The 115343-nt window shown below is 66.4% G+C and carries 103 protein-coding genes and 1 pseudogene (2 of these 104 cut by a window edge); 55 read left to right on the top strand and 49 right to left on the bottom strand.

Features of this window, described 5'->3' with window-relative positions:
• The 6 genes from BVG12_RS12925 to BVG12_RS35095 form a co-directional block, all read left to right on the top strand.
• Positions 1-292, top strand: the 3' portion of a protein-coding gene (locus tag BVG12_RS12925; RefSeq protein ID WP_083684992.1) for an efflux RND transporter periplasmic adaptor subunit. The gene continues 779 nt to the left of window position 1, outside the view; 292 of the gene's 1071 nt are visible here — the last part of the coding sequence; the start codon falls outside the window, past its left edge; the stop codon is at positions 290-292.
• Positions 289-3342 (top strand): efflux RND transporter permease subunit, encoded by a 3054-nt coding sequence (locus BVG12_RS12930; protein ID WP_075792738.1) that lies wholly within the window; start codon positions 289-291, stop codon positions 3340-3342. The genes BVG12_RS12925 and BVG12_RS12930 overlap by 4 nt, the downstream gene beginning before the upstream one ends.
• A 21-nt stretch (positions 3343-3363) precedes the next feature.
• The gene (locus BVG12_RS12935) at positions 3364-4341 is read left to right on the top strand and encodes a PQQ-binding-like beta-propeller repeat protein (RefSeq protein ID WP_083684995.1); all 978 of its coding nucleotides are present in this window, start codon (positions 3364-3366) and stop codon (positions 4339-4341) included.
• Positions 4342-4419: 78 nt separating this feature from the next.
• Positions 4420-5082, top strand: a complete 663-nt coding sequence (locus BVG12_RS12940) for a response regulator (RefSeq protein ID WP_075792739.1) — start codon at positions 4420-4422, stop codon at positions 5080-5082.
• 18 nt (positions 5083-5100) lie between these two features.
• Positions 5101-5565 (top strand): sensor histidine kinase N-terminal domain-containing protein, encoded by a 465-nt coding sequence (locus BVG12_RS35090; protein ID WP_229503870.1) that lies wholly within the window; start codon positions 5101-5103, stop codon positions 5563-5565.
• A 23-nt stretch (positions 5566-5588) separates the two neighbouring features.
• Complete coding sequence (locus BVG12_RS35095) at positions 5589-6449, top strand: ATP-binding protein (protein WP_229503871.1); 861 nt, start codon at positions 5589-5591, stop codon at positions 6447-6449.
• Here BVG12_RS35095 and BVG12_RS12950 read toward each other — a convergent pair.
• A complete protein-coding gene (locus tag BVG12_RS12950; RefSeq protein ID WP_169926813.1) occupies positions 6446-7036 on the bottom strand; it encodes an SRPBCC family protein in 591 nt (196 codons plus the stop codon). The genes BVG12_RS35095 and BVG12_RS12950 overlap by 4 nt on opposite strands.
• Before the next feature lie 262 nt (positions 7037-7298).
• Here BVG12_RS12950 and mutS point away from each other — a divergent pair, with 262 nt between their 5' ends.
• Together mutS and BVG12_RS12960 are read left to right on the top strand one after the other, a co-directional pair.
• The gene (gene mutS, locus BVG12_RS12955; protein WP_156895624.1) at positions 7299-9911 is read left to right on the top strand and encodes a DNA mismatch repair protein MutS; all 2613 of its coding nucleotides are present in this window, start codon (positions 7299-7301) and stop codon (positions 9909-9911) included.
• 2 nt (positions 9912-9913) lie between these two features.
• A complete protein-coding gene (locus tag BVG12_RS12960; protein WP_229503872.1) occupies positions 9914-10909 on the top strand; it encodes a hypothetical protein in 996 nt (331 codons plus the stop codon).
• A 401-nt stretch (positions 10910-11310) separates the two neighbouring features.
• On the opposite strand, the gene BVG12_RS12965 is transcribed toward BVG12_RS12960, so the two are convergent.
• Positions 11311-11853: an FKBP-type peptidyl-prolyl cis-trans isomerase gene (locus tag BVG12_RS12965; RefSeq protein WP_075792742.1), complete on the bottom strand. Its 543-nt coding sequence runs from the start codon at positions 11851-11853 to the stop codon at positions 11311-11313.
• 79 nt (positions 11854-11932) lie between these two features.
• Here BVG12_RS12965 and BVG12_RS12970 point away from each other — a divergent pair, with 79 nt between their 5' ends.
• From BVG12_RS12970 to BVG12_RS12980, 3 genes are all read left to right on the top strand, one after another.
• The gene (locus tag BVG12_RS12970) at positions 11933-13054 is read left to right on the top strand and encodes a cupin domain-containing protein (protein ID WP_075792743.1); all 1122 of its coding nucleotides are present in this window, start codon (positions 11933-11935) and stop codon (positions 13052-13054) included.
• A gap of 2 nt (positions 13055-13056) precedes the next feature.
• On the top strand, positions 13057-13536 hold the full coding sequence (locus tag BVG12_RS12975; protein WP_075792744.1) for a DUF7931 domain-containing protein: 480 nt from the start codon (positions 13057-13059) through the stop codon (positions 13534-13536).
• A 275-nt stretch (positions 13537-13811) separates the two neighbouring features.
• Positions 13812-14084 carry a hypothetical protein gene (locus BVG12_RS12980; RefSeq protein WP_075792745.1) on the top strand — a complete coding sequence of 91 codons (273 nt, stop codon included), beginning with the start codon at positions 13812-13814 and terminating at the stop codon, positions 14082-14084.
• A gap of 129 nt (positions 14085-14213) precedes the next feature.
• On the opposite strand, the gene bamC is transcribed toward BVG12_RS12980, so the two are convergent.
• The 9 genes from bamC to BVG12_RS13025 form a co-directional block, all read right to left on the bottom strand.
• Positions 14214-15329 (bottom strand): NlpB/DapX family lipoprotein, encoded by a 1116-nt coding sequence (gene bamC, locus BVG12_RS12985; RefSeq protein ID WP_179966262.1) that lies wholly within the window; start codon positions 15327-15329, stop codon positions 14214-14216.
• Positions 15330-15361: 32 nt separating this feature from the next.
• Complete coding sequence (gene dapA / locus BVG12_RS12990) at positions 15362-16258, bottom strand: 4-hydroxy-tetrahydrodipicolinate synthase (protein ID WP_075792746.1); 897 nt, start codon at positions 16256-16258, stop codon at positions 15362-15364.
• A 101-nt stretch (positions 16259-16359) separates the two neighbouring features.
• Positions 16360-16914, bottom strand: a complete 555-nt coding sequence (locus tag BVG12_RS12995) for a class I SAM-dependent methyltransferase (protein ID WP_075796346.1) — start codon at positions 16912-16914, stop codon at positions 16360-16362.
• Between the two features lie 2 nt (positions 16915-16916).
• Positions 16917-18119: a tryptophan--tRNA ligase gene (locus BVG12_RS13000; RefSeq protein WP_075792747.1), complete on the bottom strand. Its 1203-nt coding sequence runs from the start codon at positions 18117-18119 to the stop codon at positions 16917-16919.
• Between the two features lie 7 nt (positions 18120-18126).
• Positions 18127-18720 carry a site-2 protease family protein gene (locus BVG12_RS13005; RefSeq protein WP_307189112.1) on the bottom strand — a complete coding sequence of 198 codons (594 nt, stop codon included), beginning with the start codon at positions 18718-18720 and terminating at the stop codon, positions 18127-18129.
• 105 nt (positions 18721-18825) lie between these two features.
• The gene (locus BVG12_RS13010) at positions 18826-19449 is read right to left on the bottom strand and encodes an L-threonylcarbamoyladenylate synthase (protein ID WP_075792749.1); all 624 of its coding nucleotides are present in this window, start codon (positions 19447-19449) and stop codon (positions 18826-18828) included.
• Entirely contained in the window at positions 19446-20345 is a 900-nt protein-coding gene (gene htpX, locus BVG12_RS13015; RefSeq protein WP_075792750.1) for a protease HtpX, read from the bottom strand. The genes BVG12_RS13010 and htpX overlap by 4 nt, the downstream gene beginning before the upstream one ends.
• Before the next feature lie 253 nt (positions 20346-20598).
• Positions 20599-21438 carry a 3',5'-nucleoside bisphosphate phosphatase gene (locus BVG12_RS13020; protein WP_075792751.1) on the bottom strand — a complete coding sequence of 280 codons (840 nt, stop codon included), beginning with the start codon at positions 21436-21438 and terminating at the stop codon, positions 20599-20601.
• A gap of 41 nt (positions 21439-21479) precedes the next feature.
• Complete coding sequence (locus BVG12_RS13025; protein ID WP_075792752.1) at positions 21480-22358, bottom strand: alpha/beta fold hydrolase; 879 nt, start codon at positions 22356-22358, stop codon at positions 21480-21482.
• Between the two features lie 143 nt (positions 22359-22501).
• Here BVG12_RS13025 and BVG12_RS13030 point away from each other — a divergent pair, with 143 nt between their 5' ends.
• The 4 genes from BVG12_RS13030 to BVG12_RS13045 all read left to right on the top strand — a co-directional run bounded on the left by BVG12_RS13030 (position 22502) and on the right by BVG12_RS13045 (position 25389).
• Entirely contained in the window at positions 22502-23026 is a 525-nt protein-coding gene (locus tag BVG12_RS13030) for a gamma carbonic anhydrase family protein (protein WP_075792753.1), read from the top strand.
• 3 nt (positions 23027-23029) lie between these two features.
• Positions 23030-23986, top strand: coding sequence for an Hsp33 family molecular chaperone HslO (gene hslO / locus BVG12_RS13035; protein WP_075792754.1), 957 nt, complete (start codon positions 23030-23032; stop codon positions 23984-23986).
• A gap of 114 nt (positions 23987-24100) precedes the next feature.
• Positions 24101-24586 (top strand): Dps family protein, encoded by a 486-nt coding sequence (locus tag BVG12_RS13040; protein ID WP_075792755.1) that lies wholly within the window; start codon positions 24101-24103, stop codon positions 24584-24586.
• A gap of 377 nt (positions 24587-24963) precedes the next feature.
• Positions 24964-25389 carry a PAAR domain-containing protein gene (locus tag BVG12_RS13045; RefSeq protein ID WP_075792756.1) on the top strand — a complete coding sequence of 142 codons (426 nt, stop codon included), beginning with the start codon at positions 24964-24966 and terminating at the stop codon, positions 25387-25389.
• Between the two features lie 15 nt (positions 25390-25404).
• Here BVG12_RS13045 and BVG12_RS13050 read toward each other — a convergent pair whose 3' ends face one another.
• The 5 genes from BVG12_RS13050 to pyrG form a co-directional block, all read right to left on the bottom strand.
• Positions 25405-25683: a helix-turn-helix domain-containing transcriptional regulator gene (locus BVG12_RS13050; RefSeq protein ID WP_075792757.1), complete on the bottom strand. Its 279-nt coding sequence runs from the start codon at positions 25681-25683 to the stop codon at positions 25405-25407.
• Positions 25680-26024 (bottom strand): cell division protein FtsB, encoded by a 345-nt coding sequence (gene ftsB / locus BVG12_RS13055; protein ID WP_075792758.1) that lies wholly within the window; start codon positions 26022-26024, stop codon positions 25680-25682. Before ftsB ends, BVG12_RS13050 begins: the two co-directional genes overlap by 4 nt.
• 68 nt (positions 26025-26092) lie before the next feature.
• A complete protein-coding gene (gene eno / locus BVG12_RS13060; protein WP_075792759.1) occupies positions 26093-27379 on the bottom strand; it encodes a phosphopyruvate hydratase in 1287 nt (428 codons plus the stop codon).
• Positions 27380-27513: 134 nt separating this feature from the next.
• Positions 27514-28365, bottom strand: a complete 852-nt coding sequence (gene kdsA / locus BVG12_RS13065; RefSeq protein WP_075792760.1) for a 3-deoxy-8-phosphooctulonate synthase — start codon at positions 28363-28365, stop codon at positions 27514-27516.
• A complete protein-coding gene (gene pyrG / locus BVG12_RS13070; protein WP_075792761.1) occupies positions 28362-30041 on the bottom strand; it encodes a CTP synthase in 1680 nt (559 codons plus the stop codon). Before pyrG ends, kdsA begins: the two co-directional genes overlap by 4 nt.
• Before the next feature lie 300 nt (positions 30042-30341).
• Here pyrG and BVG12_RS13075 point away from each other — a divergent pair, with 300 nt between their 5' ends.
• Complete coding sequence (locus BVG12_RS13075; RefSeq protein ID WP_075792762.1) at positions 30342-32042, top strand: methyl-accepting chemotaxis protein; 1701 nt, start codon at positions 30342-30344, stop codon at positions 32040-32042.
• Between the two features lie 88 nt (positions 32043-32130).
• On the top strand, positions 32131-32532 hold the full coding sequence (locus tag BVG12_RS13080; RefSeq protein WP_075792763.1) for a PRC-barrel domain-containing protein: 402 nt from the start codon (positions 32131-32133) through the stop codon (positions 32530-32532).
• A 48-nt stretch (positions 32533-32580) separates the two neighbouring features.
• Here BVG12_RS13080 and BVG12_RS13085 read toward each other — a convergent pair whose 3' ends face one another.
• Positions 32581-33909, bottom strand: a complete 1329-nt coding sequence (locus BVG12_RS13085; RefSeq protein ID WP_075792764.1) for an amidohydrolase — start codon at positions 33907-33909, stop codon at positions 32581-32583.
• A gap of 221 nt (positions 33910-34130) precedes the next feature.
• On the opposite strand from BVG12_RS13085, the gene BVG12_RS13090 reads away from it, so the two are divergent.
• Entirely contained in the window at positions 34131-35753 is a 1623-nt protein-coding gene (locus BVG12_RS13090) for a methyl-accepting chemotaxis protein (protein ID WP_075792765.1), read from the top strand.
• On the opposite strand, the gene BVG12_RS13095 is transcribed toward BVG12_RS13090, so the two are convergent.
• Positions 35750-38965, bottom strand: coding sequence for an error-prone DNA polymerase (locus BVG12_RS13095; protein WP_075792766.1), 3216 nt, complete (start codon positions 38963-38965; stop codon positions 35750-35752). The genes BVG12_RS13090 and BVG12_RS13095 overlap by 4 nt on opposite strands.
• A gap of 78 nt (positions 38966-39043) precedes the next feature.
• On the opposite strand from BVG12_RS13095, the gene BVG12_RS13100 reads away from it, so the two are divergent.
• Both BVG12_RS13100 and BVG12_RS13105 read left to right on the top strand, forming a co-directional pair.
• On the top strand, positions 39044-39826 hold the full coding sequence (locus BVG12_RS13100) for a PhzF family phenazine biosynthesis protein (RefSeq protein ID WP_075792767.1): 783 nt from the start codon (positions 39044-39046) through the stop codon (positions 39824-39826).
• A gap of 46 nt (positions 39827-39872) precedes the next feature.
• Positions 39873-40256 carry a VOC family protein gene (locus BVG12_RS13105; protein ID WP_075792768.1) on the top strand — a complete coding sequence of 128 codons (384 nt, stop codon included), beginning with the start codon at positions 39873-39875 and terminating at the stop codon, positions 40254-40256.
• Position 40257: 1 nt separating this feature from the next.
• On the opposite strand, the gene BVG12_RS13110 is transcribed toward BVG12_RS13105, so the two are convergent.
• Positions 40258-40656, bottom strand: coding sequence for a VOC family protein (locus BVG12_RS13110; protein WP_179966263.1), 399 nt, complete (start codon positions 40654-40656; stop codon positions 40258-40260).
• A 129-nt stretch (positions 40657-40785) separates the two neighbouring features.
• Positions 40786-41754: a threo-3-hydroxy-L-aspartate ammonia-lyase gene (locus tag BVG12_RS13115; protein WP_075792769.1), complete on the bottom strand. Its 969-nt coding sequence runs from the start codon at positions 41752-41754 to the stop codon at positions 40786-40788.
• 128 nt (positions 41755-41882) lie between these two features.
• Here BVG12_RS13115 and BVG12_RS13120 point away from each other — a divergent pair, with 128 nt between their 5' ends.
• The 4 genes from BVG12_RS13120 (at position 41883) to BVG12_RS13135 (ending at position 47529) form a co-directional block, all read left to right on the top strand.
• Complete coding sequence (locus BVG12_RS13120; RefSeq protein ID WP_307189113.1) at positions 41883-44273, top strand: TonB-dependent receptor plug domain-containing protein; 2391 nt, start codon at positions 41883-41885, stop codon at positions 44271-44273.
• A gap of 343 nt (positions 44274-44616) precedes the next feature.
• Entirely contained in the window at positions 44617-45603 is a 987-nt protein-coding gene (locus BVG12_RS13125) for a glycosyltransferase family 2 protein (RefSeq protein ID WP_075792771.1), read from the top strand.
• Positions 45596-46003, top strand: a complete 408-nt coding sequence (locus BVG12_RS13130; protein WP_075792772.1) for a GtrA family protein — start codon at positions 45596-45598, stop codon at positions 46001-46003. Before BVG12_RS13125 ends, BVG12_RS13130 begins: the two co-directional genes overlap by 8 nt.
• Positions 45973-47529: a glycosyltransferase family 39 protein gene (locus BVG12_RS13135; protein ID WP_075792773.1), complete on the top strand. Its 1557-nt coding sequence runs from the start codon at positions 45973-45975 to the stop codon at positions 47527-47529. The genes BVG12_RS13130 and BVG12_RS13135 overlap by 31 nt, the downstream gene beginning before the upstream one ends.
• A 130-nt stretch (positions 47530-47659) precedes the next feature.
• On the opposite strand, the gene BVG12_RS13140 is transcribed toward BVG12_RS13135, so the two are convergent.
• From BVG12_RS13140 to BVG12_RS13180, 9 genes are all read right to left on the bottom strand, one after another.
• A complete protein-coding gene (locus BVG12_RS13140) occupies positions 47660-48988 on the bottom strand; it encodes an ATP-binding protein (RefSeq protein WP_075792774.1) in 1329 nt (442 codons plus the stop codon).
• 10 nt (positions 48989-48998) lie between these two features.
• Entirely contained in the window at positions 48999-49661 is a 663-nt protein-coding gene (locus BVG12_RS13145) for a response regulator (RefSeq protein ID WP_075792775.1), read from the bottom strand.
• A gap of 50 nt (positions 49662-49711) precedes the next feature.
• Positions 49712-51226: a Do family serine endopeptidase gene (locus tag BVG12_RS13150; RefSeq protein WP_075792776.1), complete on the bottom strand. Its 1515-nt coding sequence runs from the start codon at positions 51224-51226 to the stop codon at positions 49712-49714.
• Positions 51227-51339: 113 nt separating this feature from the next.
• The gene (locus tag BVG12_RS13155; protein ID WP_075792777.1) at positions 51340-52359 is read right to left on the bottom strand and encodes a LacI family DNA-binding transcriptional regulator; all 1020 of its coding nucleotides are present in this window, start codon (positions 52357-52359) and stop codon (positions 51340-51342) included.
• Positions 52360-52561: 202 nt separating this feature from the next.
• Complete coding sequence (locus tag BVG12_RS13160) at positions 52562-55264, bottom strand: TonB-dependent receptor (RefSeq protein WP_075792778.1); 2703 nt, start codon at positions 55262-55264, stop codon at positions 52562-52564.
• A 207-nt stretch (positions 55265-55471) separates the two neighbouring features.
• On the bottom strand, positions 55472-56890 hold the full coding sequence (locus BVG12_RS13165; RefSeq protein ID WP_075792779.1) for a glycoside hydrolase family 30 protein: 1419 nt from the start codon (positions 56888-56890) through the stop codon (positions 55472-55474).
• Between the two features lie 82 nt (positions 56891-56972).
• The gene (gene ppk2, locus BVG12_RS13170; RefSeq protein ID WP_075792780.1) at positions 56973-57893 is read right to left on the bottom strand and encodes a polyphosphate kinase 2; all 921 of its coding nucleotides are present in this window, start codon (positions 57891-57893) and stop codon (positions 56973-56975) included.
• Positions 57894-57905: 12 nt separating this feature from the next.
• Positions 57906-59516 carry an inorganic phosphate transporter gene (locus tag BVG12_RS13175; RefSeq protein ID WP_075792781.1) on the bottom strand — a complete coding sequence of 537 codons (1611 nt, stop codon included), beginning with the start codon at positions 59514-59516 and terminating at the stop codon, positions 57906-57908.
• 140 nt (positions 59517-59656) lie between these two features.
• The gene (locus BVG12_RS13180; protein ID WP_075792782.1) at positions 59657-60133 is read right to left on the bottom strand and encodes an Hsp20 family protein; all 477 of its coding nucleotides are present in this window, start codon (positions 60131-60133) and stop codon (positions 59657-59659) included.
• 223 nt (positions 60134-60356) lie between these two features.
• Between BVG12_RS13180 and BVG12_RS13185 the strand changes: the two genes are divergently transcribed.
• Together BVG12_RS13185 and BVG12_RS13190 are read left to right on the top strand one after the other, a co-directional pair.
• Positions 60357-62255, top strand: a complete 1899-nt coding sequence (locus tag BVG12_RS13185) for a M61 family metallopeptidase (protein ID WP_075792783.1) — start codon at positions 60357-60359, stop codon at positions 62253-62255.
• An 81-nt stretch (positions 62256-62336) separates the two neighbouring features.
• Positions 62337-63101, top strand: a complete 765-nt coding sequence (locus BVG12_RS13190; RefSeq protein WP_075792784.1) for a UCP032817 domain-containing protein — start codon at positions 62337-62339, stop codon at positions 63099-63101.
• A gap of 7 nt (positions 63102-63108) precedes the next feature.
• Here BVG12_RS13190 and BVG12_RS13195 read toward each other — a convergent pair whose 3' ends face one another.
• Both BVG12_RS13195 and BVG12_RS13200 read right to left on the bottom strand, forming a co-directional pair.
• Positions 63109-63744, bottom strand: coding sequence for a CatA-like O-acetyltransferase (locus tag BVG12_RS13195; protein ID WP_075792785.1), 636 nt, complete (start codon positions 63742-63744; stop codon positions 63109-63111).
• Positions 63737-64513: an alpha/beta hydrolase family protein gene (locus BVG12_RS13200; RefSeq protein WP_075792786.1), complete on the bottom strand. Its 777-nt coding sequence runs from the start codon at positions 64511-64513 to the stop codon at positions 63737-63739. Before BVG12_RS13200 ends, BVG12_RS13195 begins: the two co-directional genes overlap by 8 nt.
• Before the next feature lie 134 nt (positions 64514-64647).
• On the opposite strand from BVG12_RS13200, the gene BVG12_RS13205 reads away from it, so the two are divergent.
• Complete coding sequence (locus tag BVG12_RS13205; RefSeq protein ID WP_075792787.1) at positions 64648-64842, top strand: YqaE/Pmp3 family membrane protein; 195 nt, start codon at positions 64648-64650, stop codon at positions 64840-64842.
• A gap of 180 nt (positions 64843-65022) precedes the next feature.
• On the opposite strand, the gene BVG12_RS13210 is transcribed toward BVG12_RS13205, so the two are convergent.
• Entirely contained in the window at positions 65023-66729 is a 1707-nt protein-coding gene (locus BVG12_RS13210; protein WP_075792788.1) for a hybrid sensor histidine kinase/response regulator, read from the bottom strand.
• Between the two features lie 304 nt (positions 66730-67033).
• A pseudogene (locus tag BVG12_RS13215) lies at positions 67034-68461 on the bottom strand (IS1182 family transposase); the annotation flags it as partial.
• Positions 68462-68796: 335 nt separating this feature from the next.
• Between BVG12_RS13215 and BVG12_RS13220 the strand changes: the two are divergent.
• Positions 68797-69123, top strand: a complete 327-nt coding sequence (locus BVG12_RS13220) for a cytochrome P450 (RefSeq protein WP_169926814.1) — start codon at positions 68797-68799, stop codon at positions 69121-69123.
• On the opposite strand, the gene BVG12_RS13225 is transcribed toward BVG12_RS13220, so the two are convergent.
• From BVG12_RS13225 to BVG12_RS13250, 6 genes are all read right to left on the bottom strand, one after another.
• Positions 69120-70595 carry a Y-family DNA polymerase gene (locus tag BVG12_RS13225; protein WP_075792790.1) on the bottom strand — a complete coding sequence of 492 codons (1476 nt, stop codon included), beginning with the start codon at positions 70593-70595 and terminating at the stop codon, positions 69120-69122. The genes BVG12_RS13220 and BVG12_RS13225 overlap by 4 nt on opposite strands.
• Positions 70525-71235, bottom strand: a complete 711-nt coding sequence (gene imuA, locus BVG12_RS13230) for a translesion DNA synthesis-associated protein ImuA (RefSeq protein ID WP_075792791.1) — start codon at positions 71233-71235, stop codon at positions 70525-70527. Before imuA ends, BVG12_RS13225 begins: the two co-directional genes overlap by 71 nt.
• 88 nt (positions 71236-71323) lie before the next feature.
• Positions 71324-72403: a porin gene (locus BVG12_RS13235; RefSeq protein WP_502519353.1), complete on the bottom strand. Its 1080-nt coding sequence runs from the start codon at positions 72401-72403 to the stop codon at positions 71324-71326.
• Between the two features lie 22 nt (positions 72404-72425).
• A complete protein-coding gene (locus BVG12_RS13240; RefSeq protein WP_075792793.1) occupies positions 72426-76112 on the bottom strand; it encodes a hydantoinase B/oxoprolinase family protein in 3687 nt (1228 codons plus the stop codon).
• A 109-nt stretch (positions 76113-76221) separates the two neighbouring features.
• The gene (locus BVG12_RS13245) at positions 76222-77496 is read right to left on the bottom strand and encodes an MFS transporter (protein ID WP_075792794.1); all 1275 of its coding nucleotides are present in this window, start codon (positions 77494-77496) and stop codon (positions 76222-76224) included.
• A 29-nt stretch (positions 77497-77525) separates the two neighbouring features.
• A complete protein-coding gene (locus BVG12_RS13250) occupies positions 77526-78320 on the bottom strand; it encodes a putative hydro-lyase (protein ID WP_267877488.1) in 795 nt (264 codons plus the stop codon).
• Between the two features lie 126 nt (positions 78321-78446).
• Here BVG12_RS13250 and BVG12_RS13255 point away from each other — a divergent pair, with 126 nt between their 5' ends.
• The 4 genes from BVG12_RS13255 to BVG12_RS34025 are packed head-to-tail and all read left to right on the top strand — an operon-like array spanning position 78447 to position 81741.
• Entirely contained in the window at positions 78447-79382 is a 936-nt protein-coding gene (locus BVG12_RS13255; protein WP_075792796.1) for a LysR family transcriptional regulator, read from the top strand.
• 59 nt (positions 79383-79441) lie between these two features.
• Complete coding sequence (locus BVG12_RS13260) at positions 79442-80407, top strand: chromate resistance protein ChrB domain-containing protein (protein ID WP_075792797.1); 966 nt, start codon at positions 79442-79444, stop codon at positions 80405-80407.
• A 1-nt stretch (position 80408) separates the two neighbouring features.
• Complete coding sequence (locus BVG12_RS13265) at positions 80409-81584, top strand: chromate transporter (protein WP_075792798.1); 1176 nt, start codon at positions 80409-80411, stop codon at positions 81582-81584.
• 10 nt (positions 81585-81594) lie between these two features.
• On the top strand, positions 81595-81741 hold the full coding sequence (locus tag BVG12_RS34025; RefSeq protein ID WP_156895627.1) for a hypothetical protein: 147 nt from the start codon (positions 81595-81597) through the stop codon (positions 81739-81741).
• A gap of 143 nt (positions 81742-81884) precedes the next feature.
• Here the strand turns inward: BVG12_RS34025 and BVG12_RS13270 are convergent, their stop codons facing one another.
• On the bottom strand, positions 81885-82175 hold the full coding sequence (locus BVG12_RS13270) for a hypothetical protein (RefSeq protein WP_075792799.1): 291 nt from the start codon (positions 82173-82175) through the stop codon (positions 81885-81887).
• Between the two features lie 345 nt (positions 82176-82520).
• Between BVG12_RS13270 and BVG12_RS13275 the strand changes: the two genes are divergently transcribed.
• Positions 82521-82730 (top strand): cold-shock protein, encoded by a 210-nt coding sequence (locus BVG12_RS13275; protein ID WP_056136492.1) that lies wholly within the window; start codon positions 82521-82523, stop codon positions 82728-82730.
• Between the two features lie 86 nt (positions 82731-82816).
• On the opposite strand, the gene BVG12_RS13280 is transcribed toward BVG12_RS13275, so the two are convergent.
• Entirely contained in the window at positions 82817-83737 is a 921-nt protein-coding gene (locus BVG12_RS13280; protein WP_075792800.1) for a LysR family transcriptional regulator, read from the bottom strand.
• A gap of 90 nt (positions 83738-83827) precedes the next feature.
• On the opposite strand from BVG12_RS13280, the gene BVG12_RS13285 reads away from it, so the two are divergent.
• The 9 genes from BVG12_RS13285 (at position 83828) to BVG12_RS13325 (ending at position 95254) form a co-directional block, all read left to right on the top strand.
• Positions 83828-84595, top strand: a complete 768-nt coding sequence (locus BVG12_RS13285) for an NAD(P)H-dependent oxidoreductase (protein WP_075792801.1) — start codon at positions 83828-83830, stop codon at positions 84593-84595.
• Between the two features lie 60 nt (positions 84596-84655).
• On the top strand, positions 84656-85909 hold the full coding sequence (locus BVG12_RS13290) for a putative Na+/H+ antiporter (protein ID WP_075792802.1): 1254 nt from the start codon (positions 84656-84658) through the stop codon (positions 85907-85909).
• A gap of 46 nt (positions 85910-85955) precedes the next feature.
• Positions 85956-86384: a type VII toxin-antitoxin system HepT family RNase toxin gene (gene hepT / locus BVG12_RS13295; protein WP_075792803.1), complete on the top strand. Its 429-nt coding sequence runs from the start codon at positions 85956-85958 to the stop codon at positions 86382-86384.
• 91 nt (positions 86385-86475) lie between these two features.
• Positions 86476-87060: a DUF2760 domain-containing protein gene (locus BVG12_RS13300; RefSeq protein WP_075792804.1), complete on the top strand. Its 585-nt coding sequence runs from the start codon at positions 86476-86478 to the stop codon at positions 87058-87060.
• Complete coding sequence (locus tag BVG12_RS13305) at positions 87057-88916, top strand: Hsp70 family protein (protein ID WP_075792805.1); 1860 nt, start codon at positions 87057-87059, stop codon at positions 88914-88916. Before BVG12_RS13300 ends, BVG12_RS13305 begins: the two co-directional genes overlap by 4 nt.
• Positions 88913-91735, top strand: coding sequence for an Hsp70 family protein (locus BVG12_RS13310; protein ID WP_075792806.1), 2823 nt, complete (start codon positions 88913-88915; stop codon positions 91733-91735). The genes BVG12_RS13305 and BVG12_RS13310 overlap by 4 nt, the downstream gene beginning before the upstream one ends.
• 210 nt (positions 91736-91945) lie before the next feature.
• Complete coding sequence (gene yghU / locus BVG12_RS13315) at positions 91946-92806, top strand: glutathione-dependent disulfide-bond oxidoreductase (protein WP_075792807.1); 861 nt, start codon at positions 91946-91948, stop codon at positions 92804-92806.
• Between the two features lie 211 nt (positions 92807-93017).
• Positions 93018-93701 carry a PRC-barrel domain-containing protein gene (locus tag BVG12_RS13320; protein ID WP_075792808.1) on the top strand — a complete coding sequence of 228 codons (684 nt, stop codon included), beginning with the start codon at positions 93018-93020 and terminating at the stop codon, positions 93699-93701.
• Positions 93702-94048: 347 nt separating this feature from the next.
• Positions 94049-95254 carry a glycosyltransferase family 9 protein gene (locus tag BVG12_RS13325; protein ID WP_083685010.1) on the top strand — a complete coding sequence of 402 codons (1206 nt, stop codon included), beginning with the start codon at positions 94049-94051 and terminating at the stop codon, positions 95252-95254.
• A gap of 42 nt (positions 95255-95296) precedes the next feature.
• Here the strand turns inward: BVG12_RS13325 and BVG12_RS13330 are convergent, their stop codons facing one another.
• On the bottom strand, positions 95297-95653 hold the full coding sequence (locus tag BVG12_RS13330; protein WP_075792809.1) for a DUF6404 family protein: 357 nt from the start codon (positions 95651-95653) through the stop codon (positions 95297-95299).
• A 155-nt stretch (positions 95654-95808) separates the two neighbouring features.
• Here BVG12_RS13330 and BVG12_RS13335 point away from each other — a divergent pair, with 155 nt between their 5' ends.
• The 3 genes from BVG12_RS13335 (at position 95809) to BVG12_RS13345 (ending at position 98510) form a co-directional block, all read left to right on the top strand.
• Entirely contained in the window at positions 95809-96276 is a 468-nt protein-coding gene (locus tag BVG12_RS13335; RefSeq protein ID WP_083685016.1) for a MarR family winged helix-turn-helix transcriptional regulator, read from the top strand.
• A complete protein-coding gene (locus tag BVG12_RS13340) occupies positions 96266-97765 on the top strand; it encodes an MDR family MFS transporter (RefSeq protein WP_075792810.1) in 1500 nt (499 codons plus the stop codon). Before BVG12_RS13335 ends, BVG12_RS13340 begins: the two co-directional genes overlap by 11 nt.
• Positions 97766-98030: 265 nt before the next feature.
• Positions 98031-98510 (top strand): VOC family protein, encoded by a 480-nt coding sequence (locus BVG12_RS13345; protein WP_075792811.1) that lies wholly within the window; start codon positions 98031-98033, stop codon positions 98508-98510.
• 16 nt (positions 98511-98526) lie between these two features.
• Here the strand turns inward: BVG12_RS13345 and BVG12_RS13350 are convergent, their stop codons facing one another.
• Positions 98527-98775: a hypothetical protein gene (locus BVG12_RS13350; RefSeq protein WP_075792812.1), complete on the bottom strand. Its 249-nt coding sequence runs from the start codon at positions 98773-98775 to the stop codon at positions 98527-98529.
• Between the two features lie 381 nt (positions 98776-99156).
• Between BVG12_RS13350 and BVG12_RS13355 the strand changes: the two genes are divergently transcribed.
• Together BVG12_RS13355 and BVG12_RS13360 are read left to right on the top strand one after the other, a co-directional pair.
• Positions 99157-101799 (top strand): glycoside hydrolase family 3 C-terminal domain-containing protein, encoded by a 2643-nt coding sequence (locus BVG12_RS13355; protein WP_083685709.1) that lies wholly within the window; start codon positions 99157-99159, stop codon positions 101797-101799.
• Between the two features lie 20 nt (positions 101800-101819).
• Positions 101820-102758, top strand: coding sequence for an alpha/beta hydrolase (locus tag BVG12_RS13360; RefSeq protein ID WP_075792813.1), 939 nt, complete (start codon positions 101820-101822; stop codon positions 102756-102758).
• Between the two features lie 147 nt (positions 102759-102905).
• Here the strand turns inward: BVG12_RS13360 and BVG12_RS13365 are convergent, their stop codons facing one another.
• The gene (locus tag BVG12_RS13365; protein WP_075792814.1) at positions 102906-103352 is read right to left on the bottom strand and encodes an FKBP-type peptidyl-prolyl cis-trans isomerase; all 447 of its coding nucleotides are present in this window, start codon (positions 103350-103352) and stop codon (positions 102906-102908) included.
• Between the two features lie 224 nt (positions 103353-103576).
• Between BVG12_RS13365 and BVG12_RS13370 the strand changes: the two genes are divergently transcribed.
• The 4 genes from BVG12_RS13370 (at position 103577) to BVG12_RS13385 (ending at position 105748) form a co-directional block, all read left to right on the top strand.
• Complete coding sequence (locus BVG12_RS13370) at positions 103577-104377, top strand: HDOD domain-containing protein (RefSeq protein WP_075792815.1); 801 nt, start codon at positions 103577-103579, stop codon at positions 104375-104377.
• A gap of 41 nt (positions 104378-104418) precedes the next feature.
• Positions 104419-104835, top strand: coding sequence for a secondary thiamine-phosphate synthase enzyme YjbQ (locus BVG12_RS13375; RefSeq protein WP_075792816.1), 417 nt, complete (start codon positions 104419-104421; stop codon positions 104833-104835).
• 25 nt (positions 104836-104860) lie between these two features.
• Positions 104861-105055: a hypothetical protein gene (locus BVG12_RS13380; RefSeq protein ID WP_075792817.1), complete on the top strand. Its 195-nt coding sequence runs from the start codon at positions 104861-104863 to the stop codon at positions 105053-105055.
• A 96-nt stretch (positions 105056-105151) separates the two neighbouring features.
• Entirely contained in the window at positions 105152-105748 is a 597-nt protein-coding gene (locus BVG12_RS13385; RefSeq protein WP_075792818.1) for a YdcF family protein, read from the top strand.
• Here BVG12_RS13385 and BVG12_RS13390 read toward each other — a convergent pair.
• Positions 105720-106580 (bottom strand): dioxygenase family protein, encoded by an 861-nt coding sequence (locus tag BVG12_RS13390; protein WP_075792819.1) that lies wholly within the window; start codon positions 106578-106580, stop codon positions 105720-105722. The two genes, BVG12_RS13385 and BVG12_RS13390, sit on opposite strands and share 29 nt — an antisense overlap.
• 261 nt (positions 106581-106841) lie before the next feature.
• Between BVG12_RS13390 and BVG12_RS13395 the strand changes: the two genes are divergently transcribed.
• A complete protein-coding gene (locus tag BVG12_RS13395; RefSeq protein WP_075792820.1) occupies positions 106842-107354 on the top strand; it encodes a DUF6622 family protein in 513 nt (170 codons plus the stop codon).
• A gap of 13 nt (positions 107355-107367) precedes the next feature.
• On the opposite strand, the gene BVG12_RS13400 is transcribed toward BVG12_RS13395, so the two are convergent.
• A complete protein-coding gene (locus BVG12_RS13400) occupies positions 107368-107856 on the bottom strand; it encodes a DUF2214 family protein (protein WP_218921055.1) in 489 nt (162 codons plus the stop codon).
• Positions 107857-107897: 41 nt separating this feature from the next.
• Here BVG12_RS13400 and BVG12_RS13405 point away from each other — a divergent pair, with 41 nt between their 5' ends.
• Entirely contained in the window at positions 107898-108491 is a 594-nt protein-coding gene (locus BVG12_RS13405) for a TetR/AcrR family transcriptional regulator (protein WP_075792821.1), read from the top strand.
• A gap of 75 nt (positions 108492-108566) precedes the next feature.
• Here the strand turns inward: BVG12_RS13405 and hrpA are convergent, their stop codons facing one another.
• Positions 108567-112715: an ATP-dependent RNA helicase HrpA gene (hrpA, locus tag BVG12_RS13410; RefSeq protein ID WP_075792822.1), complete on the bottom strand. Its 4149-nt coding sequence runs from the start codon at positions 112713-112715 to the stop codon at positions 108567-108569.
• Between the two features lie 53 nt (positions 112716-112768).
• Between hrpA and argA the strand changes: the two genes are divergently transcribed.
• Positions 112769-114082, top strand: coding sequence for an amino-acid N-acetyltransferase (gene argA / locus BVG12_RS13415; protein ID WP_075792823.1), 1314 nt, complete (start codon positions 112769-112771; stop codon positions 114080-114082).
• Positions 114083-114271: 189 nt separating this feature from the next.
• Entirely contained in the window at positions 114272-114544 is a 273-nt protein-coding gene (locus tag BVG12_RS13420; RefSeq protein ID WP_036236729.1) for an oxidative damage protection protein, read from the top strand.
• A gap of 110 nt (positions 114545-114654) precedes the next feature.
• On the opposite strand, the gene BVG12_RS13425 is transcribed toward BVG12_RS13420, so the two are convergent.
• Both BVG12_RS13425 and rpiA read right to left on the bottom strand, forming a co-directional pair.
• Complete coding sequence (locus BVG12_RS13425) at positions 114655-114969, bottom strand: hypothetical protein (RefSeq protein WP_075792824.1); 315 nt, start codon at positions 114967-114969, stop codon at positions 114655-114657.
• A 2-nt stretch (positions 114970-114971) separates the two neighbouring features.
• Positions 114972-115343: the 3' portion of a ribose-5-phosphate isomerase RpiA gene (gene rpiA / locus BVG12_RS13430; RefSeq protein ID WP_075792825.1), read on the bottom strand. The gene runs 306 nt beyond the window's last position; only the last 372 of its 678 coding nucleotides appear in the window; its start codon lies off the right edge, out of view; its stop codon occupies positions 114972-114974.

Consider the following 115343-nt stretch of genomic DNA (forward strand, 5'->3'; position numbering starts at 1 on the left):
GCCTGCGAGCGCGGCTGCGGGCCTTGTGATTGGGACGCGCGTGGAGGCGACGATCACGCTTGGCGAAGGTAGCGCCTGGAGCGTCCCCCGCCAGGCCGTGCTGAGCGACGACCAGGGCAGCTACCTGTTCCAGGTCGCGGGCGGCCATGCGCGTCGCGTCGCCGTGAACGTGCTGGACGAGACCGCGAGGACCTATGGCGTGGACGGTCGGATCGACCCGGCGCAACAGGTGGTCGTGCTCGGCAACTACGAGCTGCACGACGGCATGCCGGTACGCGAGGCGAAGCAATGACGCTGGCCGGGTGGACCCAGGCGCACCGGCGCTCGATTCTGTTCTTGCTCGCGCTGCTGGCGTTGGCGGGCCTCGTCGCGGCGTTCCGCCTGCCGGTATCGCTGTTCCCGACCGTGGACTTTCCGCGCGTGGTTGTCTCGATCGATGCGGGCGACCAGCCCGCCGAGCAGATGGAAATGCTGGTCACGCGGCCGGTCGAGGAGGCGGTGCGCCGCGTGCCGGGTATGCGCAACGTGCGCTCGACCACGAGCCGCGGTTCGGCCGAAGTCTCGATCACCTTCGACTGGGGCCTCGACATGGCGGCCGCCGCGCTGCAGGTGAACGCGGCCATCGCCCAGGTGCAGGGCTCGCTGCCCGCGGCGACGCAGGTGCTTGTGCGGCGCATGGACCCGACCGTGTTCCCGATCATCGCCTACAGCCTGGTCTCGAGCACGATGTCTGAGGTTGCACTGCACGACCTGGCCGAGTTCCAGTTGCGTCCCGCGCTGTCGAGCGTGGATGGCGTGGCGCGCGTGCAGGTGCAGGGTGGCGCGATCGAGGAATACCGCGTGACGGTCGATCCGGCGCGCCTCGCGGCGGTCGGCCTGGCGCTGGACGACGTGGCGAAGGCCGTGTCGGCGGCGAACGTGATCAGCGCGGTCGGCCGGCTGGAAGACCACTACAAGCTGTACCTCGCGGTGTCGGACACCCGCCTCGATTCCCTCGCGCGGCTGCGCGCACTGGTGCTGCGCAACCCCGCTGGCGGCATGGTGCGGCTCGCCGACGTCGCCAGCGTCGATGCCAGCACGGCGCCGAACTGGACCCGCGTGACCGCCGACGGCCGCGACGCCGTGCTGTTCTCCGTCTACCAGCAGCCGGGCAGCAACAGCGTGCAAATCGCACAGGACATCAAGGCGCGCCTGGACGGCCTGCGCAAGCAACTGCCGCCAGGTGTGCAAATCGCCAGCTGGTACGACCAGAGCGAACTGGTGACGGCGTCGGCGGCCAGCGTGCGCGACGCCGTCCTGATCGGCATCGGTCTGTCGGCGGCCGTCCTGCTGCTGTTCCTGCGCAACGTGAAGGTCACGCTGATCGCGATCGTCGTCGTGCCGGCCGTGCTGGCCAGTACGGTGGTGTTGCTGTACGTGCTCGGCATGAGCTTCAACATCATGACCCTGGGCGGCATGGCGGCCGCGGTCGGCCTGATCATCGACGATGCGATCGTGATGATCGAGCACATCATGCGGCGCCTCCAGGGCGGCGAAGGCGAGGTGCACAAGCGCGTGATGGCCGCCGCGCTGGAATTCCTGCGCCCCTTGGCCGGCTCCAGCGCGTCGACTCTGGTGATCTTCGTGCCCCTGGCTTTCCTCTCCGGCGTGACCGGTGCGTTCTTCAAGGCGCTGTCGCTCACGATGGCGGCGGCGCTGTTCATCTCCTTCCTGATCAGCTGGCTGGCGGTGCCGCTGCTGGCCGACCGCTTCCTGAATGCGAAGGACGCCGAGCACGCCCCCGATTCTCGCCTGGTGCGCTGGCTGCACGGGCACTACCGGCGCGTGTTCGGCGCGCTGCTGGCGCGGCCCTGGCTGCTCCTGATCGGCGTCCTACCGCTGCTGCTGGCCGGTTTTGTCGCCTACCGCGCGGTCGGCTCCGGCTTCATGCCGGCCATGGACGAAGGCGGCTTCGTGCTCGACTACCGCGCGCCGCCCGGCACCGCACTCACCGAGACCGACCGTCTGCTGCGCCAGGTCGAAGGTATCATCCGCGCGACGCCCGATGTCGCCACCTATTCGCGCCGCACCGGCGCCGGCCTGGGCGGCGGCCTCAACGAAGCCAACCAGGGCGACTTCTTCGTGCGTCTGAAACCGTCGGGCCGGCGTCCGGTGGACCAGGTGATGGACGACATCCGCGGCCGCATCGAGCACGAAGTACCCGGCATCGAGGTCGAGATGGCCCAGCTGATGGAAGACCTGATCGGCGATCTGACCGCCGTGCCGCAGCCGGTCGAGATCAAGATCTTCGGCGACCGTCCCGGCACGCTGGCCGCGAGCGCGCGGGCGGTGGCGGCGCGCCTCTCCAAGATCGACGGCGTGGTCGACGTCAAGGATGGCATCAACCCGGCCGGCGACGCGCTTGACATCCGCGTCGATCCGGCGCGGGCGGCACTCGAGGGCATGGACGCCGACGCCATCACACGCTACGTGTCCAGTGTCCTCTCCGGCACCGTCGCGACGCACGTGCCGGGCGGCGTCAAGATGGTCGACGTACGCATCTGGGTGCCGCAGAACCAGCGCGCCACCGAGACCGATCTGCGCCGGCTGCGCGTGGTCGCGCCGGACGGTCACGTGTTCCCGCTGCAGCGCGTGGCCGAGATCCATGCGGTCACCGGCCAGGCGCAGATCACCCGCGAGAACCTCAAGCGCATGGTGGCCGTCACCGCGCGCATCAGCGGGCGCGACCTCGGCTCCGTGATCGCCGATGTCCAGAAGATGATGGCCCAGCCGCGCACGCTGCCTGCCGACAGCTATTACCAGCTGGGTGGCCTGTACGAGCAGCAGCAGATCGCCTTCCATGACCTGATGGCGGTGTTCGCCGCCGCCAGCACGCTCGTGTTCCTGCTGCTGCTGTTCATGTACGAGAGCTTCCGGCTGGCGCTGTCGATCCTCGTCACCGCGCTACTGGCCGTGTCGGCCGTGTTCATCGGCCTGTGGCTGACCCACATCGAGCTGAACATCTCGGCCATGATGGGCATGACCATGATCATCGGCATGGCCACTGAGGTAGCGATCTTCTATTACTCGGAGCAGCAGGAGCTGGTCGCCGACCGCACGCGCGAGCAGGCCTTGCTGGAAGCGGGATTGAACCGCATGCGGCCGATCGCGATGACGACGCTGGCCGCGATCCTGACCTTGCTGCCGCTCGCGTTCGCGCTCGGGCGGGGCTCCGAAATGCAGCAGCCGCTGGCGATCGCCATCATTTCCGGGCTGGTCGTGCAACTGCCGCTCGTGCTGCTGCTGATGCCTGTCCTGTTTCACCTGATGCGCGGACGCTCGTCCGGCGCCGACCAAGTCTGACGCTGTCCATATGGAGAAACCGTGAAACCTGTCCTGATCAAACCGTTCCTCGTCGGCGCCGCGCTGGCGGCCTGCCTGTCCTCGGCCGCCGCCGCGGAGCCCGTCCACTACGCTGTGCAACAGCGCTGGGACCTCGGCCCGGCAACGCGCTGGGATTACCTCGCGCTCGACACCCAGCGCAACCGGCTGTTCGTCACGCGCGGCGACCGGGTGCAGGTGCTCGACGCCGCCAGCGGCAAGCCGGTCGGCGAGATTCCAAATACGGCCGGCGTGCACGGCGTGGCATTCGCGCAGGACCTCAAGCTCGGCTTCACCAGCAACGGCCGCGCCAACAGCATCACCGTGTTCGACCTCAATACGTTGCAGGTCAAGGGCGACTGGAAGGTGGCAGGCGCCAATCCGGACGCGATCCTGTACGCCCCCGCCACCCGCAAGCTGTATACGTTCAACGGCAAGAGCCAGGACGTGAGCGTGTTCGATGCCGCGAGCGGCAAGCCGATCGCCACGATCGCGGTCGGCGGCAAGCCGGAATTCGCGGCCACCGACGGCAAACGCGTCTACGTGAACGTCGAGGACAAGAACGAGATCGTTGCGATCGACGCAGAGACCGACCACGTGCTGGCGCACTGGCCGCTGGCCGGCTGCGACGAACCGAGCGGACTGGCGCTGGACAGCGCGCACGCGCGGCTGTTCTCGGTATGCGGCAACCGCGCGATGATGGTCACCGACAGCGCGAGGGGCAAGGTGGTGGCGCACATCGCGATCGGCGACCATCCGGACGCGGCATATTACGATCCCGGTACCGCCACGGTGTTTTCCTCCAATGGCGCGGGCACGCTGAGCGTGGTGCGCCAGCTGGACGCCGACCGTTACGCGCCCGCGGTCGAGGTGCCGACTGCGAAGGGCGCGCGCACCATGGCGTTCGATCCGGCGAGCGGTCGGGTGTACCTGCCGACCGTCGTCGACAAAACGTTCACGATGGTGGTGGTCGGCCCATGAGCGCGCGGTTTGCGGTAAGCTGGCGGCGCGATTTCCGAGGTGTTCCATGACTAATTCACGCTCCCGCGACAACCACCCATGCGCCTGCTGCTGATCGAGGACGACCCGATGATCGGCGACAGCATCGCCGAAGGCCTGCGCGCGGAACGCTATGCGCTCGACTGGGTGCAGGACAGCGGGGCCGCCCAGCTGGCGCTGGTGACGGACGTCTACGACCTGTTGTTGCTCGACCTCGGCCTACCGGGCCGAGACGGCCTCGACGTGCTGCGCCAGTACCGCGCCCGCGGCGGCCAGGCACCGGTCCTGATCATCACGGCGCGGGACAGCACCGCCGACCGCGTGCAGGGACTGGACGGCGGTGCCGACGATTACCTGGTCAAACCGTTCGATCTGGAAGAGTTGTTCGCGCGGGTACGTGCGCTGCTCAGGCGCGGCGCCGGCCGCGCGCAACCTGACATCGTGCACCGCGGCGTGACCTTGCGCCTGACCGCGCACGAGGCCCTGCTCGACGGGAAGCCGTTACCGTTGTCGGCGCGCGAATTCGCGCTGCTGGCCGCGTTGCTCGACCCGCCCGGACGCGTCATGTCGAAGGCATTGCTGGAACAGAAGCTGTACGGCTGGAACGAGGAGGTCGAGAGCAACACTGTGGACGTGTACGTGCACCGCCTGCGCAAGAAGCTCGGCGCGGATTTCATCAGGAACGTGCGCGGCGTGGGCTACCTGGCGCCGCTGGCTTCATGAAGACCGCATGAGGATCCCATGAGGACAATCCGCAGCCAGCTGCTGCTCGGCCTTTTGGGCGGGACCCTGACCTGCACCCTCGTGGCCGGTGGCGCCATCTACTTCAAGGTCCTGGAAGAATCCAACGAACTGTTCGACTACCAGCTGCGCCAGATGGCGACGACGCTGCCGACCACGCAGGCTGGTTTGCCGGCGCGGCACGAGCATGGCGATCCCGAGGAAGAGGTGGTGATCCAGGTCTGGGACCGGTCCGGGCGGCTCGGCTACGTCTCGACCACCGCACATGTCCTGCCAGCCGCGTCACGGCCCGGCTACGCGACACTGACCAGCAACGACGATACGTGGCGCGTGTACCTCGCCGAGCGCGGCGGCGACAGGGTACAGGTGGCGCAATCCGTGTCGGCGCGTGAAGAACTCGCGGCGCGGCTGGCGTTGCGCTCGCTGCTCCCGTTCCTGGTCATGCTGCCGATACTGGGGGGCTGATCTATGCCGTCGTGGGGCGCAGCTTGAAACCCTTGACCCGGCTCGCGCAAGCGCTGGGCCGCCGGTCGCCGAGCGACCTCCAGCCACTTGCCGAGCGGGACGAGCCGCCAGAGCTCAGGCCCGTCGTCGCGGCAATGGACGACCTGCTGCTACGGCTCGACCATGCATTGCACAGCCAGCGCACCTTCGTGGCGGACGCGGCGCATGAGCTTCGTACGCCGCTGACCGCCCTGCAGCTGCAGTTGCAACTGGCAGAGCGCGCTGGTGACGACGAACAGCGCGCAGCCGCCTTCACCAAGCTGCATCAGCGCCTCGATCGCGCCATCCATCTGGTGCAGCAGTTGCTCACTGCGGCGCGGCAGGAAGGCGGCACGGGCGAGGCGGCCCAGGTACCGGTCAATCTGCTAGAAGTGGCGCGTGCCTGCATCGGGGAGCGCTACGACCAGGCCAGCGCGAAGAATATCGACCTGGGGATCGTCGAGGCCGAGGCGGATCTCGATGGTCCGTGCCTGCCCGGAAACGCCGATGGTCTGCGTATCCTGATCGGCAACCTGCTCGACAATGCGTTGCGCTACACTGCGCCGGGCGGCCGTATCGACGTGACCGTCGCGCAAACCGAGCGGGAGATCGTGCTGCAGGTGGCCGATGACGGAATCGGCATCGCGCCTACGGAGCGGGCACGGGTGTTCGACCGGTTTTATCGGGGCGCGGGGCATGCCGAATGGGGCAGTGGGCTAGGCCTGTCGATAGTGCGCAGCGTCGCGAATGCCCATCAAGCCACTGTGGCACTTTGCGACGGACCGACAGGGCGTGGGCTATTGGTGACGGTGCGCTTTAGTATGCCTGACAAGACCGTCGGCGTCGGATCGACTAATCGGAGTTAGTCACCTGCGCCGGCAGATTGTTTGCGGCGGAGCATCTCCAAACGCAGGCTTTCCAGATCCTTTTGAATACGGGATGCGATGGCCGTATCGGCGATCCCGAATGGTAGCCAGTATCCCATGGTCGCCTTGCTGTCGTAGGTGACGACTGTTTGTCCATTCGACTCCTGAAGGGATGTCGTGACGTCGCCCTGCTTGACACTGCCCGACACGACATGCGAGACGAGTCTCGTGCCTGGAAAAAGCTCGACACGTCTCACGTATTCGAACGGGATGCTAAACCAACCGAATCGCACCTTGCCGGATTGCCGGACCAGCATGCTGTCTTCCGTACGCGATAAAATGCGGCTCTCGTCCAGGTCGGCCAGGAAGTCCGTCATATGGTCATAGTCGGTCAGGACGGCATATGCCTGCCGGGCGCTGACCGGCACCGCAAATTGCGCATGAGCGGTGACGACATCACCATGCCGGCTCACCTTGACCTGCATATCTTCCTCGAGGCGTGCGGCACGGCTGCCAACCGGCGTGGCCAACAGCAAGACAAGGGACAAAGCCCGGCATGCGGGTCGGAGGTCGATAGAAAATGACATGTGCGGGCACGCGGCGAAGGAACACGAGCATATTAGACCACGTTGGCTGAATCCCATGCCCTTCCATCCGCTGGCCTTAGCGGTACAATGACGGCCTTGTCCTGGTTGGCGCCCTGCCCGGCCGATACTTTTCTGAATTATGACTGTCCCACACGAAATTCACGCCGCCATGGCGAATAGCATTGCTGCACAGCCATCGGCCGAAAAACACACGGCTATCAATCCGCAGGGTGTGAAGCCTGGGAAAAGCCCCTTCTCTCCTATGATGCAGCAATACCTCAGCATCAAGGCCGACTACCCCACGATGCTCGTCTTCTACCGGATGGGCGACTTCTACGAGCTGTTCTTCGAGGACGCCGAGAAGGCCGCGCGCATTCTGGGCATCACGCTGACGGCGCGCGGCAGCTCGGGTGGCAATCCGATCAAGATGGCGGGCGTGCCCTTCCACTCGCTCGATCCCTACCTCGCCAAGCTGGTGAAACTGGGCGAGTCGTGCGCGATTTGCGAACAGATCGGCGATCCGGCGCTGAGCAAAGGTCCCGTCGAGCGCAAGGTCGTGCGCGTCGTCACGCCGGGGACGCTGACGGATGCCGATCTGCTGCCCGAAAAGGCCGAGCGTCCCCTGCTCGCCGTGTGCACGGTCACGACGCGCAAGGTGGTCACGACCGGTCTCGCATGGATGTCGCTGGCGAGCGGCGCATTGAAGCTGATGGAATTCGCGGGCGACGCGCGCACGGCCGCGACCCGCCTGACCCAGGAACTGGAACGCATCGCGCCGGCCGAAGTGCTGCGCGCGGATGGCGGCGCGGATCTGTTCGAAGAGTCGCCGGTCGGCCACACGGCGCGCGTACCGGAATGGCATTTCGACGTCGTGCACGGCCACAAGGCGCTGCTCGACCAGTTGGGCGTCGCCACGCTGTCCGGCTTCGGTGCGGACGGTCTCGGCGCCGCGTTCGGCGCGGCCGGCGCGCTGCTGCGCTATGCCCAGGCGACGCAGGGCCGCGGCCTGCAGCACGTGAAGAGTCTCGCCGTCGAATCGGAGAGCGAATTCATCGGCCTCGATGCGTCCACGCGCCGCAATCTCGAATTGACCGAGACGATCCGCGGCCACGAATCGCCCACGCTGTTTTCTCTGCTGGACGGCTGCCGCACGGCGATGGGGTCGCGCCTGCTGCGCCACTGGCTGCATCACGCGAAGCGCGATCAGCGCGTGGCCCGTGCGCGTCACGAGGCGATCGAGGCGCTGGCCCAGCGCGACGCCATGCAGGACTTGTCCGCGACGCTCGCGCACGTGCCGGACATCGAACGCATCACGACGCGCATCGCGCTCTTGAGCGCGCGTCCGCGCGATCTCGCCAGCCTGCGCGACGGCCTGAAACAGCTGCCGGCCCTGCGCGAGCAGGTGGCGCGCTGCTTTATCCCGGGCGACTCGTGCCTGCTGCGCGACATCGTCGATGCCATCGCGATTCCCGAGGCGTGCGCCGACCTGCTTCAGCGTGCCATCGCGACGGAGCCGGCCGCGATGGTGCGCGACGGCGGCGTGTTCGCGCGCGGCTTCGATGCGGAGCTCGACGAGCTGCGCGCGCTGTCCGAGAACGCCGGCCAGTTCCTCGTCGACCTGGAGGCGCGCGAGCGCGCACGCACGGGCATCGCCAACCTGCGCGTCGAGTACAACCGCGTGCACGGCTTTTATATCGAGGTCACGAACGGCCAGGCCGACAAGGTGCCGGACGATTACCGCCGCCGCCAGACGCTGAAGAACTGCGAGCGCTACATCACGCCCGAACTGAAGGCGTTCGAAGACAAGGCCTTGTCCGCGCAGGACCGGGCGCTGGCGCGCGAGAAGCTGCTGTACGACCTGCTGCTGGCCGACCTCGCGCCGCACATCGTCTGCCTGCAGCGCATCGCATCCGGCATCGCGCAGCTCGACACGCTGACCGCCCTCGCCGCCCACGCCACGCGCAACAACTGGTGCATGCCGCAGCTGGTCGAGGAACCATGCCTGACGATCGTCGAAGGCCGCCATCCGGTCGTCGAAAACCAGATCGAACGCTTCATCGCCAACGACTGCAAACTGTCGAACGACCGTCGCCTGCTGTTGATCACCGGTCCGAACATGGGCGGCAAGTCGACGTTCATGCGCCAGGTCGCGCTGATCACGCTGCTGGCCTATGTCGGCAGCTACGTGCCGGCGACGAGCGCGACGATCGGCCCGATCGATCGCATCTTCACGCGCATCGGCGCGTCGGACGACCTGGCGGGCGGCCGCTCCACGTTCATGGTGGAGATGACGGAATCGGCCACGATCCTGAACGGCGCGACCGAGCACTCGCTGGTACTGATGGATGAAGTGGGCCGCGGCACGTCGACGTTCGACGGCCTCGCGCTCGCGTGGGCCATCGCGCGCCACCTGATCGAGACGAGCCGCAGTTTTACCCTGTTCGCCACGCACTACTTCGAACTGACGCAGCTGCCGGAACAGAATCCGAGCGCGGCCAACGTGCACCTGTCGGCCGTCGAGCACAAGGACAGCATCGTGTTCCTGCACGCCGTGCAGGACGGTCCCGCGTCGCAGAGCTACGGCCTGCAGGTCGCGCAGCTCGCGGGCGTGCCGCCTGGCGTGATCCGCGCCGCGCGCAAGCACCTGGCGCGGCTGGAAGCGCAGGCGCTCGATGCGACGCCGCAGCTCGATCTGTTCGCGCCGGCGCCGTGCGACGAGTCCGAAGCGGACACCGAAGCCGCGGCGCCGGCAGCAGTGCCGCAGTCGGCCGAATCGCCCGCACTGGCGCTGTTGGACGCCATCGATCCGGATGCCCTGAGCCCGCGCGAAGCGCTCGAACGCTTGTACGAGCTCAAGCGCCTGGCCTCGGCCTGACGATGCAGCGGCTGTCGATACAGCGGCTGTCGATACAGCGGCTGTCGATACAGCGGCGCCGTTCGTACGCCCTGTTCGCTCTCCTCTGCGCCCTCGCGGGCGGCGCCCATGCGGACGGGCGCGACGAGGACGGCCACCGCTTCGCCATCGTCGGCCACGGTTTCACGGACGGCGGCGAAAAGCGCCTCAGGGAGGCGCTGCGCGACAACGACGACAATGCCGTCGCCTTCCTCGTCGTCACGGGCATCAAGGGCGCGAACGAACCCTGCTCGGACAAGCTGTACCAGAAGCGGCGCGAGCTGATCGACGAGGCGCGCCGGCCCGTCGTCGTGCTGCCGGCCGGCAGCGACTGGGCCGAGTGCCGGAACAGCGCCGGCCGCTCGAACGCCATCGAGCGCCTGAACCGCATGCGCGAATTGTTCTACGGCGAGCCGAACACGCTCGGCGAACGCAAGCTCGCGCTGACGCGCCAGTCGATGAGCCCGCGCTTTCGCAGCTATGCGGAAAATGCCCACTGGTCGGTCGGCAAGGTACTGTACGCGACCGTCAACATGCCTGCCAATAACAACCACTACCTGAACGAAGCCGGCCGCAACAGCGAGTACGAGGACCGGCTCGTCGCGAACCGGTTCTGGCTGAACCGGCTGTTCGCCATCGCCAGGCGCGACAAGCTCGAAGCGGTCGTCCTGTTTTCCGAAGGGGACGTCAAGGCGCTCTCGCAGCCGACGGGCCTGCGCGCCCTGCTGCGCAGCGCCGTGCCGGACAACGACGGCTTCGCGGAACCGCGGCGGCTGATCATGTCGCTGGCGCAGAAATTCCCGGGCAAGGTGCTGCTGGTGGACGGCACGCGCGTGCGCGCGAAGCCGGTGATCGAATGGCACGGCAATGTCGGCCATCTGGCGGCCGGCGCGGATGCGCTGGAAGTGGTCGTCGATCCGGGAACGAAGACCCTGTTCAAGGTCGATTCCCGTAAGGTGGAGGCCGCGAAAGACCAGTGACCAGGTCGCGGTGACTCTGGCCGACACAAATGAACGTCGTCCCCGCGATGCGCACCAGCGTCCGGAATGAAATTCGAAAAAAGTTACGTCATTCCCGCGAAAGCGGGATTAGTGCCCCCGGCACTATTCCCCCCATGCTGAGCCGCAGAATTCTGTACGTCAAAGGTACCGTAGTCTCGTACACGGACTGACGTCGGCACTTCTGCATGGGGGAACAGCCCGGCGGGCCGTTCCCCCTTTCGCGGGAGCGACGGCTTTTACCTATGAAAGTCATATTGCGCGGGTGGAATTATTCCGGACACCAGTGCGCGCATGCGGGGACCCAGGCTTTGGGTCCGAAGCCGAATGCATCGGGTTCCCGCCAAGGGCCGCCCGGGCCGGGAACGACGAGCTAACGATGCTTACTGCAGCGGCTGGCTGCGGAAGTGATCGCCCTCTTCGCTGTCCCCGATGTCGTCGTGGCCGTGATCGTGGCCATGGGCCCCGTGCACGTGGCCGTGCGCGATCTCTTCCGGCGTTGCCGCGCGGACGTCGATCACGGACAGGTCGAAGCGCAGGGCCATGCCGGCCAGCGGGTGATTGCCGTCGAGGACGACCTTGTCGTCGGCGATTTCGGTGACGGTGAAGATAACCGGCTCTTCCTCGCTGCCCTCGGCCACGCCTTCGAACTGCATGCCGACTTCGATCGGCTCCGGGAGGCGGTTGCGTTCTTCGACCTTGACCAGGTTCGGATCGTAGTCGCCGAACGCGTCTTCCGGCTCGATCTGGATGGTCGACGTGTAACCCACGTCCTTGCCGTCCAGCTCTTCTTCGATCTTGGGCAGCGTGTTTTCGTAGCCACCGTGCAGGTAGACCATCGGCTGGGCGCCGTCTTCGATCAGGTTGTTCTGGGCGTCGGACAGTTTATAGTTCACCGACACAACCGTGTTCTGGGCAATCTTCATTGCACTTCCTTTCGTGGGTAAGGTTGCGATTATAACCCTACCACCGGTTTGCCCCGCCCGGCGCTGGTTATAATGACGCATGCAAAAATTACAGCTCCTCGGGAACATCACCCCCGCCCAGTTCCTCCGCGATTACTGGCACAAGAAACCTCTGCTGATCCGTCAGGCGATCCCCAATTTCAAGCCGCTGCTCAAGTTCGAGAAGCTGGCCGAACTGGCGACTTTGAACCACGTGGAGTCGCGCCTCGTCACGCTGGCCGATGGCCAATGGGACATGCAGCAGGGCCCGCTGGCCGAACTGCCGCCGCGCACCCAGCGCGAATGGACCATGCTCGTCCAAGGCGTCAACCTGCACGACCCCAAGGCGGACGCCCTGCTGCGCCAGTTCCGCTTCGTGCCGGACGCGCGCCTGGACGACCTGATGGTCAGCTATGCGACGGACGGCGGCGGCGTCGGCCCGCACTTCGATTCCTACGACGTGTTCCTGCTGCAGGCGCAAGGAACCCGCCGCTGGCGCATCGGCGCACAGCAGGACCTGACGCTCGTCGACGGCCTGCCGCTGAAGATCCTGGCCAATTTCGAGCCCGAGGAAGAATTCGTGCTGGAACCGGGCGACATGCTGTACCTGCCGCCGCACTACGCCCACGACGGCGTGGCCGAGGGCGAATGCATGACGTATTCGATCGGCTTCCGCTCGCCGTCGTTCCAGGAGCTGGGCGAAGCTTTCCTGCAGTTCATGGCCGACTCGATCGACCTGCCGGGCCGCTATGCCGATCCGGGCCTGCAGCCCGCGAAGAACCCGGCCGAGATCCCGCGCGACATGCTGGCGACCATTACCGAAGAACTCAACAAGGTACGCTGGGACGAGGAAGACGTGACGATCTTCCTGGGCGAATATCTGTCCGAGCCCAAGCACAACGTGTTCTTCACGCCGGTGGCGAAGCCGCTGACGGTGGGCCGCTTCATGGAGCAGGCCGCGAAGAAGGGCCTCAAACTGTCGCCCAAGACGCTGATGCTCTACCGCGGCAAGCACGTGTTCATCAACGGCGAATCGTTCGCCGTCGGGCGCGCGGACAAGACCGTGCTGGATGTGCTCGCCAACGAGCGCGGCTTGGGCGGCGCCCTGCTCGACCGGGCGTCGGACGACGTGCTGGAAGCGCTGTACACCTGGTACCAGGACGGCTGGTTGGAGCTCGCCTGATCATGACCGCGCCCTCGCTTCTGCCCTTCGACACCCGCGCCGCGTTCCAGCAGCAGCTCGGCGAGGCGATGGCGCGGGCGCGGTCGACGCTCGACATGTTCGATCCCGATGTTTCCCTGTTCCGGCTGGGCGCGCCGGACGTCGATGCGGTCTTGCGCCGCTTCCTGCACGGCGGCGGCCGACTGCGCCTGGCGCTGCACGAGACGTCGCACCTGGAGCGCGACGCGCCGCGCTTCCTGCGCCTGCTCAAGGATTATGCGCACGGCATCGAATGCCGCCGGACGCCGCGCGCGCTGCGCGACCTCACGGATTCGTTCTGCATCGCGGACGATCTGCACATCGTGCGGCGTTTCCACAGCCATCATATGCGCGGTGAAGCCGCATTTGACGCACCGCAACAAACCGAGGTATCGCGTCTGCGTTTCGAGGCGATTTGGGCAGAATCGCAGCCTGGTCTGCGGACCAGTGTTACCGGACTGTAAGTACGTACTATGCGTCATTTCTCCTATGAGAATTGGCGCACGGACATGCCATGTGGCATTGCAAGAAAATGCACGTTACCCGTTCTGGCAACTGTTACGTCTTGACACGACTTTTCTATTGCGATTCAGTAAATTTGGCTATAATATCGGGTTAGGAAGGTTCCGTTGTCTGTAGGCACTTTTTCCAAAGTATACAAACAAGAGAATTCCTGACGAGCGATAATTACCGGTAATTATTCATCGCACCACCCTTTTGAATTAATTAAGGAAAAACCATGAAAAAATCTCTGCTGATCGTTTCCCTGCTGGCTGTTGCCCTGGCTGCTTGCTCGAAGAAAGAAGAAGCTCCGGCCGCTGCTCCGGCTGCTCCGGCTGCTGAGACCGCCCCGGCTGCTGCTCCGGCCGCTCCGGCTGCTGACGCTGCCGCTACCCCGGCTGCTCCGGCCGCTGCTGAAGCTGCTGCTTCGGCCGCTTCGGCTGCTGCTTCGGCTGCTTCGGCTGCTGCTGAAGCCGCTTCGGCTGCTGCTGCTCCGGCTGCTTCGAAGTAATTCGAACCGCCCGATTGAAAAAACCGGCCCGCGGGCCGGTTTTTTTACGTCCGCGGTTTTGTTTATCCATACGCGGATAAAAAAACCGGCCTCGCGGGCCGGTTTTTTCATGCGCTGACGAATACGGGTTTATTTCAACTCGTCCGCCAGCAGCTTGAGGATCTTGGCGCCGGTCGGCGACGTCTCCGGCTTGCCGTCGTTCGTCTGGACGGTCACGTCGGTCGACGTCGCGCCCTGCACGGTCGAGACGAGCACGCGGTACTTCTGCGCTTCCTTGTTCTTGTCGTCGCCACCGAACAGCTTGCTGAAGAAGCCTTCCTTCTTGACGGCGTCCGGATCGACGTAGCGCACGTAGTAGATGCCTTGCACGCGGTCGCGGTCTTCCACCGTGAAGCCGACGCGGTCCAGCGCCAGGCCGACGCGGCGCCATGCGCGGTCGAAACCTTCGTCGACGACGACCTTGTTGCCTTCCAGCTTGGCGTGCTGCGCTTCCAGCGGGGCGTTCGTCACGAACGAGGTCGCTTCCTTGACCTTGGTGCCGGTCAGCTGGGCCATCAGGCGGCTCAGGAATTCGGCTTCCAGTTCCGGGTCGTTCGGACGCGCGGTCCACGTCGTCGTTTCCTTCTGCGGACCGGTCAGCACTTCCTCGGCGCCGCGGTGGCTGATGTAGATCTCGGTCGTGCCGTCGGGACGGCGCTCGAGGCGGGTGCGGAACTTGTCGCGCTCGCCCGTCGAATAGGCGGAATCGAACACCTTGCCGATGGTGCGGCGGATGAAGTCCTGCGGGATCTTGGCGCGGTTCTCGGCCCAGTTGGTTTCCATGATGCCGGTCTGTGGCGACTCGGTCTCGACGGTGAAACCCGAGTTATGCCAGAACTCCAGCAGTTGCGGCCACAGCTGTTCCGGGGTCTCCTTGACCACGAGCCAGCGCTGGTTGCCGTTACGCTCGATGCGGATGGTGTCGGTCGGCACCTGGCCGATCTGTTCGCCGGATGCGGCCGCGACGACCGGATTGGCGCCGCGCTGCTGCTGGAAGCCGGACGCCGTGGCGACGCCGCGGCCATCCGGCACGGCGTAGCGGTTGTCTTTCTGCAGCTGGGTCAGGTCGGGCGGAATATCCAGCGGTGCCGCCTTCTTGGAAGCCTTGTAGTCCACCTTGTCCGATTCGAACACGGTCGTGCACGCGGCCAGGCTGAACGCGATGGCGGTCAGCGCCACGGTGCGGGCTGCGGTGGAGGTCATCATCTTGCGATTCGTCATATCGTTAAAGCTGGTAATCAAAGGACGCCGGAGGCGCGCAGGGCCGCGCGGACGGTGTCGTGGTATTGCGCGGCCAGCGGGGCCAGCGGCATGCGGAGGCCGGCGGGCATCTTGCCCATCTCGGCCAGTGCCCATTTCACCGGCACCGGGTTCGGCTCGACGAACAGCTTGCTGTGCAGTTCCAGCACGCTGTTGTTGATCTCGATCGCGCGGGCGTTCTGGCCGCTCAGCGCGGCCTTGCACATCTCGGCCATCGCGCGCGGGGCCACGTTCGCGGTCACCGAGATGTTGCCGGCGCCGCCGCACAGCATCAGCGCCAGCGCGCTCGCGTCGTCGCCCGAGAACACGCCGAACGATTTGCCCTTGCCGGCGAACGAACGGTCGATGTCGCGCAGCAGTTCGATGCCGCGGGCCAGATTGCCGGTCGCGTCCTTGATGCCGACGATGTTGTCGATGGCGGCCAGGCGCAGCACGGTCTCGTTGCTCATGTCGGCCACGGTGCGGCCCGGCACGTTGTACAGGATCACCGGCAGGTCGGTCGATTCGGCGATCGCCTTGAAGTGGCGATACATGCCTTCCTGCGACGGACGGTTGTAATACGGGACGACCTGCAGCGAGGCGTCGGCGCCGACTTCCTTGGCGTGGCGGGTGAGTGCGATCGCTTCGACCGTCGAATTGCCGCCCGTGCCGGCGATGACCGGGATGCGGCCGGCGATGTGGTCGACGGTCAGCTTGATCAGTTCGCAGTGCTCTTCCGGGCTCACGGTGGCCGACTCGCCAGTGGTACCGACGATGCAGATCGCGTCCGTACCTTCCGCCACATGCCAGTCGAGGAGTTTGCGCAGGCTGTCCCTGTCCAAACTTCCATCCTCGAACATCGGAGTGACGATTGCTACTATGCTGCCCTTAATCATAATCAGTGGACCGTGCCGTTAATAAATAAATGTCGATTGTAGCGGATAGCCTGGCGTTATGGTTCATTCCACACCATATAAATGGCGTGGTTACAGGTTGGTTACATATCCAGTCTGACCCCGCCCGGATCGAACGCCGGACCCGCCGCGCACAGCCGCTGGACGCGGGCCGGACGGGGCGTGTCGACGCTGCCGTCCTCGTACGCCAGCACGCGCAGGCCGTGGCGCAGTGCGACGTCCAGCAGCTCGCCCGGCGCCAGCAGGAATGCCGGATTCGACGGCTTGCCGAAGCGTTCGTTCCCGAGCGCGAAGGTTTCGTAGACGAGGATCCCGCCGGGCGCCAGCGCCTGCGCCAGGTGCGCGAACAGCGGCCGGTACAGGTAGTTCGTGACGACGATGCCGGCAAAGCGTCCGGGCGCGAACGGCCAGACGCTGCCCTCTTCTTCCAGGTCGTGCTGCAAGGTCGTGATGCCGGGCCCCGCCGCCTGCGCCAGCGCTTGCCCATCGCGGTCGACGGCCAGCACGGGGTGGCCGAGCGCCGCCAGCAGGCGCGCGTGACGTCCGCCGCCGCAGGCCAGATCGAGCACCTCGCCCGATGGCATCTGCGGCGCCCAGCGGGCGACCCACGCCGATGGATTGTCGCCCGCGCCGTGCATCATCACGAGTACGACAGCCCCATGACTTCGCGCACGTCGCGCATCGTTTCCTGCGCCAGCTTGCGTGCCTTCTCGCAGCCGTCGGCGACGATCGCGCGCACGAGCGACGGGTCGTCGATGTATTGCTGCGCGCGCTCGTGCATCGGTTCCTGCTCGGCCAGCACGGCTTCCACGACGGGCTGCTTGCATTCGAGGCAGCCGATGCCGGCGCTCGTGCAACCCTTCATGACCCATTCCTTCGTGTTCGGATCGGAATAGACTTCGTGCAGCTGCCACACGGGGCACTTCAGCGGATCGCCCGCGTCGCTGCGGCGCACGCGTGCGGGGTCGGTCGGCATCGTGCGGATTTTCTTGGTGACGGATGCTGGATCCTCGCGCAGCGAAATCGAGTTGCCGTAGCTCTTGGACATCTTGCGGCCATCGAGGCCCGGCAGGCGCGACGCCTCCGTCAGCTTCACTTGCGGCTCGACGAGGATGATCTTGCGGCTGCCTTCGAGGTAGCCGAACAGGCGCTCGCGGTCGATGTTCGACAGGCTGCCCGCTTCGTCCAGCATGGCCTGCGCCTGTTCCAGAGCGGCCTCGATGCCCTCCTGCTGGTACGCGGTGCGCAGTTCCAGGTACAGCTTGGCACGCTTGCTGCCCAGCTTTTTGACGGCTTCCAGCGCCTTCTGTTCGAAGCCCGGTTCCTTGCCGTACAGGTGATTGAAGCGCCGCGCGATCTCCCGCATCATCTCGATGTGCGGGACCTGGTCTTCGCCGACCGGCACCTGCGTGGCGCGGTAGATCAGCACGTCGGCCGCCTGCAGCAGCGGGTAGCCGAGGAAGCCATAGGTGGCGAGGTCGCGGTTGGCCAGGTTCTCGATCTGGTCCTTGTACGTCGGCACGCGCTCGAGCCAGCCGAGCGGCGTGGCCATCGACAGCAGCAGGTGCAGTTCCGCATGCTCCGGCACTTTCGACTGGATGAAGATCGTGGCCTGGGCCGGGTCGATGCCGGCCGCCAGCCAGTCGATCACCATGTCCCACGTGCTCTTCTCGATGATGGTCGGGTCGTCGTAGTGCGTGGTCAGCGCGTGCCAGTCGGCCACGAAGAACAGGCAAGGCAGTTCGGACTGCATGCGGATCCAGTTCTTCAGGGCCCCATGGTAGTGGCCAAGGTGCATCAGCCCGGTCGGGCGCATGCCGGAAACGACACGGTCGGGAAACATAGCGGTATCAGGTCAGGAGAATGGTCAGGGGATAGACGATCAGGTGCAGCAGCAGGTTCGCGACGATGCCGATCCAGTACAGCCACGGGCCGATCAGGTGCAGGAAGATCAGCGCCAGCAGGATGATGAAACCGTACGGCTCCAGGCGCGCGTACTGGAACGCGGCCTTGTGCGGCAGGAGGCTGAACAGCACGCGCCCGCCGTCCATCGACGGGATCGGCAGCAGGTTGAAGGCCATCAGCCACAGGTTCGTCTGGATACCCGCCTTGGCGACGAGGTGCGGGAAGTCTTCCTGCACGCCGAAATACTGCAGGAAGATCGCGATCACGAGCCACATCAGGGCCATCAGGAAATTCGCGCCGGGACCGGACAGTGCCACCCACGCCATGTCGCGCTTCGGGTGGCGCATCTGGCCGTAGTTGATCGGCAGCGGTTTCGCATAGCCGAACACGAACCCGGACATCAGGTACATCACGACCGGAATGACGATGGTGCCGATGGGATCGATATGGGCCAGCGGATTGAAAGTGGTGCGTCCGGCGGCGTGGGCGGTGTTGTCTCCGAAGCGCTTCGCGGCGAATGCCTGGGCGGCATCGTGCATCGTGAGCGCAAAGAGGACAGGCAGTGCATATACTGCCAGATTGCGTATGAGTTCATCCATAAACCGTGATTCTATCAGAGCGCGCGGCCATGACGGCCGTGGCCGCTAGAGGCCGAACGCGGCCGGGTCGCCGCGGCCCTCGCGCACGAGCTCCGCCTCGGGTCCGGTGAGGTCGACGATGGTGGTGGGTTCGAGCGTGCCGGCACCGCCGTCGATCACGAGCTCGATCTGCTTGTCCAGGCGCTCGCGCACCTCGTCCGGGTCGGACAGCATCTGGTCGTCGCCCGGCAGTTGCAGGGTCGTGCCGATCAGCGGTTCGGCCAATTCTTCCAGCAGCGCCAGCAGGATCGCGTTTTCCGGCACGCGGATGCCGATCGTCTTGCGCGACGGGTGCGACAAGCGCCGCGGCACTTCCTTCGTCGCTTCCAGAATCACCGTGTACGGTCCCGGCGTGACGGCTTTCAGCTGCCGGTACTGGCGGTTGTCGACGCGGGCATACGTCGCGATCTCGGACAGGTCGCGCACGAGCAGGGTCAGATGATGCTTTTCGTCGACGCCGCGGATGCGCCGCAGTTTTTCGACGGCCGCCTTGTCGTCCAGGCGGCAGACGAGCGCATAGGCGGAATCGGTGGGCGCGGCGACGATGCCGCCGGACTGGATGATCTGGGCGGCCTGGCGGATCAGCCGGGCCTGCGGATTCTGCGGATGGACTTCGAAATATTGGGTCATCGCGCGAGCCCCGTCTGGCGCAGGGCTTGCAGGGCCGCGATGCGTTCTTCCATCGGCGGGTGCGTGGCGAACAGCGCGCCCCAGCCGCTGCCGTGGCCGGAAATGCCCGACGCCGCCATCGACTGCGGCAGCGCCCCCGGCTGCAGGCCACCGAGGCGCGCGAGCGCATGCTGCATCGGCATGGCACTGCCCAGCAGCTGGGCCGAGCCGGCGTCGGCACGGAATTCGCGCTGGCGCGAGAACCAGGCGACGATGATGGACGCCACGAGGCCGAACAGGATCTCGCACACGAACACGGTGATCGCGTAGCCGAAGCCCGGCCCGCGCTCGTCGTCGCCGCGCCGGAACACGGCGTTGTCGACAAAGTAGCCGACGACGCGCGCGAGGAACACGACGAAGGTATTCACCACGCCCTGGATCAGGGTCAGCGTGACCATGTCGCCGTTGGCCACGTGCGCGATCTCGTGGCCCAGCACGGCCTCGACTTCCTCGCGGTTCATGTTGGCGAGCAGGCCCGTCGACACGGCCACCAACGCGGAATTTTTGAACGCACCCGTCGCGAACGCATTCGGCTCGCCGTCGTACACGGCCACTTCCGGCATGCCGATGCCGGCGCGCTGGGCGAGGTTGCTCACCGTATTCAACAGCCACTGTTCGGTGGCATTGCCCGGCTGCTCGATGACGCGTGCGCCGGTCGACCATTTTGCCATCGGTTTGCTCATCAACAGCGACACGATGGAACCCGTGAAGCCGACGATGAGCGAAAACACGAGCAGCGCCCCGACGTTGATCCCGTGTCCGCCGACAGGACGTCCCACGCCGAGGACGTTCAGCACGACCGACAGCACGAGCACGACGGCGAGGTTGGTGGCGAGGAACAGCAGTATGCGCTTCATGGGGGGACGGTCTCCGGCCGGGTTCAATATCAGTCGGACAAGATAAGGGCGGAATGCCAAAAATTCAAGCGGCTGTCCGCAAACGTCATTCCCGCGAAAGCGGGAACAGTCCGCCGGGCTGTTCCCCCATGCCGGGCATCCCACGTCTCGATCGCCAGCGGTTCGCGGATTGATCGACTTCGGTCACTCAGCATGGCCCCCCGCCCGCGCGGGGAGTCGTTTCCGGCAATGCCGGGAACGACGGTGCTAGCGCTTAAAACCAATCATGCCAAACCGGCACCACCCCACTGGGCAACGGCGGCAACTGGTCGAACTCCACCCGCGCCTCCCCCGGCGCATGGAAATCCGTCCCGCGCGACGCGAGGAAACCGTAGCGGCGCGCCGCCTCGGCATACGTCGCGTACTGGTCCGGCGTATGGCTGCCCGTGACGACCTCGATGGCGTTGCCACCGAGCTGCTTGAACTCGTCGAACAGCGCGCCCTCGGCGGTGGCGTCGAAGCGGTAGCGGCCCGGGTGCGCGATCACGGCGACGCCGCCGGCGGCGCGGATCCAGCCCATCGCGTCGGCCAACGTGGCCCAGCGGTGCGGCACATAGCCCGGCTTGCCTTCCGTGAGGTAGCGGCGGAACACTTCGGAGGTCGTCGAGCACGCGCCGATCTCGCAGATATAGCGCGCGAAGTGGGTGCGCGACAACAGGTCCGGGTTGCCGACGTATTTCAGCGCGCCTTCGTAGGCGTTCGGGATGCCGGCCTTGTCGAGCTGCGCGGCGATCTCGCGCCCGCGCGCGTCGCGCCCGTGGCGCGTGGCGGCCAGGCCCTGCACGAGGACCGGATTGTCTTCGTCGATCTGCAGGCCGACGACGTGCACGGTCTCCCCTGCCCACGTGACGGAAATTTCCACGCCGGGCACGAAGCGCATGCCCAGTTCCGTCGCCTTCGCCCGCGCGGCCTTGATGCCGCCAATCTCGTCGTGATCCGTCAGCGCCCACGCGTCGACGCCGCCCTTGCGGGCATACGCGGCCACGGCGGCAGGTGGCAGCACGCCGTCGGAGACGTTGGAGTGGCAGTGGAGATCGACTTTCATGAGCAGCATCCGGACCTAGGTATCTTTGCGAAATACCATTGTACGCGGTGTCAGGACGCCAGGAAGTCCTCGATCATGCGCGCCAGCATTTCCGGCTGATCGTGATGCAGCATATGCCCCGCGTCAGGCATCATGCGCGGCGTGACCTTCGCCAGCTGGGCCAGCCGGCGGTCGACCTCGTGGCGGGCGTCTTCCTTCGGCCCCATCCAGCGCCACATGTCCGTGTGCTCGGCCTCGACCCACAGCACGGGCGCCGTGATGCGGCGCCAGCACGCGAGCACTTCTTCCACCTGGTACAGCAGCGGCCCCGGCATCTTGTGCGCCGGATCGCCCAGGATTTCCCATTCGCCCTGCGCGTTCTGCGCGGACCAGTGCCGCGCGAGGAACGCCGCGCGCTGCGCCGGCAGGCGCGGATTGGTCTTCTGCAGGCGCGCGGCCACCTCTTCCAGGCTGGCGTAGCCGCGCATGACGGGCGGCGTCTTCACTTCGTCCAGCCACTTGGCGTAGCGGCCGGGGGCCTGCGCGGGCTGCGTCGCCGGCAGCCCGAAGCCTTCCAGGTTGATGAGCTTCGCAATCCGTGCCGGGCGGATGCCCGCATACACGCTCACGATGTTGCCGCCCATGCTGTGCCCCAGCAGGTTCACCGGTGCATCCGGCGAATAATGGTCGAGAATGGCTTCCAGGTCGGCGAAGTAGTCCGGGAACCAGTACGTATCGTTGCCGGAGCGCTCAGTCAGGCCGAAGCCGCGCCAGTCGTGGGCGATGACGTGCCAGTCGCCCTGCAACGCGTCGACGACGAACTGGAACGACGCGGACATGTCCATCCAGCCATGCGCCATGAACAGCTTGGGCGCGCCCTCGCGGCCCCAGTGACGGACGTGGGTGCGCAGGCCGCGGACGGAGAGGAATTCGGAGCGGGACGGTGTCATGGCGTTTCCTGTCTTGGATTGAAATTAGTACGACCGTTCGCATTATAAGCACGAAGCTTGTAATTCCGCTGGCCAGCCCCATCTGGGCGGCTTATGGGCGCGAAGGCGTAAAATACGGGCATCTCAACCTTCCGCGAGCAACCATGGCGATTTACCAATTGGGCGAGCATGCGCCCGAAATCGATCCTTCGGCTTATATCGCCGATTCGGCGAACCTGATCGGCAAGGTCACGGTCGAGGCGGATGCCTCGGTCTGGTTCGGCGTGACGATCCGCGGCGACAACGAGCGCATCACGATCGGTGCCGGCAGCAACGTGCAGGAAGGCACGGTGATGCACACGGATATGGGCTTTCCGCTCGTGCTCGGCAAGAACGTCACCGTCGGCCACCAGGCGATGCTGCATGGCTGCACCGTCGGCGACGGTGCGCTGATCGGCATCCAGGCGGTGGTGCTGAACGGCGCGAAGATCGGCAAGGGCTGCCTGGTGGGCGCCGGCGCCGTGGTCACCGAAGGCAAGGAATTCCCGGACCATTCGCTGATCCTGGGCGCCCCGGCCAAGGTGGTGCGCACGCTCACGGAAGACGACCTGCTCCGCCTGCAAGGCAATGCCGCCAGCTATGTCGAGCGCGGCAAACGCTTCAAGGCGGAGCTCAAGAAAATCGGATAAAGAATGACGACTGAAACCAGCAAGGACATCCTCCAGAAATTCATCTTCGACAACGCGGCCGTACGCGGCGAGCTCGTCGAGATCTCCAACGCGTGGCGCGAGATCCAGTCGCGCCACGTCTATCCCAAGGCGGTGCGCGCCTTGCTGGGCGAAATGGTGGCCGCGGCGGCCCTGCTGTCCGCCAACCTCAAGTTCAACGGCTCGATCGTGATGCAGATCCACGGCGACGGTCTCGTGAAGCTGCTGGTCGTCGAGTGCGACGCGAACCTGCGCCTGCGCGCCACCGCCAAGCTGAGCGGAGGCGCGGAAGTGCCGGACGACGCGTCCGTCGCCCAGCTGCTGAACCAGCACGGCCGCGGGCGCTTCGTGATCACGCTCGACCCGCTGGACAAGGTCCCGGGCCAGCAGCCGTACCAGGGCGTCGTGCCGCTGGTCGGCGAGGACATCGCGACCATCATCGAAAACTACATGCTGCGCTCGGAACAGATGGACACCAAGCTGTGGCTGGCGGCCGACGAGAACGTCGCGCGCGGCCTGCTGCTGCAAAAGCTGCCGCGCAACAGCGCCGTCGAAGGCCAGGTCAAGCAGGCCAGCGAGGAAGAAGATCTCGAGACGTGGAACCGCGCCGTCATGCTGGGCCAGACGCTGAAGCAGGAAGAGCTGCTCACGACCGACGTGGAAACCCTGCTCAAGCGCCTGTTCTGGGAAGAGACGATCCGCGTGTTCGACCCGCTGCATCCCGAATTCCACTGCACGTGCTCGCGCGAAAAAGTCGCCAACATGCTCAAGATGCTGGGCCAGCAGGAAGTCGAGGCCGCCCTGCACGACCTGGGCGAACTGGGCATCAACTGCGACTTCTGCGGCAAGCACTACGGCTTCGACGCCGTCGACTGCGCGCAGCTGTTCGCCAGCGATACGACGGCCGACGCCGTGGCGCCCGCCTCCAACGTCAAGCACTGAGCGGGGATAGGGAACGTCATCGACGTTCCCTATCAAATTGATTGGAAATATAAACTTCCGCTATTACCGTATCCTGCTAAGCTGTCGCCAATGACAACCTGACAGGAGAACTCGATGAGCAAGATCAATATCGGCATCAGCACGGAAGACCGCGCGAACATCGCCGCCGCGCTGTCGCGCGTCCTGGCCGACAGCTACATGCTGTACCTCAAGACCCATAACTTCCACTGGAACGTGACGGGGCCGATGTTTCAGACGCTGCACATCATGTTCATGGAACAGTACACGGAGCTGTGGAACGCGCTGGACACCATCGCCGAACGCATCCGCGCCCTCGGCCACTTCGCCCCGGGCACGTATGCCCGCTTCGTGGAACTGTCGTCGATCAAGGAAGAAGCCGGCGTGCCGAACGCGCAGGAAATGATCCGCCAGCTGGTCGACGGCCAGGAAGCGCTGATCCGTACCGTGCGCGAAGCCTTCAAGATCGCCGACGATGCCAACGACCAGCCGAGCGCCGGCATGTTGAGCGACCGCATGGAGATCCACGAAAAGAATGCGTGGATGCTGCGTTCCTTCCTCGAAAACGGCCAGGCCGCCTGATTTCCGCTGGCCGGCACGGCCTCGTTCTCCCTTCCTGCGAACCATCAGGTTTCATTCGAGGCCGGGGCCTCGAATGAAACCTGCCCACCATGATGCATGCGGTGTGCTGGCGTCACGCACGGGCACGTGACTGGTGCCCCGCATCAATCACCCGCCCTACGGCCGATGCGGCATCGTCGCTATTGATGACTGGAAGTTAACTTGCGCCCGTGTCGGAATCGTCTGATTCCGGACAAGCGCCATTTTCGACTTGCGCTGCATCAATTGGCATAAATCAACGATACGCTTCAATGTGCTCCGGTGTGCGAACCCGTACGCCCGATACCGGGAATGTGTCGCTGTTTCGCGTCCCGTTTTGCAAACTTTTGGAGAACCGGATGAAATCAGTACTTGCCAATGATGCCGCTTTTGTCGCCAACACAGCCACGACCCAGGGCGTGGACATGCCGCGCAAAGTCATCGCCCGCTACCCGATCGCGACGATCGGCTCGCGCACCCGCCGCGGCGGCGAAGTCGTCCTCGCATCCCAGGGTGAGCCGGCGGACGATTTCCGCATCGCCTGCGTGGGCGACCGGGTGCGCTATCCGGACGGCAGCGAAAGCGTGATCGTGTCGGGCGCCGGCCATGCGTCGACGTATGCGAACCGCCCGATCGCCCTCGTCGGCAGCCACATCGCGAACGGCGACCGCATCGTCGCGCGCGCACAAAGCATCGGAGAAATCGTCGTGGTGGAAGGAGAACCGATTGCCGGCCTGCTGGAGCCGGGCTATGCGCCGCCCGCCGGCATCGGCACGGGCGCCTGACGCGGCGTCGGTCGACTAATTGGGTGCGCCGTCCGCCGGACGGTGCAGGTCGATGACCTTCATGATCGCCAACAAGGTATCGAGGCCCATCTCGCCGCGATTCATTGCGGCGGCGAGCAGTTCGCGCGGCACGCCGGCCGCCGCGGCCAGGTGCGCGAGGCCCTTGGAGCGCGCCACCAGGGACAGGGCCTGCGTCATGGTGTCGGGATCGCCGGCGTCGAACGCATCGGCGAGATAGCTTGCGACGGCGTCGAGCGTGTCGAGCGCCGGCGGCGAAGCATCCGCGGAGGTCATGGCGCCCCCTTCTTGACCTTCGGCGGCGGCGGAGGCGGCGGTTCCGTCATCATGACGGCCGGCTTCTCGTCCTTGCGCAGCACCTGCACGAAGATCTCGTTCGATTTGATCATGCCCAGTTCGTAGCGCGCGCGTTCCTCGACGGCGCCAAGGCCATCCTTCAGGTCGCGCACTTCCGATTCGAGCTTGGCATTGCGTGCCTTGAGCTGTTCGGTCCGGGCGCGCGTCGCCGCCACCTGGGATTCCAGGTCGGCCACGGTCAGCCAGCCGCCCTTCCCCAGCCACAGGGGATACTGAATCAGCAGCAGCAGGGCTGCCAGGGCAAGGGTGATGATGCGCATGAATGAAAACGGCCGGGCGGAATAAAAACACGGGCCCGGCGAACCGGACCCGTATTCATACTACCCGATTACTTCAGGTTATAGAAGGCGTCGCGGCCCGGGTAGCTGGCGATGTCGCCCAGATCTTCCTCGATGCGCAGCAGCTGGTTGTACTTCGCCATGCGGTCCGAACGCGACAGCGAGCCCGTCTTGATCTGCAGGGCGTTCATGCCGACGGCGATGTCGGCGATGGTCGAGTCCTCGGTCTCGCCCGAACGGTGCGAGATCACGGCCGTGTAGCCGGCGCGCTTGGCCATTTCGATGGCGGCGAAGGTTTCGGTCAGGGTGCCGATCTGGTTGATCTTGATGAGGATCGAGTTGGCGATGCCCTTCTGGATGCCTTCCTTCAGGATCTTGGTGTTGGTGACGAACAGGTCGTCGCCCACCAGCTGGACGCGCTTGCCCAGGGCGGCGGTCAGGGTGGCCCAGCCTTCCCAGTCGCCTTCGGCCATGGCGTCCTCGATCGAAACGATCGGGTATTTGTCGCACCAGGTCGCCAGCATGTTGGTGAAGTCCTGGGCCGACAGCTGCAGGCCGCCTTCGCCGGCCAAGACGTACTTGCCGTCCTTGTAGAACTCGCTGGCGGCGCAGTCCAGGCCGATGGCGATGTCCTGGCCGGCCACGTAGCCGGCCTGCTCGATCGCTTGCATGATCAGCTTGATGGCTTCTTCATGGTTCGCGACGGACGGGGCGAAACCGCCTTCGTCGCCGACGGCCGTGTTCAGGCCCTTGCTGTGCAGAATTTTCTTCAGGGTGTGGAACACCTCGGCGCCGTAGCGCACGGCTTCCTTGAACGACGGAGCGCCGACCGGGATGATCATGAATTCCTGGATGTCCAGGTTGTTGTCGGCGTGTGCGCCGCCGTTGATGACGTTCATCATCGGCACCGGCATCTGCATCGCGCCCGAACCGCCGAAGTAGCGGTACAGCGGCAGGCCCGCTTCTTCCGCGGCGGCCTTGGCGACGGCCATGGAGACGGCCAGCATCGCGTTCGCGCCCAGGCGGCTCTTGTTCTCGGTGCCGTCCAGGTCGATCAGGGTGCGGTCCAGGAATGCCTGTTCGTTGGCGTCCAGGCCCATGATGGCTTCGCTGATCTCGGTGTTGATGTTCTCGCAGGCCTGCAGCACGCCCTTGCCGAAATAACGCTTCGGATCGCCGTCACGCAGTTCGATGGCTTCGCGCGAACCGGTCGAGGCACCCGACGGCACGGCGGCACGGCCCATCACGCCGGATTCCAGCAGCACATCGCACTCGACGGTCGGATTGCCGCGCGAGTCGATGATTTCGCGGCCGATGATATCAACGATAGCACTCATGGTAGTTCACTCTCCTGAAATTAATAAATAGCCTAAGCGCGAAATGGGAGCGTAAGCCGCAGCACGCTTCCCATCTACTGATGATTCAGCCGAACGCGGGACCCCTTGGTACACTCGAGCCCCGCCTTCGAATATCAAGAGAAATCGGACTCGATAAAGCCGGCCTTCTTGACGATGCGGTCGATGTCGACCAGGGTAGTCAGCAAATCCTTCATGCGGGCGAGCGGCACGGCGTTCGGGCCGTCCGACAGCGCGCACGCCGGATTCGGATGTGTTTCCATGAACAGGCCCGACACGCCCGCCGCGACGGCCGCGCGCGCCAGCACGGGCACGTGCTCGCGCTGGCCGCCGGACGACGTGCCCTGCCCACCCGGCAACTGCACGGAATGGGTGGCGTCGAACACGATCGGGCAGTTCGATTCGCGCATGATGGCGAGACTGCGCATGTCGGACACGAGGTTGTTGTAGCCGAACGAGACGCCGCGCTCGCACGCCATGAACTGGTCGGGCAGGCCCGCTTCGGCAGCTGCCGCGCGCGCCTTGTCGATCACGTTCTTCATGTCGCCAGGGGCCAGGAACTGGCCCTTCTTGATGTTCACGGGCTTGCCGGAACGGGCGCAGGCGTTGATGAAGTCGGTCTGGCGGCACAGGAAGGCCGGGGTCTGCAGCACGTCGACGACGCTCGCCACGACCGGGATCTCGTCCTCGGTGTGCACGTCGGTCAGCACGGGCACGCCGATTTCCTTGCGCACGTCCGCGAGGATCTCCAGGCCCTTTTCCATGCCCGGACCGCGGAACGATTTGCCGGACGAACGGTTCGCCTTGTCAAACGACGATTTATAGATGAACGGGATGCCCAGGGCGCTCGTGATTTCCTTGAGCTGGCCGGCGACGTCCATCGCCATCTGGCGCGACTCGATCACGCAGGTGCCGGCGATCAGGAAGATCGGCTGGTCGAGGCCGACGTCGAATCCGCAAAGCTTCATGCCGCGTCTCCTTGAACTGCGGGCGCATTCGCCGCGCCTCGATTGCCATGCCGGGCCTGGTGCGCCAGGGCCGCCCGGATGAACGACGAGAACAGCGGGTGGCCGTTACGCGGGGTCGACTTGAACTCCGGGTGGAACTGGACCCCCATGTACCACGGGTGCACGTTGCGCGGCAGTTCCATGATCTCGCACAGGTCTTCGTTCGGCGTGCGCGCCGCCACGACGAGGCCCGCAGCTTCGACCTTCGGCAGGTAGAAATTGTTCGCTTCGTAGCGGTGGCGGTGGCGTTCCGTCACGACGTTGCCATAGATTTCGGCAGCCAGCGTGCCCGGATTCACGGCGCAGGTCTGCGCGCCCAGGCGCATCGTGCCGCCCAGGTCGGAATTGTTGTCGCGCTTCTCGACCTTGCCGTCGTGGTTCTGCCACTCGGTGATCAGGGCGACGACCGGCTGGTCGGTCTCCGGATCGAATTCCGTCGAGTTGGCGTTCGGCAGGCCGGCCATGTGGCGCGCGTATTCGATCAGCGCGACCTGCATGCCCAGGCAGATGCCCAGGTAAGGGATGCCGTTCTCGCGGGCATAGCGGGCGGCCATGATCTTGCCTTCCACGCCGCGCTTGCCGAAGCCGCCCGGCACGAGGATCGCGTCGTACTTGGCCAGGTTGGCGCAGCCGGTCGACTCGATCTCTTCCGAGTCGATGTACTCGATGTTGACGCGGCTTTCCGTGTGGATGCCGGCGTGGCGCAGCGCTTCCGTCAGCGATTTATACGACTCGATCAGGTCGACGTACTTGCCGACCATGCCGATCGTGACTTCGTGCTTCGGGTTTTCCAGCGTGTGGATCAGCTTCGTCCACATCGACAGGTCGGCCGCCGGCGCCTCGATGCCGAGGGCGTCGAGGATGATGTCGTCCAGGCCCTGGTCGTGCAGCACCTGCGGCACTTTATAGATCGTGTCGACGTCCCACACGGAGATGACGGCCTGCTCTTCCACGTTGGCGAACAGCGAGATCTTGGCACGCTCGTCGTCCGGGATGCGGCGGTCGGCGCGGCACAGCAGCGCGTTCGGCGAAATGCCGATCTCGCGCAGCTTTTGCACCGAGTGCTGCGTGGGCTTGGTTTTCAGTTCGCCGGCGGACGAGATGTACGGCACCAGCGTCAGGTGCACGAACGCGGCGCCCTTGCGGCCCTGGCGCAGCGACAGCTGGCGCGCGGCTTCCAGGAACGGCAGCGATTCGATGTCGCCGACGGTGCCGCCGATCTCGACCAGCGCCACGTCGACGCCTTCGGCGCCGCGGCGGATGTAATCCTGGATCTCGTTGGTGATGTGCGGGATCACCTGCACGGTCTTGCCGAGGTACTCGCCGCGGCGCTCTTTACGAATCACGGATTCGTAGATCTGGCCGGTGGTGAAGTTGTTCACCTTCTTCATCCGCGTGCTGATGAAGCGCTCGTAGTGGCCCAGGTCCAGGTCGGTCTCGGCGCCGTCGTCGGTGACGAACACTTCACCGTGCTGGGTGGGGCTCATCGTGCCCGGGTCCACGTTGATGTACGGGTCGAGCTTGAGCATGGTGACTTTGAGACCGCGCGATTCGAGGATCGCGGCGAGGGAGGCGGCCGCGATCCCTTTACCCAGGGAAGACACGACGCCGCCAGTGACGAATACGAATTTGGTCATTGTGCAGAAGGTGCCGAACGGCACGCGCGGGAAATAGAAATTATACCTTAAACGCGCGAATACTTCCTCATTCCAACTTGGCAACACGGCCGGCGAGCCCTAGCCTGGATGAATAAAGCTGTCACCTGCCGACAACATTCTGCTGACAATGTTTCATTACTTCGCGCCAAAATTCCCAAAAGTAACAAACTTTGTCCTTCCGTAAGTAGAATCGAATCCGGAGATGCTGTCTGGAACGGCTCCCAGGCCGCGCCACCGGTCGAAAACAGAACAATCATACTGAAGTAAGGGAAGAATCATATGGGCTTTCTCGCCAACATGAATATCGCGAAACGTCTGGGTGTGGGCTTTGCCCTCGTACTGGGCCTTACCCTCGTCATTGCGGCCGCCTCCGTCTGGCGCCTGAATGCGATCGCGGATGCCACGCGCGCGATGATGGCCGTACCGCTGGCCAAGGAACGCATGTTGACGGAATGGCATATGCAGACGTTCGCCGCCGTACGTCGCACCGCCGCCATCGTCAAGAGCACGGACCCCAGCCTGGTGGCGTTCTTCAAGGCCGACGGCGAGAAGACGGCCACCCGGTCGACCGAACTGGTCAAGCAGATCGAGCCGCTGCTCGAAGGAAAGGAAGAACACGCGCTGTTCGACCGCATCGTCGAACTGCGCAAGGCCTATACGGATTCCAAGGTCAAGGCCATCAAGGCCCGCGCCGCGGGCGACGCCGAGGCCGCGGAGCGCATCCTGAACCAGGAATACATCCCGACGTCGGACGCCTACGAAGGCAAGCAGGCGGAACTGGTCAAGATGCAGCAGGACCACATCGACGCCATCGCCAAGGGCATCGACGACGCCAACCGCAACAGCGCGCGCATGATCATGGTGCTGGCCGGCGTGGCCGTGCTGTTCGGCGCCGTCTGCTCGTGGCTGCTGGCGCGCGCCATCGTCGGTCCGATCCGCAAGGCGGTCGACGTGGCCGAGAAGGTCGCCGCCGGCGATCTCACCCAACAGATCGAGGTTGCCGGCACGGGTGAAACGGCCGCGCTGCTGCGCTCGCTGCGCCACATGAACGACGGCCTCGTGGCCATCGTCTCGCAAGTGCGCAGCGGCACCGACACCATCGCCACCGCGTCGGCGGAAATCTCGGCCGGCAATATGGACCTGTCTTCCCGCACCGAACAACAGGCCGGCTCGCTCGGCACGACGGCCAGCACGGTCGAGCAGCTGACCGGCACCGTGCGCCAGAACGCGGACAATGCGCGCCAGGCCAGCCAGCTGTCGATCGCCGCGTCGGACATCGCGACGCAAGGCGGCGTCGTCGTCGACCAGGTCGTGCAGACCATGGGCGCGATCAACGATTCGTCGAAGAAGATCGTCGACATCATCAGCGTCATCGACGGCATCGCGTTCCAGACCAACATCCTCGCGCTGAACGCGGCCGTCGAAGCGGCCCGCGCCGGCGAACAAGGGCGCGGCTTCGCCGTCGTGGCGGGCGAAGTGCGCACGCTGGCCCAGCGTTCGGCCGCGGCCGCGAAAGAGATCAAGCAGCTGATCGTCGATTCGGTCGGCAAGGTCGAAGACGGCAGCAAGCTGGTCGACCAGGCCGGCATGACGATGAGCGAAGTGGTCGACAGCATCCGCAAGGTGAGCGACATCGTCGCCGAGATCGCCAGCGCCAGCGGCGAACAGAGCGCCGGCATCGAGCAGGTCAACCGCGCCATCGCCGAGATGGATTCGTCCACCCAGCACAATGCCGCCCTCGTCGAGGAATCGGCGGCGGCCGCCACCGCCCTGCGCGACCAGGCCGACAAGCTGGCCGAAGTGGTCAGCCTGTTCCACGTCGGCACGCAGGCCGCGCCCGCGCCGAAGGCCGCGCCGGCCCCCGCACCCGCGCGCGCCGTCGTGGCCGTGCCGGCCGCGCCGCGCAGCGCCAAGCCGGCACCGAAAGCCGCCAAGGCACCCAAGCGGGAAGCCCCCAGCGAGGAGTGGGAGACGTTCTAAAACCGTGCGTACGTGACCGTCCGAACCGAACCGCCAGACTCGGTTATCCTTCTGCTTCCGGACAAGTAAGTCGCGAGGGAGAGGGAAAATGTCCTACGAGGAACGAGACGATTACGGCATGTACAAGAACAAGCACGGCAAGGGTCCGGGCCCGGAACTGATGGGCGCGAACACCCTGATCGGCGACCACGTCCACAACCTGCAGAACGAGCACCTGGGCGTCATCAAGGAATTCATGGTGGACATGCGCACGGGCGCCATCGCCTATGCCGTGATGTCGTCCAGCCGCTTTCTCGGGCTGGGCGAAAAACTCTTCGCCGTGCCCTGGCAGGCACTGACGCTCGACCCGCGGCACAAGCGCTTCACGATGGACATCCCCAAGGATCGCATCGACAGCGCACCCGGCTTCGATACCGACCACTGGCCGGACATGGCCGACACGCGCTGGATGGGCGCGGTGCACGCGTACTTTGGCACGCAGCCGGCCTGAGCGGCCGGCTGCACACGGCAGGGCCGGCCGGCCCTGCTCCTTTCTTACTTATTTCTTCGGCGGCATCAGGTCGAGCAGGATCGCCGTCTCGGCCTTGATGGTGTTGGTCACCGTCGGCTTGAAGTCCGGCGCCCATTGCGGCGAGTGCGTGCCCGGCAGCGGCTGGCCGGCCTTCTGCGCGGCGTCCAGGCGGGCCGCGTCCACCGCGCCCACGTGCAGCAGGATCGCCTTCACGCCGTCTTGCCGTCCATACTGCGAAAAGTCTTCCGACGTCATCTTCGGCGGCATCTCTTTCACGGATCCGGGGCCGACCGCGCCCTGCACGGCCTTCACCATGCGCTGGACCAGTTCCGGATCGTTGTAGACCGAATCCGTCCCCGGCTTGACCTCCACCAGCGGCTCCTTCGGCGCGCCGGCCGCCATCGCCTCGCCCTTCGCTTCGCGCGCGATGCTGGCCAGCACGCGCTTGCGCACGTCCGGCTTGAACGTGCGCACTGACAGCTGCAAGGTCACCTGGTCGGGGATGATGTTCGCCTGGGTGCCGCCGTGGATACTGCCGACGGTGATCACGACCGGGTCGAGCGGATTGTTCTCGCGCGAGACGAGCGTCTGCAGCGCCAGCACGATGCGCGCTGCCATCACGACCGGGTCGCGCGCCTCGTGCGGCACGGCGCCGTGGCCGCCCTGGCCGAAGACGGTGATGTTGACCACGTCGGACGATGCGCGGAACGGACCGGCGTGATACATGATCGTCCCCGACGGCATGGACGCATCGTCATGGAACGACAGCGCGTAATCGGGTTTCGGGAAGCGCGTGAACAGGCCGTCCTTGAGCATGGCCGCGGCGCCGCTCACGGATTCCTCGGCCGGCTGGCCGACCAGCATCAGCGTGCCGCTCCAGGCCTTGCGGTTCTCGGCCATCAGTTTCGCGGTGCCGTACCACGCCGACATGTGCAGGTCGTGGCCGCAGGCGTGCATCACGGGGATGGTGTCGCCGGCGGCGTTCTTCGTGGCGACCTTGCTGGCGAACGGCAGGCTGGTCTTTTCCTGGACCGGCAGCGCGTCCAGTTCGGTACGCAGCATCACGGTCGGGCCGGGGCCGTTGCGCAGGATGGCGACGACGCCCGTGCCGCCGACGCCGGTCGTCACGTCGAAGCCCAGCGCCTTGGCGCGCTCGGCCAGCTTGGCCGCGGTCTGGTGTTCGTTGAACCCGAGCTCGGGGTTGCGGTGCAGGTCCTGGTACAGGGTCTCGATGGCCGGATAGTTGGCATTCAATTGCTCGACGAACGGCGCGGGCAGCGCTGCCGCGCCGGCGGCGGCGCCATTGATGATGCCGGCCAGGAACAAGGTGGTGCGGAGAATTCGGGAAGATGTCATGGGTTGTACGAGATAGGAAAAAAGGGCGGACGATATGCCTCCACCCTTTTTACCCTAACAGATGAGCGGACATGCGACAACGCCGCAGTTAACAATTCCCATAGTCGGCTGTCGGACCGTACTTACAAAGTGTTGCGAAAAAGTTTCTTTACAGCACTTTTAAATTCCAGACAGGAAATATGATGAGTACAATACGCGCCTTCGTTATAAAAGGAATATCGATGGGATTCGTTGCAAACATGAAGATCGGCAGGCGTCTCGGACTGGGGTTCGCCCTCATTCTCGCGATGACGGTGGCGATCGCCGTCATCGGCGCGTGGCGCCTGACCGAAGTGGCCGGCTCGACCAGGGCCATGATGGCCGTGCCGCTCACGAAAGAACGTCTGATCACCGACTGGTACGGCCTGAACTTCGCCTCGATCCGCCGCACCGCCGCGATCGTGAAAAGCACCGACCCTTCGCTCGGCGCCTACTTCAAGGACGACTCGGCCGCCTCGGTGAAACGCGCCGCCGAGCTGCTCAAGCAGATCGAACCGCTGATCGCCGCCAGCGGCCCGGAACACGACCTGTTCGCCCGGATCCTCGAACAGCGCAAGGCGTACAGCGCGTCGCGCGACGGCGCCGTCAAGGCCAAGGCCGACGGCAATGCGGAAGAAGCGGCGCGCATCCTCGACCAGGGTTTCACGCCGGCCGCGCAGCAATACCAGGGCCTCTTGCAAGACCTCGTCGCCATGCAGCGCGCCAGCATGGACGCCACCGCCGCGGCGATCGACGCCAACGCGACCGCCAGCACCCGCCTGATCGTCGTCTTTTCCACCTGCGCGCTGCTGCTGGGCGCCGTGGCCTCGTGGCTGCTCACGCGCGGCATCGTGCTGCCGATCCGCGCCGCGGTGGCCGTGGCCGAGACGGTGGCGGCCGGCGACCTGACCCGCACGATCGAAGCGCATACCCATGATGAAACGGGCGCCCTGCTGCGCGCCCTGCGCCACATGAACGACAGCCTCGTCGGCATCGTCAGCCAGGTGCGCGGCGGCACCGATACCATCGCGACGGCATCGCGCGAGATCAGCGCCGGCAACCTCGACCTGTCCGGCCGCACGGAGCAGCAGGCCGGCGCGCTGGAAGAGACAGCCGCATCGATGGAAGAACTCACGACGACCGTGCGCCAGAACGCCGACAACGCGCGCCAGGCGAACCAACTCGCCATTTCCGCGTCCGAGATCGCCACGCAGGGCGGCGCCGTGGTGGGCGAAGTCGTCGCCACGATGGGCGCCATCAACGCCTCGGCCAGCCGCATCGCCGACATCATCGGCGTCATCGACGGCATCGCGTTCCAGACCAATATCCTCGCGCTGAACGCGGCCGTCGAAGCGGCGCGCGCCGGCGAACAGGGGCGCGGCTTCGCGGTCGTCGCATCCGAAGTGCGCAGCCTGGCCCAGCGCTCGGCCGCCGCGGCGAAGGAGATCAAGGACCTGATCGCCGCGTCGACGGCCGATGTGAATGCGGGCACGAAGCTCGTCGACCGGGCCGGCGCGACGATGAGCGACGTGGTCGACAGCATCCGCAAGGTGAGCGACATCGTCGCCGAGATCACGAGCGCCACGCAGGAACAGACGGGCGGCATCGAACAGGTCAACCAGGCCATCGGCCAGATGGACCACGTGACCCAGCAGAACGCGGCGCTCGTCGAGGAAGCGGCGGCCGCGGCGGCGTCGATGCAGGACCAGGCCGCGAAGCTGGCCGAAGTGGTCAGCGTGTTCAAGCTGGAGCGCGGTCACAGTCTCGCTCTGCCCGTGCCCGCCCTGCCCCGTGCGGCCTTGCGCGCGCCGGCGGCGGTGCGCTAGCAAAAATCGCGGCTGCGCGCATCCAGCTTCCCGAGCCAGTGCGACATGTCGACGAGCCGCTTGGCCACGAGATGCCGCACCTCCCCTTCGCGCTGCCACACGCCGTACACGCCCAGCAGCGACGCGTTCAGCACTTCGCGCCGCTGCTGTTCGACGAGCTGCGGCCACACGATCACGTTGATATTCCCCGTCTCGTCCTCGAGCGTCAAAAACAGCACGCCCTTCGCCGTGCCGGGGCGCTGGCGCACGGTGACGATGCCGCAGGCGCGCGCCAGCTGGCCGTTCTGGAAATCGTGCAGCACGTCGGCCGGCAGGAACCGCTTGGCGAGCAGCCGGTCGCGCAGCAGCGCGAGCGGATGGCGGCCCAGCGTGAGGCCCTGCGCGCGGTAGTCGCCGACGATCTCCTCGCCCTCCCGCGGCGCGCTCAAGACCGGCACCTCTTCGACCGGCGTCGTGGGCCGCAGCAGGTCTTTGTCGGGCACGGCGCCCGCCGCGTGCCACAACGCCTGGCGGCGGTGGCCCGCGAGCGGCCCCAGTGCATTGCCGGCGGCCAGCACCTGCAGGTCGCCCCGGTCGAGCCGCGCGCGCCGCGCGAGGTCGGCCACGTCGGCGAACGGGCGGATCTCGCGCGCCATCTCGATGCGGTCGGCCGCCTCCTGCCCCATCCCGCGCAGCATGTGCAGGCCCAGGCGCACGGCCGGCTGGCCGCGCGCATGATCATCCAGATCTTCCAGCGTGGATTCCCAGCCGCTCACCGTGATGTCGACGGGGCGCACCTCGATGCCGTGGCGGCGCGCGTCCTGCACGAGCTGCGACGGGCTGTAGAAACCCATCGGCTGGCTGTTCAGCAGCGCGCATAAAAACGCGGCCGGTTCGTGGCACTTGAGCCAGGAGCTGGCATACGCGAGCAGCGCGAAGCTGGCCGCGTGCGATTCGGGGAAGCCGTATTCGCCGAAGCCCTGGATCTGGCTGAAGATCTGCTCGGCGAATGCCAGGTCATACCCCCGCTTGAGCATGCCGCCGACGATGCGCTCGTAGTATTTTTCGAGGCCGCCCTTTCTCTTCCACGCGGCCATCGCACGGCGCAGCTGGTCGGCCTCGCCCGGCGTGAAGCCGGCCGCGAGGATCGCCACCTGCATCACCTGCTCCTGGAAGATCGGCACGCCCAAGGTGCGGGCAAGCGCCACCTTCATGTCCGGGCTCGGATACTTGACCGGTTCCTTCTGCTCGCGCCGCTGCAGATACGGATGCACCATGCCGCCCTGGATCGGCCCCGGACGCACGATCGCGACCTGGATCACGAGGTCGTAGAAGCGGCGCGGCTTCATCCGCGGCAGCATGCTCATTTGCGCGCGCGACTCGATCTGGAAGACGCCGACGGTGTCGGCCCGGCAGATCATGTCGTAAGTCGGCTTGTCATCGTGCGGGATGTCCTGCAGCTCGAACGTCGTGCCGTGGCGCAGACCGACCAGGGCCAGGCAGCGGCGGAGCATCGACAGCATGCCGAGCGCCAGCACGTCGACCTTCATGAGGCCCAGCTCCTCGAGGTCGTCCTTGTCCCACTGGATGACGCTGCGGTCGGCCATCGTCGCGCTTTCGATGGGGACGAGACGCGACAGCTTCCCGCGCGCCATCACGAACCCGCCCGGATGCTGCGACAGGTGGCGCGGAAAGCCGAGCAGCCGCTGGGCCAGCGACGCCCATTGCCGCGACAGCGGCGCGTCCGGATCGAGCCCGCTCTCGGCCAGGCGGTTCAACAGGTCGGCCTTGCCGTCGAACCAGTGATGCTGCTTGCAGACCTTGTCGACGATGGCGAGATCGACGCCGAGCGCGCGGCCGCTGTCGCGCAGCGCGCTCTTGGGCCGGTAGCTGATGACGACGGCGGCCAGCGCCGCGCGGGTGCGGCCGTATTTCCGGTAGATGTACTGGATGACCTCTTCGCGCCGCTGGTGTTCGAAGTCGACGTCGATGTCGGGCGGCTCGTTGCGCTCCTTCGAGATGAAGCGCTCGAACAGCAGGTTGCCCTGCGCCGGATCGACTTCCGTGATGCCGAGGCAGTAGCACACGGCGGAATTGGCGGCCGAGCCGCGCCCCTGGCACAGGATGTCCTGCGAGCGCGCGTAGCGCACGATGTCGTACACGGTGAGGAAGTAGTGCTCGTAGCGCATCTCGGCGATCAGCGCGAGTTCGTGCTCGATCTGCGCCTGCACGCCGGCCGGGATGCCTTGCGTGAAACGCCGGTGCGCGCCGATCCAGGCCTGCTCGCGCAGGTAGCTCGCGGCCGTGTGGCCGGGCGGAACCACCTCGTCCGGGTACTCGTAGCGCAGCTCTTCCAGCGAGAACGTGCACTGCCGCGCGATGCGGACCGTCTCTTCCAGCGCCGCGCGCGGATAGATGTTCGCCAGCCGCATGCGCGAGCGCAGGTGCTGTTCCGCGTTCGGTGCGAGCCGGTAGCCGCATTGCGCCACCGGCTTGCCGACGCGGATGGCCGTCATCGTGTCCTGCAAGGGCTTCCTCGAACGGACATGCATCGTCACGTGGCCGCACGCGACGATCTTCATGCGGTGCTGCCAGCCCACTTCCTCGATGGTCGCGCGATGGATCTCGTCGAACGCGCGGTGCAGCAGGGTCAGGCCGATCCACGCGCGGCGCGGGAACGTCTGCGCCATCCACGCGACCTGCTGGTGCAGCCGGTCGACGTCTTCCGGCATGTGGCCGGGGTAAGCGGGCAGCAGGATCGCCAGGCAGTCCGGCATGCCGCGCAGGTGTTCGAGGCCGTCCTGCGGCGAGTCGAAGTCGGACGGATGCAGCAGATAGCTGCCCTTCTCGCTGCGCGTGCGCCCCAGCGTGATCAGCTCGGACAGATTGCCGTAGCCGTTGCGGTTCTGCGCCAGCAGCAGCAGGGATGGGCCGCGACTCCCGTCCGGCTGCCGCAGGTGAAAATGGGCGCCGACGATCAGCGGGAGCTGCGCGCGCTTGGCCTCGGCATGCGCGCGCACGACGCCGGCCAGCGAGCATTCGTCCGTCAGCGCCAGCGCCGTATAGCCCAGCTGCACGGCGCGGTCGACCAGTTCTTCCGTATGCGACGCGCCCTGCAGGAACGAGAAATTCGATAAGCAAAACAATTCCGCATAGGCCGGCAATCCCGCCGCCGCGCCGAGATTGGGGTCAAGGCCGGGCGGCGATAATCGGGCAGGCGGAAGATCGGACATGGAAATTTAATTAAAATGGTGTATCATGCAATACTGTACAAAAACACAGTATAGCCGACGAACCCGACCTCGCCAAATATGCACATCCATTCCTTGCGCTGCTTCGGTGCCCGCCCGGGTACCGGCAACCCGGCCCTTGTCATCGAAGACGGAGACCAGGATCCCGATGTCCGCCTGTCCCTCGCCCGCGCGCGCGACACGACCTGCGTCTTCCTCGACACGTCCGCCGACGGTGCGCTGGTCATCGATTACTACTACCCGCACAAGCGCAGCCCGCTGTGCATCCACGCGACGCTGGCCGTGGCGGCCGTGCTGCTGGCGCGCGATCCGTACACCGGCACCATCGCCGTGCGCACGGCGGTCGAAGGGCAGCGGCTGGAACTGGTGCGGACGGGCGACGACTATTTCGTGCGCTTGAGCGCCCAGCCGGTGGCAGCAAAGGACGTCGGTGCCGACACCGCGGCGGCGCTGCTGGGCGTGCCTGCCGGGTCGCTGGCCACGCCGCCGCGCGTGGCGTCGATCGGCAGTCCCAAGCTGCTCGTCAAAGTGACGGATACGGACGCGTTGTACGGCCTCGCGCCCGACCTCGCGCGCATCGCCGCGTGGAGCAAGGAGACCGGCATCAACGGCATCTATGCCTGGTGCCGGCGGGACGACGGCACGTTCGAGGGCCGCAACTTCAACCACCTCGATCCCAGGCTGGAAGACAGCGCGACGGGCGTCGCGGCCGGTGCGCTGACGGCGCTGCTCGGACTGGGCATCCGGTTGCGTCAGGGCCGCGCGACGGGCGGCGATTGCCTGATCCGCACGCGCATGGAAGGCGGCGCCATCCTCGTCGGCGGCGCGGTCGAAACGTTTTGATTCACAGTGTCGTACCCCCCTCAACCACTGCATCAAGGAGACCGAAATGGAACGAAACGTCGTAGGCTGGTTCGAAATCTATGTGGACGACATGAAGCGCGCCCGCGCTTTCTATGAAACCGTATTCCAGGTGACGCTGTCCAACCTCGCGCCGGAAGGGGACGCCTCCGGCCTGCAGATGTGGGCGTTCACGGGCGATCCGAATGCCGGCGGCGCGGCCGGGGCGATCGTGCACATGGAAGGCTGCAAGGCCGGCGGCAACAGCACGATCGTGTATTTCAGCTGCGCCGACTGCGCCGTCGAAGCGGCGCGCGCCGCCGCGAACGGCGGGCGCATCTTCAAGGACAAGTTCTCGATCGGGCAGTACGGCCACATCGCCCTCGTCGAAGATACCGAGGGCAACATCATCGGCCTGCACTCGATGCAATAAATCAGGCCTGCGGCGCCATCCAGGCCAGCTCCCAGATATGGCCATCGAGGTCTTCGAACCCGTGGCCATACATGAAGCCGTGGTCCTGCGGCCGCCGCGGGGCCCGGCCGCCGGCCGCGATGGCTTTCGCCACAAGGGCGTCGACTTCCTCGCGGCTCTCGCAGCTCAGGCAGACGAGCACCTCGGTCGCCTCCTTCGCCTGCACGAGGGGCTTGTCGACGAACGTCTTGAAGAACGGTTCCGTGAGCAGCATCGCGTAGATGCTGCCGTCCGCGATCACCATGCAGGCGCCGCTCTCGTTGGTGAACTGGGGATTGAACGTGTAGCCCAGCGCCTCGAAGAACGCCTTGGATTTGTCCAGGTTCTTGACGGCCAGGTTGACGAAGATCTGCTTGTTCATGATGCCTCCTGAGTTTTGGATGGATGTGGATACCACATGCCTACGACGGATGGGGCATCACGAAATCGACAACGTCGGTAAAAAAAATCTTCGTCGTTCCCGCGCAGGCGGGGATGACGGTGGTTTTATTCAGCCAGCCAGAAATCCGCCCAACTTCGCCAGATCGATATTCCCGCCGCTGACGAGAATCCCGACCTTCTTGCCGCGCAATTCGTCCTTCATGCGCCGCGCCGCCGCGAATCCGAGGCATCCGGTCGGTTCGACGACGATCTTCATCCGTTCGACGAAGAAGCGCATGCACGCGACCAGTTCGTCGTCGGTCGCCGTCAGGATGTCGTCGACGTCGCGCCGGATGATCGGGAACGTGATGTTGCCCAGGTGCTGGGTCTGGGCGCCGTCGGCAATGGTCTGCGGGGTGTCGATGTGCACGATCTCGCCCTTGCGGAACGATTGCTGGCCATCATTGCCCGCTTCCGGCTCCACGCCATACAGCCGGCATGACGGCGCCAGCGCGCGCGTGGCCAGCGCGGAGCCGGACAGCAGGCCGCCGCCGCCCAGGCAGACGAAGAACGCGTCCAGCGGGCCCGTTTCCTCGAACAATTCCTTCGCGGCCGTGCCCTGCCCCGCGATCACGTCCGGGTGATCGTACGGCGGGATCAGAGTGAGGCCGTGTTTCTGCGCCAGGTCGCGGCCGATCTGCTCGCGGTCTTCGGTGTAGCGGTCGTACAGTACGACGTTGCCGCCGTAGCCGCGCGTGGCGGCGACCTTGGCGGCCGGGGCGTCCTGCGGCATCACGATGGTGGCCGGAATGCCGAGCAGTTTCGCGGACAGCGCGATGGCCTGCGCGTGGTTCCCCGACGAGAACGCGACGACGCCGGCGCGGCGCTGCTCGGGACTGAATTTCATCAGCGCGTTATAGGCGCCGCGGAATTTGAACGCACCCATGCGCTGCATGTTCTCGCACTTGAAATAGACCTGGGCGCCGAACGCCTCGTCGACGGTACGCGACGTCAGCACCGGCGTGCGGTTGGCGACGCCGGCGATGCGTCCGGCAGCCTGGACGACATCATCGTAGGTAGGGAGCGGCAGTAGGCTCATCCTGTTTTCCTTTGGGTTGGTGGATGGGTGACCGCATTGTAATCCGTCCATGTTGTACTTATGAGACGTTCAAATGGTTGTCCACGTGGAAATTCTTTAATATGCAATTTTCCCACGGAGCACACCCCTTGAAACTTACACCGATCCGCCAGTCCGTCCTGCTCGGCTTGTACGGCAGCGCAGCGCTGGCTTTCGCGCCGGCCGCCTTCGCACAAAATGCCACGGGCCCCGTCGCTACGGACAACAACGTCCAGACCGTCAGCATCGTCGGCTCGCGCCGCGTCGGCAACACGTCGTCCACCGATACCCCGGTGCCCGTCGACTACATCCCGCTGACGAAGGCCGCCGAGCAAAGCGGCCAGTTCGACCTGGCCCAGACCCTGGCCAATATCTCGCCGTCGTTCAACTCGACGCGCCAGACCGGTGCCGACGGCGCCGACCTGATCGACTCCGCCGCCCTGCGCGGCCTCGGTTCCGACCAGACCCTCGTGCTCATGAACGGCAAGCGCCGCCACACGACGGCCCTCGTGAACCTGTTCGGCGCGCGCAACCGCGGCAACACGGGCACGGACATGAACGCGATTCCCGTCCTCGCCATCAAGGACGTGCAGGTGCTGCGCGACGGCGCCGCCGCACAATACGGCTCGGACGCCATCGCCGGCGTGATCAACGTCGAACTGCGCAAGGACCTGGGCTGCGAAGCCGTGGCCGGCTTCGGCGAATACTCGAAACACGACGGCAAGAACTGGCTGGCCTCCGCGTACTGCGGCGTGGCCGTCGCCGACGGCGTGCTGGGCATCACGGGCGAATACTACGACCGCGGCCGCTCCAACCGCTCCGATCCGGGCAGCCTGCGCATCATCGGCGACACCAAGTCCAAGAACGAGACCGTGTACGTGAACGGCGAATTCCCGGTCGGCCCGGGCAAGCTGTACCTGACGGCCGGCACCCAGACGCGCGACGCCTCGTCGGCGGCGTGGGCCCGCGGCGGCATCGGTTCGGACGACATCCCGTCGCGCAACTCGGCCGCCATGTACCCGAACGGCTTCGTCCCGTTCATCAACGGCGACATCGACGACCGCTACGGCATCCTCGGCTACCGCACCCGCATCGGCGAATGGGCCAGCGATTTCTCGCAGACCTATGGCTACAACCGCATGCGCTACAACATTTCGCATACGCTCAACGCGTCGATCGCGAACCTGGACCTGATCAACGGCGGCAAGGGCGTGAGCCCGTCGCAGTTCAACGCCGGCGGCTTCTCGTTCCGCCAGCTGACCTCCAACGCCGACTTCAGCCGCTTCTATGACGACATCCTCGGTGGCCTGAACGCGGCATTCGGCTTCGAATACCGCAAGGAGAACTACCAGATCTTCGCCGGCGAGCCGAACTCGTACATCGACGCCGACGGCGTGGGCTTCGGCGGCAATGCCGGCAGCCAGGGCTTCCCGGGCTTCCAGCCGGGCGACGCCACCAACCGCGACCGTCACAGCACGGCCGCCTACCTCGACTTCGAGGCGGACATCGCCCCGCGCACCAAGCTGCAAGCGGCGGTGCGTCATGAGCATTACTCCGACTTCGGCTCGACGACGACCGGCAAGCTGGCCGGCGCCTTCAAGGCCACGGACGACCTGCTGCTGCGCGCCTCGGCCAGCACGGGCTTCCGCGCGCCGTCGCTGCAGCAGGTGTACTTCTCGTCGACCTTCACCGACTTCGTCGCCGGCGTGCCGACCGACGTCGTGCTCGCACCGAACGGCGGCCGTGTCGCCAACGCGGCCGGCATCCCGAAGCTGCATGAAGAGAAATCGAAGAGCTACACGCTGGGCACGACCTGGACGCCGTCGAAAGCCGTCTCCGTCACGGCCGACCTGTACCACATCCAGATCGACAACCGCATCGTGCTGTCGGGCCGCTTCGACGCCGACAACTACCCGGCCCTGGGCGCCATCCTGCAGAACCTGGGCGTGGGCCAGGCGCAGTTCTTCGTGAACTCCGTCGATACCCGCACGCAGGGCCTGGACCTGACCGCGTCGCACCGCACGACCATCGGCGGCGGCAAGCTGACCACCTACCTCGCCATGAACTTCAGCAGGACCGAAGTGACGGGTGTGCACGCCCCGGCCGCGCTGGCCGGCCATGAAGACGTGCTGCTGTCCGAACGCGAGCGCCTGTTCATCGAACAGGGCGGCCCGCGCCGCAAGGCCACGCTGGACTTCGATTACGTGCTCGGCCAGCTGGAAACGGACTTCCGCATCATCCATTACGGTCCGCAGACGCTGGGCACGTTCGACGGCCCGCCGGTGCCGGACCAGTATTACAAGTCGAAGACGTCGGCCGACCTCGCGTTCACGTGGGCGTTCAGCGACAAGACCAAGCTGACCGTCGGCGGCACGAACATCTTCAACGTGCATCCGACCCTGCAGAATCCGGACGAGACGGACAATGGCTTCAAGTACGAGAGCGTGCAGTTCGGCCTGAACGGCGCCGCCTACTTCGCGCGCCTGTCGCACAAGTTCTGATGCCCCATCCACGTCATTCCCGCGCAAGCGGGAAGTCATACTGAGCTACCGGAGCCGGGAAGTCAAAGACCGAACTTCGGACGCTCAGCATGGGTCCCCGCTTGCGCGGGGACGACGTTTGCAGTATCGCCCCTATTTCCTCACTGCGCGCTTTCGAAGCGAACTTGACGCATCTGCTCGCCATCTTCGCTTAACGCACGCGAAATGGAAATCGCATCCGTAAAACCTGTGTTATGTTTCGTACCGCTGATGCATAACAGGTTGTTGACGGATCGCTATGAGCCTCCCCAAAGAAACCACAGTTCCGGACACATTGGCAGACCACTCCCTGCCCGTCGGCCCCATGGCGGGCGCCGCCGCGCTCACGCAGCGTCGCACGGAAAACCTGCCCCTGCTGTCCCTCGTCGTGCCGTTCTATAACGAGCAGGAGATGATCCCGCACTTCTTCAGCGGGGTGATTCCGGAGCTCGAACGCATCCCGAACATCCGCTTCGAGATCCTGTGCGTGAACGACGGCAGCCGCGACCGCACGCTCGACAGTCTCGTCGCGTACGCCCACGCGGATGCGCGCGTGCGCGTGGTCGACCTCACGCGCAATTTCGGCAAGGAAGCGGCGCTGACGGCCGCGATCTTCGAAGCGCGCGGCGACCTGATCGTGCCGTTCGATGCGGACTTGCAAGACCCGCCCGACGTCATCGGCAAGCTGGTCGATAAATGGCGCGAAGGCTATGACGTCGTGCTGGCCAGGCGGGCCGACCGCGACGCCGATTCGCTGCTGAAACGGTGGACGGCGCTGTTCTTCTACCGCATCCACAACGACGTGGCCGACGTACCGATCCCGGAAAACGTCGGCGATTTCCGCCTGTTCACCCGTCATGTCGCCAATGCCCTGAAGGCGCTGCCGGAGTCGTGCCGCTTCATGAAGGGCTTGTTCGCCTGGGTCGGCTTCAAGACGGCCACCGTCGAATACAAGCGCGCGCCGCGCGCGGCCGGCAAGACCAAGTTTTCCGGTTGGAAGCTGTGGAACTTCGCGCTGGAAGGCATCACCAGCTTTTCCACGCTGCCGCTGCGTGTCTGGACCTATCTGGGCATATCGGTGGCGATCTTCGCGCTGACACGCGCTGTCTGGCTCGTGATCCGCACGATCCTGTACGGCGTCGACGTGCCCGGCTATGCATCGCTGGCGACGGCGATTCTGCTGCTCGGCGGCATCCAGCTGATCGGCATTGGCGTGCTCGGCGAATACGTGGGCCGCATTTACCTGGAATCGAAGGGACGGCCCGTGTATCTCGTGCGCAAGCGCTACGAAAGGACGACGGTCCATGCCTGAGCGCGGCGGCGTGGGCCGCTTTCTCACCTATGCAGCCGTCGGCGCCGCCGGGACGGCCGGGCATTACGCCTTCCTGATCACGGCCGTCTCGCTGGGCATGCTCGCGCCCGTGCCGGCGTCCGTCATCGGCGCGCTCGTCGGGGCCGTCATCAATTTCGTGCTGAACGCCGTCGTGACCTTCCGCGGCCACGCGCACTCGCACCTGGCCTGGCACACGGCCGCGCGCTTCTTCGCGACGGCAGGTGTCGCCGCCGCCGTCAACGGCGCCGCGATGTCGGTCCTCGTGAACGGCCTGCACCTCGACTACCGCCTGGCCCAGGTGCTCGTCACGGGCACGCTGCTGTGCGTCACTTATGTCGTCAATTCGCTATGGACATTTCAAGCCAGCAAGGCCCGCTGAATCCCTTTCCGACGGCCGCCGCCCCGCTCGAGCGCGACGTACCGCAGGCCCGCTTCTGGACGCTGGCCCTGCTGGTGACCGGTCTCGCCCTGCTGCTCCGGTTGCCCCTGCTCTCCAGCCGCTCGCTGTGGCTCGACGAGACGTACAGCGCCTGGTTCGCCGCCGTTCCGCTGCACGCGCTGTGGACGAGCGTGCCGCTGTACGAGACGCATCCGCCGTTCTACTACACGCTGCTCAAGGGCTGGATTGCATTGTTCGGCAACGGCGAGGCGGCCATGCGCAGCCTGTCCGTCCTTGCCAGCGTGGCGACCGTGTTCGCGCTCCCGGCCGGCGCGCGGCTGGCGCGGCTCGGCGCACGGGCCGAGGGCGTCGCGCTGCTGGCCGCACTGTTTCTGGCGGTGAACGCGGCGAGCATCCAGTATGCGCAGCAGGCCCGGCCGTACGCGATCCAGGCGCTGGCCGGATCGCTCGCCGTGTTCTTTGCCGGCATGCTCGTGCTGTCGTTCGTGCGGCCGGCGCCGGGTGCGCGACGGTGGTTGTGGATCGTCGGCCTCGCCGTCGGCGCGGGCCTCACGATGTGGCTGCACAACACGGGCGTGTTCGCCGCGCTGGGCTTGTGGACGGGCATGACGGTCGCGCTGCTGGCGGCGACGCCCGGCCCGCGCCGCCCGCAGATCCTGGCCGTGGCGCTTGCTGGCATCGGCGCGCTGCTCGTGTGGTCGCCGTTCATCCCGATGCTCCTAAAACAGCATGCGGCGATGGCGCACCTGTCGTACTGGATCCGCTTCACGCCGCGCAACGTCACCGCGGCCTGGACCGTCATCAGCGGCGGCCAGGTGCTGCACTATCCCGTCGCGCTGCTCGTGCTGCTCGGCTTCGCATGGCTGTGGAAGCATGCGCGCGCGCATTTCTGGCTGGCCGCGTGCGTGCTCGTGCTGCCGATTCTCGCGCTTGCCGGCTACAGCTATTTTGTGAAACCCGTGTTCCTGTCGCGCCTGTTCCTGTGGCTCGGGCCGCTGGGCATGGTGTTGCTGGCGCTGGGGGTGATGACATTGCCCGCGCGCGGGCGCCTCCCCGCGGTCGCCGTCGTGCTGGCGCTGTCTGCGTATGCGGTGGTGGGCTTCTACCGCTCGCACACGGAAGACTGGCGCGGGATGCTGGCCCAGGTGGCGCGCGACAACCGTCCGGGCGACCTCGTGCTCGCGTTCCCGAACGAGGTGCAGATGCCCGTCGCCTACTACATGAAAACGGGACCGGCCGTCGCCTATTTGCCCGGCCCCTTCCCTGCCCTGCACCTGCCGCGCACGTACACGGGCAATTCCGGCGCGCCGAACATCGCGCCGGAGGACGTCGCGCACATCCGCGCGCTGACGGCCGGGCACCGGCGCGTGTGGCTGATCGAGCGGCTGGCGAACCTGTACGATCCGGGCGGGATCGTCATGAACGAGTTGGGGAGCCGCTATCGGCTCGTGCGGACGATCGAGGGAAACGGGGCGACTATCCGGTTGTACGTGTCTGCGAACTGAATGGCGGGCTCGTTCGTATGTGAGGGCACCGGCCTCACATACCCCGCCCTGCGGCCTCGATCGAATCGTAGGTGGGCATTTGAGGCCCCGGCCTCGAATGAAACGAGGCACGCGAACGGTCGCGCCGCGTTCAGGCCGGGAAGATGACCGTGGCTTCGAGCCCGCCCAGCCGCTTCGATTCGCCCAGCGCCAGCGTCGCCCCGTGCCGCTCCGCGATCGACTTGATGATGGCGAGACCGAGCCCGCTGCCCGCCGCGTCGCTGCCCGGCACGCGGTAGAAGCGGTCGAACACGCGCTCGCGTTCCTCCGGCGGGATGCCGGGGCCGCTGTCTTCCACGGTCACGCGCACGCTGCCCGGTTCCGCCATCACCGACACGTCGACCGTGCCGCCGTTCGGCGTGTACTTGATCGCGTTGTCGAGCAGGTTGCGCAGCAGGATCATCAACGCCTCCGGCTGGCCTTCCACTTCGGCGGCGTCCGCGCGCTGCATGCCCAGGTCGATGGACTTCGCCTGTGCGACGCCCACCATGTCGGCCACGGCGCGCTTGGCCGCGCTTGCGATGTCGACGGGTTGGCGCGGCGCGCCGCCGGCGACGCTCGCTTCCTGGCGCGCCAGCACGAGCAGCTGCTCGACCAGCCGCGTGGCCCGTTCGATGCCGGCCGTCAGGCGGCTCACGGCGACGCGTTTCGCATCCGGGCTGTCCGACCGCTCCAGGCTCTGCACCTGCAGTTTCAGCGCGGCGAGCGGCGTACGCAGCTCGTGCGCGGCGTCGGCGACGAAATGCTGCTGGGCGTCGAACGCCGTGCGCACGCGGCCGAACAGCAGGTTCAATTCCTGCACGAGCGGGCGCACCTCGTCCGGCAGGCCGGCCTCGGACACGGGAGACAAATCGTCCGCCTGGCGCGACGCCACCTGCTTGCGCACGCGCGCGACGGGCTCCAGCGAACCGCTGACGACCCACCACACGACCAGCATCAGGATCGGCATCATGACGGCGATCGGTCCCAGCGTGCGCAGCGCGAGATTGCTCGCCATGCTGCGCCGCACGGCCAGGTCCTGCGCGACCTGCACGGTCTGGTTATCGGTCTGGATCGAGAAGATGCGGTACGTGGTGCCGTTGGCGCGCACGTTGGAAAAGCCCAGCACGGCGCGCTGCGGCAGGTGCGCGTGCGAGGCGCTGCGGAACACGCGCACGCCGTCCGGCGACCACACCTGCACGACGAGGTCGTCGTTGCCGCTGATGGGCGCGTCGGCATTCGCGTCCTCCGCGCTCGTCAGCGGCACGCGCGAACGCAGCGACAGCGCCATCTGCTGCATGTGGTAGTCGAAGATCTGGTCGGCGTCGTTGAGGGCGGTGCGGTAGGCGATCGACGCCTGCGCGACGGCCGCGATGGTGATCGCCGCCAGCAGGAACCACAAGAGGCGCCCGCGCAGGGAGTGCGTGACCCTCACTTTCATGTGCAATACCTCACACCTTCGGGACCATGTAACCCACGCCGCGCACGTTCTGGATCAAGTCGCTGCCCAGCTTCTTGCGCAGGCCGTGGATGTAGACCTCGACGGCATTGCTGGACACTTCGTCGCGCCAGCTGTACAGCTTTTCCTCGAGCTGGGCGCGCGACAGCACGGCGCCGGGACGCGCGACGAGCGCTTCCAGCACGGCCCATTCGCGCGCCGACAGCACGACCGGCTGGCCGTCGACCAGCACTTCGCGCGTGGCGGGATTGATGGTGATGCTCTTGTATTCGAATACGGGTTCGGCGCGCCCGGCGGCGCGCCGCAGCAGCGCGCGGATGCGTGCCAGCAGTTCGTCGAGATCGTACGGTTTGAGGACGTAGTCGTCCGCGCCGGCGTCGAGCCCGGCGATGCGCTGCGCCACGGCGTCGCGCGCGGTGGCGACGAGGACGGGCGTCCGGTCCTTGCGCGCGCGCATCGCGCGCAAGACCTCGAGCCCGTCCTTGCGCGGCAGACCCAGATCGAGCACGACGAGGTCGTAGTTCTGGTTCTGCATCAGGGCCGTGTCGGCCATCTCGCCGTCCTTGACCCAATCGACGGCGTAGTGCTCGGCCCTCAGCAGGTCGAGCACCACTTCGCCGATCATCGTATCGTCTTCCACCAGCAGCAGCCGCATCCAATCCCCCGATTCTCAGAAACCGTGCCGATGAAAGACATCACGATGCATCAACCAATGGGCACGGGGATGAAGATTTTGTCATCTCCGCGCTGAACCAGCAAGGCCACCGACTTGGCGGACTTCTTGACGACCTCGCGCACCTGGCCCACCGAGCTCACCGGCCGGCCGTTGACGGCCAGCAGGACGTCGCCCGGCTGGACGCCGGCCACGGCCGCCGCGCCGCCCGCATCCTCGACCACGAGCCCCGATGCGATGCCGGACTGGCTGCGCTCGGACGGGTCCAGCGGACGCAGGGCCAGGCCCAGCTTGGCGCCGTCGTCGTTGCCGGCGAGGTTGTCGCGGGAGACCGGATCCGGCTTGTCCTTGGCATTGCCCAGCGTGGCGTTCAACTGCACGACCTTACCGTCGCGCCAGACCTCCAGCGCCAGCTTGTCGCCCGGCTTGGCCACCGACACGATGGCCGACAGGTCGCCGCCCGTGATCAGCGGCTGGCCGTTGACCTTGCGGATCACGTCGCCCGCCTTGAGGCCGGCCTTGTCGGCGGCGCTGCCGCGTTCGACGTTCGACACGAGCGCGCCGTCCGGCGACTGCAGCTTGAACGCATCGGCAAAGCCCTGGCCGACGTCCTGCAGGCCCACGCCCAGCTTGGCGTGCTGCACCTTGCCGGTGGCGAGGATCTGGTCCTTGATGCGCACGGCGACGTCGATCGGGATCGCGAACGACAGGCCCTGGTAGCCGCCCGTCTGGCTGAAGATCTGCGAGTTGATGCCGACCACCTCGCCGCGCGTGTTGAACAGCGGACCGCCCGAGTTGCCCGGGTTGACGGCGACGTCGGTCTGGATGAACTGCACGCCGTTCTGGTCGATGTTGCGGCCCTTGGCGCTCACCACGCCGGCCGTCACGGTCGATTCCAGGCCGTACGGAGAACCGATGGCCAGCACCCACTCGCCCACTTGCAGGTTGCGCGTGTTCCCCAGCGGGACCACGGGCAGGTTTTTCGCATCGATCTTCAGCACGGCGACGTCGGTCTTCGGATCGGTACCGAGGACTTTCGCACGGTATTCGCGGCGGTCCTGCAGCTTGACCGTGACCTCGTCGGCATCGCGCACCACGTGCGCATTGGTCAGGATGACGCCGTCCGGGCTGACGATGAAGCCCGATCCGGCGCCGTAAACGAGTTCCCCGCGTCCGTTGCCGCCGCGCGGTTGCTGCGGCTGGAAGCGGCGGAAGAATTCGAAGAACGGATCGTCCTCGTCGAACTGCGGCATCTGGCGTTGCGACACCTTGGTCGTGCCGACGACGCGGATGTTCACGACGGCCGGGCCGTTGTGCGAGACGATCTGGGTAAAGTCGGGCAAGGCCACACCGACCGGATTGCCCGCCACCGGTGCGGGAGCGGCTGCCACCGGTGCCGGCGTGGCCGCGACGGCGGCGGCAGCGGCCGTGGCGTTATTGTGTTCGACTGCGATCGCACCTACCGCTCCGCCAATGACACCGGCCGCGCACAGGGCCAGCGTGAGACGTTTTGCGGTGATGGCAGTAACGGTACCTTCGTGAGACATGTACGTGCTCCCAGATTGGAAAAAGTGGTTTGAAGACTGCTCTTTTCGTAGGGAGTATATTGGCGCAGCAGTCTTAGACCTTCCTTAAAAAAACTGGAGGCCGCCAGGGACGCTCAGGAGGATGCGCGCCGGCGCTTGGCCACCGAGGCGCGCAGGCTCACGCTGACCGGGAAGGTGCGCGTGACGGGGCGGTTGAAGCCATAGCACAGGTTGAGCAGCTCGGCGATGCCGTTCTTCGTCATCTCGCGCCAGGGAATGTGCACTGACGTGAGGCGGGGCGCCGAATAGGCGGCGGCGGGCGCGTCGTCGTAGCCGATCACGGACACGTCCTGCGGCACGCGGATGCCCGCTTCGTGGAAGTACGACAGCGCACCGAGCGCCATCTCGTCGTTGGCGCAGAACAGCGCCGTGAAGCGCCGCTTCGATGCCACCAGTTCCATCGCGGCGTCGCGCCCCGCCGCCGAGGAAAAGTCACGCTCCGTCATCCAGATGCGACTCGTGTCAATGCCGGCGCCGGCCAGTTCGGCCAGGAAGCCGGCGATGCGGTCGACGTTGTCGGCGGCCGTCGACGGCCCCGCGATGACGGCGATGTCGCGGTGCGCGTGATCGAGCAGCGCGCGCGCCGCCAGCCGGCCGCCGAGGCGGTGGTCGACCGTGAAGCACTGGCCGTGCATGCCGTCGAAGCTGTCGTTCAGGGCCACCACGCGCTCGCGCTTGGGGCCCAGCGCCGCGAGGTCGTCCTCGGTCAGCGGCGACGTGAACAGGATGATGCCGTCGCAACCGCGCTCGATGAGGAAGTTGACGCCGTCGATGGCCTGGCGCCGCTCGTCCTCGCGGCTGACGCCGAAGGCCACCATCATGTGCATGCCGGCGCCGCGCAGTTCCGTGTCGATGATCTGCAGGATCGACGTGTAGAAGGTGCCGGACAACAGGGGGATGTACACGCCGATCATGCGCGTGGTGCCGTACAACAGGGAGCGCGCCGCGTGCGACGGCCGGTAGCCGAGCGTGGCGATGGCCTTCTGCACCCGCTCCAGCTTGGCCTGCGACACCGACCCTTTGCCGCGCACGACGCGCGACACGGTTCCCAGGCCGACGCCGGCCAGGCGGGCCACGTCCTTGATGGTTGACACGAATCTCCCCGGTTGATGCGTTTTTTTGCCCAAGCATACTGCAAGCCCGGGCGGTTGGCTACGTGTCTATATGCCGTCGTTCCCGCGCGGGCGGGAATCCAGGTCGGCATGCGGACCGGCTGCGTTTCGGGATAACGCCACGCATGCACGACTTGGGTCCGCGCCTGCGCGGGGACGACGGTTTCGAGCGCGGTGCTCGTGCTTACAGCTTGTAATTCACCCCGAACAGAATCGTCCGCCCATACGTCGTATACCGCTCCGGCGCATACGCACCGCTGGCGAACGGGCTGCCCTGCTTCGTCTGGTACGGCTGGTTGTTCAGGTTATTGGCCTGCACGAGGAACGACAGGTTCTTATACGGCCCGTCCTGGAACTCATACCCAACCTGCACGTCGACCTGCTTCTCGGCCAGGATCTCGGAAAACGCGCGCTGCGCGAACAGGCCCGTCACCTCGCCGCGGAACGCCGAACGATAACGTTCGCTGATGCGCGCCGAGAAGCCGTTCTTTTCGTAGAACGCGGTCAGGTTGGCCACCACGCCCGACAGGCCCGGCAGCTTTTCCTTCGTTCCCGGCCCGTTCGGGTGGATCGAGCTGTCCGTGCCCGAGGCACTGGCCTGCACGCCGAAGCCGTCGAGCGGCTGCCACAGCGCGCCCAGTTGCAGCGCCGCCGTCAGCTCGATGCCGCGCACGAAGCCGCCCTGCCCGTTGGCCGGCTGGTTGATCGTGCCGATGCTTTGCAGCGGCACCACCGCGCTGGTCGTCGGGAAGCCCGTGTAGTCGAACGCGCGCTGCTGGTTGTAGATATAGCTCTTGAGCTGCTTGAAGAAGTAGGCCGCCGACACGTACGCGCCCTTGCCCAGGTAGTGCTCGAGCGAGAGGTCGTACGAATTCGCGCGCCATGGTTCCAGGTGCGGATTGCCGCCGCTGCCGTTCCACATGCGCGTGGTCGGGTCAATGCCGGCCGATACACCGGCACGCATGTCCGACATGCGCGGCCGCGCGACCGTCTTGGCGGCGCCGAAGCGCAGATAGGTGTCGTTCACGTAGTTGCCGAGGTCGAAGTTCAGGTTCAGCGTGGGCAGCACGTCGTTGTACGAGGCGCCGTCGTGCAGGTCGGTGACGATGCCGCCGCTGACCGCCTTGCCCCGCGCTTCCTGGTTCACGTGCACGTATTGCACGCCGGCGTTGCCGCGCACGGGGATGCGGCCCAGTTCCGTGTCGATGCCGAAGCGCAGATACCCTACCGACTGCTTCTCGACGACGCCCCAGTCCTGCTGGGCGACGTCGGTATCGACGGGCAGCTTGTCGTACAGCGTGTCGAGCGCGGCGTTCGAATCGAAACTCAGCACCGAAGGAATGCCGGCCCACGCCAGCGACGTCGATGGCTGGATCAGGTTGGCGGGCACGGTCGTCAGCGCGCGGTTGTTCTTCAGTGCGTACGTCTGCGACACGTCTTCGTGCGTCTTCTCGCGCTTCGAATAACTCAGGCCCGCCTGCACGTCGCGCAGGAAGCCATCCAGCGCGCGCTTGACGCTCAACTTGGCCGCGTCCAGCGTGTCCTTGACGATCGGGTGGTGCATGGTGGCGTCGTGGCCCCAGCCGCCCGGGTCGGTCAGCCTGATGATGTTCGGGTCGGCGTAGTTGAAGCCGGGCGCGAAGTGCGGCAGGCCGGCGCCAACCGGGATCTCGAAGCCGAAGTTGTTGTCGGCCGCTGTGGACTTGGCCGGGCCCAGGCCCGCGTAGGTCTCCGACGTCATTTCGCGGCGCTTGGCCGACGAGTAGGACAGGTCGCCGTCGACGGTCCAGTCGCGATCGAGCTTGACGTTCGTGTTCCAGCCCACCGCGCCCAGCGTGTCCTTGCGCGTGTTGTAGTCGTTGCGCACGATCGGCTGCAGGTTCACGAGCGTGCCGCCGGTGAGCAGGCGCACGTCGCCGATGGTCTCGATGTGCGGGTCGCGGTACGTCACGCTGTCGGCCGAGTTCCACATCATGCCGCGCATGATTTCCTTCTGGTCGAACTGCGAGTAGTACAGGTCGACGACCGAGCGCACGTCGCGGTTCGGCTTGTAGTCGATGACCGCCATCAGGCCGTCGCGCACCTGCTTGCGCGACGTCGCGGTGACTTCCGCGCCCTTCAATGCGACGACGTCGGCGTTACCCGGCGGGAGCTTGTTGTTGTTCCCCCACCACCACGACTTGTATTCCTTCTGCTGGCCCGGCGTGTCGAGGTGGGCGTAGCCGATGGCGAGGCCCAGCGTATTGTCCAGGTATTGGTCGATGTACGAGACCGACATGCGCTTGCCGTTGGTCGCCCAGCCGTTGTTCAAGGCACCGTTGCCGTTGTGCTCACCGCGCACGTTGACCGCGATGGCGCGGCCGCGGCGGTCCAGCGGACGCACGGCGCGCAGGTCGATGGTGCCGGACAGGCCGGCCGACGTCATCGCCGAATCCGGCGTCTTGTACACGACCACGCCGGACAGCAGCTCCGACGGATACTGGTCGAATTCCGCGCTGCGGTCGTTGCTGGTGCTGGTCTGCTCGCGGCCATTGAGCAAGGTGACGGCGAAGTCCGGCGCCAGGCCGCGCAGCGAGATCACCTGGGCACGGCCCGCCACGCGTTGCGAGGTCAGGCCGGGCAGGCGCGCGATCGATTCGGCGATCGACGTGTCGGGCAGCTTGCCGATGTCCTCGGCGGTGATGGCCTCGACGATGGAGTCGGACTCCTTCTTGATCGCGATCGAGCTTTCGATGCTGCCGCGGATGCCCGTGACGAGCACCTGCGACGGCGCGCCCGCCTCGGGGCCGGCGGCGGCGTCCTGGGCGGCTGCGCCCGTGCTCCACAGCAGCGCGGCGCAGGCGGCGGCGATCGGGGTCAGGCGCGAGATATTACCTTGGTGAGCCATGCTTCATGTCTCCAATGTCGTTGTGATGGTACGGGAGTTGGAAACGTTGCCAAATCACGGCACAAAAAAACGGAAACGTGGCCGGATCGCAAGGACCGGCAGGTTTCCGCGTCTTGCGGAGCGGTTTTTCTCTAAATTGGAAACGTTGCCAAACTGAGTCGCATTATTGTCCCGTTTAAAATCCGATGTCAAGACGTGGCGTGCGCTTCAGGGTACGCCGCGCCAGGTGAACGTCGCCAAGCTGGCGGCCGGCAGCGTGTAGCGGAAGCCCTGCGCGCCCACGCGCACCGCGACCGCGCGCGGCTGCGCGTCGCCGTTCGCCACCAGCAGCGCAAATGAGCCGTCCGGGTTCGCGAACGCCACGTTGTTCTCGCCGCTCGATGCGATGCGGTACGCGCCCGGCAGCACGAAGCGGCTGGCATGGGCCAGCGCGTAATACTCGACGTTGCGCGTGACGGCGCCGGTGGCCGTATCGATGGTCACGACGCCACGGCAGTTGGCGCAGCCGCCCAGGTGCGGGCCGTCATGCCCGTCCAGCGCGAGGTTCCAGAACAGGACACCGCGCGCCCAGTTATGCGTCGTGTCGACGATGAGCGTCTTCGTGAAGTACTGCAGATTCTTCGCCCAGTCCGGCGACCACGCCCCGCCCGAGCATTCCGTGAACCACGTGTCCTTGGCCGGAAACAGGTCGTGCAGCCGGCCCTGCGCCCGCACGTCGCCGCCGTAGCAATGCCACGCGATGCCGCCGACGTATTGTGCGGCCCGCGGATCGGACAGCACGATGGCCGGCGACTCCGGCTCGTCCCAGTTGTGGTCCCAGTCGAAGATGGCCGTGCCGGGGTGAGATCGCGCCAGTAGCGGCCCGAGATGGTCGCGGATGAACGCCGCGCGTTGATGCGGATCGACGCGCATGCCCGGATAATTGTCCGGCTCGAAGTGCGGTTCGTTCTGCAGGGTGAGCGCGGAGATCGTCACGCCCTCTGCCCGCATCGCATCGACGTAGCGGTCCAGGTAGCGCGCGTAGGCGTCGAAGGCCCCGGGTTTCAGCGTGCCCTTCACGAGGTTGTCGCTCGTCTTCATCCAGCCCGGCGCGCTCCACGGCGACGCCATCACTGTCAAATGCGGATTGATGGCCAGCGCCGCTTTCACGGTCGGCAGCACGGTGTCGCGCTGCGGGGCGATCGAGAAGTGTTTCAACTGCGGGTCGGACTGCCCCGGCGGCATGTCGTCGAAGCTGTAGTGGCTGCGTGAGAAGTCGGAAGCGCCGATCGTCAGGCGCGTGAACGACAGGCCGATGCCCTCGCCTTCGCGGCCGAACAACTCGCGCAGCAGCGCGTCGCGCCGGGCCGGGTCCAGGTGCTGGATCAGGTACGCGGAGGCATCCGTGATGGCCGCGCCGAAGCCGGCGATGGCCTGGTACCGCGTGGACGGGTCGACGGTGATCGTCGCGGCGCCGGGATCGGCCACCGGCTCCATGCGTGCTTCAAAGGCGCGTGCGAGCAGTTGCGACCGGTCGCCCGTGGTGATCCAGGCCTGGACCGTGGATGCGTGGGCTGAGGGGGCCAGCGCGACGAGCGCGGCGGACAGCATCGACAGGATACGATGGGGAACGAGCGGTTGCTGCATGCGGCACCTCCTTGGATTGGAAACGTTGCCAATCTGGCGGCGCCAACTATAGCATCTGTGTTCCCGAAGTCAACGGTGGGGCTCAGTACACCTCGGGAACGATGATCTCCTGCGGCACCGGCCGCCGCACGTAATCGTCGTGGTATTCGCGTTCGGGCAGCTGGATCGGGGGCCGGTCGACTTCCTCGTACGGGATCTGCTGCAGCAGGTGGTGGATGCAGTTCAGGCGCGCCCGCTTCTTGTCGATGCCCTGCACCACCCACCATGGCGCTTCGGGAATGTGGGTCCGCTCCAGCATGATCTCTTTCGCCCTCGTGTACTCTTCCCAGCGGCGGCGCGATTCCAGGTCCATGGGACTCAGCTTCCACTGCTTGAGCGGATCGTGGATGCGGCTCAAAAAGCGCGCGTTCTGCTCCTCGTCCGAGATCGAGAACCAATACTTGATCAGCTGGATGCCCGAACGCACCAGCATGCGCTCGAATTCGGGCACCGTCTGGAAGAACTCTTCGTATTGCGCTTGCGTGCAATATCCCATCACGCGTTCGACGCCCGCGCGGTTGTACCAGCTGCGGTCGAACAGGACGATCTCGCCGGCCGCCGGCAGGTGCGACACGTAGCGCTGGAAGTACCATTGCGTGCGTTCGCGGTCGTTCGGCGCGGGCAGCGCGGCCACGCGGCAGACGCGTGGATTGAGGCGCTGGATGATGCGCTTGATGGCGCCGCCCTTGCCCGCCGCGTCGCGGCCTTCGAACAGGATCACGATCTTGCGCCCCGTGTGCACGACCCAGTCCTGCAGCTTGACCAGTTCGGCCTGCAGGCGGAACAGCTCGCGGAAGTAGGTCATGCGCGCTTCGCGCTCCTCGTCGGTCTGGGCGCGCGCGGGCAGCAGCGTGTCCGGATCGAGGTCGCGGTCGTCCAGTTCCAGCTCAAGCTCTTCGTCGTAGCTGTCGGCGATGTCGCGGCGCACGCGCTGCACCAGGTCCGGATGGTCGGTTTGTCGCATGGTGGCCTCGGTTCAGAACAGGTGGGAGAACAGCCAGTACAGGCAGCCGGACAGCAGGACCGCGGCCGGCAAGGTCAGCACCCAGGCCAGCGCCAGGTTGCGGACAGTCGCCATTCGCAGGCCGGCGCGGTTGGCCGCCATCGTGCCCGCGACGCCGGACGACAGCACGTGCGTCGTCGACACGGGCAGGCCGTAGACGTCGGCCGCGCCGATGGTCAGCATCGCCACCGTCTCCGCCGCGGCTCCTTGAGCATAGGTCAGGTGCGACTTGCCGATCTTTTCGCCGACGGTGACGACGATGCGCTTCCAGCCCACCATCGTGCCCAGGCCCAGCGCGATCGCGACGGCCACCTTGACCCACAGCGGGATGAATTTGGTCGCGTCGTCCAGCTGGCGCTTGAACGCCTCGAGGCCGACGCGCGTGTCGTCATCGAATGTCAGCGCCGGTTCCTTGTCGATGCGGCGCATCGCCTCCGACGCCAGGTACATGTCGTTGCGCACGTTGGCGACCGCCTCCGCGGGCACGTGGGCCAGCGAACCGTGTTCGCGCACGGCGCGGCCGATGTCGCCGGCCAGCGTGGCCAGCGCGGGCACCACGGCGGGCGTGAGCTTGTGCGTGCGGATGTAGGTGGTCAGCGTCGTGCGCGCGATGTCCGCGGCCGGCAGCGGCAGCGGCGCGGCCTGGCGCGCGAGCGCCTGCTGCGTGACCTGGCTGACGGCGACGAATTGCGTGACCTGTTCGGCCGGCAGCGCGCGGTTGAGGGCATAGGCCATCGGGACGGTGCCGACGAGGATCAGCACGATCAGGCCCATGCCCTTCTGGCCGTCGTTGGAACCGTGCGCGAACGACACGCCCGTGCACGTAAGGATCAGCAGCAGGCGGATATACCACGGCGGCGGCATGTCGCCCCTGGGCGCCGCGTACAGCGCGCGGTCGCGCACGAGCCGGCGCAGCAGCATGAGTAGGAACGCCGCGCAGAAGAACCCGACGAGCGGCGACAGCAGCAGCGACCAGCCGACCTTCGCGGCCTGCGTCCAATCGACGCCGCTCGTGCCGTCGCGGCCGTGCATCAGCGCGTTGGCGACGCCGACGCCGAGGATCGAACCGATCATCGTGTGCGACGAGGACGCCGGCAGGCCCAGCCACCACGTACCGAGGTTCCAGATGATCGCCGCGATCAGCAGCGCGAACACCATCGCGAAGCCCGACTTGCTGCCCACCTGCAGGATCAGTTCCACCGGCAGCAGCGAGATGATGCCGAAGGCGACGGCGCCGCCGGACAGCAACACGCCGAGGAAGTTGAAGCAGCCCGACCACACGACGGCCACGTTGGCCGGCATCGAGTTCGTGTAGATGACGGTGGCGACGGCGTTCGCGGTGTCATGGAAGCCGTTGACGAATTCGAAGCCGAGCGCGATCAGGAGCGCGACGCCGAGCAGCAGGTACGGCAGCCACGTGGTGGCGACGGGGCCGGCGCCCGTCACGTCGGCGTGCAGGCTGTAGATGCTGAACGAGAGTCCTGCGACCAGCAGTGCGATGAAGAGGGCGATACCGAGCGGGGAAGTCCGGCTGCCGGCAAGGCGCGGGGTCGGGACGCCCAGGGTGGATGCGTGCGTGTTCATGGCGTTCGCTCCTGGTGACGGGTGTGGCCCGACTATAAGGAGCGGATGTGACAGCGCCGTGACCGGAAGTTACCGGACCGCGGTCCGTAAACAGCAAAAGGCGCCGAAGCGCCTTTGCGATGCGTTACGCCGTCAAGCGATTACGCGGCGTGCTGATGTTGCTGCGGTTGCTCCAGCACTTGCACATTGTCGGTGTTGCCGTTGGCATCCGCGATCGCGATCTTGCGCGGCTTGAGTGCTTCGGGCACTTCGCGCACCAGTTCGATGGTCAGGATGCCGTTGTCGAAGCCCGCGCTGACGACCTTCACGTGATTGGCCAGCTGGAAGCGCTGTTCGAAGTCGCGCTGGGCGATGCCGCGGTGCAGGAAGGTGCGCTGCACGTCGTCTTTCTGTTTGCGGCCGGTCACGAGCAGGGTGTCGCGTTCGGAGGTGATCTCGATCTCGTTGCGGTTGAAACCGGCGAGCGCCATCACGATGCGGTATTTGTCTTCGGAGACCAGTTCAATGTTGTACGGCGGGTAGCTCGGCGCGGTGTCGGCGCGTTGTTCGAGCAGGTTCACCAGACGGTCGAAGCCGATGGCGGAACGATACAGGGGAGACAGGTCAAAAGTACGCATAATAAGTATCCTCTAAAAAGTACAAGCGATAAGTTGACGGACCTCATCGTGAGCATCCGTTGGAACCAATCTAATGGCCCCCTGCCCTGTTTTCAAGCCGTACAAAATATCTTTTTAAAGCCAACTTTTAAAATTTTATTTGGATCGCTGCCCGACGGAATGTAGGCCTTCCGCGCGGTGCTACACTCGGCCGTTTGTGTCTTTTCCCATCAGGTTCAACCCAATGATCGCTTCCAAGTTCGCCCCCGCCGTGTCGGCCGCCGTGCTCGCGCTGGCGCTGGCCTTCCCGGCCCGTGCCGACGTGCCGGCACCCGTCGACCAACCGTACCCCGGCACCATCGTGCTGAACGTCGACGCGACCGATCTGTCGCAGCAGGTCTTCCGCATGCATATGACGATCCCGGTGAAACCCGGCCCGCTCACGCTGCTGTATCCGCAGTGGCTGCCCGCGAACCACGGCCCGAACGGCCCGATCACCCAGCTGGCGGGCCTGAAATTCACGGCAAACGGCAAACCCGTCGAGTGGACGCGCGATCCGGTCCACGTGTACGCGTTCCACCTGACCGTGCCGGAAGGCGCGACCGCGTTGGAAGCGGAATACCAGTACCTGTCGCCGCTGGAGCCGGGCCAGGGCCGCATCACGATGACGGACGACATCCTCGGCGTGCAGTGGATCTCGACGACGCTGTACCCGGCCGGCTATGTGGCGCGCGGCATCGACGTGCAGGCCAACCTCAAGCTGCCCGCGGGCTGGCAGTACGCCACCGCGCTGGAGACGGACAACCGCGCCGGCGACGACGTGCACTTCAAGACGAGCGACCTGGAGACGCTGATGGATTCCCCGCTGTTCGCGGGCCGCTACAGCAAGCGCTTCGAGCTCGACCCGGACGGCAAGGTGCGCGTCACGCTGAACGTCTTCGCCGACAGCCCGGAAAGCCTGGACGCGAAGCCCGAGCAGATCGCCCCGCACCGCGCGCTCGTGCAACAAGCGTATAAACTGTATGGTTCGTATCACTACGACCACTACGACTTCCTACTTGCCCTGTCCGACGAATTCGGCGGCATCGGCCGCGAGCATCACCAGTCCAGCGAGAACGGCGTCAAGCCGGGCTACTTCACCGACTGGGCCAAGAGCGAGGCCGGACGCGACCTGCTGCCGCACGAGTACACGCACTCGTGGAACGGCAAGTTCCGCCGCCCGGCCGGCCAGAACGTCCCCAACTTCAACACCCCGATGGACAACGAGCTGCTGTGGGTGTACGAAGGCCAGACCCAGTACTGGGGCAATGTGCTGGCCGCGCGCTCCGGCCTCGTCTCGCTCGCGAGCGCGCGCGACGCGCTGGCCGCGATGGCGGCGCGCTACGACAGCGTCGCGGGTCGTTCGTGGCGCGCCGTGCAGGACACCGTCTACGACCCGATCCTGAACGCCCGTCGCAGCCTGGGTTGGCCGAACTGGCAGCGCAGCGAGGACTACTATGTCGAGGGCATGCTGATCTGGCTGGACGTCGACACGCGCATCCGCGACATGTCCGGCGACAAGCGCTCGCTGGACGATTTCGCGCGCGCCTTCTACGGTGTGAACAACGGCAGCCACCTGCCCGCGTTCTACACGTTCGACGACGTCGTCGCGACGCTGAACAAGATCGAGCCGTACGACTGGGCCGGCTTCCTGCGTGCGAAGCTGGACGGCCACGGCCCCGGGGCCCCGCTGGACGGCCTTGCGCGCGCCGGCTGGAAGCTCGTCTACACGGATACGCCGACGGACTACATGAAGGGGGCGGACGAGCGCAATAAATCGCTGGACCTGACGTATTCGCTCGGCTTCACGGTCACGCAGGACGGCGCCGTCCGCAACGTCGTGTGGGACGGCATCGGTTTCCGCGCGGGCCTCGCGGCCAACACGACCGTCATGGCCGTGAACGACCGCGTCTACAAGCCGGAACTGCTGAAGGCGGCGATCAAGGACGCGAAGGACGGCAAGCCGATCCGCCTGCTGGTCAAGAAGGGCAATGTGCTGCGCACCGTATCGCTCGACTACCGCGGCGGCCCGCGCTACCCGCGTCTGGAACGCATCCCGGGTACGAAGGACCGCCTGGAAGCGATCTTCAGGGCGTTGAAGTAAGTCCTAGAGGTAGGTCATCGAACTGTCATGAAAACCTCCTAAGCTGAAGGTGCCCGACAACAGCACAACAAGGAGGCGAACATGGGATGGCTGAACCGATTGCGCGCCGCACGGCTCCGGCGCACTTCGCCCTGGCAGGCCGCGCTGGCGGACCTGCCGGCATGGCTGGAGCCTTCCTGGCGCCTCAGCGCACCGCACGAATACGAGGGCATCCCGACGGATGCCTTTTTTTTCGCCCGCGCGGCGGAAGGATTGCTGCGCTTCTTCGACGCGGTCCGGCACAGCGGGCGTCCCTGCGCCCTGCCATCGAACGCGGCCGACTCGGTGTGGCACGCGTGGCTGCGCCGCGACCCGACCGGACTCGAACGCTTCTGCCGGCGGCATATCGGGATCGCCGTGCCGCACGTCGAACGGACCGGACTCGCGCCAAGCGCCCTGCTCCACACGTTCGCGGCCTGCTGCGCGCGCGACGGCGTCAAGCCGGGCACCATGCGCCTGCCCGCGCTATTCGCCCTGGATGCCGGCCTGCGCATGCCGGGCGGGCACGGTTACTGGAACCGGGCAGGCGAGATCCGCTACGCGCACCTGAACGAACGTGGCCGCGGCATGTGGCGCGCCAGGCCGCATCCGGAACTGGCGCTGGCGGTCCTCGTGGCGCACGGTCTCGTCGCCCCGCAGATCCTGGCCGCCCACGAACGCCGGCGCGCGCTGGCGACGGATGGCAGTTCCTGCGGCGGCATGGCCTTTGCGGACGGCGACGCGTGCAGCGATGGCGGCGCCGGCGACGGTGGGAGCGACGGCGGCTGCAGCTGCGGCAGCAGTTGCGGTGGCGGTGGCGGCGACTGAAGCCGCTCTAGCGGATGATCTCCGCCAGCTCCGCGGCCACCTGGCGCCCGAGCAGGTGGATGTGCCAGCCGTCGACGAAGCCGTGGTGGGCCTGCACGGCGAACGGAAACTGCAGGCCGTCGGGCCCGTCGCGGAAACGGCCCCAGGCCAGCGATGGAATGTCGGGCGTGGCCATTGAGGCCATCGGATGCTGGATCGAGGTAAAGGCCAGCCACGGCATGCACGTGACGAACACCTGATCCTTCGCGTCGCGCGGCGACATCGTGCGGTATTTGACGTTCAACGCCGTCATGTTCGAAGCGGCTTCCCGCGCCGCCAGGCCGCGCGCGACGAATTCGCGCACGTCGTCGGTCCAGTCGAACTGGGCGAAATTCAAGTCGCCGTGCTGGTTCATCACGGTGAACGACGGCACGAGACGGTCGATCCGGATCACTTCTCCGTCCACGATGCGGTAGCGGAAGTTCTCGACCTTGAGCACCGCGCGCAGCACGGCGCACAGCATCACGTGGAACGGCGCCAGGTCCTGCGCTTTGCACCAGGGCCGGAAATCCGGGACGTCGAGCGTGAAGCACAGGTTGACCGCGGGGCTTTCCATGCGGTCGAAGAAGTCGAAGCGGTCGCGCCGCCGTTCGAAGTCATGCATGCGTCGCCCCCGCGTCGAGATAGCGCGCGCTCCACGCCGCGATGACGCCGGCCACGTACGCCGCATCGTCGCGCCGCGTGATCAGGTGGTCCATGCCGTCCAGCGAGATGAAACTTTTCGGATGCTGCGCCAGTTCGAAGATGCGGGTGGCGTTGTCCATGCTGACGGTATCGTCCTGTGGCGCCTGCATCACGAGCAGCGCGCGTCCGAGCGTGGCGATCTTGTCGTGCAGGTGGTGCCGGCCGGCGTCCTCGATGAAGTGCTGGCGGATGTTGAAGTCGCGCCCGGCCAGCTTCACGCGCGCCTCGCCCTGTTCGGCGATCGTGTCGAGGTGCTCGGACAGCAGTTTATGCACGACGTAGTGCGGATCGCTGGGCGCGGCGATCGTCACGACGGCCCGCGCTTCCGGCACGCGGTGCGCCGCCGCCAGCACGGCCGCGCCGCCCAGGCTGTGGCCGATCAGGAGCGTCGGCGCCGCGAATTTGGCGCGCAGGTAATCGGCGGCCGTGACGAGGTCTTCGACGTTGGACGAAAAATTGGTGTCGGCGAAATCGCCATGGCTGGACCCGAGCCCGGCGAAGTCGAAGCGCAGCACGGCCACGCCCAGGCTTGCCAAGCCGCGCGCGATGTGCGTGGCGGCCAATACGTCCTTGCTGCAGGTGAAGCAGTGGGCAAAGATGCCGTAGGCGCGCGGGGTGCCGGTGGGAGCGTCCAGCTTGGCGGAGATCTTGCCGTGCGGGCCGGGGAAGTCGATACGTTCGGTGAGCATGGTGTTGGTTGCAGAAAGCGGTGACAGACGCATTGTGGAACAAGCCGCGCATGTTTGCCAGGGCGGGTGGGAATGCGTGAGATTCCGGGGCCGTGAAGTTGCTATGCTGGGAGGTCGACTCAAGGAGAAAACGCATGCGTCTCATCATCGCCCTCGTCCTGCCCTGGCTGACCTTTTTCACCATCGGCCGTCCGTTCGCGGGGATCATCTGCCTGATCCTGCAGATCACCCTGATCGGCTGGCTGCCGGCCGCGATCTGGGCCGTGTATGCGCTCAGCCAGTACAAGACCGACCAGAAGATCGAGCGCGCCCTGCGGCAACGGGCGTAAGCCGCTCCCGGTGTGAAGAACGCTGTCGGCCTTCTGCTTTGGCTGGCCGGGCACGTCGTCAACGTCCTGACCTTATTCGCAGCCTTCGTGTGTATCGTCGGCTGCGTCGTCTGGATGCGCGCGCCGCGCCCGGACGTGGCGTTCAAGGGCTATGGACCGCATCGTTTAAGTCGAGCGAAATCACGGCGCAAGAATGCTTGCGAGCTTCTCCGGGGTACAAGGCTTGGCAATATGCATGTCGAAACCGGCATCGAGCGCGGCGACCTCGATGGCCGGCGCGGTATAGCCTGTGAGGGCAACCAGTTTCGTCTTGCGTCCGATCGTGGCCCTGGTCCTGCGGGCGATTTCCAGGCCGTCGATGCCGGGCAATCCAATGTCGATGATCGCAATATCTGGTCGCATGTCCAGCAGCTTTTCGAGTCCCCCGCTGCCGTCGGCTGCTGTCGTGACGGAATAACCGAACTCGGTCAACAGGGCGCACAGCATTTCGCGTGCGTCGGGATTGTCTTCCACGACCAAGATTCGATGGGTACCCGAGGACGGCTGTGGCAGCAGGGCCGGCTGTTCCGTAGCTCCGGTTGCGTTCTGCTGCAGTCCAGCCTCCGACATGAGCGGGAGTTCGACGATGAACCTGCTTCCATGGCCGAGCCCCTCGCTTTCGGCGCGCACTGTACCTCCATGGAGCCTGATGATCGATCTCACCAGCGCCAATCCGATGCCGAGTCCGCCTCGTGCACGGTCGATGCCCGGATCAACCTGGACGAAGACATCGAAGATGACGTCGAGCTTTTCGACAGGGATACCCCGGCCGTGGTCCGTCACGATAATTCGCGCGCAATTCTTTTGTAATGGCATAGTCTCGAGCAGAAGTTCCACCTGCCCATCGGGATGACTGTACTTGGCCGCATTCGTCAGCAGGTTGGCCAGTACCTGCTCCAGTCTGGTTGCATCACCAAAAGCCGTGAAGTTTGCCGGCGCCACCCTGGTCGACATCGTCAACCGGTGCCGTTCGAACAGTTCGCGCACCGCATGGACCGCGCTGTCGACCACATCGCGCAGATCTAGTTCCTTACGATGTAACTCTACGGCCCCCTGGTCGATCCGTGACATCTCCAGCAAATCGTCCACAAGGCGTGTCAGATTTTTCGTCTGACGCTTGCAGACCGCCAGCAGCCGTTCCTGCCGCCCTTCGTCTGCGCCCGCCGCGATGTCCCACAGTTGCAAGGCGGACGTGATGGCCGCCAGCGGATTACGCAGTTCGTGCGCGAGCATGGCAAGAAACTCGTCCTTGCTCCGCGCGGCCTCACGAGCGCGGTGGGCATAGTCGGCCAACTCGGCGTTTGCAACCTGCAATTCGCGTTTCGCTTTGTCGATATCGATACTCCGCCGGACGATTTCGGCCTCCATTGTCACCTTGTCCGCGCTTAGCATTTCGGTAAAGGCGCGCTGTTCTGCATGCGCTTCAGTCAGCCTTACATAGTCGGTGATGTTATCCACTCGATGCGCAATGCACAGGAGCTCGCCGTCATCTGCAAAGATGGGGGCGTTGACGGGACTCCAGTAACGCACATCGAAACCGTTACCATCAGGCCGCCGGACGTCGTACCTTTGAACGGCCATGACGTCGGGCTGACGGGTTGCAACCACGCGTTTCAACGAGCGTGACAAATTCGTAGTGGAGTTGGCATCGGGCGTACCCGGATTGTCAGGGAACATCTCGAACACGGGGTGGCCGATGATTTCGTCGCGTTGCCTCAAGGTCGCACGCAGATACTCGTCGCTGACCCCCGCGATCGTGAAGTCCACGTCGGGCAGCAACAGCAGAAAGGCGCCTGGAAGCGCTTCGAAAACGTTGCGATATTGCTCTGGCAATAATAACGAAGTCATACTGTCAGATTACGAGCGATGTCTTTAGCACAGTGTACGTGATCTAACATATACCCGGATTTTTACCGGAAATCCCTGCCATAAGATCCAGCGTCAAAAAGTCTTCGCTGTCCATAACACAGCGATACGTCTGCTTTGGGTCCAGGCTGTGTGAAAACAAAAGGCAGAATATCGGGGCCGCGAGAAGCCGGTTTTAGCACGGGGCGAGAGCCCCAGTCACGCCAAACCTGCTTCTCAGCCTTCCAGGTAAGGTGGTCAAAATAATTGCCCGGAGTGGGCCATATCGCCGCAGAAAAAGGGCATACGCCCTGATCGCATCCATCATCGCGGCGATGCCGAGCAGTGCCATCAATCGCTTGAGGTTATAGGCAAGCACGTGCAGGCTCATCTCGGTCTTCACGCGTTCAAGGCCCTTCGTCAAGAAGTGCGTCGATCCCATCCACGCTTTGATCGTTCCGTATGGATGCTCGACCGTGGAGCGCCGAATTCGCATGGCGTCGGGGCTTTGTTCGAGACGCGTCTGCATATCGTCAAGTACGGTCTGGTGCTCCCATCGCGTTACACGTCTATTCGGGCTCGGCGTGCATTTTTCCTTGAGCGGGCACCCCTGGCAATTCGAGCTCCAGTACCGGTGGTTTGTCATGCCTTTCTCGACAGTCGCAAAACGCCAGATCAGTGCCTCACCTGCCGGACAACGGTACTCGTTCTTGTGCGGATCATAAATGAAGTCAGCCTTGTCGAATCGCCCGTCGGCCTTGGCGCCCGAGGTCTTCGTCGGTGGCACCAGGGCGAAGATTCCGGCCTCGTGACACGCAAGGATTTCCTCACCCTTGAAGTAACCACGGTCGGCAATCGCGGTCAGTATCGGTGTGCCGATGACTGTGCGCGCCTTCTTGGCCATCCCGGACAGTTGATCGCGATCGCTACCGTTGTTTGTCACGTCGTGTTCGACGATCAAATGATGCCGGGTGTCGACTGCGGTTTGGACGTTGTAGCCGACGATGCCGCTGCCCCGTGTCATCATCGAGCGAGCGTCCGGATCGGTCAGCGAAATCTGCGTTTCCCCTGTCTCTTCCAGCTTCGCTTCGATTTCGCGGAGCTTGGTCATCTGCTCCTTCAGCGACGCGATCTTGTCGTTGAGACGGACAGTTTTCGCTTGTATGGCAGCAGGTTCCTGCCGGTCGGCCGTGTCGAGCTCTGCCAGATAGCGAGTGATGTTGGCCTCGATCTCCTCCATCCTGCGCTTGAGCTTTGCGCCAGTGAAGTTGCGGTCGCTGCTGTTGACGGCCTTGAACTTGCTGCCGTCGATCGCGACCACCGCGTCCGAAAACAAATCCAGCTGCTGGCACAACACAACGAACTGGCGGCAGACATTGCGAATGGCCTTGCCGTTGTCCTTGCGGAAGTTCGCTATCGTCTTGAAGTCGGGCCTCAGGCGCTGTGTCAGCCACATCAATTCGACGTTACGCTGGGCTTCACGTTCGAGTCGCCGGCTCGACTGGATACGATTGAGATAGCCGTAAATGTAAAGCTTCAGAAGCACGGCCGGGTGGTAAGCGGGCCGCCCCGTTTTCGCAGGCTGCACACCTTTGAATCCAAGCCCGCCAAGGTCCAGCTCTTCAACGAAGACATCGACCACGCGTACCGGGTTGTCCTCGGCAACGTAGTCGTCCAAGAGCTCGGGCAGCAGCGTGCCCTGTCCTCGATTCTCGCCTTCGATAAAGCGCTTCATGTCGCATCCGTATTGATGAGATACTGACTCAACGTTTACTGGGCCGGTTCCGTTTACCTGGGCCTGCGTTTTTACACGGCCTGGGTCGAAAGCGGTCTCTGCCGAAGGATCACCATCGGCCAAAAGCGGCCCAACTTCCTCGGTGACAGCCCCTCCGATCTACAAAAGCCGTCCACACGCGCCGGTGGCACCGGGCATACGCTGCGCCGCCTGGCCGACCTGCCCGGGCCCCGTCCGCTCCCCGTGGTGGGCAATCTGCACCAGCTCGATTTCAAGCGGCTTCACCAGACCATGGAAAAGTGGGCGCGGAAACATGGTCCCGTTACCGGGTGAAGGTGCCAAACGGTGCGTTCATCGCGGTGGCCGACCCCGACCTGGTCGGCAAGGTACTGCGTGAGCGGCCGGACACCTTCCGACGGCCAGCCGTGCTGGCCGAGGTAGCGGCCGAGCTGGGCGCCATGCCCGGCCTGTTCGATTCGGAAGGGGCCGCGTGGCGTGACCAGCGGCGCATGGTGATGCAAGCCTTTGCGCCCCATGCGGTGAAATCGTATTTTCCGTCGCTGGTGCAAGTGGCGCGGCGCTTGCAGCGGCGCTGGGAGAATGCTGCGGCGGCCGGGCAGGCAATCGACCTGGTGTTGGCGCGGGTACCGCACGCCGCTTAACCGAACAACCCATGCAAGTACCAGCGCGGCTCGCGCTCATCGACACCGATACGTTCCCGGTACACCCAGTACAGCGTGTGATCCTGCCCTTCGGCGATGAAATAGTCGCGCGTCTCCGGGCCGTCCCACCAGCCGGCCTCGATGCGTTCCGGATTCGAGGCCAGCTGCAGCGGCGAGCCGTAGAACGGGCGGCGGTTGCGCATCAATAGCGCAATGGGCCTGGCCAGCAGCCACGTCGGGCGCGGCAGGCTCATCACGTCGGGCGGCAGCTGGGCGTTGCGCGCCTTGTCGCTGACGGTGTGCTGGACCGGCACCCAGACGTTGGCCTGCTCCGGGCGGTAATCGGCCAGCGGCAGCGGCTGCAGGACGTTGTCGGGCCCCAGGCGCGCCGCCAGCAGTTCCAGCATGCGCATGCGGTCTTCCTCGCTGCCGCCCGGTTCGGGGAACAGCGATGCGTTCGGCGGCGCCATCGCACGCACCTGCAGGGCTTCCAGCGCGAGGCCGATCACGGGCGCGTCCAACGTCAGCTTGGCCAGGCGTTCCCGCAGCAGGCGCACCAGGTGCTCGTCGCGCCATGTCGGTTCGGCCAGCACGATCTCGATGCCGGTCGGCGGACACGCCACCCTGCCCCGCTCATGCTCCAGCTGCAGCACGATGCGCTCCACCGCCAGCTGGCGCGCGCACAGCCAGCCCGTCAGCTGCACCAGCAGGCATCGGGCGCCCGCCAGCAGCAGCTCGGCGTCGTCGATGCGGTCGTACAGTTCCAGGCGCGCGCGGAAGGTGTCGGGCGGCGCGATCCAGGCATACAGCTCCGTCCTCAGGCCGTAGGCGGCGTCGAGCAGGTCGAGCAGGTCCCGTCCGCAGCGCCGCTGCAGGCCGGGACGCGGCAGGCGGCGCAGTTCGCCCAGCGTGTGACATCCGATGCCGTCGAACCAGTCCGCGAACGGACGCGCCGGCGGCGCCAGCAGCACGGCCAGCCGGTCGAGCCGGCGCAGCAGCGATTCCATCCGCACGGCACGCCCCGCGTTCGCGCGCGCCAGCAGCCAGGCCCCGCGCGCGGTGGGCGCGCACGCGAGCGAGGCCGTGAAGCCCAGCGCGCGCACGTTCGCGTGCACGCGCCGGCACAGCGCGCGGATGCCGCCGAACAGGCGCAGGCTGGCGCCGACGTCCATCAGCAGCGTCGCTTCCTCGCTTTCCGTGACCTGCGGCGTGTACTGCAGCAGGGCCAGCGCCACGGCCTGGAGCGCGTCCGCCTCGAGCGCCGGCGCGCGCGCGTGGATGCGGGCGTCGGGCAGCAGCATCAGCACGCCGCCGCGGCGCATGCCGGTGCGCACGCCGGCGTCCAGCGCCTCCTGCGAGGCCACCAGCACGCGCTCCTGTTCGAGCACGACGCTGCCGGTGTCAGTGGACCAGCTCGGTGTGAATACCTCGAGCGATAACCGGGGCAGGTGCAGTCCGATCCACAGGCGCATGGCGATTGGGCAGGTAAGAAGTCAATGGAAGGAACAGGGTCGCGTCGCGTTGCGGTCCGCGGCGTTTCACGAAACTGATGTCGATGCCGCCCGATTGCGGCCGCAAGGCGAGGCGCAGCGGCGCCGGCGAAGCGTCCTGGCCGGCCGCCAGCGGCCGCATCATGAAGAACAGCGTCTCCCCCGCCTGCGCCGCCAGGTGCAGCCGGCGCAGATGTTCGCCGCGCACGTGGTTTTGCCAGAACAGCAGCGCGCCGCAACTGCCGCTGCGCAGCACCTGTTCCGCCGCCCACAACGCATCGGCCGTGTTCCCGGCGCGCAGCCAGATCAGTTGCGAAGGCTGCACGCCGAGCGTGGCCAGCGCCAGGGCCTGGGGTGGATGCGGCGGCTGCAGCAGCACGACGCGACGCTGCGCCACGGCCGCCAGCGCCGGGCGCAGCAGGCGCATTTCGCCGATGCCGGGCTGCGGCAGCAGCAGGTCGACCAATGTCCCGGTCGGCCAGCCGCCGCCGGGCAGGTGCGCCGACAAGGCGAGATGGCCGGTATCGATGCAGCGCGTGTCGCCACGTGCCAGCTGCGAGGCAAGCCAGAGCGACGGATGCAAGGCTTCCGGCGCTGCAGATATTGAACCTGAGCAATTCATATTTGATGCGAAGAAATACTGTATAAACGTACAGTACTATTCCCATCAGGTTTTGGCAAGGTTGATTTTCTTGAATGACCGCGCCATTTCAAAAAACATGCCGGATCCCGAGATCGGCTGCCCCGTTCCCCGATCCCCCTTCGATGGCGCTGCCGACCGTATAACTGGCCCCGTGCCGGTTCACGATGTGCGCGATCGCGGCATACAACTCGGTCCGGCGCGACAGCGCGTAGCGGTAGCCCAGCGCGTACTGGGTCGCATCCTGGTCGAACGCGGTGCGGTCGTCCTTGTGGAGCCACGACACCATCCACGTGTGCGGGCCGGACGGGATCGTGGCGCCGACCAGCATGTCGCGGCTGTCGCTCGACGCGACCGGCACGCCGGCCCTGCCGTACGGGTTCGCCGTATTGCGCAGCAGGGAACTGTTCAGGCCCTTGTTGACGCCGTACGCGACATGCGCCTTCACGACGCCGAAGTCGTAGACCGCGGCCAGCACCGTGTTCTTCGCGTTGCTCGTGTTCCTGACGGTCGCCGTGTCGTTGTTGCGGTTGTGGTAGCCGAGCCGGGCGTGGAGCGGGCCGGCATTGTAGTCGAGCGCACCGCCGAATTGCCGCCCCGCCGCGCCGTCGCCCGCCACTTCGCCGGCGCCGTACACGATTTCCGCGCTGACGCCGCCGGCGGCGGGCGACACGTATTTCAGCGAATTGTCCATGCGGCTGGCCGAGTTGCCGGTCGGGGCCATCAGGTTCTTCGTGTCGCCCGCGTAGCCCGACCCGAACGGATCGGCCATCACCACCGTCAGGTATTGCGGCGTGTACTGGCGGCCCGCCGTCAGCGTGCCGAAGCCGCCCTGCAGGCCCACATACGCCTGGCGCCCGAACAGCAGCCCGCCCTGCCCCAGCGCGCCCGTATCGGCCTGGAAGCCGCTCTCCAGCAGGAAGACGGCGGCGAGGCCGCCGCCCAGGTCCTCGCGCCCCTTGAAGCCGAGCCGGGAACCGGCGCCGACGCCGCTCGTGATCTTGGTGATGCCGCCGCCGCTGCCGCCGGTCTCGCGCACGATGGCGACGTCGACCAGGCCATACACGTTGACCGCGCCGTCGGCGGCGACGGCGTTCATGCAGGTCGCGGCCAGCGCGCCGGCACACAGAATTGTTTTCATTGTTTCCATCGTGTTCTCTTTCTCGTTATGGTTATGCGAGGATGCCGTCGCGGAGACGGGCAACTGCGGCGGCGGCCGGCGCCTCCTGGACGGCGGGCGCATACCCGCCGCCGCCCGGCGTCTCGATGACGAACACGTCGCCCGGCTGCACCTCCGTCGTCGCGACGAAGCCCAGTTCCTCGACCCCGCCGCCGGCGCGCACGACGTAGTTGCGGCCGCACCTGCCGGGCTCGCCGCCCGCCATGCCGAACGGCGGCACGATGCGGTTGTTCGACAGGATCGACGCCGTCATCGGGGCCAGGAAGCGGATCCTGCGCACGCCGCCGTTGCCGCCCTGCCAGCGCCCGCGGCCGCCGGAATCCCGGGCGATCTCGTAGCTGTCCAGGCGCACCGGATAGCGCCACTCGAGCACCTCCGGATCGGTCAGGCGCGAGTTCGTCATGTTGGTCTGCACGACGTCGGTGCCGTTGAAACCGTCGCCCGCGCCCGAGCCGCCCGCGATGGTCTCGTAGTACTGGTAGTCGGCATTCCCGAACGTGAAGTTGTTCATCGTGCCGGGCGACGAGGCCTGCACGCCGAGCGCGCCGTACAGGGCGTTCGTGATGCAGCTCGACGTCTCCACGTTGCCCGAGACGACGGCGGCCGGGTAGCGCGGATTGAGCATCGAGCCTGCCGGGATGATCACGTTCAGCGGCTTCAGGCAGCCGGCGTTGAGCGGGATGTCGTTCTCGACGAGCGTGCGGAACACGTACAGCACGGCCGCCATGCAGATCGAGCTCGGGGCATTGAAATTGTTGTCGAGCTGGGGCGACGTGCCGGTGAAGTCGATGTCGGCCGTGCGCGCGGCGTGGTCGACGCGGATCGCCACCTGGATCACGGCGCCGTTGTCGAGACGGTACGTGTAGCTGCCGTCCTTGAGCGCGCTGATGACGCGGCGCACCGCTTCCTCGGCATTGTCCTGCACGTGCCGCATATAGGCCTGCACGACGTCGAGCCCGAACTGGTCCACCATCTTCAACAGCTCTTCGACGCCCTTCTGGTTGGCGGCCACCTGCGCCTGCAGGTCGGCGATGTTCTGCGCCACGTTGCGGCACGGGTAGTCGCCCGACAGCAGCAGCGCCGTCGTCTCGCGTTCCAGGAAGCGGCCCGCCCGCACCAGCTGGAAGTTGTCGATCAGGACGCCCTCTTCCTCGACCCTGCGGCTGTCCGCCGGCATCGAGCCGGGCGCGATGCCGCCCACGTCCGCATGATGGCCGCGCGACGCGACGTAGAACAGGATGTCCTCGCCCGCGCGGTCGAACACCGGCGTGATCACGGTGATGTCCGGCAGGTGCGTGCCGCCGTGGTAAGGGTCGTTGAGCATGTAGACGTCGCCCGCCCGCATGCGGCCGCGGTTGGCCTCGATCACGGTGCGGATGCTCGCGCCCATGGAGCCCAGGTGGACGGGAATGTGCGGCGCGTTGGCGATCAGGTTGCCCTGTGCATCGAACAGCGCGCACGAAAAGTCCAGGCGTTCCTTGATGTTCACCGACACCGCCGTGTTCTGCAGCCGCAGGCCCATCTGCTCGGCGATGCTCATGAACAGGTTGTTGAAGACTTCGAGCATGACCGGATCGGCCTCGGTGCCGATGGCCTTGCGCTGCGCGCGTGGCGTCACGCGCTGAAGCACGAGGTTGTCGTCCGCCGTGACTTCCGCCACCCAGCCCGGTTCGACCACGTTGGTGCCGTTCGCCTCGACGATGATCGCTGGGCCGGCGATGCGGTCCCCGGGCCGCGTCTGTGCGCGCAGGTACAGCGCGCTGTCGTGCCACCGGCCGCCCGAGTACACGGCCACCGTCTCGTGCGGCGCCAGCGGTGTAGCGCGCGGTGCGGGGTCGAAGGCGTGGCCGGCACCCGCATCGGTTTCTCCGATCGCCTCCACCGAGATCGCCTCGACGACGATCGCCTTGTCCGGCATGAGGAAGGAATAGCGCTTGCCGTAGGCTTCCTCGAACTGCGCCTTCATCGCGGCCACGCTGCCGTGCTGCACGATGATGACGGAATCCGTGCCCTCGTAGCGCAGGTGGGCGCGTTCGACGACGCGCACCGCATCGCCCGCGATGCCTTGCGCGACCAGTTCCGCCGCCGCCTCCTGCGCCAGCGCGTCCAGCGCGGCGCGCAGCGCGCCGGTGCGCTCTTCGGACAACGCCGTTTCCATCGTCCGCTCGCGCATGGCCGTCTGGTTGGCCAGGCCCATGCCGTACGCGGACAGCACGCCCGCGAACGGGTGGGCGAAGATGCGGGTCATGCCGAGGGCGTCGGCCACCAGGCACGCGTGCTGGCCGCCGGCGCCGCCGAACGTGGCCAGGGTGTAGTCCGTCACGTCGTGGCCGCGCTGCACCGAAATGAACTTGATGGCATTGGCCATGCTGCCCACCGCGATCTCCAGGAAGCCTTCGGCCACCTCTTCCGGCGTGCGGCGCCGCCCGGTTTCCTGTTCGATGCGCGCGGCGATCTGCGCGAATTTCTCGCGCACGATGGCGGCGTCGAGCGGCTCGTCGGCGTGCGGGCCGAACACCGCCGGGAAGTGCGCCGGCTGGATCTTCCCGAGCATGACGTTGCAGTCGGTGACCGTGAGCGGACCGCCGCGGCGGTAGCTGGCCGGTCCGGGATTCGCGCCCGCGCTGTCCGGGCCGACGCGCAGGCGGCTGCCGTCGAAATGCAGGACCGAACCGCCGCCCGCCGCGACCGTGTGGATGCTCATCATCGGCGCGCGCATCCGTACGCCGGCGACCTGCGTCTCGAATTCGCGTTCCAGTTCGCCCGCGTAATGCGACACGTCGGTGGACGTGCCGCCCATGTCGAAGCCGATCAGTTTCTCGAAGCCGGCCTTGCGCGCCGTGCCGACCATGCCGACGATGCCGCCGGCGGGACCGGACAGGATCGAGTCCTTGCCCTGGAACCGGTGGGCGCCCGTCAGGCCGCCATTGCTCTGCATGAACAGCAGGCGCACGCCCTCCATCTCGGCCGCGACCTGGTCGACGTAGCGGCGCAGGATCGGCGACAGGTAGGCATCGACGACCGTCGTGTCGCCGCGCGACACCAGCTTCATCATCGGGCTCACCTGGTGCGAGACCGACACCTGGGTGAATCCCAGTTCGGCCGCGATGGCGGCGACCGTCTGTTCGTGGTCGGGGTAGCGGTAGCCGTGCATCAGCACGATCGCCACCGACCGGAAGCCGTCCGCATGCAGCTTTGCCAGGTCGGCCCGCACGGCGGCGACGTCCAGTGGATCGATCACGTCGCCGTGCGCGCCGACGCGCTCAATCACCTCGACCACGCGTTCGTACAACAGCTGCGGCAGCACGGGATGGCGGTCGAACAGGCGCGGACGGTTCTGGTAGGCGATGCGCAGGGCGTCGCGGAAGCCCTTGGTGATCAGCAACGCGGTGCGCTCGCCCTTGCGTTCCAGGAGGGCGTTCGTCGCGACCGTCGTGCCCATCTTGACGGCTTCCACGAGGTCGGGCGTGATGGGCGCGTCGGGCGCGATGCCGAGCAGGCGGCGGATGCCGGCGACGGCGGCGTCGCGGTACTGTTCCGGGTTCTCGGACAGCAGCTTGGCCGTCACCAGCGCGCCGTCGGGCTTGCGCGCGACGATGTCGGTGAAGGTGCCGCCGCGGTCGATCCAGAATTGCCAGCGCTGGCGCGGCGTGTCGTGTCGGTGGGTTGCTTGGTTCATGGTCTTACCTCTTCAAAATACTGGGCGCGCGCAGGCAAAGCGGTGCCCTGGCGCGCCGGACGCTTGTGTTTGTCGGTGGGAGCGGAGTGCGGCCGTGGCGGCCGGCGGATCAGGATTCGAGGCGCTTGCCGCGGGTTTCGGGCAGGGTCAGGGCGGCGACGATCATGATGCCGTAGGCGCCGGCCGAGAACAGGCCGATGGCGTGGCCGAGCGGAAGCGACTGGCCGGCGGCGCCGATCGCGAACGGAAACAGCGAACCGATCGCACGGCCCATGCTGTAGCAAAACCCTTGGCCGGAACCGCGCATGCGGGTCGGGAACAACTCGGTGAGAAAAGCGCCCATGCCGCTGAAGACGCCGGAGACGAGGAAGCCGAGCGGAAAGCCGAGCACCAGCATCACGTTGTCCGTCACCGGCAGACGGGTGTAGGCCAGCGCGATCAGCAGCGAGCCCACGGCGAACAGGATGAAGTTGCGCTTGCGGCCCAGGCGGTCGGTCAGGTAGGCGCTGACGATGTAGCCGATGTACGAGCCGGCGATGACCATCGCCAGGTAGCCGCCGGTGCCGAGCACCGTCAGGTGGCGCTCCGTCTTCAGGAACGTGGGGAGCCAGGTCGTGATCGCGTAATAGCCGCCTTGCGCGCCGGTCGTCAGCAGCACGGCGCGCAGCGTCGTCGAGAGCATGCGCGGCGAGAAGATCTCGGTAAACTGCGCTTGTTCCGCGTGCTCGCTGCGGCGCTGCTCGGCCAGGAAGACGTCCGGCTCCTCGACGAAGCGGCGGATGTAGATGACGAAGACGGCGGGGATGATCCCGAGCAGGAACAGCGAGCGCCACGCCAGTTCGGCCGGCAGCAGCGAGAACATCAGCGCGTACAGCAGCGCCGAGACGCCCCAGCCCAGCGCCCATCCGGCCTGCACCATGCCGACCGCCTTGCCGCGGTCCTTCGCGCGGATGACTTCACCCATCAGGATCGCGCCGGCCGTCCATTCGCCGCCCATGCCGAAGCCCATCAGGCCGCGCAGCACGAGCAACTGGCTGAAGGTCTGGGCAAAGCCGCTCAGGACGGTGAACAGCGCGAACCACAGGATCGTCAGTTGCAGCGTCTTCACGCGGCCGATGCGGTCCGACAGGATGCCCGCCAGCCAGCCGCCCAGCGACGACGTCAGCAGCGTGACGGTGCCGATCAGACCGGCGTCGCCTTTCGACAGGCCCCAGGTGGCGATCAGCGTGGGAATGACGAAGCTGAGGAATTGCGTGTCCATCGCGTCCAGCGCATAGCCGACCTTGCAGCCGATGAAGGTACGGCGTTCGGCCTTGGTCAGTTGGCGCAGCCAGCTGAAATGGCCGGCGTCCACGCGCTCCTGCACGATCTCTTGGGTGTTCATGGTGTCTCCGTGTTTTATTGTGAGGTGTCTTACAGCATCGCCAGCGATGTATTCGGCACGTCGGTGACGAGCATGTAGCCGGGACGATGGGTGATGACGAACGGCAGGCGCGCGGCGCGGATCGCTTCCTGCGGCGTCACGCCGCAGGCCCAGAACACGGGCACTTCGTCCGCCATGACCTCGACGGCGTCGCCATAGTCGGGACGCGCCAGGTCGGCGATACCGATCAGGCGCGGATCGCCCAGGTGCACCGGCGCGCCATGCACCGCGGGAAAGCGGCTCGTGATCTGGATGGCGCGGATCGCGTCCCTGGCCGTCAAAGGGCGCATGGACACGACCATATTGCCCGCGAACGGCCCCGCCGCTTCGTTCGGGATGTTCGTGCGGTACATGGCGATATTCCGGTCCTGCTCGATGTGGCGCAGCGGGATGCCGGCGGCGAGCAGCATCTCTTCGAACGAGAACGAGCAACCGATCGCGAACGCGACCAGGTCGTCGCGCCAGAAGCCGGCCAGCGATGCCGGCGTTTCCGCCAGTTCGCCGTCGCGGTAGACGTAATAACCCGGCACGTCGGTGCGCAGGTCGAGGTCGGCGCCGAGCGCCGGCAGGTGCCACGCCCCCGGTTCACCCACCGCCAGCAAGGGACATGCTTTCGGATTGCGCTGGGCAAAGCGCAGGAAGTCGTGGGCCTGCGCATCCGGCAGGATGACGAGGTTCGCCTGGGCATAGCCGCCGCAGACGCCGGCGGTCGGCTTGCGGAATTCGCCCGCACGGACCAGGTGACGGAACTGGATCGGTTTCATGGTTTTTCCCTGCTCGGTAATGACGTGTAAATAAGCATAGATGCGTCTTCCCCATTCCACCAAGTCACTTATTTTTACCGCATGTGTTAAGTTTTCCTAAACGCCTCTTTAAACCGTTCTCCTTTTTCTTAAAGTATTCTTTACGCCATGAATACCCGCTTCCTCGAGACCCTGATCACCCTCGCCCAGCTGCGCAGCGTCCGCGCCACCGCCCGCGCCATGCATGCGACCCCCGCGGCGATTTCGTTGCGCATCAAGGCGCTGGAGGAGGAGCTGCAGACGGAACTGATCGACCGCAGCACCCGGGAATTCCGGCTGACGCCGAACGCGGACTACCTGCTGCACCACGCGAAGGCCGTCGTGGACGCGACCCGGCGCCTGCGCGAGGCGGCGCGCACGGAGAGCGCGGTGCGGGGCAGGATCAGGCTGGGCGTGATCGAGACGGTGGTGCACAGCTGGCTGGCGCACTCCGTCCGCCAGCTGAACGCCAGCTTTCCGGAACTGGAAATCGATCTCGTCGTGGACATGAGCGCGACCCTGGAAAAGCGCCTGCTCGGGGGCGAGCTCGATCTGGTGGTCGGCGTCGAGGGCATCAACGGCAGCGAGATCACGTCGGAGCCGCTGGCCGTGTATCCGGTACGGTGGATCGCGCGCACCGGATTGCTGTCGCCGCACAAGGAAGGCCTGGCCCAGCGCTTGCTGCAATTCCCGATCCTGACGTTCGGCCGGGGCACGGCCCCGCACCGGATGCTCGAGGACATCGTCACCCGGCTCGCGAACCTGAGCGGCGTGCCGCTCGAACAGACCCGCATCACCTGCTCGCCGTCCGTGGCGGCCATCATCCAGCTGATCCGGAACGGCTTCGGCGTGGCCGCGATTCCCTGGCTGTTCGTCAGCAGCCACCTCGAAAACGGCGAATTCATGGAGGTGCCGCTGCAGCCGGTGCCGCCGCCGATCATCGTGTCGATGAGCCGCCGCACGAACGCGGCGGTGGCCGTCCACGCGGCGGCGTCCGCCGTGCGCGCGGCCTGTGCCGAATACTGCGGCCAGGTCGACAAACGGTATATCGAGAGCCTGACCTGACAATCTCATCTTTATCTACAAATTATGTAGCGACTGCTACATGATGATACTATGCCGGCATGAACGACCGGACAACACACTGGCTCCTGCTCGTCGTCACCCTGCCGACCAGCAGCGCAACCGCACGCATGCGCATCTGGCGCGCCCTGAAGGCGCTCGGGTGCGGGGCACTGCGCGATGGCGTCTATCTCCTCCCCGATACCGAGGCGCTGCGCCCGCAGCTCGCCGGCCTGGGCGACGAGACGATCCGCGAAGGCGGCACGGCCTGGCTATTGCAGGCCGGCCCCGTCGACGCCGCCGACGAGCAGCGTTACCGGAGCCTGTTCGACCGCAGGCAGGAATACGCCGCATTCATCGCACTGCTCGCGCAAGCCAACACCTCCATCCCAGCCTCGACGCCGCAGGACGTCAACAAGCAGTTGCGCAAACTGCGGCGCGAATACGATGCGCTGCGCGCGATCGATTATTTCCCCGACGAGGCCAGCGCCCAGGGCGAGCAGGCCTGGCGCGAGTTCACGGCCCTGGCCGACAAGGTGCTGTCGCCGGACGAGCCGCACGCCGTCGACGCCCCGATTCCCAGGCTGGACCCGGCCGCGTACCGCGCCCGCACGTGGGCCACGCGCAAGCGCCTGTGGGTCGACCGGGTCGCCAGTGCGTGGCTGATCCGCCGCCATATCGACCGCGACGCGCGCTTCCTGTGGCTGGAGACGCCGGGCGATTGTCCGCCGGATGCGCTCGGATTCGATTTCGACGGGGCCGCCTTCAGCCACGTCGGCGACAAGGTCACCTTCGAAGTGCTGCTGGCCAGCTTCGGCCTCGACCAGGACCCGGGACTCGTGCGCGTCGGCGCGCTGGTCCATGTGCTGGACGTCGGCAACGGATTTGTCGCCGAAGCCGCCGGCTTCGAAGCGATGCTGGCCGGACTGCGGCAACGCGCACGCGACGACGACGACCTGCTCGCGCAAGTCGCGCCCATCCTCGACGGGCTGCATGCCCATTTCTCAACCTTACCCGCCTCCACCTGACATGCAAGAATCAACCCACACGAACCCGCGCTACACGTTATGGCAGATGGTGTCGTACATGCTGCGGCTCGGCGCCCTCGGCTTCGGCGGCCCGGTGGCACTGGTCGGCTACATGCAGCGCGACCTGGTCGAAGAACGCGGCTGGATCTCCGCCGCCGACTACAAGGAAGGCCTCGCGCTGGCCCAGCTCGCGCCCGGCCCTCTGGCGGCGCAACTCGGCATCTACCTCGGCTATGTGCATTACCGCATCCTCGGCGCCACGCTGGCCGGCCTCGCCTTCGTGCTGCCGTCCTTCCTGATGGTCGTCGCGCTGGGCTGGGCATATGTGCGCTTCGGCGGCATCGCGTGGATGCAGGCGGTGTTCTACGGCGTGGGTGCGGCGGTCACGGGCATCATCGCGATGAGCACGAAAAAGCTGACCGTCAAGACGCTGGGCAGGGACAAGCTGCTCTGGGCCGTCTACCTGACGCTGGCCGCGGTCACGATCGCGACCGAGTCCGAAGTGGCCTGGCTGCTGATCGCCGGCGGCGTGCTGGTCTGGCTGCTCCGGGCGCCGCCGGGATGGGCACGCAGGGGCACGCTCGGCGCCGCTTCCATCGCCGAGCTGCCGCTGGCGGCCGGCCTGGCCGGGAGCGCGGACCCGTCGCTGCTGACGCAGATCGCCCTCTTCTTCGCCAAGGCCGGCGCGTTCGTGTTCGGCTCGGGCCTCGCGATCGTGCCGTTCCTGTACGGCGGTGTCGTGACCGAACACCACTGGCTGAACGAAAAACAGTTCGTCGACGCCGTGGCGGTCGCGATGATCACGCCGGGCCCGGTCGTGATCACGGTCGGCTTCATCGGCTACCTGATCGCGGGCCTCGGCGGCGCGACGGTGGCGGCACTGGCGACCTTCATCCCCTGCTACCTGTTCACCATCATTCCCGCGCCCTACTTCAAGCGTTACGGCAAGCTGCCCGGCGTCGTCGCCTTCGTCGACGGCATCACCGCCGCGGCGGTGGGTGCGATCACCGGATCGGTCGTCGTGCTGGCGAAGCGCTCCGTCACGGACCTCCCTTCCGTCGCATTGGCGGCCGCGACGGTATTGCTGCTGTGGCGTTTCAAGAAATTGCAGGAGCCCGTGATCATCGCCGCGGCCGCCGCGGCGGGGCTCATTCTCTATCCACTCACGCATTCCTGAGGAACACGCCATGCACAAGATCGCTGTCCTGCCAGCTGGCCTGCTGATGTTCCTCCACTACTGGTGCCAAGGCAAAGCCCAGGACCAGGCGAAAGCGGTGCGGGCCGCCATCGACCTGACCGGCACCGCGCCGGCCAAGACGGCACCGCACGGATGAGATACGCGCCGGCGCTCATTGCTGGCGCTTTTTCTCTTCCTTTTTCACTTTCTTGTCCGCCTTTTTTTCCTTGGCGGTTTTGGCCGGTTCTTTTTTCGTGGATTTCTTCGCGTCCTGACTTTTACTCATTTCGTTCTCCCTAATCAATGGATCGAGCACCCGCGCAGCGTCGGTAATGGTTGGATAGCAACAGCGACGTCGCCTTCAGGATCTTCCTCGGTTTTCCACTCGATCCATGCGAGGACTTCGGCAATACTGGATAATCCGCCAAGCAAGGCCGTGCGGGCTTCGTAATATTCGGAAATTTCCTGGTTGTGGGGCATGGGCACGGCGGTAATGGAATGGCCCAGTGCGAGGATTTTCTTTTCGAGTTCTTCCAGATCGAACGTCAGCGCGCCATGCAGCACCTGCATGGCCGCGACTGCGTCATCCATATCGTAGGATATTCCATCATTCATTGCAGTTCTGTTTCCAGCCTTAATGGTTGTCTTGCGATACTGGCAGTAAGAACTTCCAGGGATGGAAGATGATAACAGTTGCCATTCCGGGCACGACGAATAATTCCGGGAGAGCCCGGCCGAAAAAAAATAAATCGGAAATGATTAGGTGAACGTGGAAAAGTCCTGTATCTTTCTTCTGGCACTGCATCAAGTCGTCGTTATTGTTGGCCTTTCTCTCCCGTCCTGCCTCCCGCCGGTCCTGTTTGATTTCCTTCGTTACACTCCCTTGGTCGAAAGTGCGTTTCGGGCGTTTTGCCCATGCATTCAAAAGGATTAAAAATGACTACTCAAACCGGCACCGTGAAATGGTTCAACGATTCCAAAGGCTTCGGCTTCATTACGCCTGACGCAGGCGGCGGCGATCTGTTCGCCCATTTCCAGGATATCCAATCGGAAGGTTTCAAGAGCCTTGCCGAAAATCAGCGCGTTTCGTTCGTGCGCTCGACCGGCCCCAAAGGCGAAAAAGCGGGAAATATCCGCGCCATTTAATCAGCCGGCCTGATTGCCGGATGCACCGCGCAGATAGCACGGGCGTCCACTAAAACGGATTCACGTTCAAACGTGAATCCGTTTTTTTATGATGGCGGCCCATCATTTCCCTCCCGCGCGAACGCCACCAGCTTCTCCCGCACCCAACGCTGCGCCGCATCGCCGTGATTGCGGTTATGCCACGCCATGTGGATCGCGAACCCGGACACGGGCAGCGGCGGCGCCAGCACGCGCAGCCGGACGGCCCTGCGCTCCACCAACCGCGCCGGGACGAGGGCGACGAGGTCGGAGCGTTCGACCAGGTCCAGCACCGAGTGGAACGTCGACGCCGACACGACGACCCGGCGCCGCAGGCCCTGCGCGTCGAGCATGTCGTCGACGGGCGTCGTAAAACTGCCGCCGCGCGGCGAGACCATCACGTGTTCGAGTTCGCAGAAGCGTGCCGCATCCAGCGGGCGCCGCAGCGCCGGGTGGCCACGGCGCGCGATGAAGACGTAGCGTTCCTCGAACAGCGGGCGTGACCGGAGGGCGCCGGCGATGCCGTCCGGCGTCAGCACGGCCAGGTCGATCTCGCCCTTTTCCATCTGCGCTGCCAGGCGCGTGACGTCGGCCGCGCGCAAGGCGATGCGCAGGCCGGGCGCCTCCTTGCGCAGCGCCAGCGTGAAGTCGAGCAGCAGCGCTGCCTGCACGTAGTCCGATGCCGCGACGTGGACGGTGAAGTCGTCGCGCGCCGGGTCGAACGCGCGGGCCGACGTCACCACGTCGCGCAGCTGCGCGAGCGCCGCCGCCAGCGGCGCCTGCAGGCCCAGGGCCAGCGGCGTGGGCGTCATGCCGCGGTGGCTCGGCACGAACAGCGGATCGCCCAGCATCTCGCGCAGGCGCGCCAGCTGGGCGCTCAGCGCGGGCTGGCTCAGGTTCAGGCGCTGCGCGGCGCGGCTCACGCTGCGCTCGGCCAGCAGGGCGTCCAGCGTGACGAGCAGGTTGAAGTCCAGTCTCTTGATATCCATTTTTTGGATACTACCCCAAAAGCCGGCTGGCATTCCCGGCCGTCCCGATCGCGCCCAGAATGCGTCCATCGCCAACCAAGGAGAACAACGATGAAGACCGTGTTACTGGTGCACGCCCACCCCGATCCGCATTCCCTCACCGCGCAGATGGTCGCCGCCGCGCGCGCCGAGCTGCGCGCCCAGGGCCATGAAGTGATCCAGTCCGACCTGTATGCGATGGGCTGGAAGGCCGTCTACGACGAACACGATTTCCCCGACCGGCTGAACCCCGAGCGCCTGTCGTTCGTGGAAGAATCCGGCCACGCCTTCAGCACCGGCACCCAGCCGGACGACGTGCGCGCCGAACAGGCCAAGCTGATGGCGGCGGACGCCGTCGTCTTCCAGTTCCCGCTGTGGTGGTTCGGCATGCCGGCGATCATGAAGGGCTGGATCGAGCGCGTGTACGCCTTCGGTTTCGCCTATGGCTACCAGGGCGCGGGCAACCGGTACCGCTACGGCGAAGGCGGTCTGGCGGGAAAACGCGCGCTGTTGTCCGTGACGACGGGAGGACCGGCCGCCGACTACGGCCCGCGCGGCATCAACGGCCAGCTCGACGAGCTGCTGTTCCCGATCACGCACGGCGTCCTGTTCTACCCCGGCATGGAGGTGCTGCCCACGTATGCCGTGCACGGCACGAGCCGCATCGATGCCGAGGGCGTCGAACAGGCGAAGGCCGGCCTGGCGGCCCGCATGCGCACCCTGTTCGACGACGCGCCGATTCCTTACCGTCCGCAGAACGGCGGCGATTTCCCCGACCGCCACGTGCTGGCCGACGACGTCGCGCCCGGCGTCACGGGGCTGCGCGCGCACCTGCGCTGAGGGTGCGCGCCCATCGTGGGACAATGGCGGGGAAATCCACAAACACGAGGAACCCCGCCCATGACCACGACCATGCACAAGATCGCCCTGATCCTGTTCGTGCTCGCCCTGCTGCACACGTTCGCCACGCGCCTCTTCGAAGTCCTGGCGCACCGCCATCCGCGCCATGCCGGGCTGTTCCACCTGCTCGGCGAAGTGGAAGTCGTCTTCGGCTTCTGGGCGTTCGTGCTGATGCTCGCGATGGCCTTCGTCGACGGCAGCGCCGCCGCCATCGACTACGCGGAATCGCGCCACTACACGGAACCGCTGTTCGTGTTCGCCGTGATGGTGGTGGCAGCGTCGCGCCCGGTGCTGGAGGCCGCGCGCGCCCTCGTGCGCCTGCTCGCGCGGCTGCTGCCGCTGCGCACGGAAATCGCGCAGACGTGGCTCGGCCTCGCGCTCGTGCCGCTGGCCGGCTCGCTGATCACGGAGCCGGCCGCGATGACGCTCGCGGCGCTGATGCTGGCGCCGTCCGTGTTCCGCGCCGGAATGCCGGAATGGCTGAAATACGGGGCGCTGGGCGTCCTGTTCGTCAACGTGTCGATCGGCGGCACCCTGACGTCGTACGCCGCGCCGCCGGTGCTGATGGTGGCCGGCGCGTGGGGGTGGGACAGCGTCCACATGCTGACGCATTTCGGCTGGCGCGCGTTCATCGCCGTGCTGGCCAACGCCAGCGTCGTGACATTCCTGCTGCGCCCCCACCTGCGTCCGCTGGACGTGTCGATCGAGGGCGAAGCGCCCGTGCGCATGCCGGTCCTCGTGACCTTGACCCATCTGGCGGTGCTGACGGCGATCGTGCTGCTGGCCCACCATCCCGTGCTGTTCGCCGGCATCTTCCTGCTGTTCCTCGGCATCACGCAGGCCTACCCGCGCTACCAGGACGCGCTGATCCTCAAGGAAGGCCTCCTGGTCGGTTTCTTCCTCGCCGGCCTCGTCGTGCTGGGCGGGATGCAGCAATGGTGGCTGCAACCCATCGTCGCGAAACTGGAGCCCACCTTCCTATTCTTCGGCGCGCTGGGCCTGACCGCCATCACGGACAACGCCGCGCTGACCTATCTCGGCTCGCTGATCGCCGGCCTGTCCGAGCGCGCGCAATACATGCTCGTGGCGGGCGCGGTGGCGGGCGGCGGGCTGACCGTCATCGCCAACGCCCCGAACCCGGCCGGCGTGGCCCTGCTGCGGCGCGGCTTCAACGACGAATCGATCGGGGCCGTGGGCCTGCTGCTGGGCGCGCTGGCGCCCACTTGTGCGGCGGCCGTGTTGTTCTTGTTGTAACGTATTCCCTGGAACGGGACCCTCCACGTCCCGCAGCGAGGGAAACATGGATCAAGACCTGCTGGTCAGCAAGACGGGCACCATCGAGCGCTGCTGCAAGCGTGCCCGCGACGAATACGAAAAAGACCCGACCACCTTCGTCGGCGACATCACGCGCCAGGACGCGGCCACGCTGAACGTGATCCGCGCCTGGGAAGCGGCCGTCGAGATGGGCGACCACGTGCTGGCCGACCGCGGCCTGGGTCCGGCGCACGACGAGCGCGAGATCATCACCCTGCTGGCCGACCACGGTTGGATCGAGCCTGCGCTGGCCGAAGACCTCAAGCGCACGGGCGAATTCTGCCGCGCCGAGTGGGATTACCAGGCCGCGCCGCTGCCCGCGCTGGTGACCATCATCAAGCGCGGGCTGGACGATTTCGAGGTGTATGCGCGCGCCCTGCTGGCCGGCGCGGCGGACGACGCCCCGGCCGGATGACCCGTGCGGACCGGCCCTGTTGTCGAACTGATTACTGTCTAACTGGTATCATGCGCCCTTTGACGAACCACGCCCCAAACACCACAAGACCATGAGCCAACCGACCAACCTGCCATCCTTCTGGAGCCGGCTGTCCCTTGCCTTCGGCGCCTTCTTCAAGACCCTGGGCGACGCCGAGTTCGCCGCGCGCGTGCGCGACGACCAGGTGGGCCCGACCGTCGTTCCCTCACCTGCACCTGCGCCCGCCCCGGCCGTCGAACCGAAGCCGGCCCCGGCGCCCGCCCCGCTGCGCATCGCCACGCCGGACGCCGCCCTGCAGCTCCTTGGCCTCCTGCAGCGCGAAGCGCGCCTGATCGACTTCGCCAACGAAAACATCACCGTCTATGCGGACGCCGACATCGGCGCCGCCGCCCGCCTCGTGCACGAGGGTTGCGCGCGCGTGCTGCGCGAGCACTTCACCATCGAGCCCGTGCGCGGCGAGCTGGAAGGCGCGCGCATCACGCTGCCGGAAGGCTTCGACGCCGCCAGCGTGCGCCTGACCGGCAACGTCGTCGGCAAGGCCCCGTTCACCGGCACGCTGTCGCACCGCGGCTGGCGCGCCCGCGATGTGCGCCTGCCGCAGCTGGCCGATAAGCACGACGCCAGCATCATCGCCCCCGCGGAGGTGGAACTGTGAATGACGCGACCAACAACGATGCCCGCTACGCCATCGGCATCGACCTCGGCACGACGCACAGCGCGCTGTCGTACGTCGACCTGCAGGCGAGCGACGGCGAAAAAGCCGACCAGGGCGTGCTGGGCATCCCGCAGTTGAGCGCCCCCGGCACCGTCGAGGCGCTGCCGCTGCTGCCCTCGTTCCTGTACCTGCCGCATCCGGAAGAACTGGCGCCGGGCGAACTCGCGCTGCCGTGGACGAACGGTCAACCGGCGCCCGTCGTGGGCGAGATGGCGCGTTCGCGCGGCGCAGGCACGCCGATCCGCCTCGTGTCGTCGGCCAAGAGCTGGCTGAGCCACCCGAGCGTGGACCGCCGCGCCGCGATCCTGCCGACGGACGCGCCGGGCGAAGTCGAGCGCGTGTCGCCGCTGGCGGCCTCCACGCGCTACCTCGAACACCTGAAGGCCGCATGGAACGCGGCGCACCCGGACGCGCCGTTCGAACGGCAGGTCGTCACCGTGACGATCCCGGCATCGTTCGATCCGGCCGCGCGCGAACTGACGGCGGAAGCGGCGCGGCATGCCGGCTACGGCAGCCCCACGCTGCTGGAAGAACCGCAGGCCGCGCTGTACAGCTGGATCGAAGGCAGCGGCGGCCGCTGGCGCAAGCAAGTGAAAGCGGGCGACATCGTGCTCGTCGTCGACGTCGGCGGCGGCACGAGCGACTTCTCGCTGATCGCGATCCTCGAGCGCGACGGCAACCTGGAACCGCACCGCGTCGCCGTCGGCGACCACATCCTGCTGGGCGGCGACAATATGGACCTCGCGCTGGCCCACCTCGTCGCGCGCAAGCTGCAGGCGAACGGCACGCAGCTGGACGCCTGGCAGATGCGCGCCCTCACCTACGCCTGCCGCGGCGCCAAGGAACACCTGCTGGCGGATGCCGATGCGACCACGTGGCCCATCGTCGTGCCGAGCCGCGGCTCGAAGCTGATCGGCGGTTCGATCCGCACCGAACTCACGCGCGACGAAGTCACGACGTTCATCACGGACGGCTTCTTCCCGCGCGTGGAAGCGAGCGCGCGTCCCGCGACGCGCACGCGCGCCGGCCTGACGCAGGTCGGCCTGCCGTACGCGCAGGACGCCGCCATCACGCGCCACCTGGCCGCCTTCCTGGGCCGCCAGGCCGGCGCGACGGCGGCGCTGGAAGGCTTCAACGGCAACGTCGGTCCGGACCACACCTTCCTGCACCCGAGCGCCGTGCTGTTCAACGGCGGCGTGTTCAAGTCGCACATCCTCGCCAAGCGCGTGATGGACACCATCAACGACTGGCTGACCACCGAAGGCGCGGAACCGGCACGCATGCTGGAAGGCGCCGACCTCGACCTGGCCGTCGCGCGCGGCGCCGCCTACTACGGCTATGCGCGGCGCGGCGGCGGCGTGCGCATCCGCGGCGGCACGGCCCGTTCGTACTACGTCGGCGTCGAGTCGTCGATGCCCGCCATCCCCGGCTTCGAACCGCCGCTGGAAGCGCTGTGCGTGGCGCCGTTCGGGATGGAAGAAGGCAGCGAGCTGGAACTGCCGGGCCAGGAATTCGGCCTCGTCGTCGGCGAGCCCGTGCACTTCCGCTTCTTCGGTTCGTCCGTCCGCCGCCAGGACCATATCGGCGACGTGCTCGAATCGTGGAGCCCGGACGAGCTGCAGGAATTGAACGAGATCCAGGCGACCCTGCCGGCGGAAGGCCGCACGCCGGGCGACGCGGTGCAGGTGAAACTGCATGCCGTGGCGACGGAAGCGGGCACGCTGGAGCTGGTGGCCGTCGCGCGTGACGGGCAGCGCTGGAAGGTCGAGTTCGACGTCCGCAGCACCGAGCAGTGACCCGCACTCCAGCAGCCCGCGTCGGCATCGATCTCGGCACCACCAACACGGTGCTGGCCTATGCCGACGCCGGCTCCGAGCACGTCGCCACGTTCGAGATTCCGCAGCTGGTGGCGCCCGGTGAAGTCGGCACGGCGCCGCTGCTGCCGTCGAACCGCTACCACCCGCTCGACGGCGAACTCGCCGCGGACGCGCTGCAGCTGCCGTGGTCCGAGCCGGACGTCGGCGGCGTGGCGCGCGTGGCCATCGGCCGTCTCGCGCGCAGCCTCGGCGCGGCATCGCCGGGGCGGCTCGTCGCCTCCGCAAAAAGCTGGCTGTCGCATCCGGGCGTGGACCGCACGGCGCCCATCCTGCCGTGGGGCGCGCCGGACGACGTGCCGAAAGTCTCCCCGCTGGCCGCCAGCGCCAGCTATCTCGCGCACCTGCGCGCGGCATGGAACCAACGTTTCACCGACCGCCCGCTGGAACGGCAGCAGATCGTCCTCACCATCCCCGCCTCGTTCGACGAAGGCGCGCGCGCCCTCACCTTGGCCGCGGCGCGCCTCGCGGGCCTGGCCGACGTGCGCCTGCTGGAAGAACCGCAGGCCGCGCTGTACGACTGGCTGCAGCGCCACCGCGCAACCTTGGCCGCCGACCTCGCGGATGCGAAACTGGTGCTCGTGGCCGACGTGGGCGGCGGCACCACCGACTTCACGCTGGTGAAGGTCGAGCTGAAGGACGGGGAACCGGCGCTGGCGCGCATCGGCGTGGGCAACCACCTGATCCTCGGCGGGGACAATATGGACCTCGCCCTCGCCCACCTGGCCGAATCGCGCCTGGGCGAAGGCCAGCGCCTGTCGGCCGGCCGCCTCGCGCAACTGACGGAACGCTGCCGCGCCGCGAAGGAACAGCTGCTGGCGCCCGACGCGCCGGACGAAGTCGGCGTCACCTTGCTCGGCGGCGGCTCTCGCCTCATCGGCGGCAGCCGCTCGGCCACGATCGCGAAAGCGGACGTCGAGCGCATCGTGCTGGACGGCTTCTTTCCCCTCAATGAAACACAGGAAGGCCCGCAGCGGGCGCGCGCCGGCATCGTCGAATTCGGCCTGCCGTATGCGAGCGACCCGGCCATCACGCGCCATCTGGCGGGCTTTTTGCGCCAGCACGCGCAGGCGGCGCGCGAGGCGCTGGGCAGCGCCGACGATGATGAGCGCCTGCCGGTACCGGACACGCTGCTGCTGAACGGCGGCGTGTTCCGCGGCGAGGCGCTGGCGCGCAGGCTCGCCGACGTGCTGTCCGCGTGGCGCGGCGCGCCCGTGCGCGTGCTGCACAATGCCGATCCGGACGTCGCGGTCGCGCGCGGCGCCGTCGCGTACTCGCTCGCGCGGGCCGGACTCGCGCCCGCCATCGAGAGCGGGTCGGCGCGCAGCTACTACCTGCTGCTGGATGAAGGCCAGGGCGAACGCAAGGATGGGAAACTGAGCGCCGTGTGCGTGCTGCCGCGCGGCGCCCGCGCCGGCGCGGAGATCACGCTGGCGGAACGCAGCTTCGCCCTGCGCGTGGGCCGGCCCGTGCGCTTCCACCTCGTGTCCACGGTGGCCGATGCGTCCGCGGCGGGCGATCTCGTCGACCTCGATCCCGCCGACGTCGTGCGCCTGCCCGCGATCGCCACCGTGCTGCAAGCGCAGGACGCCAAGACCGGCGCAAGGGGTAGCGAAATTCCGGTGCAGCTCGCGGCCGCGCTGTCGGAACTCGGCACGCTGGAGATGTTCTGCGTGGCCGAGGATGGCAGCGGCCAGCGCTGGCGCCTCGAATTCGACCTGCGCGGCGACGCCGATGCGCAGTCCACCGCGGAAGCCCCGCATCCGCAATTGGACGAGGCCATCAAACGCATCGACCGCATCTTCGGCGCGCGCAACCAGCAGGTCGAGGTGCGCGAAGTGCGCCAGCTGCGCGGCGCGCTCGAACACGTGCTGGGCGGGCGCGAACGGTGGGAGACACCCTTGCTGCGCCGCCTGTTCGATGCATTGATGGAACGCGCGAAAGGCCGGCGCCGCTCGGCCGAGCACGAACGCGTGTGGCTGAACCTGGCCGGCTGGTGCCTGCGGCCGGGCTTCGGCGATCCGCTCGACGACTGGCGCATCCAGCAGCTGTGGGCCCTGTTCCCGGCCGGCGCGCAATACGTCAAGGACAGCCAGGTGCGCGCCGAGTGGTGGACCTTGTGGCGGCGCGTGGCCGGCGGCCTGTCGACACAAGCGCAGTTGCGCCTGCTCGACGACTTCGCGTTCAACCTGCAGGCCGAACCCGGCGAGCGCGCGCAGCGGCCCGTCACGCTCGTCGACGGCAGCGAGGACGACATGCTGCGCCTGGGCGCGTCGCTGGAGCGCATCCCGGCCGCGTACAAGGCCGAGATCGGGGATTGGATGGTCGGCCGCATCATGGCGATTCCGCCGTCGCCGAAACCCGATGCGAAGGCGGCGGCCACGTATGCGCGCTACTTGTGGGCGCTCGCGCGCGTGGGCGCACGCCAGCCGCTGCACGGCAGCGCGCACGAGGTGGCGCCGCCTATCGCTGCCGGACGCTGGCTGACGGAGCTCATGACGCTGGACTGGAAGCGGATCGAACCGGCCGGCTTCGCGGCCGCCCACCTCGCGCGCAAGACGGGCGACCGCACGCGCGACATCGACGACGACCTGCGCGCGCAGGTGCTGCAGCGGCTGGCCTCGGCCGGCGCGCCGGCCGGCTGGTCGGCGCTGGTGCGCGACGTCGTCGAGCTGGACCAGGAAAGCAGCACGCGCATGTTCGGCGACGCGCTGCCGCCGGGGCTCAAGCTGCTGCGCTGAACAACTCGTTCGTCGTTCCCGCGCAGGCGGGAATCCATGCCGAGCTACGGAATTCGGTACGCCTGAAGCACTGCAATATGCTTAACAGACCGACTTCGGAGGCTCGGTATGGGCCCCCGCCTGCGCGGAGGCGGCGGATTGCGGCGCCAGCACGAACATGACTTTTCGGGCATCATTTCTTCTCCCACCGAGCCACAGAGGAGAAGTGCAATGTCCGACCCCACGAACCCGTTCGCGACCCCGTACGTCCCGCCGCGGGTCTGGTCCCCCGCGACGCCCTCGGGCGGCGCGTTCGCCAGCATCAACCGCCCGGTCGCGGGCAAGACCCACGAGCAGGAACTGCCGGTCGGCAAGCATCCGCTGCAACTGTATTCGCTGGGCACGCCGAACGGGCAAAAGGTCACCATCATGCTCGAGGAGCTGCTGGCCGCCGGCCACGCGGGCGCCGAATACGACGCCTGGCTCATCAAGATCAACGAAGGCGCCCAGTTCGGCAGCGGCTTCGTCGAGATCAATCCGAACTCGAAGATTCCGGCCCTCGTCGACCGCAGCCACCAGCAACCCGTGCGCGTGTTCGAGTCCGGCTCCATTCTCGTGTACCTCGCGGAAAAATTCGGCAGCGCGTTCCTGCCGCAAGACATCCCGGCCCGCACGGAAACCTTCAACTGGCTGATGTGGCAGATGGGCTCGGCGCCATTCGTCGGCGGCGGCTTCGGCCACTTTTACGCGTATGCGCCGGAAAAACTGGAATATCCGATCAACCGCTACGCGATGGAAACGAAGCGCCAGCTGGACGTGCTCGACCGCCTGCTGGCCGAGCGCCGCTTCGTCGCCGGCGACGAGTACACCATCGCCGACATGGCGATCTGGCCGTGGTACGGCGGCCTCGTGCTGGGCGAGCTGTACGACGCCGGCGAATTCCTGGCCGTGCACCAGTACCAGCAGGTGCGGCGCTGGGCCGACGAGATCCGCGCGCGCCCGGCCGTGATCCGCGGCCGCAAGGTCAACCGCGTGCGCGGCAAACCCGAGGAACAGGTGCCCGAACGCCACGACGCGTCGGACCTCGACTGATCTGCGGCCGCGCGCTCTTTCTCCGTGTCTAACGCGCGCATGACGATCCCGATAGTCGCTACTATCGCCCGGTCGGCGCTGGCATTTCGCGAGACCGCCGGACCGCGTTCGCACACGATTGACTGAACGCAAACGCGTCCCGACCGGTCCCCTTACCCTGGATGGGTTGCCGCACCGACGGCCCTGCAATCATCGATACCAGGAGGACGAGATGACGTACGCAGATCGCGACAAATACGGCATGTACAAAGCCACGGACACCAGCTCGGGCCATGCCGGCCCCGGCCCGGCGCTGATGGGCGCCGACACCCTCATCGGCGACAGTGTCGTCAACGCCAACGACGACGACCTGGGCGACATCAAGGAAATCATGCTCGACATGCAGACCGGCCAGGTCGCCTACGCCGTGCTGTCCTTCGGCGGCTTCCTGGGCATGGGCGACAAGCTGTTCGCCGTGCCCTGGCAGGCGCTGCACCTCGACACCGTCAACAAGCGCTTCGTGCTCGACATCGACAAGCAGCGCTTGCAGAACGCCCCGGGCTTCGACAAGGATGCCTGGCCCGACATGGGCGACGCCCAATGGGCCCAGCAAATCCACACCTTCTACGGCACCGACCCGACGCGCCCCGGCGCGCCCAGCATGGGACCGAACGTGGCGATGCGCGGGATGGTCGGCGGGTCCGGCGCAGGTGCCGGCACGGGCGCGGGCGCCGGCATGGGCTCGATGGGCGCCGGCCACGCAGGCTCGGCCGGCACGGGCGCGGGCACGGGCACCGGCACGGGTGCCGGCAGCGGGCTCTCGGGCGGCGGTGCCGGGGGCAGCCTCGACCCGCAGTCCGGGACGACCGGCAGCGACACGGACCTGAGCAAGATCCGCGGCAGCAACCTCGGCTGACGGCCTGAACGGCACGCCAGCAACACCCCACCCGCTCACGGCCGGCAGTGCCGGCCGTGAGCGGTATGGCGCCCCATCACGCCCCTCAATACGTGTTGTTACTAACTTGTAATCTCAACAGTGCATCGTTTTTCCATGCATTCTGGCAGACTGACGGGATGCAATATTTACGAATCAACACCTTCATGACACAAACGCGTGCAACGCGGACGTCATTGAAATCTGCTAATTCTTAACAAAAGCTTTACCCAACTTTACAGTCGCGGCCGTTCTACCACGGCCATTCGCCCTCTACAATCACCGAATCGTCCACATGACCATCCGCCCTTCGACTTCGACATCGCACCATGAAAATCTCGAGTGATCAGACGCTGAAACTGGACAGCTGGGGTGGGCGGACGCGTCCGGGCGCGTTCGAGGCGGACTGGCTGGCGGACCCGCTGTCGCGCACGGCGCTGGTCGACCGCGCCCTGCTGGCCCGCGCCGACAAGATCCTGTTCATCGCCCACCTGGCGCTGGGCGACTTCACTTACCTGCAAAGCTGCTTCGCCGCCTTCGCGCGCGCCTTCCCGCACGTAAAAATCCACCTGTGGGTCGACGAGCGCCGCCGCACGAACCGGGCGGCGGACTGGCCGCACCTGAAAAAATACGCGCTGTACGACTGGCTGGCCGAGTGCCCCTACATTGCCAAGGTCTATAACGAAACCTACAGCCCGGCGCTGTACAAGGCGTCGCTGCAGGAAGCGCAGCGGCACGACTACCCGATCGTCGTGTCGCTCGCCGTGCTCGACCGCCACAAATACGCCAGCATGGCGCGCAAGATCAGCCCGCACGGCTTCGTCGTGGGCCAAAAGAAACGCGTACGTCCCTACGACCTGCCCAAGCACCTCATCTACCGCAAGCTGGATGCGTTCATTCCCGCCTACAACGCGGCATCGCATCCCGACCAGCACATCAGCGACATCTATGCCGACTGGTTCACGCAATTATTCGGCATCACGATCCCGCCGGTCGCCCGCTATCCCGTGCTGTCGATCCCCGAACGGTGGATGGATTACGCGCACGACCAGTTCACCGCCTGGGGATTCGGCGGCGCCAAGGCCGTCTTCCTGAATGCGTATTCGAAGTCGGTCGAGCGCTCGTGGCCGCTGGAACGGGTCATCGAACTGATCCGCACGATGCGGCAGGACGCCGCGTGGCGCGACGCCGGCTTCATCGTCAACGTCGTCCCCGAAGACCTGGCGCGCGCCCGTGCCCTGTTCGCCGGGCAGGATCTCGCGCGCACCCACCTGTTCAGCGCCGAAGACAATTTCTTCCAGCTGCCGGCCATCCTCAGCCTGTGCAAGCTGATCGTCTCGGTCGAGACGGCCGTCATGCACCTGGCGAACGCCGTGCACGTTCCCGTCATCGCGTTGATGCGTCAAAAGAATCCGGAATGGGCGCCGATCGACAAGCGCAACAGCACCGTCATCACGGTGGCGCGGCGCGACGACTGGGTCGACAGGATCGGCGTGGACGAGGTGATGGCGGCGCTGGCCCGGCAGACGGTCTGACGCCCTCTCAGGAAGTGATGGGCGCGGCCAACGCTTCGGCCGCTACTCCCGGCCCAGCGCTTCCCACGCCGGCAGCGCGAATTCCCTGCGCTCGCGCGCATACAACCACGCCATCAGCAGGCCGAAACACGCGCCCGCGATGACGGCCCTGAGCGCCACGCCGGCGATGCCGATGCCCTGATGGGACCACACCAACGTCCACATGAACCCACCCCAGACGCAAGCGAACCAGACGCCGTAGACGATGGCGATGCTGGCGAAGCCGAGGAAATGGGGCGGGCGCACGTTGATCCCGAGTTTCCACAGCATCCGGAACAGCAGCGGCTCGGCATGATGGCGCGACAGGCCGCGCGCCAACAGCACGGCAAGGGAACGATCCAGTTGTACTCGAAAATGCATGGCCACGGTGTGTTCGGCGCCTGTTTAGATATTGAACAGGCAGAGCCGCCACCTTATCAAATGCGCCAGCGAAAAAATGCGTGCATTGTCACGGACACATCATTTGCATGCACTGCCCCGTTGTCGCAATATAGTTAGGTAGCCTACCTATATTAATGATGACCGACTCACACGCAACCAGGCAGGACGCACGGGTCCAGCGCCTGTCCGAAGACTTGCGCACGGCGCTCAAGGGCCTCGTGCGCCAGATGCGGCGCGACACGGACCGCCAGGAACAGGGCCTGTCGCTGATGCAGGCGATGCTCCTGCACCTGATCCATGAACATCCCGGCATCGGCGTGGCCGAGCTGGCGCGCATGCAGCAGGTGCGCAGCCCGACCATGAGCGGCCAGGTCAAGGCGCTGGAAGCGGCCGGCCTCGTCGAGCGCGCCGCGCCTTTGGCACCCGACCGGCGCCGCAGCAGCCTGCACGTCAGTCCCGCGGGCCATAAAGCCCTGCGCCAGCTGCGCGACCGCCGGCACGACTGGCTGTCGCAACGCATCGCCCGCCTGGCGCCCGATCAGATGGACGCGCTCGCCGGCGCCATCGACGCCCTCAACATCCTGGCCGACCATGAAACTTGACATCCCCGCCGACGCGCGCGAAATCCGTTCCGTCTACCTTGCCCTGATGGCCGTGCTGGGCCTCGGCGCGCTCGACCAGAGTATCGTCGCCACCGCCCTGCCCCGCATCGTCGGCGACCTGGGCGGCATGGCCCATCTGTCGTGGGTCGTCACGGCGTACGTGCTCGCCTCCACCGCGACGATGCCGCTGTACGGCAAGCTGGCCGACCAGTACGGCCGCCGTCCGATGATCTTCACGGCGCTCGCTTGCTTCCTGCTCGGCTCCGTGCTGTGCGGCTTCGCGCAGAGCATGACGCAGCTGATCGCCTTCCGTGCCATCCAGGGCATGGGCTCCGGCGGCTTCATGCCGCTGGCGCAGATCATCATCGGCGACCTCGTGCCGCCGAAGGAACGCGCGCGCCGCCAGGGCTCCATCGCCATCGTGTTCGCCGTCACCAGCGTCCTCGGCCCCGTGCTGGGCGGGGTCATGACGGATCTGCTGTCGTGGCACTGGATCTTCTTCATCAACCTGCCCGTCGGCGCCCTGGCCTTCTACGCCATCGCGCACTCGCTGCGCAAGCCCGCGATCACGCACACGCACCGCATCGACTATCTCGGCTCGGTGCTGCTCACCGTGTCGATCACCGCCCTCCTGCTGATCCTCGCGCTGGGCGGCACGGAATGGGCGTGGGATTCGATCCAGATGCGGGTCTGCGCCGCGCTCGCGGTGGCGCTGAGCGCGTGGCTGCTCGTGCACCTGCGCCGCGCGGCCGAACCCGTGCTGCCGCCGGACCTGTTCGCGAACCGCGTCTTCAACATCGCCAGCATCGTGATGGCGCTGACCTTCATGGGCCTGATGGGCGCCAGCGTGTTCTTTCCGCTGTTCTTCCAGCTCGTGATGGGCAGCAGCCCGGCGCATTCGGGCATGATGACGGTGGCGATGATGGTCGGGATGATCGCTTCGTCGACCCTGAACGGCCGCGTGCTCTCGCGCTCGGGCAAGTACAAGGCCGTGCAGGTGGGCGGGCTGGCGGCGGCGGTCCTCGCGTTCGGCGTCCTCGCCTGGGGCATGGACACGGCGCGCGGCTACTGGATCATCGAGCCGGCCATCTTCATGCTGGGCGCCGGTCTCGGCCTCGTCATGCCGAACATGACGGTCGCCGTGCAGAACGCCCTGCCCGTCGCGCGGCGCGGGGTGGGCACGGCGATGCTGACGTTCTTCCGCTCGCTCGGCGGCCTGCTGGGCGTGACGGGTTCCGGCGCCATCCTCGCGCACCAGGTGCACGCGCACGGCGTCAACGAGGTCGCGCGCGCGGGCGCGCACGGCGCCGCCGCCGTGCTGCCCGCGGCGCAGGCGCTGACGGTGGAAGTGTACCGCCACGCCATCGCCAACATCTTCGGCGCCGGCGCGCTGATCGTGCTGGCGGGGCTCATCGCGCTGCTGTTCCTGCCCGAGCTGCCGCTGACCGGGCATGCATCCGCGACGCCGTCCGCACCGCCGGCTGAGTGACAAAGCGCGCACATCCGGCCCTGTTTTTTGACTAAGCCAACGCGGGAATACGACACGACACAGGAGACGACATGCGAATCCGGATGGCTGGGCATGCCGCCGCTCGCCGACTACGTCAAACTGTTCGACTGCACGGCGCCCTTCATCCTGGTGCACGACCCCGCCGACCGCACCGCACGGTGCCCGTGCCACGCCGACGCTGACGTGCTATCGTGTCCGCCGGCTGCGGCAAGCAGCCCCGCCGACTCACCAACAGGAGAGAGACATGTCCAGCAAGAATACGATTTGCCTTTGGTACGACAAGGACGCACTGGATGCAGCAACGTTCTATGCGCAGACGTTTCCCGACAGCGCCGTGGGCGCCGTCCACCGCGCGCCCGGCGACTATCCCGCCGGCCAGCAGGGCAATGTCCTGATGGTCGAATTCACGGTCATGGGCATCCCGTGCCTCGGCCTGAACGGCGGTCCCGGCGTGCAGCACAACGAGGCGTTCTCGTTCCAGGTCGCGACCGATGACCAGGCGGAGACGGACCGGCTGTGGAATGCCATCGTCGGCAACGGCGGCCAGGAAAAGGAATGCGGCTGGTGCCGGGACCGTTGGGGCCTGTCGTGGCAGATCACGCCGCGCGTGCTGCTGGACGCCGTGACCGGCACCGACCGGGCCGCGGCCAAGCGTGCGTTCGAGGCGATGATGACGATGAAAAAGATCGACGTCGCGGCCATCGAGGCGGCACGGCGCGGCTGATGCCGGCCGGCGCCGCTCAGGCCCCGGGCAGTAACCGCAAGGTGGCGCCGCCCGTATCGCGCACGGCGGCCGGCGCCGGGCGCTCCGCCGCCTGGCGCGGGCCGTGCACGCAATCGAGGGCCAGCAGCGCGCCGACCGCGGCGCCATCGCCGTCTTGTTCCAGCGCCGCCATCACGGTGGCGGCCGATGCGCACAGGCGCGTGACGATGCGGGCCTGATTGCGGTCCTGCGCCTTGCCCTGGTCAAGCGCTGGCAGGGCAGTCAATACATCGGATCAAGGTCATTCTGCGCCGGACTTTTATTTACCTCAAAGAAATTTTGTTGCGCACCCGGCAATCGGCACGGCAGCACAACGGCGGATGGCGCGGCGCCCCCAATGTTATCGCATAACATCAATGTTACGTAACAACGTCATCCCTTCATTCCTCGCATCCCGGACGCGACGTACAGATATCGATTCCGATATCGGTACGCCACAATAAGTTATTGGTATCCCAACAATTCCTCCACTACATTGTGCCTCACCCGCCAGCATGACATACGCTACCAAATGCTGAGCCGGGCATGATGTTATCGCAATCATTCAACAGCCAGACTACCGTCTCTCACACATGTAAAGGTAGATCCCATGCACAAAGATAAGGCCATGCCAATTGGTCAGCCAGGAGACTTACGGCGCCGCATCCGGCGCACCGCGACCTGCGGCGCCTTGCTGCTCGCCACGGCGCTGCCGGCCGCCGCTCAATCCACCACACCACTCGATGCGCGCGCGGACGCGGACGCCCGCGCGCACGCTCTCGTCGCGCAGATGACGCTCGACGAAAAGATCGCGCAACTGCTCAACGTGGCGCCCTCCCTGCCCCGCCTCGGCATTCCCGCCTATAACTGGTGGACCGAGTCGCTGCACGGGGCGCTCGGGCCGCTGCCCACCACGAACTTCCCGGAACCGATCGGCCTCGCGGCCACGTTCGACGCGCCGCTCGTGCACCGGGTGGCGTCCGCGATCAGCACCGAGGTGCGCGCGCTGCACACGCTGGGACGCCGCACGGGGCACCTGGGCAAGATCGGCACGGGCCTCGACACGTGGTCGCCGAACATCAACATCTTCCGCGATCCGCGCTGGGGCCGCGGCCAGGAGACCTATGGCGAAGACCCGTACCTGACGGCGCAGCTGGGCGTCGCCTTCATCCAGGGCATCCAGGGACCGGACCCGGACCTGCCGGACGTCGTCGCGACACCGAAGCACTTCGCCGTGCACAGCGGGCCGGAATCGACGCGCCACACGGCCGACGTGTTCGTGTCGCGCCACGACCTCGAAGACACCTACCTGCCCGCCTTCCGCGCCGCCATCGTCGATGCGAAGGCCGGATCGATCATGTGCGCCTACAACCGCATCGACGGCCAGCCGGCCTGCGGCAGCGACCTGCTGATGAAGGAGCACCTGCGCGGCGCCTGGGGCTTCAAGGGCTATGTCGTCTCGGACTGCGATGCCGTCACGGACATCGCCGACCGTCACAAGTACGCACCCGATCCGGCCGCCGCCGTCGCCGTCGCGCTCAAGGCCGGGACGGACAACGAGTGCAATACGCAGACCCTCGGCGCCCCGAAGGACCTGGGCGCGCGCTACCGCGAAGCGTGGCAGCGCGGCCTGATTTCCACGAACGACATCGACCAGGCGCTCGTCCGCCTGTTCTCCGCGCGCTATCGCAACGGCGACCTGGCCGGCCTGTCCGGACGCGCGCCGAACGCGGTGCCCGTCGACGCCATCGACACGCCCGCGCACCGCGACCTCGCGCTGCAGGCCGCGAGCAAGAGCCTCGTGCTGCTGAAGAACGACGGCACGCTGCCGCTGAAGACCGGCGTGAAAATCGCGGTGATCGGTCCGCTGGCCGATGCCACGCGCGTCCTGCGCGGGAATTATTCGTCGACGCAGTCGGCGCCGCCCATCTCCGTCGCGGACGGCCTGCGCCGCGTGCTGCCGGCAGCGAACGTCACGGTCGTGCCGGCCGCCGCCTCGCTCACGGACGGCGATCCGGTCCCGACCACCGCACTGCGCACGCCCGACGGCAAACCGGGCCTGCGCGCCGAATACTTCAACGGCGGCGACGCCAAGCCGGCGTTGGTGCGCGTCGAACCGGGACTGGAATCGCATGCGCTCCAGTTCAAGGACGTCGCGGACCGGCACAAGGTCGTGTGGACCGGCTATCTCGTCGCGCCGGCGACGGGCACGTACCGCCTCGGCGTGACCGGGGTGCAGGGCGAGCTGACGGTGGCCGACAAGCCCGCCGTCAAGGCGTCGACGTATTCGCAATGGGGCGAACCGCTGGCGCTCACCGACGTGCGGCTTGAGAAAGGCCAGCGCTACCCGCTGCGCTTCCAGGCGCAGACGGGATCCACGGGCGTGCCCGGCCTGTTCTGGAAACGGATCTCGATGGCGCCCGATGCGGACCTGAAAGCGGGGACGGCGGACGCCGACGTCGTCGTCGCCGTCGTCGGCCTGACTTCCGATCTGGAAGGCGAAGAGATGGCGATCAAGGTCGACGGCTTCGCCGGGGGCGACAAGACGTCGCTGGACCTGCCGGCCGAGCAACGCGCCTTGCTGACACAGGCGAAGGCGCTGGGCAAGCCGCTCGTCGTCGTGCTGATGAACGGCAGCGCCATCGACCTGTCGTGGGCGAAGGACAATGCGGCCGCGATCCTGGAGGCGTGGTATCCGGGCCAGTCGGGCGGCCTCGCCGTCGCCGACGTCCTCGCGGGCCGCGCCGATCCGGGCGGACGCCTGCCTTTGACCTTCTACCGCGGCATCGAAGACCTGCCCCCGTTCGACGATTATTCGATGCATGGCCGCACCTACCGCTACTACGCCGGCACGCCCGTGTATCCGTTCGGCGCGGGCCTGTCCTACACGACGTTCCGCTACGCCCCGCTGCGCATCGAACCGGTCGGCGGCGCGCCGGAGAACGGCGTCGTCGTCACGACGGAAGTGGCCAACACGGGCACGCGCGACGGCGACGAGGTCGCGCAGCTGTATCTGACCCCGCCCGCGTTCGACGGTGCGCCGCGGCTCGCGCTGCGCGGCTTCCAAAGGCTGTCGCTGAAGGCCGGCGAACGGTGCCAGGTGAGCTTCCGGTTGTCGCCGCGCGATCTCAGTTTCGTCACGCGCGACGGCATCCGCCAACTGACGCCCGGCCAGTACCGGCTGAGCGTCGGCTCGGGCCAGCCGGGGACGGGCGTGGCGCAGCAGGATGGCGCACTGACGCTGAAGCAGACCGTCGTGCTGGCGCAATAACCACAACAAGGAGACTACGTATGAAAACGACACATCGATTCACGCATCTGGTGGCGGCCGGCGCCATCGCCCTCGCGTACGCGCTCGCCGCCCCCGTCCACGCGCAGAACGACAAGATGACGCCCATCGCGGCGCCCGCGCAGCCGGATGCGATCGTGCTGGGCACCGGCGCGCTGCCGGGCGCCAAGGCGCACGAGAGCTGGCACACGCAGTACGGCAGCACCTTCGCCCGCAACGTCACGGTGGCGACGCTGACGCCGTTCCTGCCCGATCCCGCGAAGGCGACGGGCGCAGCCGTCATCGTCGCGCCCGGCGGCGGCTTCAAAACGCTGTCGATGAACAATGAAGGCTGGGATGTCGCGAAGGCGCTGGCCGACAAGGGCGTCGCGGCGTTCGTATTGAAATACCGGCTGAACCAGACGCCGCAGGAGATGGACGCGTTCGAACGGGAGATGCAGAAAATGTTCTCGGGCGCGGCACGTCCCGGACGTCCGCCGACGGACAATCCGGCCGTCACGCTGGCGCCGCAGATCGCCGACGCGCGCGCCGCGTTCGCGCTCGTACGCGCGCGGGCGGCGACGTGGCACGTGGACCCGGACCGCATCGGCATGCTGGGATTTTCCGCCGGCGCGATGCTGACCATGGCGACGGCCTTGCACGGCCAGGATGCGAAGCCGGCGTTCATCGGCGACATCTACGGACCGCTGGCACCGGTCGCCGTGCCGGCCGACGCGCCGCCGCTGTTCGTCGCGCTGGCGGCGGACGACCCGTTGTTCGGCAACGGCGGCTTCGGCCTCGTCGACAGCTGGCGCGCGGCCAAGCGCCCCGTCGAATTCCACCTGTTCGAACAGGGCGGGCACGGCTTCGGCATGTATCCCAAGACGACCACCAGCACCGGCTGGTTCGACGCCTTCGCGCGCTGGCTGGGCATGCATGGCTACCTGAAGCCGGCGCACTAACAAAGCCCTGCACCTAAACCGTCATTCCCGCGAAAGCGGGAATCCATGCTGAGTATCCCGTCCGGCTCAGCATGGGGGAACAGCCCGGCGGGCTATTCCCGCATTCGGGGGAGTCGTTTCCGGCAATGCCGGGAACGACGGCGCTATTTACTGCACCGCCGTCAGCGCCACGTCGAACACGAGCCCCGCATTCGGCGGAATCTTGGTGCCCGAACCGGCCGCGCCGTAGCCCATGCTGGCCGGAATCAGCAACGTGCGCTTGCCGCCCACCTTCATGCCCAGCACGCCCTGCTCGAAGCCGGCGATGACCTGGCTCTGCCCAAGTGTGAACGAGAACGTGCCCGCGTCGAACTGCGTGCCCTTGTGGTCCGCTGCCGTATCGCTGTACAGCCAGCCGGTATAGGTCACGGTCGCGGTCTTGCCGGCCGCGGCGGCGGTACCGGTGCCGAGGACGACGTCCGTCGCGCTGAACTGCGCCGGATTCGCCACGGCGGCCGTACCGGACGACGACCCGCCGCCGCCACAGCCGGCAAGACCCAGGACAGCGACAAACACGGCAACGGAAGCGGCGGCGATGGAAGGCTTGAGTTTCATTGGATCCCTGTTCTAAGAAAAGTTTTTGTGAAAACGGGCAACATTATCCCAGGTCCATGTTCGAACTGCCTTTACATTTGTTTTACTTTGTTACAAATTCAAAATTGCTTATGTGAGAAGGCGCTGCCGCAACAATTTTCTCGAAAACAAAAAATAATTCGCTAAGGCAATCTCGTCAGGCATACACTGACTCCATCTCTTCGCCGCACGATGAAAGATGTCCCATGATCAGCCTGACGAAATTTTTTGAAGACGTAAAACTGCCCACGATTTCCGAAGTCGCCCATGCCCTGATCGCGACCCTCGACGACGAGGACGCGTCCGCCAAAAAGGTGGCGGCGGTCATCGCGCGCGATCCCGCCCTGACGGCCAAGCTGATGCGCCTGGCGAACAGCGCCCGCTTCGGTTCGCGCCGCAACGTCAGCTCGCTGGACGAAGCGATCTCGCTCTCCGGCATGGCCCACATCCGCACGCTGGCGCTGGCCGCATCCTTCTCCGATGCCTTCCCATCCCTGCCCGGCCTGGATTCCGACGAGTTCTGGAAAAGCAGCATGGCGTGCGCCGGCTACGCCAAGTGGCTGGCGGGCGGCGTCGGCATCGACGGCAGCGAGGCCTGGCTGGCCGGCATGATGCTGCGCCTGGGCGAGCTGCTGATCTACCAGGTCGCGCCGACGACATTCGCCGAGATCGAACAGCTGCCGCACCTGCCGGGCGGCCGCTGGGAGCGCGAGCAGCGCCTGCTGGGCTTGTCCGAGGGCCACATCACCGCCGAACTGGGCCGCCGCTGGAACTTCCCCGACAAGATCGTGCGCGCGCTGGAAAATTCGTCCGACCCGATGGCGGCGCACCCGTTCTGCCAGCTGGGCGGCATCATCCACCTGGCCAGCCTGCTGGCCGACACGCCGAGCGACGATCCCGCCATCCTCGACACGCTGCCGGCCGAGGTGGTCGACACGCTGCGCCTCTCGCGCGAATGGATGACGGTGCGCTTCCCGGCGCACGACTCGTTCTCCGCCGCGCCCTGAGCGCGTTCGTGTAGCATGGTCGGCATCGCAAGGAGCCGATCATGCCGCACCAAGTCATCCTCGAATTCAACACGTTCGGACGCGGCAGCCGCGACATCACCGCGGCCGTCGCCGATGCCGTCGCCCGCTCGGGCATCCGCTGCGGCCTCGCGCACGTGTTCGTCCAGCACACGAGCGCATCCCTCCTGATCACGGAAAACGCCGACCCGGACGTGCGCCACGACCTGGAAACCATCATCAGACGCCTCGTACCGGACGGCGACCCGGCCTACCGCCACGACACGGAAGGCCCGGACGACATGGCGGCGCACGCGCGCACGATGCTGACCGCCACGTCCGTGACCGTGCCGGTCGGCGACGGACGGCTGTTGCTCGGCACGTGGCAGGGCATTTATTTGTGGGAGCATCGGGTGGCCGAGCACCGGCGCAATGTCGTCGTCACGGTGCTGGGCGGCTGAACCGCAACCTGAACCGGAGGCATCGATGACCGTAAAAGTCTATCGCTACACACAGCACCCGATCGTCAATGACGAGACGTTGTCGCATGGCTACGCGACGATGGCATTCATCGTCCTCAACAAGCTGACCGCCGTACCGGACAGCGAAATGGACGTGGATCCGACGCACGTCGACGAGGAAGGGCGCTACCTGGGGCTCAACAGCAGCAGACCCACCTAGTCTCGTGACATTTCGTGCATTAATCGCGGAATATTGTCGCTACAGTATCGGTGCCCACCGCCGACACACCGATATCGATACGACGCTATAGCGAGAATGGCCAATCACCACGATCTGCAAGGAATTGCCGCATACATCATGCCGTCGTTTCCGCCGCGCGTTTCGGATCTCGGATTCCTGTTCGGGACCCGCCACGGCATCCCGGAATTTTGCGAGGCGGCCTACCGGCTCTGGCAGGACGGCATGTTCAGCCGCCTGCTGGTATCGGGTGGCCCGACCGCCTCCATGGCGCAGGCGGAGGCGGACGTCATCGCCGAACGCCTGGCCGGGCTCGGGATACCGGAAGCCGCTCTCATACTCGAGACCGCGGCCACGAACACGGGCGAGAACGTAAGGTTCGGCCGGGCCAGGCTCGCGGAGGCCATGGACCTTGCCGCGATTCGAAGTGTCGTCGTCATCGGCAAAATATGCTCGACACGGCGCTACCTGATGACGATGCAACGGCATTGGCCCGGTCTGAGCTTATCGGTTTGCCCCGTCAACTATTTCGGTGTTCCGCCCGAGCGCTGGCATGAACACGACGAGTTTCGCGCCCGCGTACTCCGCGAATTCGACAAGATCCCGCGTTATCTCGCCGCAGGCTTCCTGGAAGAGATCGATCTCATCACAGCGACACCCCGATCGTCAGCGTGACGACATAACCATTGACCGGATCCCCGCTGACGGACGCCATCTGCAGCGACGTACCGTCGCTGAACACATTGTCGGTCGCATAGCTCATCGACGCCAGGTTGCGCGCACTGGCACCGTAAGCGGTCGTCGCATACGCCTCGTTCAAGGTCGCCATCGGGAAGGTGAACTGCGACGTCTTGATGCGGTTGGCCGCGCTCGTCGCCTTCGCCAGGCTCGGGTAGACCTCGAAGTGGATATGCGGCATGCGGCCCGAGTAGCAGCCGGGGAAGATCGTCGTGAACGCGACGGTGCCCGTGCTGTCGGCCTCCTGCACGCCGCGCAGGTAGTTCTCCGTCGTCAGGCCGCTCGCGTACATCGAATAATTACCGTTGCGGTCGCAGTGCCACAGGTAGACGGCGGCGCCGGCCGCGCTGGCGCAGCTCGCGCCCACGTTCACGACCTGGAGTTTCAGCGTGGTCGGGATGCCGGCCGCCGTCGCGCCGCCGGGCGACACGCTCGTGCGGATGTCGCTGCGCACGATGCCCGACAGGGTCAGCGCATTCGCGACGCCGCTGCCGTTGCTGTTGGTGCCGTCGCCCGGGTACGGGCCACCCGTCTCCTCGGGGATGACGGCGCAGGTGCCCGTCGTGACGGTCGTGGTGCCCGTGCTGCCCGTGGACGACGACACGGTCGACGCGACCAAGTCGCCAAACGAGCCGCCGCCACCGCCGCAACTCACGAGCGGCACGGCGGCCGCGGATGCGAGCAGCCAGCGCAGCGACTGGCGCCGGCTGGACTGGGTGTCGAGCAGGCGGTCGAGGTCGTCGGCAAGGCTGTGATGTGGATGGTCCATGGATCCCCCTGGGTTACGAAACGCTGTCTGGCCCGGCTTATCGGTTTGGATGCAGCGTGCCGGGCATGCCGCGCATTGTCGGATGGGGGAACGTTAAGTGCCGTCAACCACTGTAAAGCCGCGTAAAGACGCGCTGACCGCCTGCATGTCGCGCCGCCTGGGCGCATGTCGCGCCGCCATGCTGCACTTCGTCGCATGGGCGCACGGGCGCACCGGGGCGCTGGCAAAGTAGCGCCACCTTAAACACCGACGGAGCCGACCATGCTGATCCAGATCCTGACCCACACCCCACTCTACGTCTGGGCGATCCTTGCCTTCCTCGTCTATCGCGGCACGGTCGCCATGCGCGACCGCGACGTGGAAGTGCGCAAACTGGCCATCATCCCGGCCGTGATGCTGGTCCTGTCGCTGCAGGATATGCACGCGAAATTCGGCCTCGGCGGCTTGGCGCTGGCCTCGTGGGCGGTCGCGGCGGCCGGCATGGCGCTGCTGGCCGGACTGGCCGGCACCTCGCGCCTCGAGGCCAGTCACGTGCCGGGCTGCGTGCGCGTGCGCGGCAGCCGCCTGCCGCTCGTGATGATGATGGCCGTGTTCTTCACGAAGTACGTGGCGTCCGTGGCGCTGGCCGTCGTACCGCAGTTGCGCCACGACACGCTGGTCGCCTGCGCCGTGTGTGCCCTGTTCGGCGTCTTCAACGGCTGGTTCATCGGCCGCCTGGTCAGCGATCTGGCGTCGGTCCGCATGCTGCCGGCCCCCGCGACGGTGGCCGCGTAACGTCAAAGAGGCGTCAACCCAGCCCGATCCCGCGCGCCATCATGGCCGCGAGGATCGGGATCAGTCCGAACACGTGGATCTCCAGCAGCATCAGGCGGCGCAGCGTGCCCACTTCATCCAGCGCGGGGACGAACGCGGCATCCGCCTTCGCCCGTTTTTGCCAGGCGAGGATGCGCAGCGTGGGCCGGATCGAGATCAGGCCCACGACAGCGAACGCGCCGACCTTGGCCCAGAAGACCGGGTTGTGCATGTAGAAGTCGGGGCCCTTCGCGCCGTACTTCACGCGCAGGAAGCCGACGACGAGGATCGCCAGCGCCAGCAGGCCATACGCCGCATCGAAGCGTCCCAGCAGGGTCACGGTCCTGGGCGACATCGCGGCGGGCCGCATCAGCGCCAGTTCGGCGGCCAGCACGGCCGCGAGGCCGAACACGATCAGGTGATGGACGATGGCGAGCACGAGGTCGGTCATGGCGAGGTCGCTGGACAATGATGGGAAGCTCACTGTATCCTGGCATCTTACCAGTGTCAAGATTCAACCTCGTCATGAACAATTACCACCACGGCGACCTGCGCGCCGCCCTGCTCGACGCGGCGGGAGACATCCTGCAGGAAAAGGGGTTGGAAGGATTCAGCCTGCGCGAATGCGCGCGGCGGGCCGGGACGTCGCATGCGGCGCCGGCCCATCATTTCGGCGACACGCCGGGGCTGTTGAGCGAGTTCGCCGCGCTCGGCTTCGAACGGATGGTGGCGCTGATGCGCGCGGCGCGCGCCGCCGCGGGGCCGGATGCCTGGGACCAACTGCGCGCGACGGGCCGCGCCTACATCGACTTCGCACTCGCGAACCGCGCCGCGTTCCAGCTGATGTTCCGGACCGACCGGCTCGACGCCGGACACGCGCGGCTGCGCGACGCCAGCGCGGCCGCGTTCGGGGAACTGCGCTCGGCGCTGGCTGCGCTGCACGGCGGCGACGTGGAGACACCCCGGCTGATGTTGGCCTGGTCCGCGGTGCACGGTTTTTCCACGCTGCTGCTGGAACACGCGACGGACGGCATCCGCCAGGAGACCGATGTTCAGCGGTTCAGCCGCGAGATGGGCGATGCCGTGCTGGCGCTGCTCAAGAACAGTCTGGCGCCCTGATCACGGCACGTTTCCACTTTTCGGGGTCAGAGCCCGAATGCAGGAAATTGCCAAAAATCGGGCTCTGACCCCGGTTCAGCGCAACATCGACTCCCACACTTTTTGCAGGCGCTTCGACGACACCGGCATCGGCGTGCGCAGCTCCTGCGCGAACAGCGACACGCGCAGCTCTTCCAGCATCCAGCGGAACTCGATCATGCGCGGGTCGAGGTTTTTCAACGGCTGGTTTTTCACGGTGCGCTGGAACTGCGTGGCCGCCGTCTGCCACTCGGCCATCAGCTGGGCGTCGCGCGCCGGGTTCGCGCGCAGTTTTTCCAGGCGCACGTTCATCGCCTTCAGGTAGCGCGGGAAGTGCGCCAGCTGGCTGTACTCCGTCTCGGCGATGAAGCGCTTGTGGACCAGCCCCTGCAACTGCGCCTGCATGTCGCTCGCGACGGCCGGCGGCAACCCTTGCAGGCGCTTGGGCAGGCCGTGGAACTCGGCGAGGATCTGGCCCGCGAGGCGCGCCGTCTCGTTGATCAAGAGGCCGATGCGGCCCTTGCCCTCGTCGCGGCGCTTGTTGAACGACGCGGCGTCGTGCGGCAACGGGTCCTGCAGGCAGGCGATCTCGATGGCCTTGTTGACGATCTGCTCGCGCAGCTCGTCCGGCGTGCCGACCGACATGAACTGCATGCCCATCTGCTGCAGGCCCGGCACGTTCTTCTCGGCGAATTTCAGCTGGTCCTTGAACTGCAACGCGAACAGGCGGCGCAGGCCGATGCGGTGCGTGCGCGCCGCCACGTTCGGGTCGTCGAACACTTCGAGGTCGCAGTGCGTGCCCTTGTCGACGAGCGCGGGGAAGCCGATCAGCGTGATCTTGCCCTGCGTGATCTCCAGCAGTTCCGGCAGCTCGCCGAAGGTCCAGCCGGTGATGTTCGTGTGCGCGGTCGGCGCGGCCGGCGCAGACGCGGGTGCGGCCTTGCCCTTGGCCGGCGCCGGCGCCGATGCGGCCTGCGCGGCCAGCGGCTTCGCGGCCGCCTGGCCGGCGGCCGGCGTGGTCTCCGCCATGCGCTGGAAACTCTGGCGCGCCTGGCCGCCCAACTCGGCCTGCAAGGTCGCCAGGTTGCGTCCCATGTCGAGCTGGCGGCCGTGTTCATCCACGACCTTGAAGTTCATGAAGAGGTGCGCGGGCAGCGTCTCCAGCTTGAAATCGGTGGTCATCACGCGCACGCCCGTCTGCGCGTGGATGTCCGCGATGAGCGCGTCGATCAGATCGCCGCGGCCGAAGCGCACCGGGTCCTCGTTGCGCTCGAAGAAGCGCGCGGCGTACTCGGGCAGCGGCACGCAGTGGCGGCGCAGCTTCTGCGGCAGCGATTTCAGCAGCAGCTGCACTTTCTCCTTCAGCATGCCCGGCACGAGCCAGTCCGCGCGCTCGCGCGGGATCTGGTTCAGCGCGAACAGCGGCACCGTGAGCGTGACGCCGTCGCGCGGGCTGCCCGGCTCGAAGTGGTACGACAGGCCCATCTCGATGCCGGTGACGTTCATCGTCTTCGGGAACAGCTCCGTCGTGACGCCCGCCGCTTCGTGGCGCATCAGTTCTTCGCGGTTCAGGTACAGCAGCTTCGGGTTGTCGCGCGACGCGTCCTTGTACCACTTCTCGAAGCCCGCGCCGTTCACGACGTCGCCCGGGATCTCCTTGTCGTAGAACGCGTAGATCAGCTGGTCGTCCACGAGCACGTCGAGGCGGCGCGACTTGTGCTCGAGGTTTTCGATTTCCTTGATCAGTTTATGGTTGTGCGCGAAGAACTGGGAGCGCGTCTCGTAGTCGCCGCCGACCAGCGCATCGCGGATGAAGATCTCGCGCGCCTCCGCCGGATTGTGCTGGGCGTAGTTGATGCGCCGCTGGCTGTAGACGACGATGCCGTACAGAGTGGCGCGCTCGCTCGCGGTGACCTGCGCCGTGCGTTTTTCCCAGCGCGGCTCGCCCCACGATTTCTTCAACAGATGGCCGCCGATCTTCTCGACCCATTCCGGCTGGATCTGCGCGATGCAGCGCGCGTACAGGCGCGTCGTCTCGACCAGTTCCGCCGCCATGATCCATTTGCCGGCCTTCTTGCCGAGCGTCGAGCCGGGCCAGATGTGGAACTTGATGCCGCGCGCGCCGAGGTACGCGCCAGAGTCGTCCTCCATCTTGTAGCCGATGTTGCCCAAAAGGCCAGTCAGCAGCGCCATGTGCAGCTGCTCGTAGGTCGCGGGCGCGTCGTTCAGGCGCCAGCCCTGCTCCTTGACGATCGTGAGCAGCTGCGAATGCACGTCGCGCCACTCGCGCAGGCGGACCTGCGACAGGAAATTCTCGCGGCAGTTCTCCTGCAGCTGACGGTTCGTTTTCTTGTGCTCGATGGCCTGCTCGAACCAGCGCCAGATCTTCAGGAAGCTCAGAAACTCGCTCTTCTCGTCCGCGAACTTCTTGTGCTTCTCGTCGGCCTGCTGCTGGTATTCCATCGGCCGGTCGCGCGGGTCTTGCACGGACAGCGCGGACGCGATGATCAGCATCTCGGTGAGGCAGACATTGTCGACGGCAGCAAGGATCATGCGGCCCACGCGCGGGTCGAGCGGCAGCTTGGCCAGCTTGCGGCCCATGCTCGTCAACTCGTTGGCGTCGTCGACGGCGCCCAGTTCCTGCAAGAGTTGATAGCCGTCGGCGATGGCGCGGCCCTGCGGCGGTTCGACGAACGGGAACGTCTCCACGTCCGTCAGGTGCAGGGACTTCATGCGCAGGATGACGGCCGCCAGCGACGAGCGCAGGATTTCCGGGTCCGTGAACTTCGGGCGCTGCAGGAAATCGTCTTCCTCGTACAGGCGGATACAGACGCCGTCCGCGACGCGGCCGCAGCGGCCCGCGCGCTGGTTGGCGGCCGCTTGCGAGATCGGCTCGATCTGCAGCTGCTCCACCTTGTTGCGGTAGCTGTAGCGCTTCACGCGCGCCAGGCCCGCGTCGACGACGTAGCGGATGCCCGGCACCGTCAGCGACGTCTCGGCCACGTTCGTCGCGAGGACGATGCGGCGCGCGTTGGTCGTCCTGAACACGCGGTCCTGTTCTTCGACGGACAGGCGCGCGAACAGCGGCAGGATTTCCACGTGCGGCGGATGGTGTTTGCGGAGCGCCTCGGCGCAGTCGCGGATCTCGCGCTCGCCGGGCAGGAACACGAGCACGTCGCCCTGGCCCAGCCGGCACAGTTCATCGACGCCGTCGACGACGGCATCCATCAGGTCGCGCTTGTCGCGCGCGGCCTGCCCCTTCGACACCGCTTTGCCCGCATCTTGCCCGCCCTTGGCCGGAGCGAATTCAAGGTCGCGTTCGACGGGACGGTAACGCACCTCGACCTTGTACAAACGGCCCGACACTTCGATCACGGGCGCGGGCTTCTCCGGCGTGCCGAAATGGCGCGCGAAGCGGTCGGCGTCGATCGTGGCGGACGTGATGATCACCTTCAGGTCCGGGCGGCGCGGCAGGATCTCCTTCAGGTAGCCGAGCAGGAAATCGATGTTCAGGCTGCGCTCGTGCGCCTCGTCGATGATGATGGTGTCGTAGGCCTTCAGCAGCGGGTCGGTCTGCGTCTCGGCCAGCAGGATACCGTCCGTCATCAGCTTGACCCAGGCACCCGGCGACAGCGTGTCGTTGAAGCGGACTTTATAGCCCACGTGCTCGCCCAGCGGCGAACCCAATTCGTGCGCGATGCGCTTCGCCGTCGACGACGCGGCGATGCGGCGCGGCTGCGTGTGGCCGATCATGCCCTTCTCGCCACGGCCCAGTTCGAGGCAGATCTTCGGCAGCTGCGTCGTCTTGCCCGAACCGGTTTCGCCGGACACGATCACGACCTGGTTCTCCATCAGCGCCTTCGCGATTTCGGCGCGCCGGCCCGAGACGGGGAGGTCTTCCGGAAAGACGATCGGAGGGAGCGGGTTGCGCACGGCTTCCTTGCGGGCCTCGTTGCGCGACGGGCGGTCCGCGCGCGGACGCGCATCGCCATCGCGCGGCGGCTTGGCCGGGCGGTCCTGCGCAGGCGCGTCAGCGCGCGGCGCACGCACCTGCGCCTGCGCGAGCGCACTCGCGAGCGCGCCCTCGCGCGCGGGCGGGCGCGGGCCGCGGCGCGCGGACTGGCCTTCGTTACGCGGTTGCGAAGAACGGTCGGGGGAGGCTGCTCGCGCCGGCTTTGGCGCAGGCTTGTTACTCTGTTCAGACATTGATTTTACGAGGATTTGGTGCGCAAGTCGCGCAGCGAATTATAATGCGGCAAATGGAAAACCCTACCCAATTCGTCCAGTGGCTGCGCTCCGTCGCGCCGTACATTCACGCATTCGGCGGCAAGACCTTCGTCGTCGCTTTCCCCGGTGAACTGGTGTCGGCCGGCGCCCTGCCCGTGCTGGCGCAGGACCTGTCGCTGCTGGTCGGACTCGGCATCCGCGTCGTGCTGGTGCACGGCTCGCGGCCGCAGGTGGCCGAACAGCTGGCGCTGCGTAACGTCGCGGGCCGCTTCCACAACGGCGTGCGCGTCACCGACAGCGCCGCGATGGAATGCGCCAAGGAAGCCGCCGGCGAACTGCGCCTGGACATCGAGGCCGCGTTCAGCCAGGGTTTGCCCAACACGCCGATGTCGAATGCGCACATCAGCATCGTCTCCGGCAACTTCGTCACCGCGCGTCCGCTCGGCGTGATCGACGGCGTCGACCACGAACTGACCGGGGTCACGCGCAAGGTCGCCGCCGCCAAGATCCAGCCCATCCTGGAGACCGAGGACAACATCGTCCTGCTGTCGCCGCTGGGCTTTTCGCCGACCGGCGAAGTGTTCAACCTGACGATGGAAGACGTGGCGGTGTCCGCCGCGATCGCCCTGCATGCCGAAAAACTCATCTTCATCACCGAGACGCCGCTGATGAAGGACGCCGGCGGCGGCGACATCCGCGAACTGTCGTCGCACCAGGCCGAAGCCGTGCTGCAGGCGGGCTTCCTGCCGAACGACGCGTCGTTCTACCTGCAGCACGCGATCAAGGCCTGCAACAGCGGCGTCGACCGCGCCCACATCATCCCCTACTCGACGGACGGCTCGGCGCTGCTGGAACTGTTCACGCACGACGGCGTGGGCACCATGATCACGCACGAAAACCTGGAAAGCCTGCGCCAGGCCTCAATTGAGGACGTCGGCGGCATTATCAAGCTCATCGAACCGCTGGAAGCGGACGGCACGCTGGTGAAACGTCCGCGCGAGCTGATCGAACGCGAGATCGAACAGTTCTCCGTGATCGAGCACGACGGCGTCATCTTCGGCTGCGCCGCGCTGTATCCGTTCCCGGAATCGAAGATGGCGGAAATGGCCTGCCTGACGGTCAGCCCGGACGCGCAGACGCAGGGCGACGGCGAACGCATCCTGAAACACATGGAAAACCGCGCCCGCGCGGCCGGCATGACGAAGCTGTTCGTGCTGACCACGCGCACGTCGCACTGGTTCAAGAAGCGCGGCTTCGTGCCGGCGACCGTGGACGACCTGCCCAAGGACCGGGCGCACATGTACAACTGGCAGAGAAGGTCGCAGATCCTGATCAAGCAACTCTGAGACGACGTCGTTCCCGCGCAAGCGGGAACCCATGCTGAAGAACAGAATTCCGTACGTTGGAACCGCCGTGACGCTTCACATATCGGACTTCGGAATTTCAGTATGGCTCCCCGCTTTCGCGGGGACGACGCGGCAATGGCCGCGCCGCTTTATAATCACGTTTTCCGATACCGAACCAGGAGCAAGAACATGGCCCGCACCGTCCACTGCATCAAACTGAACAAGGAAGCCGAAGGCCTGGCCTTCCCGCCGTACCCGGGCGAACTGGGCAAGCGCATCTATGAAAACGTGTCGAAGGAAGCCTGGGATGGCTGGCTCAAGCACCAGACGATGCTGATCAACGAAAACCGCCTGAACATGGCCGACGCGCGCGCCCGCAAATACCTGGCCACGCAGATGGAACGCCACTTCTTCGGCGAAGGCGCCGACGAGGCAGCCGGCTACGTGCCGCCGACGGCCTGATTGTGTAGGATGGACGGGTCTCCCGTCCACGCGTTCAGCTCACCGGGCGCCATAGCGCTGCAAGCGCCTGCTGGACGCGTGGACGGCGCAGCCGTCCACCCTACATGCCTTTACATCTGCTTGCACTGGCGCAGCTCACACCGCGCCATGAACACCTTCCCGCTGTCGCAGCGCATGCGATAGACCTCGACAGGCCCCGGCTGCGTGATCAGCCCGGCGCCCTGCCCGCCCGTACAACCTTGTTGCTTCGCCATCTTCTCGACGGTGGCCGACGACACGCCCGTGTGGAACGGGATCGTCTCGACGGCCGGCGCTGCGTCGGCCACGGGAGCGGCCGGCGCGGGCGGCGCCGTCACCTGCTTGTGCAACATCGAGCAGCCGCCCAGCATCGCGACGGCCACGGACATGAGCGCCAGGCGTTTCATGGTCAGAACGTCAGCTGTTTGACGCCGTCGCCCGTGCCCAGCAGGCAGACGTCGGCGCCGCGGCGGGCGAACAGGCCGACGGCGATCACGCCGACGATCTGGTTGATCTCCGATTCCAGCGCCACCGGATCCGTGATCGACAGCCCGGCCACGTCGAGGATGTAGCCGCCGTTGTCGGTGACGAAGGCGTCCAGGCTGCCCGGCTTGGTGCGCAGGCGCGGCTGGCCGCCCAGCGCGACGAGCTTGCGGCTGACGGCGTTCGCGGCCATCGGCACGACTTCGACCGGCAGCGGGAATTTACCCAGCGTCTCGACCAGCTTGGAGCCGTCGGCGATGCACACGAATTTACCGGACACGGAGGCGACGATCTTTTC

The organism is Massilia putida (genome assembly GCF_001941825.1).
Lineage (GTDB): Bacteria > Pseudomonadota > Gammaproteobacteria > Burkholderiales > Burkholderiaceae_D > Telluria > Telluria putida.

Excerpts from the sequence above, each read along its gene's own strand:
- BVG12_RS12930 (WP_075792738.1), top strand. The coding sequence starts at position 289 with ATGACGCTGGCCGGGTGGACCCAGGCGCACCGGCGCTCGATTCTGTTC.
- BVG12_RS12940 (WP_075792739.1), top strand. The coding sequence starts at position 4,420 with ATGCGCCTGCTGCTGATCGAGGACGACCCGATGATCGGCGACAGCATC.
- BVG12_RS35090 (WP_229503870.1), top strand. The coding sequence starts at position 5,101 with ATGAGGACAATCCGCAGCCAGCTGCTGCTCGGCCTTTTGGGCGGGACC.
- BVG12_RS12950 (WP_169926813.1), bottom strand. The coding sequence starts at position 7,036 with ATGTCATTTTCTATCGACCTCCGACCCGCATGCCGGGCTTTGTCCCTT.
- mutS (WP_156895624.1), top strand. The coding sequence starts at position 7,299 with ATGATGCAGCAATACCTCAGCATCAAGGCCGACTACCCCACGATGCTC.
- BVG12_RS12960 (WP_229503872.1), top strand. The coding sequence starts at position 9,914 with ATGCAGCGGCTGTCGATACAGCGGCTGTCGATACAGCGGCTGTCGATA.
- BVG12_RS12965 (WP_075792742.1), bottom strand. The coding sequence starts at position 11,853 with ATGAAGATTGCCCAGAACACGGTTGTGTCGGTGAACTATAAACTGTCC.
- BVG12_RS12970 (WP_075792743.1), top strand. The coding sequence starts at position 11,933 with ATGCAAAAATTACAGCTCCTCGGGAACATCACCCCCGCCCAGTTCCTC.
- BVG12_RS12975 (WP_075792744.1), top strand. The coding sequence starts at position 13,057 with ATGACCGCGCCCTCGCTTCTGCCCTTCGACACCCGCGCCGCGTTCCAG.
- BVG12_RS12980 (WP_075792745.1), top strand. The coding sequence starts at position 13,812 with ATGAAAAAATCTCTGCTGATCGTTTCCCTGCTGGCTGTTGCCCTGGCT.
- bamC (WP_179966262.1), bottom strand. The coding sequence starts at position 15,329 with ATGATGACCTCCACCGCAGCCCGCACCGTGGCGCTGACCGCCATCGCG.
- dapA (WP_075792746.1), bottom strand. The coding sequence starts at position 16,258 with ATGATTAAGGGCAGCATAGTAGCAATCGTCACTCCGATGTTCGAGGAT.
- BVG12_RS12995 (WP_075796346.1), bottom strand. The coding sequence starts at position 16,914 with ATGCACGGCGCGGGCGACAATCCATCGGCGTGGGTCGCCCGCTGGGCG.
- BVG12_RS13000 (WP_075792747.1), bottom strand. The coding sequence starts at position 18,119 with ATGTTTCCCGACCGTGTCGTTTCCGGCATGCGCCCGACCGGGCTGATG.
- BVG12_RS13005 (WP_307189112.1), bottom strand. The coding sequence starts at position 18,720 with ATGCACGATGCCGCCCAGGCATTCGCCGCGAAGCGCTTCGGAGACAAC.
- BVG12_RS13010 (WP_075792749.1), bottom strand. The coding sequence starts at position 19,449 with ATGACCCAATATTTCGAAGTCCATCCGCAGAATCCGCAGGCCCGGCTG.
- htpX (WP_075792750.1), bottom strand. The coding sequence starts at position 20,345 with ATGAAGCGCATACTGCTGTTCCTCGCCACCAACCTCGCCGTCGTGCTC.
- BVG12_RS13020 (WP_075792751.1), bottom strand. The coding sequence starts at position 21,438 with ATGCTGCTCATGAAAGTCGATCTCCACTGCCACTCCAACGTCTCCGAC.
- BVG12_RS13025 (WP_075792752.1), bottom strand. The coding sequence starts at position 22,358 with ATGACACCGTCCCGCTCCGAATTCCTCTCCGTCCGCGGCCTGCGCACC.
- BVG12_RS13030 (WP_075792753.1), top strand. The coding sequence starts at position 22,502 with ATGGCGATTTACCAATTGGGCGAGCATGCGCCCGAAATCGATCCTTCG.
- hslO (WP_075792754.1), top strand. The coding sequence starts at position 23,030 with ATGACGACTGAAACCAGCAAGGACATCCTCCAGAAATTCATCTTCGAC.
- BVG12_RS13040 (WP_075792755.1), top strand. The coding sequence starts at position 24,101 with ATGAGCAAGATCAATATCGGCATCAGCACGGAAGACCGCGCGAACATC.
- BVG12_RS13045 (WP_075792756.1), top strand. The coding sequence starts at position 24,964 with ATGAAATCAGTACTTGCCAATGATGCCGCTTTTGTCGCCAACACAGCC.
- BVG12_RS13050 (WP_075792757.1), bottom strand. The coding sequence starts at position 25,683 with ATGACCTCCGCGGATGCTTCGCCGCCGGCGCTCGACACGCTCGACGCC.
- ftsB (WP_075792758.1), bottom strand. The coding sequence starts at position 26,024 with ATGCGCATCATCACCCTTGCCCTGGCAGCCCTGCTGCTGCTGATTCAG.
- eno (WP_075792759.1), bottom strand. The coding sequence starts at position 27,379 with ATGAGTGCTATCGTTGATATCATCGGCCGCGAAATCATCGACTCGCGC.
- kdsA (WP_075792760.1), bottom strand. The coding sequence starts at position 28,365 with ATGAAGCTTTGCGGATTCGACGTCGGCCTCGACCAGCCGATCTTCCTG.
- pyrG (WP_075792761.1), bottom strand. The coding sequence starts at position 30,041 with ATGACCAAATTCGTATTCGTCACTGGCGGCGTCGTGTCTTCCCTGGGT.
- BVG12_RS13075 (WP_075792762.1), top strand. The coding sequence starts at position 30,342 with ATGGGCTTTCTCGCCAACATGAATATCGCGAAACGTCTGGGTGTGGGC.
- BVG12_RS13080 (WP_075792763.1), top strand. The coding sequence starts at position 32,131 with ATGTCCTACGAGGAACGAGACGATTACGGCATGTACAAGAACAAGCAC.
- BVG12_RS13085 (WP_075792764.1), bottom strand. The coding sequence starts at position 33,909 with ATGACATCTTCCCGAATTCTCCGCACCACCTTGTTCCTGGCCGGCATC.
- BVG12_RS13090 (WP_075792765.1), top strand. The coding sequence starts at position 34,131 with ATGGGATTCGTTGCAAACATGAAGATCGGCAGGCGTCTCGGACTGGGG.
- BVG12_RS13095 (WP_075792766.1), bottom strand. The coding sequence starts at position 38,965 with ATGTCCGATCTTCCGCCTGCCCGATTATCGCCGCCCGGCCTTGACCCC.
- BVG12_RS13100 (WP_075792767.1), top strand. The coding sequence starts at position 39,044 with ATGCACATCCATTCCTTGCGCTGCTTCGGTGCCCGCCCGGGTACCGGC.
- BVG12_RS13105 (WP_075792768.1), top strand. The coding sequence starts at position 39,873 with ATGGAACGAAACGTCGTAGGCTGGTTCGAAATCTATGTGGACGACATG.
- BVG12_RS13110 (WP_179966263.1), bottom strand. The coding sequence starts at position 40,656 with ATGAACAAGCAGATCTTCGTCAACCTGGCCGTCAAGAACCTGGACAAA.
- BVG12_RS13115 (WP_075792769.1), bottom strand. The coding sequence starts at position 41,754 with ATGAGCCTACTGCCGCTCCCTACCTACGATGATGTCGTCCAGGCTGCC.
- BVG12_RS13125 (WP_075792771.1), top strand. The coding sequence starts at position 44,617 with ATGGCGGGCGCCGCCGCGCTCACGCAGCGTCGCACGGAAAACCTGCCC.
- BVG12_RS13130 (WP_075792772.1), top strand. The coding sequence starts at position 45,596 with ATGCCTGAGCGCGGCGGCGTGGGCCGCTTTCTCACCTATGCAGCCGTC.
- BVG12_RS13135 (WP_075792773.1), top strand. The coding sequence starts at position 45,973 with ATGGACATTTCAAGCCAGCAAGGCCCGCTGAATCCCTTTCCGACGGCC.
- BVG12_RS13140 (WP_075792774.1), bottom strand. The coding sequence starts at position 48,988 with ATGAAAGTGAGGGTCACGCACTCCCTGCGCGGGCGCCTCTTGTGGTTC.
- BVG12_RS13145 (WP_075792775.1), bottom strand. The coding sequence starts at position 49,661 with ATGCGGCTGCTGCTGGTGGAAGACGATACGATGATCGGCGAAGTGGTG.
- BVG12_RS13150 (WP_075792776.1), bottom strand. The coding sequence starts at position 51,226 with ATGTCTCACGAAGGTACCGTTACTGCCATCACCGCAAAACGTCTCACG.
- BVG12_RS13160 (WP_075792778.1), bottom strand. The coding sequence starts at position 55,264 with ATGGCTCACCAAGGTAATATCTCGCGCCTGACCCCGATCGCCGCCGCC.
- BVG12_RS13165 (WP_075792779.1), bottom strand. The coding sequence starts at position 56,890 with ATGCAGCAACCGCTCGTTCCCCATCGTATCCTGTCGATGCTGTCCGCC.
- ppk2 (WP_075792780.1), bottom strand. The coding sequence starts at position 57,893 with ATGCGACAAACCGACCATCCGGACCTGGTGCAGCGCGTGCGCCGCGAC.
- BVG12_RS13175 (WP_075792781.1), bottom strand. The coding sequence starts at position 59,516 with ATGAACACGCACGCATCCACCCTGGGCGTCCCGACCCCGCGCCTTGCC.
- BVG12_RS13180 (WP_075792782.1), bottom strand. The coding sequence starts at position 60,133 with ATGCGTACTTTTGACCTGTCTCCCCTGTATCGTTCCGCCATCGGCTTC.
- BVG12_RS13185 (WP_075792783.1), top strand. The coding sequence starts at position 60,357 with ATGATCGCTTCCAAGTTCGCCCCCGCCGTGTCGGCCGCCGTGCTCGCG.
- BVG12_RS13190 (WP_075792784.1), top strand. The coding sequence starts at position 62,337 with ATGGGATGGCTGAACCGATTGCGCGCCGCACGGCTCCGGCGCACTTCG.
- BVG12_RS13195 (WP_075792785.1), bottom strand. The coding sequence starts at position 63,744 with ATGCATGACTTCGAACGGCGGCGCGACCGCTTCGACTTCTTCGACCGC.
- BVG12_RS13200 (WP_075792786.1), bottom strand. The coding sequence starts at position 64,513 with ATGCTCACCGAACGTATCGACTTCCCCGGCCCGCACGGCAAGATCTCC.
- BVG12_RS13205 (WP_075792787.1), top strand. The coding sequence starts at position 64,648 with ATGCGTCTCATCATCGCCCTCGTCCTGCCCTGGCTGACCTTTTTCACC.
- BVG12_RS13210 (WP_075792788.1), bottom strand. The coding sequence starts at position 66,729 with ATGACTTCGTTATTATTGCCAGAGCAATATCGCAACGTTTTCGAAGCG.
- BVG12_RS13225 (WP_075792790.1), bottom strand. The coding sequence starts at position 70,595 with ATGCGCCTGTGGATCGGACTGCACCTGCCCCGGTTATCGCTCGAGGTA.
- imuA (WP_075792791.1), bottom strand. The coding sequence starts at position 71,235 with ATGAATTGCTCAGGTTCAATATCTGCAGCGCCGGAAGCCTTGCATCCG.
- BVG12_RS13235 (WP_502519353.1), bottom strand. The coding sequence starts at position 72,403 with ATGGAAACAATGAAAACAATTCTGTGTGCCGGCGCGCTGGCCGCGACC.
- BVG12_RS13240 (WP_075792793.1), bottom strand. The coding sequence starts at position 76,112 with ATGAACCAAGCAACCCACCGACACGACACGCCGCGCCAGCGCTGGCAA.
- BVG12_RS13245 (WP_075792794.1), bottom strand. The coding sequence starts at position 77,496 with ATGAACACCCAAGAGATCGTGCAGGAGCGCGTGGACGCCGGCCATTTC.
- BVG12_RS13255 (WP_075792796.1), top strand. The coding sequence starts at position 78,447 with ATGAATACCCGCTTCCTCGAGACCCTGATCACCCTCGCCCAGCTGCGC.
- BVG12_RS13260 (WP_075792797.1), top strand. The coding sequence starts at position 79,442 with ATGAACGACCGGACAACACACTGGCTCCTGCTCGTCGTCACCCTGCCG.
- BVG12_RS13265 (WP_075792798.1), top strand. The coding sequence starts at position 80,409 with ATGCAAGAATCAACCCACACGAACCCGCGCTACACGTTATGGCAGATG.
- BVG12_RS34025 (WP_156895627.1), top strand. The coding sequence starts at position 81,595 with ATGCACAAGATCGCTGTCCTGCCAGCTGGCCTGCTGATGTTCCTCCAC.
- BVG12_RS13270 (WP_075792799.1), bottom strand. The coding sequence starts at position 82,175 with ATGGATGACGCAGTCGCGGCCATGCAGGTGCTGCATGGCGCGCTGACG.
- BVG12_RS13275 (WP_056136492.1), top strand. The coding sequence starts at position 82,521 with ATGACTACTCAAACCGGCACCGTGAAATGGTTCAACGATTCCAAAGGC.
- BVG12_RS13280 (WP_075792800.1), bottom strand. The coding sequence starts at position 83,737 with ATGGATATCAAGAGACTGGACTTCAACCTGCTCGTCACGCTGGACGCC.
- BVG12_RS13285 (WP_075792801.1), top strand. The coding sequence starts at position 83,828 with ATGAAGACCGTGTTACTGGTGCACGCCCACCCCGATCCGCATTCCCTC.
- BVG12_RS13290 (WP_075792802.1), top strand. The coding sequence starts at position 84,656 with ATGACCACGACCATGCACAAGATCGCCCTGATCCTGTTCGTGCTCGCC.
- hepT (WP_075792803.1), top strand. The coding sequence starts at position 85,956 with ATGGATCAAGACCTGCTGGTCAGCAAGACGGGCACCATCGAGCGCTGC.
- BVG12_RS13300 (WP_075792804.1), top strand. The coding sequence starts at position 86,476 with ATGAGCCAACCGACCAACCTGCCATCCTTCTGGAGCCGGCTGTCCCTT.
- yghU (WP_075792807.1), top strand. The coding sequence starts at position 91,946 with ATGTCCGACCCCACGAACCCGTTCGCGACCCCGTACGTCCCGCCGCGG.
- BVG12_RS13320 (WP_075792808.1), top strand. The coding sequence starts at position 93,018 with ATGACGTACGCAGATCGCGACAAATACGGCATGTACAAAGCCACGGAC.
- BVG12_RS13325 (WP_083685010.1), top strand. The coding sequence starts at position 94,049 with ATGAAAATCTCGAGTGATCAGACGCTGAAACTGGACAGCTGGGGTGGG.
- BVG12_RS13330 (WP_075792809.1), bottom strand. The coding sequence starts at position 95,653 with ATGCATTTTCGAGTACAACTGGATCGTTCCCTTGCCGTGCTGTTGGCG.
- BVG12_RS13335 (WP_083685016.1), top strand. The coding sequence starts at position 95,809 with ATGATGACCGACTCACACGCAACCAGGCAGGACGCACGGGTCCAGCGC.
- BVG12_RS13340 (WP_075792810.1), top strand. The coding sequence starts at position 96,266 with ATGAAACTTGACATCCCCGCCGACGCGCGCGAAATCCGTTCCGTCTAC.
- BVG12_RS13345 (WP_075792811.1), top strand. The coding sequence starts at position 98,031 with ATGTCCAGCAAGAATACGATTTGCCTTTGGTACGACAAGGACGCACTG.
- BVG12_RS13355 (WP_083685709.1), top strand. The coding sequence starts at position 99,157 with ATGCCAATTGGTCAGCCAGGAGACTTACGGCGCCGCATCCGGCGCACC.
- BVG12_RS13360 (WP_075792813.1), top strand. The coding sequence starts at position 101,820 with ATGAAAACGACACATCGATTCACGCATCTGGTGGCGGCCGGCGCCATC.
- BVG12_RS13365 (WP_075792814.1), bottom strand. The coding sequence starts at position 103,352 with ATGAAACTCAAGCCTTCCATCGCCGCCGCTTCCGTTGCCGTGTTTGTC.
- BVG12_RS13370 (WP_075792815.1), top strand. The coding sequence starts at position 103,577 with ATGATCAGCCTGACGAAATTTTTTGAAGACGTAAAACTGCCCACGATT.
- BVG12_RS13375 (WP_075792816.1), top strand. The coding sequence starts at position 104,419 with ATGCCGCACCAAGTCATCCTCGAATTCAACACGTTCGGACGCGGCAGC.
- BVG12_RS13380 (WP_075792817.1), top strand. The coding sequence starts at position 104,861 with ATGACCGTAAAAGTCTATCGCTACACACAGCACCCGATCGTCAATGAC.
- BVG12_RS13385 (WP_075792818.1), top strand. The coding sequence starts at position 105,152 with ATGGCCAATCACCACGATCTGCAAGGAATTGCCGCATACATCATGCCG.
- BVG12_RS13390 (WP_075792819.1), bottom strand. The coding sequence starts at position 106,580 with ATGGACCATCCACATCACAGCCTTGCCGACGACCTCGACCGCCTGCTC.
- BVG12_RS13395 (WP_075792820.1), top strand. The coding sequence starts at position 106,842 with ATGCTGATCCAGATCCTGACCCACACCCCACTCTACGTCTGGGCGATC.
- BVG12_RS13405 (WP_075792821.1), top strand. The coding sequence starts at position 107,898 with ATGAACAATTACCACCACGGCGACCTGCGCGCCGCCCTGCTCGACGCG.
- hrpA (WP_075792822.1), bottom strand. The coding sequence starts at position 112,715 with ATGTCTGAACAGAGTAACAAGCCTGCGCCAAAGCCGGCGCGAGCAGCC.
- argA (WP_075792823.1), top strand. The coding sequence starts at position 112,769 with ATGGAAAACCCTACCCAATTCGTCCAGTGGCTGCGCTCCGTCGCGCCG.
- BVG12_RS13420 (WP_036236729.1), top strand. The coding sequence starts at position 114,272 with ATGGCCCGCACCGTCCACTGCATCAAACTGAACAAGGAAGCCGAAGGC.
- BVG12_RS13425 (WP_075792824.1), bottom strand. The coding sequence starts at position 114,969 with ATGAAACGCCTGGCGCTCATGTCCGTGGCCGTCGCGATGCTGGGCGGC.